At 59.5% G+C, this 111,842-nt stretch carries 109 protein-coding genes, 2 tRNA genes, 1 pseudogene and 1 riboswitch (2 of these 113 only partly in view); of the genes and pseudogenes, 57 read left to right on the top strand and 55 right to left on the bottom strand.

What is annotated here, in order from left to right; translation table 11 throughout:
• Positions 1-489, top strand: partial view of a DUF4142 domain-containing protein gene (locus ACYZT4_RS14400; RefSeq protein ID WP_461980623.1) — the 3' portion only. The gene continues 27 nt to the left of window position 1, outside the view; 489 of the gene's 516 nt are visible here — the last part of the coding sequence; its start codon lies off the left edge, out of view; it ends in the stop codon at positions 487-489.
• 94 nt (positions 490-583) lie between these two features.
• Here the strand turns inward: ACYZT4_RS14400 and ACYZT4_RS14395 are convergent, their stop codons facing one another.
• Positions 584-997 carry a low affinity iron permease family protein gene (locus ACYZT4_RS14395; protein WP_461980621.1) on the bottom strand — a complete coding sequence of 138 codons (414 nt, stop codon included), beginning with the start codon at positions 995-997 and terminating at the stop codon, positions 584-586.
• A gap of 233 nt (positions 998-1,230) precedes the next feature.
• On the opposite strand from ACYZT4_RS14395, the gene ACYZT4_RS14390 reads away from it, so the two are divergent.
• Positions 1,231-2,316 carry a type I restriction endonuclease gene (locus ACYZT4_RS14390; protein WP_461980619.1) on the top strand — a complete coding sequence of 362 codons (1,086 nt, stop codon included), beginning with the start codon at positions 1,231-1,233 and terminating at the stop codon, positions 2,314-2,316.
• Between the two features lie 162 nt (positions 2,317-2,478).
• Positions 2,479-3,249: a trans-aconitate 2-methyltransferase gene (gene tam, locus ACYZT4_RS14385; protein ID WP_461980617.1), complete on the top strand. Its 771-nt coding sequence runs from the start codon at positions 2,479-2,481 to the stop codon at positions 3,247-3,249.
• Between the two features lie 440 nt (positions 3,250-3,689).
• Here the strand turns inward: tam and ACYZT4_RS14380 are convergent, their stop codons facing one another.
• The 15 genes from ACYZT4_RS14380 to ACYZT4_RS14310 form a co-directional block, all read right to left on the bottom strand.
• Positions 3,690-3,956 carry a short-chain dehydrogenase gene (locus ACYZT4_RS14380; protein ID WP_461980615.1) on the bottom strand — a complete coding sequence of 89 codons (267 nt, stop codon included), beginning with the start codon at positions 3,954-3,956 and terminating at the stop codon, positions 3,690-3,692.
• Between the two features lie 438 nt (positions 3,957-4,394).
• Positions 4,395-4,802, bottom strand: a complete 408-nt coding sequence (locus ACYZT4_RS14375) for a type II toxin-antitoxin system HicB family antitoxin (protein WP_461980613.1) — start codon at positions 4,800-4,802, stop codon at positions 4,395-4,397.
• Between the two features lie 38 nt (positions 4,803-4,840).
• The gene (locus ACYZT4_RS14370) at positions 4,841-5,020 is read right to left on the bottom strand and encodes a type II toxin-antitoxin system HicA family toxin (RefSeq protein ID WP_461980611.1); all 180 of its coding nucleotides are present in this window, start codon (positions 5,018-5,020) and stop codon (positions 4,841-4,843) included.
• A 394-nt stretch (positions 5,021-5,414) separates the two neighbouring features.
• Positions 5,415-5,488: transfer RNA gene (locus tag ACYZT4_RS14365), tRNA-Gly, on the bottom strand.
• Between the two features lie 161 nt (positions 5,489-5,649).
• Entirely contained in the window at positions 5,650-6,534 is an 885-nt protein-coding gene (locus ACYZT4_RS14360) for an alpha/beta fold hydrolase (RefSeq protein WP_461980609.1), read from the bottom strand.
• Between the two features lie 313 nt (positions 6,535-6,847).
• Complete coding sequence (locus ACYZT4_RS14355; protein WP_461980607.1) at positions 6,848-7,540, bottom strand: pseudouridine synthase; 693 nt, start codon at positions 7,538-7,540, stop codon at positions 6,848-6,850.
• Between the two features lie 57 nt (positions 7,541-7,597).
• Entirely contained in the window at positions 7,598-7,804 is a 207-nt protein-coding gene (locus ACYZT4_RS14350; RefSeq protein ID WP_461980605.1) for a cysteine-rich CWC family protein, read from the bottom strand.
• Positions 7,805-7,810: 6 nt separating this feature from the next.
• A complete protein-coding gene (locus ACYZT4_RS14345) occupies positions 7,811-9,298 on the bottom strand; it encodes a sensor domain-containing diguanylate cyclase (RefSeq protein WP_461980603.1) in 1,488 nt (495 codons plus the stop codon).
• 191 nt (positions 9,299-9,489) lie between these two features.
• Positions 9,490-11,256: an allophanate hydrolase gene (gene atzF, locus ACYZT4_RS14340; protein WP_461980601.1), complete on the bottom strand. Its 1,767-nt coding sequence runs from the start codon at positions 11,254-11,256 to the stop codon at positions 9,490-9,492.
• Between the two features lie 25 nt (positions 11,257-11,281).
• A complete protein-coding gene (gene uca / locus ACYZT4_RS14335) occupies positions 11,282-14,923 on the bottom strand; it encodes an urea carboxylase (RefSeq protein ID WP_461980600.1) in 3,642 nt (1,213 codons plus the stop codon).
• A gap of 280 nt (positions 14,924-15,203) precedes the next feature.
• A complete protein-coding gene (locus tag ACYZT4_RS14330) occupies positions 15,204-15,845 on the bottom strand; it encodes an urea amidolyase associated protein UAAP2 (RefSeq protein WP_461980598.1) in 642 nt (213 codons plus the stop codon).
• A gap of 11 nt (positions 15,846-15,856) precedes the next feature.
• On the bottom strand, positions 15,857-16,582 hold the full coding sequence (locus tag ACYZT4_RS14325) for an urea amidolyase associated protein UAAP1 (protein ID WP_461980596.1): 726 nt from the start codon (positions 16,580-16,582) through the stop codon (positions 15,857-15,859).
• An 11-nt stretch (positions 16,583-16,593) separates the two neighbouring features.
• Positions 16,594-17,382: an ABC transporter ATP-binding protein gene (locus ACYZT4_RS14320; RefSeq protein ID WP_461980594.1), complete on the bottom strand. Its 789-nt coding sequence runs from the start codon at positions 17,380-17,382 to the stop codon at positions 16,594-16,596.
• Positions 17,379-18,194 (bottom strand): ABC transporter permease, encoded by an 816-nt coding sequence (locus tag ACYZT4_RS14315; RefSeq protein WP_461980592.1) that lies wholly within the window; start codon positions 18,192-18,194, stop codon positions 17,379-17,381. The genes ACYZT4_RS14320 and ACYZT4_RS14315 overlap by 4 nt, the downstream gene beginning before the upstream one ends.
• 15 nt (positions 18,195-18,209) lie before the next feature.
• The gene (locus ACYZT4_RS14310) at positions 18,210-19,277 is read right to left on the bottom strand and encodes a putative urea ABC transporter substrate-binding protein (protein WP_461980590.1); all 1,068 of its coding nucleotides are present in this window, start codon (positions 19,275-19,277) and stop codon (positions 18,210-18,212) included.
• 60 nt (positions 19,278-19,337) lie between these two features.
• A riboswitch (guanidine-I (ykkC/yxkD leader) is annotated at positions 19,338-19,438 on the bottom strand.
• A 383-nt stretch (positions 19,439-19,821) separates the two neighbouring features.
• Between ACYZT4_RS14310 and ACYZT4_RS14305 the strand changes: the two genes are divergently transcribed.
• Positions 19,822-20,262 (top strand): hypothetical protein, encoded by a 441-nt coding sequence (locus ACYZT4_RS14305; protein ID WP_461980588.1) that lies wholly within the window; start codon positions 19,822-19,824, stop codon positions 20,260-20,262.
• A gap of 51 nt (positions 20,263-20,313) precedes the next feature.
• On the opposite strand, the gene ACYZT4_RS14300 is transcribed toward ACYZT4_RS14305, so the two are convergent.
• Positions 20,314-21,426: an enoyl-CoA hydratase/isomerase family protein gene (locus ACYZT4_RS14300; protein WP_461980586.1), complete on the bottom strand. Its 1,113-nt coding sequence runs from the start codon at positions 21,424-21,426 to the stop codon at positions 20,314-20,316.
• Positions 21,427-21,558: 132 nt separating this feature from the next.
• Here ACYZT4_RS14300 and ung point away from each other — a divergent pair, with 132 nt between their 5' ends.
• Positions 21,559-22,251: a uracil-DNA glycosylase gene (ung, locus tag ACYZT4_RS14295; protein ID WP_461980584.1), complete on the top strand. Its 693-nt coding sequence runs from the start codon at positions 21,559-21,561 to the stop codon at positions 22,249-22,251.
• 5 nt (positions 22,252-22,256) lie between these two features.
• Here the strand turns inward: ung and ACYZT4_RS14290 are convergent, their stop codons facing one another.
• The 4 genes from ACYZT4_RS14290 to ACYZT4_RS14275 are packed head-to-tail and all read right to left on the bottom strand — an operon-like array spanning position 22,257 to position 26,303.
• Positions 22,257-23,300: an AbrB family transcriptional regulator gene (locus ACYZT4_RS14290; protein WP_461980582.1), complete on the bottom strand. Its 1,044-nt coding sequence runs from the start codon at positions 23,298-23,300 to the stop codon at positions 22,257-22,259.
• Positions 23,293-24,807, bottom strand: a complete 1,515-nt coding sequence (locus ACYZT4_RS14285; protein WP_461980580.1) for a tripartite tricarboxylate transporter permease — start codon at positions 24,805-24,807, stop codon at positions 23,293-23,295. The genes ACYZT4_RS14290 and ACYZT4_RS14285 overlap by 8 nt, the downstream gene beginning before the upstream one ends.
• Before the next feature lies 1 nt (position 24,808).
• A complete protein-coding gene (locus tag ACYZT4_RS14280; protein ID WP_461980578.1) occupies positions 24,809-25,267 on the bottom strand; it encodes a tripartite tricarboxylate transporter TctB family protein in 459 nt (152 codons plus the stop codon).
• A gap of 58 nt (positions 25,268-25,325) precedes the next feature.
• Complete coding sequence (locus tag ACYZT4_RS14275; RefSeq protein ID WP_461980576.1) at positions 25,326-26,303, bottom strand: Bug family tripartite tricarboxylate transporter substrate binding protein; 978 nt, start codon at positions 26,301-26,303, stop codon at positions 25,326-25,328.
• Between the two features lie 379 nt (positions 26,304-26,682).
• Here ACYZT4_RS14275 and ACYZT4_RS14270 point away from each other — a divergent pair, with 379 nt between their 5' ends.
• Positions 26,683-27,354, top strand: coding sequence for a response regulator (locus tag ACYZT4_RS14270; RefSeq protein ID WP_461980574.1), 672 nt, complete (start codon positions 26,683-26,685; stop codon positions 27,352-27,354).
• Positions 27,347-28,735: a sensor histidine kinase gene (locus ACYZT4_RS14265; protein ID WP_461980573.1), complete on the top strand. Its 1,389-nt coding sequence runs from the start codon at positions 27,347-27,349 to the stop codon at positions 28,733-28,735. Before ACYZT4_RS14270 ends, ACYZT4_RS14265 begins: the two co-directional genes overlap by 8 nt.
• A 103-nt stretch (positions 28,736-28,838) precedes the next feature.
• Here the strand turns inward: ACYZT4_RS14265 and ACYZT4_RS14260 are convergent, their stop codons facing one another.
• Together ACYZT4_RS14260 and ygfZ are read right to left on the bottom strand one after the other, a co-directional pair.
• On the bottom strand, positions 28,839-29,660 hold the full coding sequence (locus ACYZT4_RS14260; protein WP_461980571.1) for an HDOD domain-containing protein: 822 nt from the start codon (positions 29,658-29,660) through the stop codon (positions 28,839-28,841).
• A 58-nt stretch (positions 29,661-29,718) separates the two neighbouring features.
• Positions 29,719-30,660: a CAF17-like 4Fe-4S cluster assembly/insertion protein YgfZ gene (gene ygfZ / locus ACYZT4_RS14255; protein WP_461980569.1), complete on the bottom strand. Its 942-nt coding sequence runs from the start codon at positions 30,658-30,660 to the stop codon at positions 29,719-29,721.
• Between the two features lie 149 nt (positions 30,661-30,809).
• Here ygfZ and ACYZT4_RS14250 point away from each other — a divergent pair, with 149 nt between their 5' ends.
• Together ACYZT4_RS14250 and ACYZT4_RS14245 are read left to right on the top strand one after the other, a co-directional pair.
• A complete protein-coding gene (locus ACYZT4_RS14250) occupies positions 30,810-31,064 on the top strand; it encodes an FAD assembly factor SdhE (protein WP_007944081.1) in 255 nt (84 codons plus the stop codon).
• Positions 31,048-31,500 (top strand): protein YgfX, encoded by a 453-nt coding sequence (locus ACYZT4_RS14245; RefSeq protein ID WP_461980567.1) that lies wholly within the window; start codon positions 31,048-31,050, stop codon positions 31,498-31,500. Before ACYZT4_RS14250 ends, ACYZT4_RS14245 begins: the two co-directional genes overlap by 17 nt.
• Here ACYZT4_RS14245 and nadB read toward each other — a convergent pair.
• On the bottom strand, positions 31,469-33,085 hold the full coding sequence (gene nadB / locus ACYZT4_RS14240; RefSeq protein ID WP_461980565.1) for an L-aspartate oxidase: 1,617 nt from the start codon (positions 33,083-33,085) through the stop codon (positions 31,469-31,471). The two genes, ACYZT4_RS14245 and nadB, sit on opposite strands and share 32 nt — an antisense overlap.
• Positions 33,086-33,643: 558 nt before the next feature.
• Between nadB and rpoE the strand changes: the two genes are divergently transcribed.
• From rpoE to ACYZT4_RS14220, 4 genes are all read left to right on the top strand, one after another.
• On the top strand, positions 33,644-34,225 hold the full coding sequence (gene rpoE / locus ACYZT4_RS14235) for an RNA polymerase sigma factor RpoE (RefSeq protein ID WP_007944079.1): 582 nt from the start codon (positions 33,644-33,646) through the stop codon (positions 34,223-34,225).
• Positions 34,226-34,255: 30 nt separating this feature from the next.
• Positions 34,256-34,843, top strand: a complete 588-nt coding sequence (locus tag ACYZT4_RS14230) for a sigma-E factor negative regulatory protein (protein WP_461980563.1) — start codon at positions 34,256-34,258, stop codon at positions 34,841-34,843.
• Between the two features lie 8 nt (positions 34,844-34,851).
• Positions 34,852-35,808: a MucB/RseB C-terminal domain-containing protein gene (locus tag ACYZT4_RS14225; protein WP_461980561.1), complete on the top strand. Its 957-nt coding sequence runs from the start codon at positions 34,852-34,854 to the stop codon at positions 35,806-35,808.
• 181 nt (positions 35,809-35,989) lie between these two features.
• Complete coding sequence (locus tag ACYZT4_RS14220; protein WP_461980560.1) at positions 35,990-37,417, top strand: DegQ family serine endoprotease; 1,428 nt, start codon at positions 35,990-35,992, stop codon at positions 37,415-37,417.
• Between the two features lie 75 nt (positions 37,418-37,492).
• Here ACYZT4_RS14220 and ACYZT4_RS14215 read toward each other — a convergent pair whose 3' ends face one another.
• Positions 37,493-38,926 carry a M48 family metalloprotease gene (locus ACYZT4_RS14215; RefSeq protein WP_461980558.1) on the bottom strand — a complete coding sequence of 478 codons (1,434 nt, stop codon included), beginning with the start codon at positions 38,924-38,926 and terminating at the stop codon, positions 37,493-37,495.
• Between the two features lie 98 nt (positions 38,927-39,024).
• Between ACYZT4_RS14215 and ACYZT4_RS14210 the strand changes: the two genes are divergently transcribed.
• Both ACYZT4_RS14210 and ACYZT4_RS14205 read left to right on the top strand, forming a co-directional pair.
• Complete coding sequence (locus ACYZT4_RS14210) at positions 39,025-39,264, top strand: sulfurtransferase TusA family protein (RefSeq protein WP_461980556.1); 240 nt, start codon at positions 39,025-39,027, stop codon at positions 39,262-39,264.
• Between the two features lie 41 nt (positions 39,265-39,305).
• The gene (locus ACYZT4_RS14205) at positions 39,306-40,376 is read left to right on the top strand and encodes an AI-2E family transporter (protein ID WP_461980555.1); all 1,071 of its coding nucleotides are present in this window, start codon (positions 39,306-39,308) and stop codon (positions 40,374-40,376) included.
• 122 nt (positions 40,377-40,498) lie between these two features.
• Here ACYZT4_RS14205 and ACYZT4_RS14200 read toward each other — a convergent pair whose 3' ends face one another.
• Both ACYZT4_RS14200 and ACYZT4_RS14195 read right to left on the bottom strand, forming a co-directional pair.
• Positions 40,499-40,972, bottom strand: coding sequence for a peroxiredoxin (locus ACYZT4_RS14200; RefSeq protein ID WP_461980553.1), 474 nt, complete (start codon positions 40,970-40,972; stop codon positions 40,499-40,501).
• A gap of 12 nt (positions 40,973-40,984) precedes the next feature.
• Positions 40,985-41,545 carry a glycine cleavage system transcriptional repressor gene (locus tag ACYZT4_RS14195; protein WP_008034925.1) on the bottom strand — a complete coding sequence of 187 codons (561 nt, stop codon included), beginning with the start codon at positions 41,543-41,545 and terminating at the stop codon, positions 40,985-40,987.
• Positions 41,546-41,872: 327 nt separating this feature from the next.
• On the opposite strand from ACYZT4_RS14195, the gene dapA reads away from it, so the two are divergent.
• The 5 genes from dapA to ACYZT4_RS14170 all read left to right on the top strand — a co-directional run bounded on the left by dapA (position 41,873) and on the right by ACYZT4_RS14170 (position 45,562).
• On the top strand, positions 41,873-42,751 hold the full coding sequence (gene dapA / locus ACYZT4_RS14190; protein ID WP_461980551.1) for a 4-hydroxy-tetrahydrodipicolinate synthase: 879 nt from the start codon (positions 41,873-41,875) through the stop codon (positions 42,749-42,751).
• A 17-nt stretch (positions 42,752-42,768) separates the two neighbouring features.
• Positions 42,769-43,884: an outer membrane protein assembly factor BamC gene (gene bamC, locus ACYZT4_RS14185; protein WP_461980549.1), complete on the top strand. Its 1,116-nt coding sequence runs from the start codon at positions 42,769-42,771 to the stop codon at positions 43,882-43,884.
• A 4-nt stretch (positions 43,885-43,888) separates the two neighbouring features.
• Complete coding sequence (locus tag ACYZT4_RS14180) at positions 43,889-44,647, top strand: MBL fold metallo-hydrolase (protein WP_461980547.1); 759 nt, start codon at positions 43,889-43,891, stop codon at positions 44,645-44,647.
• A 28-nt stretch (positions 44,648-44,675) separates the two neighbouring features.
• Positions 44,676-45,389, top strand: a complete 714-nt coding sequence (purC, locus tag ACYZT4_RS14175; RefSeq protein ID WP_123507616.1) for a phosphoribosylaminoimidazolesuccinocarboxamide synthase — start codon at positions 44,676-44,678, stop codon at positions 45,387-45,389.
• Positions 45,390-45,472: 83 nt separating this feature from the next.
• Positions 45,473-45,562: transfer RNA gene (locus tag ACYZT4_RS14170), tRNA-Ser, on the top strand.
• A gap of 165 nt (positions 45,563-45,727) precedes the next feature.
• On the opposite strand, the gene ACYZT4_RS14165 is transcribed toward ACYZT4_RS14170, so the two are convergent.
• The gene (locus ACYZT4_RS14165) at positions 45,728-45,934 is read right to left on the bottom strand and encodes a hypothetical protein (protein ID WP_461980545.1); all 207 of its coding nucleotides are present in this window, start codon (positions 45,932-45,934) and stop codon (positions 45,728-45,730) included.
• A gap of 320 nt (positions 45,935-46,254) precedes the next feature.
• Between ACYZT4_RS14165 and ACYZT4_RS14160 the strand changes: the two genes are divergently transcribed.
• The gene (locus tag ACYZT4_RS14160; protein ID WP_461980543.1) at positions 46,255-46,575 is read left to right on the top strand and encodes a hypothetical protein; all 321 of its coding nucleotides are present in this window, start codon (positions 46,255-46,257) and stop codon (positions 46,573-46,575) included.
• A 7-nt stretch (positions 46,576-46,582) separates the two neighbouring features.
• Here ACYZT4_RS14160 and ACYZT4_RS14155 read toward each other — a convergent pair whose 3' ends face one another.
• On the bottom strand, positions 46,583-47,182 hold the full coding sequence (locus ACYZT4_RS14155) for a cupin domain-containing protein (RefSeq protein ID WP_461988686.1): 600 nt from the start codon (positions 47,180-47,182) through the stop codon (positions 46,583-46,585).
• Positions 47,183-47,580: 398 nt separating this feature from the next.
• Here ACYZT4_RS14155 and ACYZT4_RS14150 point away from each other — a divergent pair, with 398 nt between their 5' ends.
• From ACYZT4_RS14150 to ACYZT4_RS14140, 3 genes are all read left to right on the top strand, one after another.
• On the top strand, positions 47,581-47,772 hold the full coding sequence (locus ACYZT4_RS14150; protein WP_461980541.1) for a YegP family protein: 192 nt from the start codon (positions 47,581-47,583) through the stop codon (positions 47,770-47,772).
• Between the two features lie 143 nt (positions 47,773-47,915).
• Positions 47,916-48,842, top strand: coding sequence for a LysR substrate-binding domain-containing protein (locus ACYZT4_RS14145; RefSeq protein ID WP_461980539.1), 927 nt, complete (start codon positions 47,916-47,918; stop codon positions 48,840-48,842).
• A gap of 57 nt (positions 48,843-48,899) precedes the next feature.
• Positions 48,900-49,265, top strand: coding sequence for a 5-carboxymethyl-2-hydroxymuconate Delta-isomerase (locus ACYZT4_RS14140; protein WP_461980537.1), 366 nt, complete (start codon positions 48,900-48,902; stop codon positions 49,263-49,265).
• A gap of 4 nt (positions 49,266-49,269) precedes the next feature.
• Here the strand turns inward: ACYZT4_RS14140 and ACYZT4_RS14135 are convergent, their stop codons facing one another.
• Positions 49,270-50,205, bottom strand: a complete 936-nt coding sequence (locus tag ACYZT4_RS14135) for a LysR family transcriptional regulator (protein ID WP_461980535.1) — start codon at positions 50,203-50,205, stop codon at positions 49,270-49,272.
• Positions 50,206-50,319: 114 nt separating this feature from the next.
• The gene (locus tag ACYZT4_RS14130) at positions 50,320-51,504 is read right to left on the bottom strand and encodes a cyanate transporter (protein WP_461980533.1); all 1,185 of its coding nucleotides are present in this window, start codon (positions 51,502-51,504) and stop codon (positions 50,320-50,322) included.
• 429 nt (positions 51,505-51,933) lie between these two features.
• Here ACYZT4_RS14130 and ACYZT4_RS14125 point away from each other — a divergent pair, with 429 nt between their 5' ends.
• From ACYZT4_RS14125 to ACYZT4_RS14100, 6 genes are all read left to right on the top strand, one after another.
• Positions 51,934-53,316, top strand: a complete 1,383-nt coding sequence (locus ACYZT4_RS14125) for a glutamine synthetase family protein (protein WP_461980531.1) — start codon at positions 51,934-51,936, stop codon at positions 53,314-53,316.
• A 168-nt stretch (positions 53,317-53,484) separates the two neighbouring features.
• Positions 53,485-55,134 carry a phosphoethanolamine transferase gene (locus ACYZT4_RS14120; RefSeq protein ID WP_461980529.1) on the top strand — a complete coding sequence of 550 codons (1,650 nt, stop codon included), beginning with the start codon at positions 53,485-53,487 and terminating at the stop codon, positions 55,132-55,134.
• Between the two features lie 72 nt (positions 55,135-55,206).
• Positions 55,207-55,869, top strand: coding sequence for a class I SAM-dependent methyltransferase (locus ACYZT4_RS14115; RefSeq protein ID WP_461980527.1), 663 nt, complete (start codon positions 55,207-55,209; stop codon positions 55,867-55,869).
• 123 nt (positions 55,870-55,992) lie between these two features.
• Positions 55,993-57,126 carry a ribonuclease D gene (rnd, locus tag ACYZT4_RS14110; RefSeq protein ID WP_461980525.1) on the top strand — a complete coding sequence of 378 codons (1,134 nt, stop codon included), beginning with the start codon at positions 55,993-55,995 and terminating at the stop codon, positions 57,124-57,126.
• Complete coding sequence (locus tag ACYZT4_RS14105) at positions 57,123-57,416, top strand: YcgL domain-containing protein (RefSeq protein WP_007898694.1); 294 nt, start codon at positions 57,123-57,125, stop codon at positions 57,414-57,416. Before rnd ends, ACYZT4_RS14105 begins: the two co-directional genes overlap by 4 nt.
• A 130-nt stretch (positions 57,417-57,546) precedes the next feature.
• On the top strand, positions 57,547-58,479 hold the full coding sequence (locus tag ACYZT4_RS14100; RefSeq protein WP_461980523.1) for a D-2-hydroxyacid dehydrogenase: 933 nt from the start codon (positions 57,547-57,549) through the stop codon (positions 58,477-58,479).
• A gap of 127 nt (positions 58,480-58,606) precedes the next feature.
• Here ACYZT4_RS14100 and ACYZT4_RS14095 read toward each other — a convergent pair whose 3' ends face one another.
• Positions 58,607-59,200 carry a nitroreductase family protein gene (locus ACYZT4_RS14095; RefSeq protein ID WP_461980521.1) on the bottom strand — a complete coding sequence of 198 codons (594 nt, stop codon included), beginning with the start codon at positions 59,198-59,200 and terminating at the stop codon, positions 58,607-58,609.
• A gap of 163 nt (positions 59,201-59,363) precedes the next feature.
• Here ACYZT4_RS14095 and ACYZT4_RS14090 point away from each other — a divergent pair, with 163 nt between their 5' ends.
• Both ACYZT4_RS14090 and ACYZT4_RS14085 read left to right on the top strand, forming a co-directional pair.
• Positions 59,364-59,813 (top strand): YcgN family cysteine cluster protein, encoded by a 450-nt coding sequence (locus ACYZT4_RS14090; RefSeq protein WP_461980519.1) that lies wholly within the window; start codon positions 59,364-59,366, stop codon positions 59,811-59,813.
• Between the two features lie 18 nt (positions 59,814-59,831).
• Positions 59,832-61,061, top strand: coding sequence for a hypothetical protein (locus ACYZT4_RS14085; protein ID WP_461980517.1), 1,230 nt, complete (start codon positions 59,832-59,834; stop codon positions 61,059-61,061).
• Between the two features lie 103 nt (positions 61,062-61,164).
• Here ACYZT4_RS14085 and ACYZT4_RS14080 read toward each other — a convergent pair whose 3' ends face one another.
• The 4 genes from ACYZT4_RS14080 to ACYZT4_RS14065 form a co-directional block, all read right to left on the bottom strand.
• On the bottom strand, positions 61,165-61,542 hold the full coding sequence (locus ACYZT4_RS14080; RefSeq protein ID WP_461980515.1) for a YgaP family membrane protein: 378 nt from the start codon (positions 61,540-61,542) through the stop codon (positions 61,165-61,167).
• A 92-nt stretch (positions 61,543-61,634) separates the two neighbouring features.
• Positions 61,635-62,105, bottom strand: coding sequence for an RNA methyltransferase (locus ACYZT4_RS14075; RefSeq protein ID WP_461980513.1), 471 nt, complete (start codon positions 62,103-62,105; stop codon positions 61,635-61,637).
• A 136-nt stretch (positions 62,106-62,241) separates the two neighbouring features.
• Positions 62,242-62,613, bottom strand: a complete 372-nt coding sequence (locus ACYZT4_RS14070; protein ID WP_461980511.1) for a YajD family HNH nuclease — start codon at positions 62,611-62,613, stop codon at positions 62,242-62,244.
• A 48-nt stretch (positions 62,614-62,661) separates the two neighbouring features.
• Positions 62,662-63,348: a spermidine synthase gene (locus tag ACYZT4_RS14065; protein WP_123410584.1), complete on the bottom strand. Its 687-nt coding sequence runs from the start codon at positions 63,346-63,348 to the stop codon at positions 62,662-62,664.
• Between the two features lie 93 nt (positions 63,349-63,441).
• On the opposite strand from ACYZT4_RS14065, the gene ACYZT4_RS14060 reads away from it, so the two are divergent.
• On the top strand, positions 63,442-63,732 hold the full coding sequence (locus tag ACYZT4_RS14060) for a hypothetical protein (protein WP_461980509.1): 291 nt from the start codon (positions 63,442-63,444) through the stop codon (positions 63,730-63,732).
• A 9-nt stretch (positions 63,733-63,741) separates the two neighbouring features.
• Here ACYZT4_RS14060 and ACYZT4_RS14055 read toward each other — a convergent pair whose 3' ends face one another.
• Complete coding sequence (locus ACYZT4_RS14055; RefSeq protein ID WP_461980507.1) at positions 63,742-64,215, bottom strand: cyclic nucleotide-binding domain-containing protein; 474 nt, start codon at positions 64,213-64,215, stop codon at positions 63,742-63,744.
• A gap of 103 nt (positions 64,216-64,318) precedes the next feature.
• Positions 64,319-66,373, bottom strand: a complete 2,055-nt coding sequence (locus tag ACYZT4_RS14050) for a S9 family peptidase (protein WP_461980505.1) — start codon at positions 66,371-66,373, stop codon at positions 64,319-64,321.
• 223 nt (positions 66,374-66,596) lie between these two features.
• On the opposite strand from ACYZT4_RS14050, the gene ACYZT4_RS14045 reads away from it, so the two are divergent.
• The 6 genes from ACYZT4_RS14045 to ACYZT4_RS14020 all read left to right on the top strand — a co-directional run bounded on the left by ACYZT4_RS14045 (position 66,597) and on the right by ACYZT4_RS14020 (position 70,917).
• A complete protein-coding gene (locus ACYZT4_RS14045; RefSeq protein ID WP_461980503.1) occupies positions 66,597-67,094 on the top strand; it encodes an MFS transporter in 498 nt (165 codons plus the stop codon).
• Between the two features lie 30 nt (positions 67,095-67,124).
• On the top strand, positions 67,125-67,901 hold the full coding sequence (locus ACYZT4_RS14040; RefSeq protein ID WP_059403962.1) for a class II glutamine amidotransferase: 777 nt from the start codon (positions 67,125-67,127) through the stop codon (positions 67,899-67,901).
• A gap of 11 nt (positions 67,902-67,912) precedes the next feature.
• On the top strand, positions 67,913-68,455 hold the full coding sequence (locus tag ACYZT4_RS14035; RefSeq protein ID WP_461980501.1) for a DUF2937 family protein: 543 nt from the start codon (positions 67,913-67,915) through the stop codon (positions 68,453-68,455).
• 85 nt (positions 68,456-68,540) lie between these two features.
• A complete protein-coding gene (locus ACYZT4_RS14030; protein ID WP_461980499.1) occupies positions 68,541-69,293 on the top strand; it encodes a 5-oxoprolinase subunit PxpA in 753 nt (250 codons plus the stop codon).
• Positions 69,290-69,994, top strand: coding sequence for a 5-oxoprolinase subunit PxpB (gene pxpB / locus ACYZT4_RS14025; RefSeq protein WP_461980497.1), 705 nt, complete (start codon positions 69,290-69,292; stop codon positions 69,992-69,994). Before ACYZT4_RS14030 ends, pxpB begins: the two co-directional genes overlap by 4 nt.
• Positions 69,991-70,917 (top strand): 5-oxoprolinase subunit C family protein, encoded by a 927-nt coding sequence (locus tag ACYZT4_RS14020; RefSeq protein ID WP_461980495.1) that lies wholly within the window; start codon positions 69,991-69,993, stop codon positions 70,915-70,917. The genes pxpB and ACYZT4_RS14020 overlap by 4 nt, the downstream gene beginning before the upstream one ends.
• A gap of 40 nt (positions 70,918-70,957) precedes the next feature.
• Here ACYZT4_RS14020 and ACYZT4_RS14015 read toward each other — a convergent pair whose 3' ends face one another.
• Both ACYZT4_RS14015 and ACYZT4_RS14010 read right to left on the bottom strand, forming a co-directional pair.
• Complete coding sequence (locus ACYZT4_RS14015; RefSeq protein ID WP_461980493.1) at positions 70,958-72,136, bottom strand: vWA domain-containing protein; 1,179 nt, start codon at positions 72,134-72,136, stop codon at positions 70,958-70,960.
• A 36-nt stretch (positions 72,137-72,172) separates the two neighbouring features.
• Positions 72,173-73,018 carry an AAA family ATPase gene (locus ACYZT4_RS14010; protein ID WP_461980491.1) on the bottom strand — a complete coding sequence of 282 codons (846 nt, stop codon included), beginning with the start codon at positions 73,016-73,018 and terminating at the stop codon, positions 72,173-72,175.
• A 203-nt stretch (positions 73,019-73,221) separates the two neighbouring features.
• On the opposite strand from ACYZT4_RS14010, the gene ACYZT4_RS14005 reads away from it, so the two are divergent.
• Entirely contained in the window at positions 73,222-73,452 is a 231-nt protein-coding gene (locus ACYZT4_RS14005; protein ID WP_461980490.1) for a DUF4160 domain-containing protein, read from the top strand.
• Entirely contained in the window at positions 73,440-73,943 is a 504-nt protein-coding gene (locus ACYZT4_RS14000) for a DUF2442 domain-containing protein (RefSeq protein WP_461980488.1), read from the top strand. The genes ACYZT4_RS14005 and ACYZT4_RS14000 overlap by 13 nt, the downstream gene beginning before the upstream one ends.
• Here ACYZT4_RS14000 and ACYZT4_RS13995 read toward each other — a convergent pair.
• Positions 73,940-75,016: a DUF748 domain-containing protein gene (locus ACYZT4_RS13995; RefSeq protein WP_461980486.1), complete on the bottom strand. Its 1,077-nt coding sequence runs from the start codon at positions 75,014-75,016 to the stop codon at positions 73,940-73,942. The genes ACYZT4_RS14000 and ACYZT4_RS13995 overlap by 4 nt on opposite strands.
• 127 nt (positions 75,017-75,143) lie before the next feature.
• Here ACYZT4_RS13995 and cysK point away from each other — a divergent pair, with 127 nt between their 5' ends.
• Together cysK and ACYZT4_RS13985 are read left to right on the top strand one after the other, a co-directional pair.
• Positions 75,144-76,118: a cysteine synthase A gene (gene cysK / locus ACYZT4_RS13990; RefSeq protein ID WP_461980484.1), complete on the top strand. Its 975-nt coding sequence runs from the start codon at positions 75,144-75,146 to the stop codon at positions 76,116-76,118.
• Between the two features lie 219 nt (positions 76,119-76,337).
• Entirely contained in the window at positions 76,338-77,276 is a 939-nt protein-coding gene (locus ACYZT4_RS13985) for an aspartyl/asparaginyl beta-hydroxylase domain-containing protein (protein ID WP_461980482.1), read from the top strand.
• Between the two features lie 277 nt (positions 77,277-77,553).
• On the opposite strand, the gene ACYZT4_RS13980 is transcribed toward ACYZT4_RS13985, so the two are convergent.
• The 4 genes from ACYZT4_RS13980 to ACYZT4_RS13965 all read right to left on the bottom strand — a co-directional run bounded on the left by ACYZT4_RS13980 (position 77,554) and on the right by ACYZT4_RS13965 (position 81,693).
• On the bottom strand, positions 77,554-78,495 hold the full coding sequence (locus ACYZT4_RS13980) for a LysR family transcriptional regulator (RefSeq protein ID WP_461980480.1): 942 nt from the start codon (positions 78,493-78,495) through the stop codon (positions 77,554-77,556).
• A gap of 69 nt (positions 78,496-78,564) precedes the next feature.
• On the bottom strand, positions 78,565-80,094 hold the full coding sequence (locus ACYZT4_RS13975; RefSeq protein ID WP_461980478.1) for a tripartite tricarboxylate transporter permease: 1,530 nt from the start codon (positions 80,092-80,094) through the stop codon (positions 78,565-78,567).
• Complete coding sequence (locus tag ACYZT4_RS13970; protein WP_461980476.1) at positions 80,091-80,624, bottom strand: tripartite tricarboxylate transporter TctB family protein; 534 nt, start codon at positions 80,622-80,624, stop codon at positions 80,091-80,093. The genes ACYZT4_RS13975 and ACYZT4_RS13970 overlap by 4 nt, the downstream gene beginning before the upstream one ends.
• A gap of 52 nt (positions 80,625-80,676) precedes the next feature.
• Positions 80,677-81,693, bottom strand: a complete 1,017-nt coding sequence (locus ACYZT4_RS13965; RefSeq protein WP_461980474.1) for a Bug family tripartite tricarboxylate transporter substrate binding protein — start codon at positions 81,691-81,693, stop codon at positions 80,677-80,679.
• A 399-nt stretch (positions 81,694-82,092) separates the two neighbouring features.
• On the opposite strand from ACYZT4_RS13965, the gene ACYZT4_RS13960 reads away from it, so the two are divergent.
• The 7 genes from ACYZT4_RS13960 (at position 82,093) to ACYZT4_RS13930 (ending at position 90,932) form a co-directional block, all read left to right on the top strand.
• Positions 82,093-83,433: an MFS transporter gene (locus ACYZT4_RS13960; protein WP_461980473.1), complete on the top strand. Its 1,341-nt coding sequence runs from the start codon at positions 82,093-82,095 to the stop codon at positions 83,431-83,433.
• Positions 83,426-84,382, top strand: a complete 957-nt coding sequence (locus ACYZT4_RS13955; protein ID WP_461980471.1) for an amidohydrolase family protein — start codon at positions 83,426-83,428, stop codon at positions 84,380-84,382. The genes ACYZT4_RS13960 and ACYZT4_RS13955 overlap by 8 nt, the downstream gene beginning before the upstream one ends.
• The gene (locus ACYZT4_RS13950; protein ID WP_461980469.1) at positions 84,379-85,383 is read left to right on the top strand and encodes a 4-hydroxythreonine-4-phosphate dehydrogenase PdxA; all 1,005 of its coding nucleotides are present in this window, start codon (positions 84,379-84,381) and stop codon (positions 85,381-85,383) included. The genes ACYZT4_RS13955 and ACYZT4_RS13950 overlap by 4 nt, the downstream gene beginning before the upstream one ends.
• Positions 85,384-85,743: 360 nt before the next feature.
• Positions 85,744-87,069, top strand: a complete 1,326-nt coding sequence (locus ACYZT4_RS13945; protein ID WP_461980467.1) for an MFS transporter — start codon at positions 85,744-85,746, stop codon at positions 87,067-87,069.
• 33 nt (positions 87,070-87,102) lie between these two features.
• Entirely contained in the window at positions 87,103-88,278 is a 1,176-nt protein-coding gene (locus tag ACYZT4_RS13940) for an L-rhamnonate dehydratase (protein ID WP_461980465.1), read from the top strand.
• Between the two features lie 53 nt (positions 88,279-88,331).
• The gene (gene araD1 / locus ACYZT4_RS13935; RefSeq protein ID WP_461980463.1) at positions 88,332-89,327 is read left to right on the top strand and encodes an AraD1 family protein; all 996 of its coding nucleotides are present in this window, start codon (positions 88,332-88,334) and stop codon (positions 89,325-89,327) included.
• A gap of 24 nt (positions 89,328-89,351) precedes the next feature.
• Positions 89,352-90,932, top strand: a complete 1,581-nt coding sequence (locus tag ACYZT4_RS13930) for an aldehyde dehydrogenase (NADP(+)) (protein WP_461980461.1) — start codon at positions 89,352-89,354, stop codon at positions 90,930-90,932.
• A gap of 131 nt (positions 90,933-91,063) precedes the next feature.
• On the opposite strand, the gene ACYZT4_RS13925 is transcribed toward ACYZT4_RS13930, so the two are convergent.
• From ACYZT4_RS13925 to ACYZT4_RS13915, 3 genes are all read right to left on the bottom strand, one after another.
• Positions 91,064-91,972, bottom strand: coding sequence for a DMT family transporter (locus ACYZT4_RS13925; RefSeq protein WP_461980459.1), 909 nt, complete (start codon positions 91,970-91,972; stop codon positions 91,064-91,066).
• A 72-nt stretch (positions 91,973-92,044) separates the two neighbouring features.
• Complete coding sequence (locus ACYZT4_RS13920) at positions 92,045-92,470, bottom strand: hypothetical protein (protein ID WP_461980457.1); 426 nt, start codon at positions 92,468-92,470, stop codon at positions 92,045-92,047.
• On the bottom strand, positions 92,448-93,662 hold the full coding sequence (locus ACYZT4_RS13915) for a polymorphic toxin type 44 domain-containing protein (protein ID WP_461988685.1): 1,215 nt from the start codon (positions 93,660-93,662) through the stop codon (positions 92,448-92,450). Before ACYZT4_RS13915 ends, ACYZT4_RS13920 begins: the two co-directional genes overlap by 23 nt.
• A gap of 493 nt (positions 93,663-94,155) precedes the next feature.
• Here ACYZT4_RS13915 and aceK point away from each other — a divergent pair, with 493 nt between their 5' ends.
• The 3 genes from aceK (at position 94,156) to ACYZT4_RS13900 (ending at position 101,339) form a co-directional block, all read left to right on the top strand.
• Positions 94,156-95,871, top strand: a complete 1,716-nt coding sequence (aceK, locus tag ACYZT4_RS13910) for a bifunctional isocitrate dehydrogenase kinase/phosphatase (RefSeq protein ID WP_461980455.1) — start codon at positions 94,156-94,158, stop codon at positions 95,869-95,871.
• A 114-nt stretch (positions 95,872-95,985) separates the two neighbouring features.
• A complete protein-coding gene (gene hrpA, locus ACYZT4_RS13905; RefSeq protein WP_461980453.1) occupies positions 95,986-99,897 on the top strand; it encodes an ATP-dependent RNA helicase HrpA in 3,912 nt (1,303 codons plus the stop codon).
• Positions 99,898-100,217: 320 nt separating this feature from the next.
• Positions 100,218-101,339 carry a beta-ketoacyl-ACP synthase III gene (locus tag ACYZT4_RS13900; protein ID WP_461980451.1) on the top strand — a complete coding sequence of 374 codons (1,122 nt, stop codon included), beginning with the start codon at positions 100,218-100,220 and terminating at the stop codon, positions 101,337-101,339.
• Positions 101,340-101,460: 121 nt separating this feature from the next.
• Here ACYZT4_RS13900 and ACYZT4_RS13895 read toward each other — a convergent pair whose 3' ends face one another.
• Positions 101,461-102,777, bottom strand: coding sequence for a putative porin (locus tag ACYZT4_RS13895; RefSeq protein WP_461980449.1), 1,317 nt, complete (start codon positions 102,775-102,777; stop codon positions 101,461-101,463).
• A gap of 281 nt (positions 102,778-103,058) precedes the next feature.
• On the opposite strand from ACYZT4_RS13895, the gene ACYZT4_RS13890 reads away from it, so the two are divergent.
• Positions 103,059-104,183: a GNAT family N-acetyltransferase gene (locus tag ACYZT4_RS13890; protein ID WP_461980447.1), complete on the top strand. Its 1,125-nt coding sequence runs from the start codon at positions 103,059-103,061 to the stop codon at positions 104,181-104,183.
• A gap of 15 nt (positions 104,184-104,198) precedes the next feature.
• On the opposite strand, the gene aqpZ is transcribed toward ACYZT4_RS13890, so the two are convergent.
• The 5 genes and pseudogenes from aqpZ to ACYZT4_RS13865 all read right to left on the bottom strand — a co-directional run bounded on the left by aqpZ (position 104,199) and on the right by ACYZT4_RS13865 (position 109,449).
• Entirely contained in the window at positions 104,199-104,894 is a 696-nt protein-coding gene (gene aqpZ, locus ACYZT4_RS13885; protein WP_461980445.1) for an aquaporin Z, read from the bottom strand.
• Between the two features lie 318 nt (positions 104,895-105,212).
• Positions 105,213-107,045 carry an ABC transporter ATP-binding protein gene (locus ACYZT4_RS13880; protein ID WP_461980443.1) on the bottom strand — a complete coding sequence of 611 codons (1,833 nt, stop codon included), beginning with the start codon at positions 107,043-107,045 and terminating at the stop codon, positions 105,213-105,215.
• 90 nt (positions 107,046-107,135) lie between these two features.
• Positions 107,136-107,702: a peptidylprolyl isomerase gene (locus ACYZT4_RS13875; RefSeq protein WP_461980441.1), complete on the bottom strand. Its 567-nt coding sequence runs from the start codon at positions 107,700-107,702 to the stop codon at positions 107,136-107,138.
• 3 nt (positions 107,703-107,705) lie between these two features.
• Positions 107,706-108,511 (bottom strand): annotated as a pseudogene (locus tag ACYZT4_RS13870) (alpha/beta fold hydrolase).
• Between the two features lie 14 nt (positions 108,512-108,525).
• A complete protein-coding gene (locus tag ACYZT4_RS13865) occupies positions 108,526-109,449 on the bottom strand; it encodes a LysR family transcriptional regulator (RefSeq protein WP_461980439.1) in 924 nt (307 codons plus the stop codon).
• A gap of 49 nt (positions 109,450-109,498) precedes the next feature.
• Between ACYZT4_RS13865 and ACYZT4_RS13860 the strand changes: the two genes are divergently transcribed.
• The 3 genes from ACYZT4_RS13860 to ACYZT4_RS13850 all read left to right on the top strand — a co-directional run bounded on the left by ACYZT4_RS13860 (position 109,499) and on the right by ACYZT4_RS13850 (position 111,719).
• The gene (locus ACYZT4_RS13860) at positions 109,499-109,813 is read left to right on the top strand and encodes a 3-phosphoglycerate kinase (protein WP_461980438.1); all 315 of its coding nucleotides are present in this window, start codon (positions 109,499-109,501) and stop codon (positions 109,811-109,813) included.
• Positions 109,814-109,976: 163 nt separating this feature from the next.
• The gene (locus tag ACYZT4_RS13855) at positions 109,977-110,576 is read left to right on the top strand and encodes an FMN-dependent NADH-azoreductase (protein ID WP_461980436.1); all 600 of its coding nucleotides are present in this window, start codon (positions 109,977-109,979) and stop codon (positions 110,574-110,576) included.
• Between the two features lie 276 nt (positions 110,577-110,852).
• Complete coding sequence (locus ACYZT4_RS13850; protein ID WP_461980434.1) at positions 110,853-111,719, top strand: carboxylate/amino acid/amine transporter; 867 nt, start codon at positions 110,853-110,855, stop codon at positions 111,717-111,719.
• 19 nt (positions 111,720-111,738) lie between these two features.
• Here ACYZT4_RS13850 and ACYZT4_RS13845 read toward each other — a convergent pair whose 3' ends face one another.
• A protein-coding gene (locus tag ACYZT4_RS13845) for a mechanosensitive ion channel family protein (RefSeq protein WP_461980432.1) crosses the window boundary here: on the bottom strand, positions 111,739-111,842 show its 3' portion. It continues 1,195 nt past the right edge of the window; 104 of the gene's 1,299 nt are visible here — the last part of the coding sequence; its start codon lies beyond the right edge, outside the window; it ends in the stop codon at positions 111,739-111,741.

The following is a 111,842-nucleotide window of genomic DNA, read 5'->3' as shown; positions in this document are numbered from 1 at the left end:
AATGCCAGTTTTGTCACATTTTTTGTCGCATCAGTGAGCCTTTTTGCCAGCAGCGCGTTTGCCCAGTCCCCCGCCGAATTCATTAACGATGCCTCGGCCAAAGGCATGGCTGATATCGAAGCCAGTCGCCTTGCGCACCAGAAATCCGAATCCAAAGAGGTCAAGGATTACACCATCGTCGTCATCAACGACCGCACCACCGCCAACCAGCATTTGGCGAAAATCGCCAAGCAACTGGATCTGCCGGTGGCCCCGAGGGAAGAGGTGGTCGATAAGGCCAAAACCTTGATGCCGGAGGTGAAGGAGGGTGCTGCCTTTGACCAGGAATATGCCGCCAATCAGGTGAAGACGACGCAAGAAGCCATCGCACAGCTCCAGCAGACTGCGCAAACCACCGACGTGCCGGAAATCAAAGCCTTTGCGGAAGAAACCTTGCCGAAACTGCAGAACCATCTGCAAATGGCCAGGGCGCTTCAGGCTGGTCGCTGAATTGGAATAAACGGCTCCTACAATTACGATGCGGGTCCGATTTTGTAGGAGCCTGCTTTGCGATCCAAACGCCACGGTACATCAGTTAAACCGCTCAGCAATCATTCAAATCCTGTTTGTGCTTTTTGTTCTTGGCTTCAAGCCCTTCCAGAGCATGCACCTCATCTTCACCCATCGCGCGATAGTGCTTACGCAGTGCCTCCAGCTGCTTCAGGTCCAGCGCCTCAAGCCCGAGCATCGCGTTCTGCGCCTCCTTGTTCACCCGCAGCAACTCATCGATTTTCAAATGCAGAATGTCGGTGTCGCGGTTTTGCGTGTTCTGAATCAGGAACACCATCAGGAACGTGATGATCGTGGTCGATGTGTTGATGATCAGCTGCCAGGTGTCGTTGTAATTGAAGATCGGCCCACTCAAGCCCCACAACGCAATCAGCACCAACGCCCCCATAAACGTCTTCGGGCTCCCCGCCCACAAGGCGAGTTTCTGCGAGATTTTTGCGAATTTCATTGCCGTGTTCCTTATTGGGATGCGCGTGAATCTGTGACAGCGCGGGGGCGATGAAAATTCTGCTTACGTTTTAGGATTGGATGGGAAAACAGAGAACATGCATCCGCTCGTCAAACACGGCGGTTCGCTATTCTTTCTCAGATTCTTTCTTTGTGTGGGTTTGTGTCTAGTATCAAAGGCAGTCAATTTGCCAGCATCAAAAGACACGGATCGAAACCAGGAAGAGGCCACGCATGGAATTTTTTGAGAAGTTAGCAAATTTAGCCGCCAAGGTTCGTTTGCAGAGTGCTGCAATCAAAACGGAAGAAGCGACCAAGAACGCGTTTGTCATGCCGTTTATCAGCACAGTGCTTGGCTACGATGTGTTCGATCCGACCGAGGTTACTCCCGAATTCGTTTGTGATGTCGGAACGAAGAAGGGGGAGAAAATTGACTACGCAATCATGAAGGCGGGCGAAGTCCAGATCCTGATCGAGTGCAAAAAAATTGGCGAGCCCCTGCATATCAATCACGCTTCTCAGCTGTTTCGCTATTTCCATGTCACCAGCGCCCGCATCTCCATTCTCACCAACGGCCAGGTTTACAAGTTCTTCACTGACCTGGACGCGCCTAACAAAATGGACGAGAAGCCATTTCTGGAACTCGACCTTCTCGATATCGATGAATACTCCGTCCCTGAGTTGGTAAAGCTCACTAAATCTGCGTTCGATGTGGATTCGATCATCAGTGCAGCGGGTGAATTGAAGTACGTCAGCCAAATCAAAAAGGTTATCGCTGCACAGGTCAGCAAGCCCGACGACGATTTTGTAAAAGTGTTCGCTTCCCGTGTCTACGACGGCGTGATTACTCAGAAAGTCCGTGACCAATTCCATGAGCTGACGAGAAAAGCTGTGGTGCAGTTTCTCAATGATCAGATCAATGACCGGCTCAAGTCGGCGATGAGTGGAGCCATTCAACCCGCGCTCGCGTCCCTGCCGGTTTCTACCGGTGGTGCTGAGCAACCGGATTTGCGGGATGAGTCGGAGGACAAGGTGCTGACAACGTTGGAGGAGCTGGAGGGCTATCACATTGTCCGTGCTGTGGTCCGCTCAGTCGTCGATGCCAAGCGAATTGTTCAGCGGGATACTCAGAGTTACTTCGGCATCCTGCTCGACGACAACAACCGTAAACCAATCTGCCGACTACACTTCAATCGCTCACAAAAGTACATCGGCATATTTGACGAAGAGAAGATCGAAACCCGGCATGCGATCAATTCTGTCGATGACATTTACGAATATTCGGACCACTTGAAGAAGACCGTCGGTTATTACGATTAAGCCCTTTACCTATCGACAAAAAAGCCGGCCGACAAAGCCGGTTTTTTTAGCCGATACCTGACGATCCTCACCAAAGGTGGAATAGAGCAGAGCCTGCAAGTCGATGTATCGTAGCGATCCAATGTTCGCCCAGATACGACAACGCACTGACAGGAGAACGCAATGAGTTGGTCCGCCAAGCAATACGTGGCTTTTGAAGATGAACGCACACGCCCGGCACGCGACTTGCTCGCGGCGATCCCGCCAATTGAAGCGCACTCGGCCATCGACATCGGTTGCGGCCCTGGTAACTCCACCGAGTTGCTGGTGGAGCGCTTCACCAGCGCCACAGTGCGTGGCGTCGACAGTTCGACCGACATGACCGACGCCGCCCGCAAGCGCTTGCCGCAAGTTCAGTTCGACACCGTGGACATCGGCACCTGGAACGACAGCGGTCCGTTCGACGTGATCTTCGCCAACGCGGTGTTGCAGTGGCTGCCCGATCACGAAACGTTACTGCCCTCGCTGGCATCTCGACTGACCGCGGGCGGTAGTCTGGCGATCCAAATGCCGGACAACCTCAACGAACCTTCCCACCGTCTGATGCGCGAAGTCGCCGCCGATGGCCCATGGGCCCGCAAGTTGGCCGATGCCGCCGGGCAACGCACGGTAATGGCCAGCGCCAGCGATTACTACTCGATGCTGCGACCGCACTGCGCCCGCGTCGATGTGTGGCGCACCACCTACCATCATCCGCTGGCAGGCGGGGCGTCGGGCGTGGTCGAGTGGTTCAAGGGCAGCGGCTTGCGGCCTTTTCTCGAACCGTTGGACGATGTGGAAAAAGCCCAATACCTCATGCAATACCACGCCGCGATCGAGCAGGCGTATCCGGCGCTGAGCGATGGCTCGGTGCTGCTGCCGTTCCCGCGACTGTTCATCGTCGCGACCCGCTGATGGCAAAAAGGGACAGGTATCGCTGAACGTTAGCTGTCCCTTCGCTTGGCACTCAAGTAGTCAAAAAGAAACGACGCAAAGCCGAATAACCCAATCATTGAAATGATCATGAGCCCCAACTCTGAATTGTCCATGCTGATCTCTGCGTGAAAGGTGAGCCGGCAGGGTAGGGGGTTTTGGGGCGGGTTGGATGCCGCGTTACTACGTCTTTACTGACCCGCGAGGATCTATACGTAAAACATACGCGGGGCGCCAACACACGCTGTGTGTAGCAGCTGGCGAAGCCTGCGTTCGGCTGCGCAGCAGTCGTAAATCAGGCGATGCGGTTTGTCAGAAAAATCGGGGACTCAGGTTTTACGACTGCTGAGCCGCCGAACGCAGGCTTCGCCAGCTGCTACAAAATCGGGGGGTGCTCTGAGAGGCACCCCCAAGTTACGGGACTACTTTTGCGCATCCATACGTCGTGCAATCACATCCATCACATCGCAGCCATCGCGCAGCGGTATGGCGCAAAGCATTGCGAAGTCGCTGAGAATCACCGAATCGGTGTTGATTTCGCCGCGCATCGCGAGGTTTTCCAGGACCTGCGTTACTGCGCCAATTCTGTAGCGGGCGGAACTGAGAAGGGAATGCAGTGGTTGGGTGGTGTTGACGTAGAAGGTGGGGAGGTCGTCGGCGTTGCTGGTTAAAGCCATGTAGTCATTCATGAGTGGTTACCATATCTAAGGAAAGATGTACCACTCAATCGTCGCCAAACAATAGGGTGGCAGCTGTACGTGGGTTGGCGAACCGGGACATGGCAAAACCGGCAGACCCTGGGGTCTCCCACGCACAGCCACCAAAAAAGAGGCGGCCAATTGCGTTCAAAAGCGCTCCGAGAAATTCTCGGAGGCTTCTGTACCAGTCATCGAGTCGCCAAACCCGATACGCCATTTGGGCGCGTTCGGACTATCGGGCTTATGACAACGGCACAGCAATGGACAAGTCTACGGACAATTCCCAGAGTCGTGTAGGACCTTGCCTTTTCCACTATTGGCCACTTTCTTGCCACCAATAACGGGCAATCGAAATCAACGTTTCACTTAATTCGACCCACAAAAAAACCGGCCACTGGGGGCCGGTTGAGCATCATCAAAACAAGTTCTTCAGCCTTGCTGCAACACCTTGAGTGCTGCCGATGCCAAAAAACCTGAGCGGCTCTTCTCTTCCGGATGATGCAGCACGTATTCGTCGATGCGATTGAGCAGGTAGCCCGGTAGGGTGATGTTCAGCTTCTGGGCCTTGCCCAGGTACTTGGTGACATCGATGTCCACCACCGCCCATGCACAACCTGCGTACTGCGGATTGGCCGCATGCAGAGTGACTTTGTTCGCGGGTGGAATCGGTGAACCGTCTTCCGCCAGAATTTCAAAATGGCCCTCAATGGCTTCACGAGCCATGGCCATCGCATCATCCAGATCCTCTCCGGCCGAGAAGCACCCCGGAATATCCGGTACCTCAACGCCCCACGCGTGTTCGTCATCGCCCATTGAAATCGCAATTGGGTAAAGCATGTTTATTGTCCTCCTGAGTCGCCGCGTGCTGGAGTTCGTCAGAGCAGCGCCTGTTGCAAAATGCTGATTGCCGTTTTTTTGAGCAGGTCCTTTTTCGGATGAGGAACTGTCACCAGCCCCGGTTTTGTCGGGTGCTTGAAGTGATGATGACTGCCCCTGATTCGAATTAGGTACCAGCCATCCGCAACGATTTGGCTTATCAAAAATCGGCTATTCACATCACCTCCGTGTGGTGTGCTTAGGTGGTTACTATACCTACTGATTTTTTTTGATCAACACTATAACCACTCTCTGTTGGAGCGCAGCAAGTTTAGGGTGACCAAAAACGAGGATAGAAGATGTGAGGACGAGGGCCGAAGGAAGGCTCCCTATCAGACGATTTCTGTGTTGCAGGATCTTGCATCCCTTCAGCGGCTGGCGTGGGCCACACCTATTTGGTGCCGTGAAACCGTTACTGACGCGAGAAAAACGTTAACAAAACTCCGATTTCACGGAAAAACGTTAATTTCCGCGCCGAAACACAAACCCCAGACACAAAAAAACCGGCCATCAAGGCCGGTTTTTTATTACCTGCATCCCCCGTCAAAAATCAACGTGAGACCAAAATTCGATTGGAGCGGGTGAAGGGAATCGAACCCTCGTTATCAGCTTGGGAAGCTGGAGTAATGCCATTATACGACACCCGCTCAGAGCGGCTGACTTTGTACCAGATGTGCGCATGGAAATGAAGTTTTTCTTTGCGCGGGATGGGTTTAGCGCGGGTGAAACAGGACATCAGACCCTAAATCGGTCGTTCGCGGGCAAGCCTCGCTCCTACAGGGTGGGGCTTGCTCGCGACGACACCGTTTCAGATGGCCAATGCATGGTGGTCCTGGACGTAGTGGTAACGCGGTCGGCTTGCCGGTGGAGCAGGTTGCAGGAAGCCCAGCAGAACGTTGCGGCTGTCGCGGCAGGCGGCTTTATGTTCCATGTCGAGGAAGTGGCCGGTCGCTTCGATGGTGGAGAAGGTGCTGTGTTGCACGCGGTTGGCGAACAGTCGCGCGCCGTCGGCGGCGGTGTATTCGTCCCATTCGCCGTTGACGAACAGCACCGGAACGTTGATTTTTTCCGAGGCCTTGAGAAAGCACTCGCGATCGCTGTGCAGCAAGTCGCTGATGTGGAAGTGCATCTGCCCGTATTCGTGATCGGCCAGGCTGCTGACGTGCCGGTAGTTGAAGCGCTTGAACAGGGTCGGCAGGTGTTTGCCGATGGTGCTGTTCACCAGGTTGCCAACCCGGTCGCCGTCGCGGCTGCCGAGGTAATCAACGCCGCGCTCGAGGTAGTCGAGCATGTGCGCGTTGATCTCCGGGGAGAACGAGCTGATCACGGCTTTTTCGATGCGCCGTGGCCGTTGGGCGAGGGCGACCAGGGTCGCGGCGCCACCCCAGGAGAACGACAGCACGTGTTCGGCGGCGAAGTGGTCGATCAGTTCCAGGAGAATCTGCCCTTCGACTTCCTTGGTCAGCAGTTTCTCATGCAGATTGTGAGCTTTCGATTTGCCCGCGTAGGGCTGGTCATAGCAAACAACATTGAACTGCGGATGCAGATTTTTCACGGTTTGTGCGAACGACGCAGTCGTGGCCATCGAGCCGTTGACCAGGATGATGGTCTTCTCTGCGGCGTCTGCGCGATAGAACTCCGTGTAAACCCGATACTGACCCTGTATATCCAGCACAGCGATTTCTGGCCTCATGTCATAAGACTCCTGGCAAGCGGGTATGCGCGCAAATGAGATTGCACGAGCTTTGTGACAGGTAGGCATACGCCTGGAATTTGGAGGCCCATGTCGATCCATTGCAGTCCGGTCGACGGGTGTTGTTATTGGCGGGCAGTCTGTCGGTCTGAGGCGGAACCTGAGGGTTCTCTAACCGGCAAAAAGTTTCTTAGAAGTATGTTGTGACTCGCCAGTCACATTTCGGCTGACGTCCTGATTCAAGCAGGGGAGTGGTAATCACGCAAGTGCCATTGGTAAATTGTTCGACAACTTCTGCTGAGCGGTACGCTGCTTAGATCAATTGGATCTCTTCGGTGCGCAGTGCGCGGTACTCGCCCGGTTTTAGCGCGTTATCGAGCACCAGAGGGCCCATGCGTTCACGGTGCAGGCGCAGCACTTTGTTGTCGAAGTGGCCGAACATCCGCTTCACCTGGTGGTAACGACCTTCGACGATGCTCAACCGCGCCGACTTCGGCCCGAGCAGCACCAGGTCGGCCGGCAACGTCGTGAGGTCTTCGAAAGCGAAGTACAGGCCTTCGGTGAATTTCAATGCGTATTCCGGGCCAATCTCCTGTTCGGTCTCGATGTAGTAGACCTTCGGCAGTTTGGTCTGCGGTTGGGTGAGGCGTCGCGACCAGCTGCCGTCATTGGTGATCAGCATCAGGCCGGTAGTGTTGAAGTCGAGGCGGCCGGCGATGTGCAGGTCGTGTTTGTCCGGCTCATCGATCAGGTCGAGCACGGTTGGATGCTTCGGGTCGCGGGTGGCGCTGACGCATCCGGGCGGTTTGTGCAGCATGAAGTAGCGCGCGGGTTTGCCGATTTGCAGCACGTCTTCGTCCACCTCGACGCGGCTGAATTCCAGCACTTCGGTGTGCGGGTCGCTGACGATTTTTCCGTCGACCCGCACGCGCTTTTCCACCAGCAACAGGCGAACCTGCTGTCGATTGAAGCGGGGCAAGTTGCTGAGAAAACGGTCAACGCGCATGAAGTGAGATCGACAGGAAAAGGGCCGCGCATCTTACGTGATCGGCCATGGTGATGCTTACAACTGCGCCTCGACCTGCGCCTGAACCTGCGCACAACGCGGGCACAGACAGGATTTGTCGCGCAGTTCTGGCGGCAGGGCTTCGAGTACCGCCGGATCGATGCTGACGCTGTAGCACCAGCAGGCCCGATCGGCGGTTCGCGGGTCAGCCAGGGTGCAGTCGTTGGAAGCACCGCAGGCCGGGCAGAGTTCAGGTGTGGTCATGTAGGACTATGCATAACTGGTTTGAGGCATTTGCGCGCAGGTTCGGTTCCGGCCGGATTGCTTGGCCCGGTACATCGCATGATCTGCCCGGGAGAGCAGGGTGTGCAAGGTGTCTTCCGGTTGCAGTGTTGTCAGGCCGATGCTAACGGTCAGCTGCAGGGCGTGATCGTTGTAGGCATAACGCTGTTGTTCGACGTGGTGACGAATTTTCTCGGCGATCATCAGACCGGTCTCACCGTCGGTGTCCTTGAGCAGCACGATAAATTCTTCACCGCCCCAGCGGCAGACGATATCGGAGTGACGCAGGCAACTGTGCAGATCCCGGGCGAAGCCGATCAGCACTTGATCGCCGGCCAAGTGACCGTAGGTGTCGTTCAACACCTTGAAGTGGTCCAGATCCAGCAACAACGCGGTCAGCGGTTTCGGTTCGCGTTGGGCCTCGTGCATCGCTTGTGCGGCCAGAAGGTCGAAGCCGCGACGGTTGGGCAATTCGGTGAGGCTGTCGAGGGTTGCCTGCGCCTGGATCTTGCCTTGATAGCGCTTGATCACCCGGCTGAGCAGTGCCAGCACGGTCAACGTCACGAGCAGGCAAATCAGCAGGTTGAGGTACAGCGACTGGCGGATTTCATTCAGGGCACCGTCTTCGCGTTTGTCGACGAACAGGTACCAGTTCAGCTCCGGAATAAACCGCGCGTTGAGGAAATGGCCCTGGCCGCGAACGGAGTATTCGTAGCTGCCGCTGTGGGGCTTGGGCAACTGGCCGATCAGCTCTTTCATGCTCTCGATTTCGCTGAGCTTCTGGCCGATGCGCGCGCCTTGCGGGCCACCTTCCGCGCCGGTGAGCACCAGTCGACCGAAGGTGTCGACGAAATACACGCTGCGTTGATAGCGCTGCTGGTACTTGTCGATCAGCTTGATCACTGCATCCACGGTCAGGCCAACGCCTGCCGCGCCGATGAAACGGTTGTTGTAGTCGTAGACCTTGTAGTTGATGAAGAAGGTCAGGTTGTCCTTGTTGGCCAGGTCCGGGTCGACGTTGATCTCGTAAGGGTCGGCCATGTCACGCACGCGGAAATACCAGGCGTCGCGCGGCTCGGTGACCTTGACCTGCTTGAGCACGCCTTTGGCGTGGTAATAGGTCAACGTGCCGTTGGAGACGAAAAACGCGCTGTAGGCGCCGTAATGGGTCATCACCTCGTTGAGGTAGCGGGTCATCTGCTCGGGGTTCTGCTCGCCGTTCACCACCCAGTCGCGCATGAAGGTGTCGCGGGACATCATCGAGGAAATCAGGATTGGTCTGACAAGGTCTTTCTGGATTTCCGAGTAGACCGTGTCCGACGTCAGCGGCAGCTCGGTGTTGACGATGTTGTCGCGGATCGAGGCGCGCGAGGCGTAGTAGCTGAGGAAGGACGTGGCAAGGAACCCAGCGCCCAACAGCGCGATCAGCGTCAGCACCAGCGAACGTTGCGAATACAGCGGCGAGTGAAGCGGCATGGCGATTCCGTTGGCAATGATCCGTTGGGGAGCATTCTAGTGGCACTGCCGGTAAATAACTGGAGGATTTGTGGGGTGAATCGGCAGGGATCAGGTTCCGCGGTGCCCAGGCTGACGCCATCGCTGGCAAGCCAGCTCCCACAAGAAACGCATAAAACCTGTGGGAGCCGGCTTGCCGGCGATTCGAAAGATCACCTCAAATGTGTCAGATACGCACGCCACCCGCCGAGATGGCTGATATTGACCGCCCCCTCCAATCCATACTGCTCACAGATAAAGCCACTCTCCCAACGCCCATCTGCCAGTTGCACCTTGCCCAACCCCAGCGGCGCAGGTATCCCAGTCAGAAACGAACCCAACTCGCTGCTCGGCAACTCCCAAACCTCCACCGCAATCGCCACGCCGCCATCCTTCACCCGCACCATCCCCGGACGAAACGGCGGGCCGCCGGCCAAGGCATACAGTTGATAGTCCGGCGAGCTGAGCGTCGTCTCGACCAACGTCGCGCCGCGTCTTTTCAACTGCCAGTTCAACGCCAGCCCATCCAGATGCGCGCCGCACACCACCAACCGCGCACGATCATTACGCGCGACCGTTGTTGGCGCAGGAGAAAGGCGCTGGAACGCATCCGCCACGCTCAGCAAATACTGATCGGTAAACGCCCGGCCAAACAGCGTCACGCCCCACGGCAGACCATTGCCCATGAAACCGCTCGGCACCGCGACGGCGGCGTAATCCAGCAGGTTCATGAAGTTGGTGTAGTAACCCAGTTCCGAATTGCGCAGCACCGGTTCGGCGTCCAGCTCCGCGAGGGTGACAGGACGGCCGATGGTCGGCGTGACCACGCAATCGAGTCCTGCCAGTGCTTTGTCACACAGGGTTTTCAGGGCTTGCAACCGATACTGCGCGCGGAATGTCTGCACGCCGCTGACCGCTGGCGCCTTCGCCAACACCGCGCGAATCACCGGCAGCACCGCTTGCGGATCTTTCTCCATCAATTCACCGGCAACGCTGTAGCGTTCCGCGACCCAGGGCCCTTCGTAGAGCAACCGCGCCGCTTCGAAAAACGCCGACATATCGAGCTCGACCGCTTCGCCACCCAACGCCTTGAGCTGATCGATGGCGTCGCCGAACAGCAGTGGCCCTTCAGGGCAACCGAAGAACTCCAGGTCCTGCGCACGCGGTACGCCGAAGCGGAACGGGCGCGGTGTGCCGAACGCCGAGCCGTCATTCCACAGCGGGTTGCTGCGGCTGTACTCGTCCCGCGGATCGAGGTGTGCTGTAAGCGCCAGCAACTGACTGGCTTCCCGCGCCGTCGCGGTAAAGGTCGTCACGCAATCGAGGGTGCGGCAGGCCGGCACCACGCCCGCCGTGGAGATCAGTCCTTTGGTGGCTTTCATCCCCACCAGATTGTTCAAGCCCGCCGGCACTCGCCCCGAGCCCGCCGTATCGGTGCCCAACGAAAAGCTCGCCACGCCCAGCGCCACCGCCAGTGAAGATCCGGCGCTGGAACCGCCCGACGGATACTCCGGCAACACGCTGTTCGGGCATGCGCCATACGGCGAGCGGCTGCCGTTGAGCCCGGTGGCGAACTGGTCGAGATTGGTCTTGCCCAGCGGAATTGCGCCCAGCGCCAGCAACTGCTCGACGATGGTCGCCGACTGGTCCGGCACATAGGCAAACGCCGGGCACGCCGCGGTGGTCGCAATCCCCGCCAGGTCGATGTTGTCCTTGATCGCGAAGGGCACCCCGTACAGCGGCAGGCTGTCGATATCGCGACCGTCCAGCGCGGCGAGGTACGGTTCCAGTTCTTCACTGCTGAGCAAATGAATGAACAGATGATAATCCGGGTTCAGCGCGGCGGCTTTGTCGCGCAAGCTCAGCAGCAATTGGCGGGGTGTGATGCTGCCGTCGCGGTAGGCGTTGCGCAGGGCGTCGAGTTGCAGATTGATGGTCATGAAGTGAGTCCTTTGCAAAGTGAGTTCAGTCGAGTTCCAGCACCACGACGCGCTGTCCGGCGCGCACCGCCGAACCGGGTTGCACGCGGATCTCGCGGACGATGCCGGCCATCGGTGCGAGCAGCGGGATTTCCATCTTCATCGACTCCAGAATCACCAGCACATCACCGGGGGCAACACGACTGCCGCTTTGCACCTGAACCTGCCAGAGGTTGCCGGCGATGTGGCTGTCGACGCCCATTTCGCCGAGGGCCAGCGGTGTCTCATGGGTCACTTCCGGCGCCGGCTCTTCACTGTCGAAATGCGCCTGGCCGCTGGCAATCCAACGCTCGCGCTCGGCGTTGAAAGCGCCTTGTTGCTGCTCGCGAAACGCGGCGATGGTCTGAGCTTCTTTCGCCAGAAATGCCTGGTAGTCCGCGAGGTTCAACTGGCTGTGCTCGATGTTCAGATCGAAGCGGCCGAGGGGGAAATCGCGACGAATGCGTAACAGTTCATCAGCGCTCACCGGGTAGAAGCGGATCTGGTCAAAGAAGCGCAACAACCACGGTTTGCCATCGAACGCAGCGACTTCGCGGTAGCGGTTCCACATCTGCAACGTGCGCCCGACGAACTGATAACCGCCGGGGCCTTCCATGCCGTAGACGCACATGTACGCGCCGCCGATGCCCACCGAGTTTTCCGCGGTCCAGGTGCGGGCCGGGTTGTATTTGGTGGTCACCAGGCGATGGCGCGGATCGAGCGGAGTGGCGACCGGCGCGCCGAGGTAGACATCGCCCAAACCCATGACCAGATAACTGGCGTCGAACACCGTGCGTTGCACTTCATCGAGGTTCGGCAGATCGTTGATGCGGCGGATGAACTCCAGATTGCTCGGGCACCACGGCGCGTCCTTGCGCACGGTGGTCATGTATTTTTCAATTGCCAACTGGCAGGCCGGGTCGTCCCAGGACAGTGGCAAATGGACGATGCGCGAGGGGACTTGCAGGTCTTGTGCGGCGCACACCGCGTCCCATTCACCGGCGACGATGCCGAGCAGATCCGCCAGCGGCAGTTGCTCGGGTTGGTAGTGCACTTGCAGCGAGCGGATGCCCGGTGTGAGGTCGATTACGCCGTGCAGGTGTTTGCATTCCAGCGCCTGCATGAGGGCGTGAGCGCGGAAGCGCAGGACCAGGTCAAGTTCAGGGGCGCCGATTTCCAGGAGCAGGTGAGTGTCGCCCGAAAGTCTCGCAACCAGCCGTGTATCCCCCTGACCCAAATCCAACACCACAGGCGACACGATTCCCTGTAGGAGTGAGCCTGCTCGCGATAGCGGTGCGTCAGTTACATCAATGTAGGCTGTACTGCCGCCATCGCGAGCAGGCTCACTCCTACAGGGGATGTTCCAATTCTGGGCGAGGGTTCGGGCGGTTTTGATATCGACGGGCTGGAACTGCACGTTGTCCCCAGCCTTGAGTTGCCCCAGCTGCCAAAGGTCGGCCTCGATCACGGTCACCGGGCACACGAACCCGCCCAGGCTCGGACCGTCCGGCCCGAGAATTACCGGCATGTCGCCGGTGAAATCCACCGCGCCAATGGCATACGGGTTGTCGTGAATATTCGACGGGTGCAACCCTGCCTCACCGCCATCCGCCCGCACCCATTCCGGCTTCGGCCCGATCAGGCGCACGCCGGTGCGGCTGGAGTTGAAGTGCACTTCCCACTGCGTCGCGAAGAAGGTGCCGATGTAGTTTTCAGTGAAGTATTCCGGCGCGCCATGCGGGCCGTAGATCACGCGGATTTTCCGGACGGCTGCCAGCTCAGTGAGTTCAGGCAATTGCTCACCGACGCTGTGGTTGCTCAACGCCGGCACATGCAACACATCGCCGGCGCGCAACGCGCGACCGCCGTGCCCGCCAAATTGCCCAAGGGTGAAGGTGCTTTTACTGCCCAGATAATCCGGCACCTGCAGTCCGCCACGCAGACACAGGTAACTGCGCGCGCCCGCGCCGGCAATCGTGCCCAGGCTCAACGTAGCGCCTGCGGGAATCAGCAGCGCGGTGTTCATTGCCACGGCTTCACCGTTCAGCGTCAGCGGAATCACTGCGCCGGTCACCGCCACAACGGCAGCGCAATTGAAGCGCAGCAACGGCCCGCTCATGGTGATTTCCAGCGCGGCGAGGCCTTCGTCGTTACCCAGCAGAAGATTGCCCAGACGCAACGCGCGACTGTCCATCGGACCCGACGGCGGCACGCCCACCGCCCAATAACCGAGTCGGCCCGGATAATCCTGAACGCTGGTTTGGGTGCCCGCGCTGAGCACTTCAAAGGTGTTGGCCTGATAGACCAGATGTTCCAGGCACCGGGTCCACGGCTGACCGCTGGCGAACGGCGCATCAAGCAAAATCTGCCGCAGGTAATCGCGGTTGGTTTCCACGCCATAGAGCTGGCTGTCGCCCAAGGTTTGATGCAGATCGGCACGCGCTTCTTCGCGGGTCGGTGCCCAGCTGATGACCTTGGCGATCATCGGATCGAAGTACGGCGGAATCTCGCAGCCGGCTTCGACCCAGGTGTCGATGCGCAGCTGTTTGCCATCGGCAGCAGGAAAATTCACCGCGGTCAGCAGGCCTGGGCTCGGTTGAAAATCACGTCCCGGATCTTCCGCGTAAAGTCGCGCCTGAATCGCGTGACCCTCGGCTTTCAAACCTTTGCACAGCTCGCTCAACGGCGGCAAATCATCGGCCGCGAGCTCGACCATCCAGCGCACCAGGTCCACGCCCCACACCTGTTCGGTGACGCCGTGTTCGACCTGCAACCGGGTGTTCACTTCCAGAAAGTAGAAGCGCTGGTCTGCGCTGTCGAAGACGAACTCCACAGTCCCGGCGCTGCGGTAGTTCACCGCTTTCGCCAGTTTTATGGCCGCCGCGCACAGCTCATCGGCCATGCCCTCGGGCAGGTTCGGCGCCGGGGTTTCTTCAAGGACTTTCTGGTTGCGGCGTTGCACTGAACAGTCGCGCACGCCGAGGGCGATCACTTCACCGCGACCGTCGCCAAACACCTGAACTTCCAAGTGCCGGGCGCGCTGGATGTACTTCTCGATGAACACACCGGCGTCGCTGAAATTGTTCTGGCCGAGGCGCTTTACCGCTTCGAAGGATTCGCTCAACTCGGCCGCGCTGCGGCACACACGCATGCCGATACCGCCCCCGCCGGCGGTGCTTTTGAGCATCACTGGGTAGCCGACCTGTTCGCCGGCAATCAATGCCGCGTCGAGGCTGTCGAGCAGCTCGGTGCCTTCGAGCATTGGCACGCCGTGTTGCTTGGCGAGGGCGCGTGCGGTGTGCTTCAGACCGAACACGCGCAGTTGCTCGGGCGTCGGGCCGATGAAGGCGATACCGGCCGCCTCGCAGGCTTCGGCGAACGCGGCGTTTTCCGAGAGGAAACCGTAGCCGGGATGGATCGCCGTGGCGCCGGTCGCTTTGGCGATGGCGAGGATTTTCTCGACCGCCAGATAGGTGCCGGCGGCCGCGCCTTCACCGAGGCTGTGGGCTTCGTCGGCTTGCAGAAGGTGCAGGCTCGCGGCGTCGGCTTCCGAGTACACGGCGACGCCTCGGACGTGCAGCTGACGCAAGGTGCGCAAGATGCGGCAGGCAATGGCGCCACGGTTGGCAATCAGGACTTTTTCGAACATGGCGTAACCCCTGAAGGGGATGCGGGCCGTCCCGCAGTTTTTCGTTGGACGCCGAGGTCGTCCTCGACGGAAAAATTATTCACTTCAAAAACACCACGCCCCCCTGTAGGAGCTAGCCTGCTCGCGATAGCGGTGTGTCAGTTGGCATTGATGTGTCTGATACACCGCTATCGCGAGCAGGCTCGCTCCTACAGCGGAAGGTGGTGTTCTTGAGGTTTGAGGCACTGCCCGGAACGCGCCTGGCACAGCGCAAACAACCATTTGCGCAACCGCACTATTTTCAGTTCCATACCAGCAGCTCCGCAGGTGTCGGGTTGTAGGCGTTGCACGGATTGTTCAATTGCGGGCAATTGGAAATCAGCACGATCACATCCATCTCCGCCCGCAGGTCCACGTATTTGCCCGGTGCCGAAATGCCGTCTTCGAAGGTCAAGCAACCGTCGGCGGTGACCGGCACGTTCATGAAGAAATTGATGTTCGGCCCGATGTCACCCTTGCCCAGTCGCCCGTCGTGGACGCAGGCGCGCAGGTAGTTGTCGCGGCAGCTGTGCATGTAGCGTTTTTCCAGGGCGTAGCGCACGGTGTTGCTCTCTTGCGCGCAGGCCCCGCCGAGGGTGTCGTGACGTCCGCAGGTGTCGGCGACGATGGTCAGCATTGGTTTGCCGAGGTTGGAATAGAGCACGCTGCCGGTGCTCAGGTAGACGCTGTTCTGCCGACGCAAGGTGCGTTGCACGTCGTAGCGTTCTGTGGGGTTGGCGACGCTGTAGAACAAGGTATCGACCGCCTGGTTGCCTTCCAGGTCGAGGATGCGCAGGGTCTGGCCGGCCTTGACTTCCATCAGCCACGGCTCGCCGGCCGGGATGGTTGCGTGGTAGATCGCTGTCTCTGGATGCTTTTGATGTGTAGCGATTGCGAGTGGCATGGCAGCGATCCTCAGGCGAACAAGCGGTCGGTGTTGATGAAGCCGCGCTCGTTTTCCGGGCGCGAAGTGCGGCAGTGTTCGGCGACGCTGGCGTCGGCGTTCATCCAGCTCAGCTTCAAGGGTTTCGGTGCGTACTCCGGGGCAGGGTCCATCGGATGTTGCAACGCGGTGAGCACCACCAGCGTGTCCATCGGCGCGTACAACTCGATGTAGTCACCGGCCCTGGAATGCCCTTCGACGAAGTGGAAGCACCCGGCCTCATCGACATTCACGCGGCTGAACAGGTTGAGGGTCATCAGCAAATCCGACAGGCCCAACCCCCACTTTCCGAGTTCCACCAAGAGGTTGTCGGTGCCGTTGCGGAAGAAGCCGTTGCGCAGTTCCTGATAACGGCCTGCACCGTATTTTTCCGCGACTTCTTCAGCGCAGAGCACACCGCCGAGGCTGTCGCTCCAGCCGCAGGTGTCGGCAGTGATGGCGGCCAGTACGCGGCCCATGTCCGAGTACAAACAATGGCCGATGGTGAGCTTGGCGGTGTGTTGGCATTTGAGGCTGTCGGGCAGGTTCAGGCGTTCGGTTTTTTCGTTGGCGTTGAGCAGCGTCAGGCTGACGTTGGCGCCGCCGCGAATGTCCGTCAGGCGCAGCAATTGGCCGCGTTTCAACACGAAGGAACGATGGCCGCCGCCGGGGAGCATTTCTTCGGCGAAGGGCGGGAACAGTTGGGTCGCATCAGTCATTTTCATTTCCTCTAAGCGATACGAAGCGTGCTTGCCAGCTGAGCCGGCAAGGCATCGACGGCGGCGCGGTTGACCCGGCGGTCGCTGTTCAAAGGGATGTCGTAGGTAATGCGCGCGCCATAGGCGCCGGGGGCGTGCGGGTCGACGCGGACCTTGTCGAACACCAGCAAACGGGTGCCGAGGCTGAACCCTTCGGACAGGTCGTGGGTGACCATGAACACGGTCAGTTGCGTTTCGCGCCACAGCTCCAGCAGCAAGCCGTGCATGTCTTTGCGGATGCCCGGATCGAGCGCGCCGAACGGTTCGTCGAGCAGCAACACGCGTGGCTTCATGATCAGCGCCTGGGCGATGGCCAGCCGTTGCTGCATGCCGCCGGAAAGCTGTGCCGGGTACTTGTCCAGCGAGTGGCCGAGGCCGACTGTGTGCAGCAGCACCGAAGCCTGTTCGCGGGCGTCTTTTTTAGCACTGCCAAACAGCCGCCCAAGCAGCGGCGAACGTGGCAGTTCGAGGCCGAGGGCGACGTTGTCCAGCACCGTCAGGTGCGGGAACACCGAGTAGCGCTGGAACACCACGCCACGGCTCGAATCCGGTTCGCCGGCCAGTGCCCGACCGTCCAGTAAAATCTCGCCACGACTGGCACGCTCCTGACCAAGCAGCAGGCGCAGGAAGGTCGATTTACCGCAGCCCGACGCGCCGACCAGGGTGCAGAACTCGCCCTCGTTGACGTTCAGGTTCAAGCCCTCGAGCACCACCTGATCGGCGTATTCCTGCCAGACGTTTTTCACCGTGATGAAGCTCATGCCCGCGCTCCTTCGTACCAGGGAAAAACACGCTGGGTCAGGCGCTTCAGGCCCCAATCCATCAGCCAGGCGAGCAGGGTGATCCAGACCACGTACGGCAGGATCACGTCCATCGCCAGGTAGCGGCGTACCAGGAAGATCCGGTAGCCGAGGCCGTCGGTGGAAGCGATGGCTTCGGCGGCGATCAGGAACAACCACGCCGAACCGAGCATCAGACGCATCGAGATCAGCAGGCGCGGCAGCAATTGCGGCAATACCACACGCAACATCAGCGTCCAGGTTGAAGCGCCGAGGGTCTGGGCCTTGATCAGCAACTCGACCGGAATTTCCCGGGCGCGCTGTTCCAGGTCCCGCGCCAGGCAAGGGGTGATACCGATCACGATCAGCATCACTTTCGACAATTCCCCCAGCCCGAAGACGATGAACAGAATCGGCAGGATCGCCAGCGGCGGCACCATCGACAGCACCGTCAGCAGTGGCGACAACGGCGCGCCAAACAGCGGCAACGTGCCGGCGGCGATGCCCAGGCACAGCCCGGCCAGCGCACTGATGCCGAGGCCGATGGCCAAGCGACGCAGGCTCGACGCGGTGTCTTGCCAGAGTACGTATTCACCGGTCCGGCTGTCGGCGGTGAACGCCAGGCGTTTCACCGCGTCGGACATCTGTACCGCGCTCGGCAACAGCTTGTCGTTGGGGTTGTCCGTCAGTCGCTCGGCCGAGCCCATGAAGTAGGCGAACAGCACCAGGGCGAATGGCAGGATCACCAACACCAGGCGACTCGGGCGATCCGGGTGGCGATTGATCAGGCGCATGGCCAGGTCCCCTTCTTACAGCTTGGCGTCGGCGGCCATCTGCACGTAGCTCGAGTCGAAGCGCAGCTTCAGATTGCTTTTGTCGCCGCTGGTCACGCCGTTGGCGAAGGCCATACCGATCGCGCTGGTGTCCTTGGCGCCTTCACCGAGCAAGCCGTGCAAGAAGGAAAACTCGGCGACCTTGCGCATGGTGTCCGGCAGCTGTCTGCTGGTGGAGAAGGCCAGGGCTTCTTTCGGCGTGGCGAACAATTTGGTGGTGTCGAGTTGCGACTGGAAGCCTGCCAGATCAGTGCCAGAAGCTTTGGCCATGTGTTCGAGGGCGACCTTGCTGGCGGCGTTTTTCGCGTTCATCAACTCGACCACTTCGAACCAGGCGCCGGTCAGCGCTTTGCCCAGGGCCGGGTTGTCTTTGAGGGTGGCGCTGTTGACCACCATCATGTCCATGATCTCGCCGGGGATCTGGCTGGAATTGAACACTTCGGTCACGCCCGGTTTGGCCTTGATGTCCGAGAGCATCGGGTTCCAGGTGGTGACCGCGTTGACCTGGTCGGTGTTGAACGCGGCGGAGATATCGGCGTCGGAGGTGTTGACCACTTTCAGGTCTTTCTCGCTGAGATCGACCGAGTCCAGCGCGCGGGCCAGCAAGTAGTGGGAGACCGACAGTTCCACCAGATTGACGTCCATGCCCTTGAGGTCGGTGACTTTCTTGCCGTCGCCCTTGAGCACGATGCCGTCGTTGCCGTTGGAAAAGTCGCTGACGATCAGTGCGGTGCTGTCGACGCCACCGGCTGCCGGAATGGTCAGCGCGTCCATGTTGGTCATGGTGCAGCCGTCGAACTGGCCGGCGGTGTATTGGTTGATCGATTCGACGTAGTCGTTGAGTTGCACCACATCGATCTTGATGCCGTACTTTTTCGCCCATTTGTCGACGATGCCTTGGCTGCCCGCGTATTCCCAGGGCATCCAGCCGGCGTAGAGGGTCCAGCAGACGCTGAAGTGGTCTTTTTGCGCGGCTTGGGAAGAGAGGCTCACGAAGGCTGCGAAAGCCGCGGCGAGCAGGGCGGGTAAACGGATCTGGGACATGGTGGTTCTCCAGTTGATCGAGGGCGGACAGGAAGGCAGCGGCACCGTAAACGGTGTCTTGTCTCCCGGGCTTTTGTCCCGCCGTGTAACCTCAACTGGAGGTCGCCAACTCTCGGACCAGCCACTCGCCTAAGCGAGCCGGAACCCTAGTCAGCCATTGCAAATTGTGGTGCCGCGAACCTGTAATGACTCCTGCACGGGTTTGCTAAAGCGAGAGCCGTGCCAAGTTGGCTTAACGTGCCTGGCGCGCGGGATTGCGCGATTAGTGGGTTTCAGCGGCGAGCGGGTGCTGCCTTGTGATGGTGCGTTGGCGCACCGCAATGGGACGTTATGACCCGTGTTATTTCGGCGGTGGATATGGCCACTGGCACCACTAATCAGCCGGTGAATGCATGAAAAACCTTTCATCGGGGAGATGTTTCAACTTGTTGCGAGACCGCACCAGATTTCGAAATCGATGTCTGATCTTTCGACAGTCACCGAATAATTGACTGTCGCTCGCCAGCGTCGCTGGTGTGGCTCACTCGCGGTCCAGGAGGCCGCCATGCTCCTTCAAAAAAAGCTCCGCCAAATTCTTCTGTTCGCTGTAGTGGGATTGTCTATTGGTGCGTGCGTGCCCTATGCCGATGGAGGAGGCAGCTACTACAGTTCCGACGTATACACGTCCCCAGCGCCGTATTACTCAGGTGGCGGGCCTTACTACTCCAGCGGTGGTTACTACACCTCCGAGCGCCGCTATTACGCGCCGCCCGCCCGGTATTACCAGCCAACGCCGCGGTACTACCAACAACCGCGGGTTTACCAACCGGCACCGCGTTATTACCAGTCACCACGCGGCGATTACCGGGCTCATCAGAATCAGGGATGGGACGGGCGTAACCGTGGCGGCTGGAACAACGATTACCGTGGCGGCGGACGCAACCACGGCGGGCGAGGCGACCATGATGGTCGCGGGGATCATGATGGACGGGGTGGGCGCCGGTAACTTGAGTTAAATGCACGATGTGTGGGAGCCAGCAGGCTCCCACATTTACATTCAGTACTCCGACAGATCCGCCAACGGGTGCCGCCCCTCCCAGGCCTTGTGGAAATGCGCCTCCACGACCGCATCCGGTACGTTATTGATATCCGGCCAATGCCAGTGCGGCTTCTGATCCTTATCAATCAACCGCGCCCGCACCCCTTCACTGAACTCCGGATGCCGACAGCAGTTGAGGCTCAGGGTGTATTCCATCTGAAAAACTTCAGCCAGCGACATATGCCGAGCGCGGGCGATTTGTTCCCACACCAGATGAGCCGTCAGTGGCGAACCTTCACTCAAAGTGCGTGCCGCCCGGCTCAGCATCAGGTCCGTGCTGTCACGCTGTTGGCTGATGGCTTTCCACGCGCAGCGCACATCGCTGACGTCCAGCAGTTCATCGATGTGCTGGCGGCGCGGCAGCCACTGGGCTTCGGGCATTTGCGCAAGCGCCTTTTGCTGCAAGGCCTTGAGCAGGCTGTTGAGCTGCATCGGCGTTTGTTCCTGCCAGTTCAATTGCAGCAGGCCTTCGATCAGCTGTTCTTGCTGTTCATCGAGCAGGAAACGGTCGGCCAGGTCGAGATCGATCGCATCGCGACCGTTCATGTGGGCGCCGGTCAAACCGAGGAACAAACCGAGCTTGCCGGGCAGGCGCGACAGAAACCAACTGGCGCCGACATCCGGGTACAAACCAATGGTGATCTCGGGCATTGCCAGGCGGCTGCTCGGGGTGACGATCCGGATGTTCGCGCCTTGCAGCAGACCCATGCCGCCGCCCAGCACATAGCCATGGCCCCAGCAGATCAGCGGTTTCGGGTAAGTGTGCAGATTGAAGTCCAGGCGATATTCCGCCGCGAAGAATTGTGCCGCCAGCGGCGGCACTTCGCCAGGGTGCGCGCGGCAGGCTTCCACCAGGCTGCGCACTTCGCCGCCCGCACAAAAGGCCTTGGCGCCATTGCCGCGCAACAACACACAGACGATTTGCGGGTCTTTGGCCCACGCGTCCAGCCGGTCGCGCAAGGCGTTGATCATCGGCAAGGACAGGGCATTCAGCGACTTTTCGGCATCCAGGCTGGCAATGCCGATGCGGGCGCCGTCGGTGCCGGTGAGTTCTTCGAAGTGCAGATTCATCGTGACCTCGATCAGGAATTTGAGCGTTGAGTATGATCGCAATGCAGGAAAATGCCGGTTCTGCGTCAGATCAATTGACAAGCGTGACGGGCTTTCCTACGGTTCGCCTCATTGTTTTTACCGGATGCAGCCATGACCACCGACGACCGTATCAAACTCGAACCAAGCTGGAAGGACGCACTGCGTGCCGAGTTCGACCAGCCCTACATGGCAGAGTTGCGAAATTTCCTGCAGCAGGAGCGCGCGGCGGGCAAGGAAATCTACCCACCGGGACCGATGATTTTCAACGCGCTCAATTCAACGCCGCTGGACAAGGTCAAAGTCGTCATCCTCGGGCAGGACCCGTATCACGGCCCGGGCCAGGCCCATGGCTTGTGCTTCTCGGTGCAACCGGGCGTGCCGGCGCCGCCGTCGCTGGTGAACATCTACAAAGAGTTGAAGCGCGATCTGAACATCGACATTCCCAACCATGGCTATTTGCAGAGCTGGGCGGACCAGGGTGTGTTGATGATCAACACCACCATGACCGTCGAGCGCGCCAACGCCAATGCGCACAAGGATAAGGGCTGGCAGTTTTTCACTGACCGGATCATTGAAGTGGTCAGCGAGCGTCAGCCGCATCTGGTGTTCATGCTGTGGGGCGCGCATGCGCAGAGCAAGCAGAAGCTGATTGATGCGACCAAGCATCTGGTGCTCACGTCGGTGCATCCGTCGCCGCTGTCTGCCTATCGCGGGTTTCTCGGGTGCGGGCATTTCAGTCGGACTAACAAGTATCTGGAGCAGAATGGCGAGACGCCGATCGAGTGGCGGTTGGCGCCGGTTTGAATGGTTTATCCGGGGGAATCCGGATTACGGTTCCAATACTTGAACAACGGCTCCGCCAGAAACAACACAAACAACAACCGCATCACCTGCATCGCCGTCACCAGCGGCACCGACAATTGCAGGGTCTCCGCCGTCAAACTCATCTCCGCAATCCCGCCGGGCATCATGCCCAGGGTCAGCGAACGCAAATCCAGATGGGTCAGCGCACTCAACCCTAACGCGGCTGCCGTGGCGATCAACATGGTCAGGACCGTGCCAATCAACGTCCGGCCCATAAACGAAGGCGCCCGCCGAAAAAACTGCCGGTTGAAGTGACAACCCAAGCCGCTGCCGATCAGCCATTGACCAATCTGACTGCCGCCGTTGGGCAAACCGATATGCAGATCCCAACCAATGCTCACCGCCGCACTCACCAGCAACGGCCCGAACAGCCAGGGGTTGGGTTGACGAAGACGCTCCCAGATCCACGCCGCCAGAGCGCCCGCCGGGAACAGCAGCGCCAGCCACCACCCATTGACGGCGGACGGATGAAACACCGGCGCGCCGTCACCCAACAGATACTTGAACGCCGCTGGCACACATAACACCACCACTAACACCCGCAGACTTTGCCCCGCCGCTACGCGACTGAGCACCGCGCCATTGCGCGCGCCGAGGTTGACCATCTCACCGGAGCCGCCGGGCATGCTGGAAAAAAACGCGGTGGCGCGATCCTCGCCGGTGCGCCGCATCAACCAGACCCCGACCACGGCGGACAGGCTGGTGACCAACGCACCGAAGAAAATCAAGCCGAAATGGCTGAGCACCTGCTCCATCACCACCGGGGTGAAGTGCAGGCCGATACCGATGCCGACGACCCACTGACCGACCTTGCGCCCGCCCGGGATTTCCGCCAATTGCCAGGGCGTCAGGCAACGCACGAGGATGATTGCGAGCAGCGAGCCGACCATCCACGGCAGCGGCCAACCGACCTGACTGGCGAGAAAACCGCCCAGCGCGCCGACCAGCGGCGTACCCCACCAGGCGTTGAAGGGCGTCCGATCAGACATCGGCAACCGCGCGACGAGCGACCGAGCGTTTGCGCCAGATTCGCAGGATCGGCACCAGCAGCATCACCGCGATCAATGCCCAGACACCCATGGTGATCCCGCTCGACCAGAGAATCTCCAGCGAACCGTTGGAGATCGATAACGCTCGACGCAGATTCTGCTCCATCAGACAACCGAGAATGAATCCGAGCAAAACCGGGGACAACGGAAAGTCCAGCTTGCGCAGGATGTAGCCGAAGATACCGATGCCGATCATCAGGAACAGATCGAAGGTGGTGGCATGCACCGCGTAGACGCCGATCGCGGTAATGATCGCGATCATCGGCACCAGCGCCCAGTTGGGTACGGCGAGGATTTTGGTGAAGATGCGGATCATCGGGATGTTGAGGATCACCAGCATGATGTTGGCGATAAACAACGAAGCGATCAGGCCCCAGACAATGTCCGGTTGTTGCTGGAACAACAGCGGGCCCGGGGTGATGTTGTACAGCGACAACGCACCGATCATCACCGCCGTGGTGCCCGAACCGGGAACGCCCAGTGTCAGCATCGGCACCAGCGCGCCACAGGCTTCAGCACCGATGGCGGTTTCCGGGGCGGCGAGACCGCGTTTGTCGCCCTGTCCGAATTTTCCGCTGGGACCGGCGATACGTTTCTCGGTCATGTAGGCCACGGCACTGGCCAGCGTAGCGCCGGCACCCGGCAGCACGCCCATGATGAAACCGAGCACGCCGCACCGCATGTTCACCCAGAACACCGAGGCGGCTTCCTTGAAATTGAACATCATGCGGCCGGTGGCCTGGAACGCTTCCTGGCCGCGATGGGTTTTTTCCAGCAGCAACAGGATTTCGCTGATGGAGAACAGGCCCAGCACCAGCACCACGAACTGAATGCCGTCGGTGAGGTGGATATTGTCCCCGGTGAATCGGTAGACGCCGCTGTTGGCATCAATGCCGACGGTCGACAGAAACAGGCCGATCAGCGCCGCAATAAAGGTCTTCAGCGGTCGATCGCCGGCCATGCCGCCGAGGCAGACAATCGCGAACACCATGAGTACGAAATATTCCGCCGGACCGAAGGCAATCGCCCATTTCGCCAGGATCGGCGCGAACACCACCATGCCGCAGGTGGCAATAAAGGCACCGATGAACGAACTCCACGCCGACAGTGACAGGGCAACTCCTGCCATGCCCTGACGCGCCATCGGGTAACCGTCGAGGGTGGTCATCACGGTGGACGCTTCGCCCGGAATGTTCAGCAGGATCGAACTGATCCGGCCGCCGTATTCGCAACCCAGGTAAACCGCAGCCAGCAGGATCAACGCTGACTCCGGCGGCAGTCCGAGGGCGAAGGCGATCGGAATCAGCAGCGCCACGCCGTTGATCGGTCCGAGGCCGGGGAGCAGGCCGACGACGGTGCCGATCAGCGTGCCGCTGAGTGCGGTGATCAGGTTGTAAGGGGTCAATGCAACGCCGAAGCCGTGGCTCAAATAACCAAGCGTATCCATATCAGTTCTCCAGAACGTCGAGCAGGCCCAGAGGCAGTGGCACGTCCATGACTTTGTCGAACAGCAGGTACAGGCCGATGCTCATCAAACCGATGATCACCACGCTGGGCAACCATCGTCCGCCATACAGGCGTGCCATCGGAATGCCGACCAGCATGCTGCTGAGGACGAAACCCAAGGGTTCGAACAACCCGGCGAAGACCAGCAGCAACAGCACGCACAGGCCGATTTTTGTCAGGGTTTCGCGATCCATCGGCGGATCTTCGTCGGTGTGTTTGATCGGCGAGGGGCGATACACCATGTAAATCAGCCCCAGGCCCATCAAGCCCAGCATCAACAGCGGGAAGGCCCGTGGGCCGATCGGTTCGTAGGAAAAAGGCGCCTGATACGGCAAGGCCATCAGCACCAGGCTGACACAGGCCAGCAACAGCACCGAAGCAAAAATGCGTTGTAAGAGCATGGCAAACTCCTGTGCCGCGACCCCGTCAAGCGGAGCCGCAGCCGCTAGACAGAGGCGATCACTGAATCAGGCCGAACTCTTTGGCCAGCACTTTGTAGTCGGCAACCTGCTTCTTCACGTAGGTGTCCAGTTCCGGGCCGGTCATGGCGAACGGGAACAATTCGCGCTGATCACGCAACTTGGCGAACTCGGGCGAAGCCAGCAGTTTGTCGAAGGAGTCTTTCCACCAGGCGTAGTCTTCGTCGCTGACTTTTGGCCCCAGGTAGAAACCGCGAACCACTGGCCAGACTATGTCGTAGCCTTGCTCCTTGGCGGTCGGGATATCTTTCATTTCCGGCTCGTCCAGACGCTTGTCGGAGAACACTGCCAGCAGGCGCATGTCGCCGCTCTGAATGTGCGGCATGGAGTCGGAGATGTCGGTGCTGCCGACCTGGATGTGCCCGCCGAGGAGGGCGGTAGCGATTTCACCGCCGCCTTCGAGGGCGACGTAACGCAAGTCACGCGGGTTGATTCCGGCGGCCTTGGCGATCAGCGCGGTTTGCATCCAGTCCTGGCTGCCGACGGTGCCGCCGGAACCGATCACCACTTTGCTCGGATCTTTCTTCAGGGCTTGAACGAGATCGTCAAGGTTCTTGTAGGGCGAATCGCTTTTGACCGCGATGGCGCCGTAGCTGGTGCCGACCGCTGCCAGCCAGCGCACATTGGTTTCATCGAAACGGCCGAACTTGCCCTGGGCCAGGTTCAGCAACGAGCCGCTGGACCACGCCACCAGCGTGCCGGCGTCGGCCGGGCGCTGCGCGACCACCGCGTTGTACGCCACTGCGCCGACACCGCCGGGCATGTAGGTCACGCGCATCGGTTTGGTCAGCAGTTTTTCGTTGAGCAACGCACTTTGCGCCAGTTTGCAGGTCAGGTCGAAACCACCGCCGGGCGAGGCCGGGGCGATGCATTCCGGGCGTTTCGGCTCGGCCATCAGTTGGCCGGCAAACAGCATGCAGCTGGCGGCAAGGGCGAAACGGCGCAGTGATCGATTCATGGGTGTCTCCACAGGAGTTATTGTTTTTAAGGTTTTTCAGGTGCGACGAAGTGCGCTGGTCAGCCGGTTGCGGCGCTGATGAGCGTTAGCGATGGGGAAGGGTCGGGCGGGCAAACCTTGCGCTGTGTGGACAGCATGGCGAAGTACCTCGTTATTGTTCTTATTGGCGAAAACGCATCAAGGCGTTTTTCGGGAGCTACATTTCAAAGCACAATCAATGGCTGGCGGACGAAACCATCCGTGGGCTGACTCTAACGGTCCAACCTTTCACGAGCCTTTCAGCGGCCTTTCACGGTTTTCAGGCTTCACAGCGGCGGAAGCGGCTGTAAACTCCGCGCCAAAGAATGGCGTCGAACATCCCTGAATGAGGTAAAGATCCATGCGTGTTCTGCTCGTCGAAGACCATCTGCAACTCGCCGACAGTGTCGCCCAGGCGCTCAAGAGCACCGGGTTGACCGTGGATGTGTTGCATGACGGTGTGGCCGCCGACCTGGCGTTGAGCAGCGAGGAATACGCCATGGCGATCCTCGACGTCGGCCTGCCGCGCATGGATGGTTTCGAAGTGCTGGCGCGCTTGCGGGCTCGGGGCAAGAACCTGCCGGTGCTGATGCTCACCGCCCGCAGCGACGTCAAGGATCGGGTGCATGGCCTGAACCTGGGTGCCGATGACTATCTGGCCAAACCGTTCGAACTCACCGAACTGGAAGCGCGGGTCAAAGCCTTGCTGCGCCGCAGTGTACTCGGCGGTGAACGCGTGCAGCGCTGCGGCGTGCTGGCCTACGACCTGGAAACCCGGCGCTTCACCCTCGGCGAAGAATTGCTCACACTGACGTCCCGCGAACAGGCGGTGCTCGAAGCGCTGATCGCCCGCCCGGGTCGAGTGATGAGCAAAGAGCAACTGGCTTCGCAAGTGTTCGGCCTCGACGAAGAAGCCAGCCCCGACGCCATCGAAATCTATGTGCATCGCTTGCGCAAGAAACTTGACGGCCAACCGGTCGCCATCGTGACGTTCCGCGGGCTTGGCTATTTGCTGGAAAGCCGCGATGCATAAGCCCAGCAGCCTGCGCTGGCGGTTGCTGTGGAACCTCGCGCTGTTGCTGGTGGTGTTGATGCTGGCCAGTGGTTTGAGCGCGTACTGGAATGGTCGCGAAGCCGCCGATACCGCTTATGACCGAACGTTGCTGGCCTCGGCACGCACCATCGCCGCGGGTGTGTCCCAGCGCGATGGCAGCCTCAGCGCCGACGTGCCATACGTGGCCCTCGATACGTTTGCCTATGACAGCGCCGGACGGATTTTCTATCTGGTCAACGACATCAATCAGAAGCTGATCTCCGGTTACGAAAATCTGCCAGCGCCGCCGCCGGGCACGCCGCGCACCGATGACTATCCGGCGCTCGCACGTTTCTACAACGCGACGTACCGGGGGCAGAACGTGCGGGTGGTCAGCCTGCTCAAACCGGTCAGCGAACCTAACATGAACGGTATGGCGGAAATCCGCGTGGCGGAAACCGACGAGGCGCGCGTCGCCATGGCGCGCAGTCTGGCGGCGGACACGCTATTGCGGTTGGGCATGCTGGCGATGGGTGCTTTGCTCATGGTGTGGTTTGCGGTCAGCGCGGCGCTGCGTCCGTTGGAACGCTTGCGCACCGCCGTTGAAGAGCGCCAATCCGATGACCTGCGGCCACTGCCGTTGGTGGAAGTGCAACATGAGTTATGGCCGCTGGTGCGCGCGCTCAACCACTTTACCGAACGCCTGCGCGGGCAGTTCGAACGTCAGGCGCAATTTATTGCCGATGCCGCGCACGAACTGCGCACGCCACTGGCGGCGTTGAAGGCGCGGCTGGAACTGGGTTTGCGCTCGACCGAGCCCGACACCTGGTGGACTACGCTGGAAACGGCCGCCCAAAGCACGGACCGCTTGACCCATCTGGCTAATCAATTGCTTTCGCTGGCGCGGGTCGAGAACGGCGCCCGGGCGATTGCCGAGGGTGGCGCGCAGTTGCTGGATTTGAGCCAGCTGGCGCGCGAACTCGGCATGGCCATGGCACCGCTGGCCCACGCACGCGGCGTTGCGCTGGCGCTGGAAGCGGATGAGCCGATATGGCTGCGCGGTGAGCCGACGCTGTTGAACGAGTTGTTGAGCAATCTGGTGGATAACGCACTGGCCCACACGCCTTCGGGTGGCAATGTGATCCTTCGGGTTTCGGCGCCGGCAGTCCTGGAAGTCGAGGACGACGGGCCGGGGATTCCGCTTGAGGAGCGTGATCGGGTGTTCGAGCGCTTTTATCGTCGCAACCAGCAAGTCGCCGGGTCGGGGTTGGGCTTGGCAATTGTTGGAGAAATCTGCCGCGCGCATCTGGCGCAGATCAGCTTGCATGATGGTGAAGAGGCGGGTTTGAAGGTGCGGGTGAGTTTTATTGCGGGGGAGTGAAGGTGTCTGTGCCGTCCTCTTCGCGAGCATGCTTCGCTCCTACCGATACTCACAAATCCTGCAGGAGCGAAGCGTGCTCGCGAAGGCCGCGCCGCGGTCCCGGTTAGTAGAACATCGAACGCGATTCTTCCAGTTCCTTGCACATCGCCTCGTTCTGCGGGTCGATCCCCAGCTTCTTGAAGGCCGGCACATTAAACGCGTCGACGCGGGCGAGGGGATGGTCAGTGTCTTTGTGGCAATACAGGCTGGCCACCTGGATCAGGTCGACATAATCGACTCGTTCCGATTCTCGCTTGAAGTCCAGATACAACCCCGGAACCTGCACCAGCTTCTCCGGAAACTCCCAGACTCTGAGCAGCTTGTCGCCAATCAACGGATGAATCTGATCGATCACATGATTGAGACTGACCGGATCAGCGAGTAGCTCATAGTGATCTTCGGCATAGGTGAGGATCGGCAGCACGCCAATCTGATGCACCAGGCCGCCCAACGCCGCCTGATCGGGTTTGAGCTGCGTGTAGCTGCGGCACAGCGCATAGCTGACGCCGGCGATTTCCAGGCTTTTGCGCCAGACATCGCGCATCTTCTGCTCAACCACCTCTGAACGGGCGTGGAAAATCTGTTCCATCACGAGGCCGATGGCCAGGTTGCTGCTGTAGTTGACGCCCAGGCGCGTGATCGCCGTGTGCAAGTCAGTGACTTCCTGAGTCGCGCGCAGCAGCGGGCTGTTGACCACTTTGATCAGGCGCGCCGACAGCGCGGCATCACGGCCGATCACTTTACTCAGGTTGCTGACACTGATTTCCGGATCTTCGGCCGCCTTGCGAATCTTCAGGGCCACTTCCGGCAACGTTGGCAGAACCAGATCATCGTTATCGATGGCCTCAACCAAATCCTGTTGGACCTTATCCGCCAGATCGCTCATTTCTTTTCTCTAGGTGTTGCAACAGGTATTGCGACAGGTATTGCGACGATGCCCAGCGTTAACGCTGGATTTCGCGATCGCGATCCAGTTCGTAAGGCAGATCGAGCAGATGCAGTGCTGGCCCTTCAAGTGCGCCCAGATGAACATCTCCACCCTCTGCGGCTTCGGCTTGCAGCACCGCCAGGAGTTCAATATTTTGCCCGGCGCGTGCGGCAATCACTACTTCGCCGATGGAGCTGCCGTGCGTGGGCGAAAACAGCGCAGTGCCTGGTTCCGCAAGTTCGCCGCTCTCAAGGCTCAAGCGATACAAGCGGCGCTTGAGCTTGCCCAGATATTGCATTCGCGCGACGATTTCCTGGCCTGTGTAGCAACCTTTCTTGAAGCTAACGCCGCCGACGGCTTGCAGGTTGAGCATTTGCGGAATGAACAGCTCACGGGTTTGCGGCATGACCTGACCGATCCCTGCGCGGATCTGGCCCAGCAGCCATTGATTCAGATCGCTTTCGGCCAACAGTGCGGATAACCGGCCCTTGATCGCGACGGCTTGTTCGGCGGCCACCCAGAGTTCGGCACGCTCCGGCGAAACGCGGATGGCGATCAACCCGTCATTGCGCGCAACGCTGTCGGTGTCTGCCGGCAGGTCAAGACCCAGGCTGGACAGGGCGACATCGCCATGGTCGACACCGAAGCGGACCCATGCGTCGCTTTCATCGGTGAGTTTGGATTTGGAGAACACCGCGTATTTCTTCAGGTCCGCCAGTTGCGGTTCCAGCAGATCGTTGGCCATGGCCATGAGCACGCCATCCCCTTGCAGCAGGATGCGGAAACTCGACTGCATCCGGCCTTTCTGCGTGCAGCGCGCGCCGAGGCTGGCCTGGGTGTCGCTCAGGTAATTGAGGTTGCAGGTCAACTGGCCTTGCAGAAATTTGCCGGCATCCGCGCCGCGGACCGCGAGAACGCCTTCGTGAGACAGGGTGCAGAAAAAAGCGGAATCAGCCATGGGACATCGCAGGGTAAAGAGTCTGGGAGACATCATAAGGGCGCGCCCATGAAATGGGTAGTTTACAAAAGGTCGGCGGTGCCCGACCAAAGCCGACTGTTCGCGGGTGCCCGGGGCTGTATACTTGCCGCCTATTTGAGGAGCGCTCCATGGTCGAAGATGTTGAACTGAATCGCCTCTACTGGCACAGCCGCCGTGGCATGCTTGAACTTGACGTGCTGTTGGTGCCGTTTGTGAAAGAGGTCTATCCGCACCTTAACGACGTCGACCGCGATTGCTACCGCAAGCTGCTTGAGTGCGAAGATCAGGACATGTTCGGCTGGTTCATGGAACGTGCCGAGTCGGAAGATCCTGAGCTTCAGCGCATGGTTCGCATGATCCTGGATCGTGTCCAGCCCAAATAATGCGTTCGAATGCCGCTGGCATGCCTCGCGGCAGTTGCTGGCGGCTTATCTGTTGACCCAGCTGTTCGCGCTGGGGTCTTTGTTGCTTCTCGACATTCCCGTCTGGGCCGGCTTGCTTGGCGCGTTTTGCTGCCTGGCGCATGGCGTTTGGGCGTTGCCGCGACAGATTCTGCTTAAGCACCCGCGAGCGTTTTGCGGTTTGCGTCGCGATGCCGATGGCTGGCAGTTATGGAATCACGCGGGAGGATGGCAGGCCATTCAGCTGGGGCGGGACAGCCTGGCATTGCCGTTAATCGTGGTGTTGCGTTTTCGTCTGCGCGGCGAGCGCTGCGTGCGGTCGATCTGCGTGCCGAGGGATTCGCAGGCGACGGAGCTGCACCGACGCCTGCGGGTTCGGCTCACGTTCAGTCGACGTAGGTGGGCGGCACCAGAATAGTGTCCAGCGCCACTGGCAGCAGGTCCGGGTAGTCGAGGGTGTAATGCAGGCCGCGACTTTCCTTGCGCTCCATGGCTGACTGAATCATCAGTTCCGCCACCTGGGCGAGGTTACGCAACTCGATCAAATCCCGGCTGACCTTATAGTTGCTGTAGAACTCGTCGATTTCGTCGAGCAACAAGCGCACGCGGTGCTGCGCTCGTTGCAGGCGCTTGTTGGTGCGCACGATGCCGACGTAGTCCCACATGAAGCGGCGCAATTCATCCCAGTTGTGCGCAATGATCACGTCTTCGTCTGAATCAGTAACCTGGCTGGCGTCCCAGACGGGCAGGGCGACGGGCATTGAAACCTGCGGCAGCTGTTCAAGAATGTCGGCCGCCGCCGAGCGCGCGTATACGAAGCACTCCAGCAGCGAGTTACTGGCCATGCGATTGGCGCCGTGCAGGCCGGTGAAACTGGTTTCGCCAATCGCATACAGCCCCGGTACGTCGGTGCGGCCCTGCTCGTCAACCATCACGCCGCCGCAGGTGTAGTGCGCGGCAGGGACGACGGGAATCGGTTGCTTGGTGATGTCGATGGAGAACTCGAGGCAGCGCTCGTACACCGTCGGGAAATGCGTCTTGATGAAGTCTTCCGGTTTGTGACTGATGTCCAGATAGACGCAATCGATCCCCAGCCGCTTCATTTCATGGTCGATCGCCCGGGCAACGATGTCCCGTGGCGCCAGTTCGGCGCGCGGGTCAAAACGCAGCATGAAGCGCTCACCGTTCGGCAGCTTCAGGTGGGCGCCTTCGCCGCGCAGGGCTTCGGTGACCAGGAAGCTCTTGGCTTGCGGGTGATACAGGCACGTGGGGTGGAACTGATTGAACTCCAGGTTCGCCACCCGGCAGCCCGACCGCCACGCCATGGCGATGCCATCACCGCAAGCGCCGTCAGGGTTACTGGTATAGAGGTAGACCTTGGCGGCACCACCGGACGCGAGGATGACAAAACGCGCGCCGTAGGTGTCGACTTCGCCTGTGCCGCGATTGAGAACGTAGGCGCCGAGGCACCGTTCACCCTCAAGGCCGAGGCGTTTTTCGGTAATCAGGTCAATCGCAACCCGCTGTTCCAGGAGTTCGATATTGGGCCGTTGCCGGGCTTTGTCGAGCAGGGTTTTGAAAATCGCAGCGCCCGTGGCATCGGCCGCATGAATGATCCGACGATGGCTATGCCCGCCTTCACGGGTCAGGTGGAACTCGAAACCACCGTCCTCAGTGCCGGATTGCTCGTCGCGGGTAAAAGGCACGCCTTGGTCGATCAGCCATTGAATCGCCTCTTTACTGTGCTCGACAGTGAAGCGCACGGCGTCTTCGTGACACAGGCCGCCGCCGGCATTGAGGGTGTCATCGACGTGAGATTCGACAGTGTCGGTGTCATCCAGAACTGCAGCGACGCCGCCCTGGGCCCAGAACGTGGAACCGTTGGCGAGGTTGCCTTTACTCAGTACGGCGATGCGCAAATGATCAGGCAAGGTCAGCGCAAGGCTTAAACCGGCAGCGCCGCTGCCAATCACCAGAACATCGTGTTGAAACTGTTGGCTCATTTCAGGATTCCGCTCAAAGCGACCCGGGTCGGGGTTGGCGCCAGACTTCTGGAACGGCGAGTCAAGGCAGCCACACAGCCCACTAGTATATAGAGGGGGGGAGCGGCACAATAGCCGGGCTCACATGGCATTGTGAAACTACAGTGACAGAAAGGATCTGACGCTTCGTCGGATGGTTTTTCGACCGGTTTGGCGAAAAGACGACTGTATCGTGGATTTAACAGTCTTTTTCAGTTCGCAGTTGCACAATGTCGGTCATGCGTGGCTATAAATATTTGGAACTTTTGCCAAAGGCCCAAGATCAATAGACCGTTGCCTGATTCAAGGGACAGTGTCGGCTTCAATGCGGGATTGCAGTTTGATCCATGCCGGCGAATCCGATGACAAGATTATTCGCGCAGCCGGGTTAACCCGCGCTGCGCTTTTCGTGCGTGCCAAATCAGAGCACGCAGGAAACTTGCTTGGAGGGGGAGAACTTTTGCGAAAAGCCCGAGTCTATGTTTGCAAGTCTGGTCGTTTAGTTATGCAAGCTTCCTCCGAGCTCATCGAGGAGAGTTCATGCTAACCCAGGAAGAGGATCAGCAGCTCGTCGAACGCGTCCAGCGCGGCGACAAGCGAGCTTTCGATCTGCTAGTGCTGAAATACCAGCACAAAATTCTCGGGTTGATCGTGCGTTTCGTGCACGACACCCATGAAGCCCAGGATGTGGCGCAGGAAGCTTTTATCAAGGCTTATCGTGCGCTTGGAAATTTCCGCGGTGACAGTGCGTTTTATACGTGGCTTTACCGCATCGCCATCAACACGGCGAAAAACTATCTGGTTTCACGCGGCCGTCGGCCGCCGGATAGCGATGTCAGTTCCGAAGATGCCGAGTTCTACGATGGCGATCATGGCCTCAAGGATCTCGAGTCGCCAGAACGTGCATTGCTGCGGGATGAGATCGAAGGCACCGTCCATCGAACCATTCAGCAACTTCCAGAAGATTTGCGTACGGCATTAACTTTACGTGAATTTGATGGTCTGAGTTACGAGGACATTGCGGCCGTCATGCAATGTCCGGTGGGCACCGTGCGCTCCCGGATTTTCCGCGCTCGGGAGGCCATCGATAAAGCCCTGCAGCCGTTGTTGCAGGAAAACTGAGACAGCGGCGATAGCCAAGAGAGGAACGCCATGAGTCGTGAAGCCCTGCAGGAATCGCTGTCCGCAGTGATGGATAACGAAGCGGACGAATTGGAATTGCGTCGGGTGTTGAACGCCTTTGACGATGTTGAAACCCGTGAAACATGGGCTCGTTATCAGATCGCTCGGGCAGTAATGCACAATGATCTGCTGCTTCCTCGCCTGGATATCGCCGCGGCAGTTTCCGCTGCGCTGGCTGACGAGGCCGTACCGGCAAAAGCTTCCCGTGGTCCATGGCGCAGCTTGGGTCGTCTGGCGGTTGCAGCGTCGGTTACCGTTGCCGTGTTGGCAGGTGTTCGCCTGTACAATCAGGACGAGATCGCTGGTGTCGAGTTGGCTCAGCAAAATACCCAACCAAGCCTGGCCGTTCCTCAGGTCAAAGGTCCGGCTGTTTTGGCGGGCTATAATGAGAGCTCGGAAGCCACCGGCCCTATGGCCAATGGCGTATTGCAAGGTCAACCGGGCTGGCACGATCAACGTTTGCCTGGCTACTTGCGCCAACATGCTCAGCAGGCTGCACTGAAAGGTACTGAGAGCGCTCTGCCTTACGCTCGTGCAGCGAGCCTGGAAAACCGTTAAGGAGGATCATGCGCGCCATCCCTCTACTTTCGCTTCTGCTCGGTGGCTGGTTCATTGTTCCAGCCCACGCCGATGAAGCCCAAGATTGGTTGACCCGTCTTGGTCAGGCCGAGCAACAGCAAAGCTTTCACGGTACTTTTGTTTACGAGCGAAACGGTAGTTTTTCTACCCACAACATCTGGCACCGCGTCCAGGACGGCAAGGTCCGCGAGCGTTTACTGCAGCTCGATGGCTCTGCTCAGGAAGTCGTGCGCATTGATGGGCATACTCAATGCGTCAGCGGTAGCCTGATCGCGGGACTTGGGGATTCCCCCAATTCCGCTGCTCGTGCACTCGATCCACAGAAACTCAAGAACTGGTACAACCTTGCCGTGATAGGCAAGTCGCGTGTGGCCGGCCGTCCGGCCGTCATTGTTTCCCTGACGCCTCGCGATCAACACCGCTTCGGTTTTGAATTGCACTTGGACAAAGAAACCGGCCTGCCGCTGAAGTCGTTGTTGCTAAATGACAAGGGGCAGTTACTGGAGCGTTTTCAGTTCACTCAACTGGATACTTCGGGTGTTCCTTCCGACAGTGACCTGCAGCCGGGCAGTGATTGCAAACCCATCGCTCTCGACAGTGACAAGGCTTCAGCCGTTAAAGCAGCCCAAGTCTGGCATTCGGACTGGTTGCCTGCAGGTTTCGAGCTGACAAGCAGTACGTCGCGCAAAGACCCTGAAACCAAAACCCAGGTCAACAGCCTGATGTATGACGATGGTCTAGCGCGTTTTTCGGTATTTCTTGAGCCACTGAATGGCGCAACGGTCACCGATACGCGCACTCAGTTGGGGCCAACGGTTGCTGTTTCCCGCCGCTTGACCACGCCTCAGGGCGATATGATGGTTACCGTGGTCGGTGAAATTCCGGTAGGCACTGCAGAACGGATCGCGCTGTCCATGCGCACCGATGCCACTGCGACCCAGTAGTGAGCCGATATCGAAATGTTTGGTGAGCATTTCAGTTTGCAAATATCCCTTAAATTTTTTATAGGTCAGAGCCTCTCGGCTCTGGCCTTGTTTGTTGTTCCCGGAACAAAAATACCGGCGTATCGTTCCCGGTGTTCCTTGCTCCATATCGCTTAACCATGCTCGTCGTAACGGGAGCCGTATGTCGATACCACGTTTGAAGTCTTACCTCTCTATTTTCACCACTGTGCTGGTGCTCGGTCAGGCGGTCGCTGCCCAAGCAGTCGAGTTACCCGATTTTACGCAACTGGTCGAACAGGCCTCGCCTGCCGTGGTGAACATCAGTACCACACAGAAATTGCCGGATCGCAAAGTGAACGATCAGATGCCGGATCTCGAAGGCTTGCCGCCGATGTTGCGCGAGTTCTTCGAACGTGGCATGCCGCAACAACCACGTTCACCGCGTGGCGATCGTCAGCGTGAAGCTCAATCCTTGGGTTCAGGTTTCATCATCTCGTCTGACGGTTACATCCTTACCAACAACCATGTGATTGCCGATGCCGACGAAATTCTCGTTCGTCTCGCGGATCGCAGTGAGTTGAAAGCCAAACTGGTCGGCACCGATCCACGTTCCGACGTGGCCCTGCTGAAAATCGAAGGCAAGGACCTGCCAGTTCTGAAGCTTGGCAAATCCCAGGACCTGAAAGCTGGCCAATGGGTCGTGGCTATCGGCTCGCCATTCGGCTTCGACCATACCGTTACCCAAGGCATCGTCAGTGCCATCGGTCGCAGCTTGCCGAACGAAAACTATGTGCCGTTCATTCAGACTGACGTGCCGATCAACCCGGGCAACTCCGGTGGTCCACTGTTCAACCTGGCGGGCGAGGTAGTGGGGATCAACTCACAGATCTACACCCGTTCCGGTGGCTTCATGGGCGTCTCGTTCGCCATTCCTATCGATGTGGCTCTGGATGTTTCCAACCAGCTGAAAAGCGGCGGCAAAGTCAGCCGTGGCTGGTTGGGCGTAGTCATTCAGGAAGTGAACAAGGATCTGGCCGAGTCTTTCGGTCTGGATAAACCGGCCGGTGCACTGGTGGCTCAGATCCAGGATGACGGCCCGGCTGCCAAGGGTGGCCTGCAAGTAGGCGACGTGATCCTGAACCTGAACGGTCAGCCGATTGTCATGTCCGCCGATCTGCCGCATCTGGTGGGTGCGTTGAAAGAAGGCGCGAAGGCCAATCTTGAGGTGGTTCGCGAAGGCAAACGCAAGAATGTCGAGCTGATCGTTGGCGCAATTCCGGACGAAGGTAAAGAACTGGACTCGAAAGCCAAGGCTGGCGGCGAGACCAATAGCAATCGTCTGGGCGTCGCCGTCGCTGACCTGACTGCTGAACAGAAGAAGACCTACGACCTGAAAGGCGGCGTGGTGATCAAGGAAGTTCAGGACGGTCCTGCCTCGCTGATCGGCTTGCAGCCAAACGATGTGATCACTCATCTGAACAACCAGGCAATCAACGACAGCAAGGAATTTGCTGAAATTGCCAAGGCATTGCCGAAGAATCGCTCGGTGTCGATGCGGGTTCTGCGCCAGGGCCGCGCGAGTTTTATTACCTTTAAACTGGCTGAATAAACCGGGTGTTGGCTGAATAAGAAACCGCCTCGAGAGAGGCGGTTTTTTTGTGCCTGTAAACCTGTAAAAAGGGCGTCAGCCCATCATGTCCTTGATCATGCGCTCCTGCTCCATCAGCTCGCGCTGCCGGGCGTCGATGCGCGACGACAGCGGAAAGTTGGTGCCGGCCTTGCGTTTGGCGAAGTCTAGCTGCTGGATTGCCTGGCGATAGTCGCCGACCAGTGCGAAGTACTCGGCGCGAGCCTGATGCAGGCCAATGATATTGCCGGATAGACCGCGAGTTTCCGCCACCATGTACCAGACATCCGGATCATCCGGACGGCTCTTGAGCAGATTTTCCAGCGCTTTTTCCGCTTCCGGCGCACGGTTTTGCTTGAGCAACAAATCCACGCGCACCTGATTCAGCGGGTAGTTGCCCGGATACTGAGTCAACATCCGGTCCACCCGAGTCTGAGCGTCTGGCAATTTGTTGTTAGTGATGTCTAAATCGATTTGCGCCAGGTTGTAGATGATCTCGTTGGGCGACTTGGCCAGCAGCAACTTGAGGTTTTCCCGCGCTTCGTTCAACTGGCCGCCCTTGATTTGGGCGATTGCCAGGCCATAGCGCGCTACATCGTTTTTCGGGTTTTCATCCAGTTGTGCGCGAAAGCGCTTGGCGCCCAGGCCTGGTGTTTCTTCGTAGATCAACTGGACTCGTGCGCGAATCAGTTGATAACGCACCGTGTCTTCGATACCGCCCGGCTTGGCTTGTTCGGCGCGGTTGCGGGTGTCGGCGATCCGCGATTCGGTCACCGGATGCGTCAGCAGAAATTCCGGCGGCTTGGCATCGTAGCGATATTGACGCGACAACCGCTCGAACATGGTGGGCATCGAGCGAGGGTCGTAGCCGGCCTTTTCCAGGTTGAGGATGCCGATACGGTCGGCTTCCTGTTCGTTTTGGCGCGAGAACCGGCGTTGTTCCTGAATCGCTGCCGCCTGCGTGCCCGCAATGGCTGCAATTCCGGCATCGCCGGCACCGGCAGCGGCGATTACGATGCCGGCCAGCAGTGCGGCCATCATCGGCACCTGCATGCGTTGTTGAGCTTCTACGCCACGGGCAAAGTGGCGTTGCGACAAGTGAGCCAATTCGTGCGCGAGTACCGAAGCGTATTCGCCTTCAGTCTGGGCATTGAGGAACAAACCGCCGTTAACGCCGACGATCCCGCCCGGCGCCGCGAAGGCGTTGAGTTGCGGGCTGTTGATCAGGATGAATTCCAGCCGCCGGTCATTGACCTGGCTGGTCTCTACCAGCCGGTACACGCTGGATTCGACATAGTCCTTGAGCTGCGGGTCATTGAGCTGGTCAACCTGGCTGCGCAGCAGCGCCAGCCAGGCGCGGCCCAACTGATATTCCTGTTGTGGCGAGACAATGGCAGAACTGGCGTCGCCGAGTGACGGCAAGTCGTCGGCGAAGCCCGGTGAGGCGAGCAGGCAAGCGAGCGTCAGCAGGGTAGGGCGCAAAAAAGTCATGCACAAAGCCTTAGTCGACAAAGACCTTACTGTAGCCGGACAGTACGCTCCGGACCAGATATTCTAAGCCGCTCCAACACCTGACCCGGAGTGATCCAATGACCGACGCTGTAGCCCATGACGCCGAACTGGACGCCAGCGGGCTGAATTGCCCGTTGCCGTTGCTCAAGGCCAAGCTGGAACTCAATCGCATGGCCAGCGGCGCGGTGCTCAAGGTGATCGCCACCGACGCGGGTTCGCAGCGCGACTTCCGCACCTTTGCCCGGTTGGCCGGTCACGCGCTGCTGCGTGAAGAGGATGAAGCGGGCGTGTACCGCTACTGGTTGAAAAAAGCCTGAAAAAGCCTGAAAACTGCCGCGTTCGTTTCTAAGGATTATTGATGTTCAAAGTGTTGCGCGACTGGATTCAGCGGTATTTCTCCGACGAAGAGGCGGTGGTGCTGGCGGTGCTGCTGTTTCTGGCGTTCTCCGCAGTGCTCACCCTCGGTGGCATGCTCGCGCCCGTGCTCGCGGGGATGGTGCTGGCGTACCTGATGCAGGGCCTGGTAGTGACACTTGAACGGCTGCGCGTGCCGGGCGGTGTGGCGGTAGGGCTTGTGTTCGCCTTGTTCATGGGCGTTTTGCTGGTTTTCATGGTGGTCGTAGTGCCGTTGCTCTGGCATCAGTTGATCACGCTGTTCAACGAATTGCCCGGCATGCTTGCCAAATGGCAATCACTGTTGTTGTTGCTGCCAGAGCGCTATCCGCATCTGGTGTCCGACGAACAGGTTTTGCAGGCGATCGAAGTGGCGCGAGGCGAGATTGGCAAGTTCGGCCAATGGGCGCTGACGTTCTCGTTGTCGAGTCTGCCGCTGCTGGTCAACATCATGATTTACCTGGTGCTGGTGCCGATCCTGGTGTTTTTCTTTCTCAAGGACCGGGACATGATTGGCCAGTGGGTTCGCGGTTATTTGCCGCGTGAGCGCGCGTTGATCACTCGTGTGGCCCGTGAGATGAACCGGCAGATTGCCAATTACATTCGCGGCAAAGTTATCGAGATTTTCATTTGTGGCGGGGTCACCTACATTGCGTTTGTCGTCCTGGGACTCAACTACGCGGCGCTGTTGGCATTGCTGGTGGGCGTGTCGGTGGTGGTGCCATACGTTGGGGCCGTAGTGGTGACCGTGCCGGTACTGTTGATTGCTCTGTTCCAGTGGGGCTGGAGTGATCAGTTTATTTACTTGATGGCGGTCTACGGGATCATTCAGACCCTGGACGGCAACGTGCTGGTGCCACTGTTGTTCTCGGAGGCAGTCAATCTGCACCCGGTGGCGATCATTTGCGCGGTGCTGTTGTTTGGCGGGTTGTGGGGATTCTGGGGAGTGTTCTTCGCGATTCCGCTGGCGACGCTGTTCAAGGCTGTGCTTGATGCCTGGCCGCGCAAGGAGCCGGTGGTGGCGCCTCTGCTTTAGCAGGCGGATTTCACGGTGAGGCGCGAGGCCTCATCGCTGGCAAGCCAGCTCCCACAGGATTGATGCGGTCCCTGTGGGAGCTGGCTTGCCAGCGATGGCGTCAGAAAGGGCGCTACAAATAATCAGGCCTTGTTCAACGCCTGCGCCGCCGCCAACACCGCATCCACATGCCCCGGCACTTTCACGCCACGCCATTCCTGACGCAGCACGCCATTCTTGTCGATCAGGAATGTGCTGCGATCAACGCCCATGTATTCCTTGCCATAAAGCTTCTTCAGCTTGATCACGTCGAACAGTTGGCACAGCGCTTCTTCCTTGTCGCTGATCAGCTCGAAAGTGAACGCCTGTTTGGCCTTGAAGTTTTCGTGAGATTTCAGGCTGTCACGGGACACGCCAAAGACTTCGGTATTGGCGACTTTAAAGGCCTCCAACTGATCGCGAAAGCCCTGGCCCTGGGTCGTGCAACCCGGCGTGCTGTCCTTCGGATAGAAGTAGATCACCACTTGCTTGCCTTTGAGGCTCGCAAGGCTGACGGTCTGTCCGCTGGTGGCGGGTGCTTCGAAATCGGCAACCGGTTGGTCGATAGCAACGGCCATTTTAAAGCTTCCTTACATTGGGTTTTGTGGGCGCCACGGTTCGATCAGGGCATCCAGGTTCAACGCATCGGCGAAGTCCAGGAATTGATCGCGCAGCCAGCTGATCTGCACGCCGGCCGGCAGCGTCACGGTAAACGTGGCGTTGAGCATGGTGCCGCCGGTTTGCGGCGCCTGGTAGGTGTCGCAGGTCAGGTTTTCCAGCTCGACGTTGTGGTCCATGAAGAACTGGCACAGCTCGTTGATGATGTCCGAGCGATACGCAGAGCTGACATAGGCAACGTACGGAAGGGCCTGAGGACGATTCTCCAGCGCCGCGCTGCGCACCACGTTGACCGTGAAGGCGTGCTTCTTGGCGAGGCTCGGCAGGCTGCCTTCCAGGCGCGCGAGGGCGTCCCAGCTGCCGGAGATTTCGAGGATTAGCGCACTGCACTCGCCATGGCGAGTCAGGCGAGAGGTAACCACGGCGCAGCGGTTTTCATGGCTGGCGCGGCACAGGACGTTAGTCAGCTCCATGGGGTTGGCGCCGAGGGCACTGATGACAAGGAATTGTTCGCGAACTGTGGGGGTGGACATGCAGCATTCCTAAAGCGATGAGCGGTCGGTACTTCTATCGGCTTGTTTTCCGGGTGCCAGCCTGCGGATGCGAATTCAGAAAGCCCCGGGCGCAGGTCGCAACGTACTCCAATACGGCAGGAGCCGGTGGTGTCAACGCTGGAATGGGGCTTGTGATGCCGAAAATGGAGGCTGAAACCCGACGCACGAGCTTATCAGTATCGATCAAAGTCTGAAGGGTAGCGAAAAGCAGCGCCAAGGGGAATGGCCGCAGCGCAGTACTTCGCTTGTACAAGCATCTTGGCGCCAGTACCATTACGGCTCTCTTTTTCCGGCAGGAGCGGTTGCATGATTGCGGGCAGTATGGTGGCACTGGTCACACCCATGGATGCACAGGGTCGTCTCGACTGGGACAGCCTGAGCAAACTGGTGGACTTTCACCTGCAAAACGGCACCCACGCGATCGTGGCGGTCGGCACTACAGGTGAATCGGCCACCCTAGACGTGAACGAGCACATCGAAGTGATTCGTTACGTGGTCAAGCAGGTGGCAGGGCGTATCCCGGTGATCGCCGGTACCGGCGCCAATTCGACGCGCGAAGCCATCGAGCTGACCACCAATGCGAAGACCGCCGGCGCCGACGCCTGCCTGCTGGTGACGCCGTATTACAACAAACCGACCCAGGAAGGCTTGTACCAGCACTTCAAAGCCATCGCCGAAGCCGTCGACATTCCGCAGATCCTCTATAACGTGCCTGGCCGTACCGCATGTGACATGCAGGCCGAGACTGTGATCCGTCTGTCGACCGTGAAAAATATCATCGGCGTCAAGGAAGCCACCGGCGACCTGAATCGTGCCAAAGCGATCATCGCCGGCGTGAGCGAAGACTTCCTGGTGCTCTCCGGTGACGACGCCACGGCTGTCGAGCTGATCCTGCTCGGCGGCAAAGGCAACATCTCGGTAACCGCCAACGTTGCCCCGCGCGACATGGCCGATCTGTGCAACGCCGCCCTCAAAGGCGACGCCGTGACCGCCCGCGCGATTCACGAAAAACTGATGCCGCTCAATAAAACCCTGTTTATCGAATCCAACCCTATCCCCGTGAAATGGGCACTGCATGAAATGGGCTTGATGCCGGACGGTATCCGTCTGCCGCTCACCTGGCTCAGTGCTGCCTGTCACGAACCGCTGCGGCAGGCCCTGCGCCAGTCCGGCGTCCTGGTTTAATTGAGGAAGCACTACGCATGAAGCGATTGGCCGGACTTTCCGCACTTGCCTTGATTATCTCCAGCACCAGTGGCTGTGGATGGGTCTGGGGCCCGGAAGGTTATTTCCGCGACCGTGGTAGCGATTACCTCGAAGCGCAACAGACTGCACCTATGCAATTGCCACCGGACGTCAGCACCGCCAAGCACCTGGATCCGCTGCTGCCGATTCCGCGTAACGTGGCCGACGACACCGCCAAGGGCGAGTACATCGTGCCGCGTCCACAACCGCTGTCCGCTGCTGCCGACGCCAGTGCCTACTCGCTGCAGAAGTCCGGTGACTCGCGCTGGATCGTGGCCCAGAACCCGCCGGCCGAAGTCTGGCCAGTGGCCGTGCAATTTTTCCAGGACAACGGTTTTCGTCTGGATGAGCAGCGTCCGCAAACCGGCGAATTCACCACCACCTGGCAGCATTCCGACGAACTGTCCGCCGCCATGGCCAAGCGCCTGAGCGCAGCCGGTATCGCGGCTGACAAAGAAACCCGCGTGCGGGTGCGTATCGAACCTGGCGTGCAGCGCAACACCAGCGAAGTCTACGTGGTGAGCGCCGAGCGTCCTGCCGGCAGCACCGCCGATGTCGACTTCACCAACCGTTCGGTCAACACCGGTCTGGACGCGGCGCTGGTCGACGATATGCTGGCGAGCATGAGCCGTATCTCTGAGAAGGGCGGTTCGGTCTCCATGCTGGCATCCCGTGATTTCGATACGCCAAGCCGTGTCAGCCTGAGCGAAGACGGTAGCGGTAACCCGGTCCTGAACGTCGGCAACGACCTGGATCGTGCCTGGTCGAGCGTCGGTCGTGCGCTTGAACAGGGCGAATGGCGCGTTGAGGACATCAACCGCAGCCTGGGCCTGTACTACATCAACCTGTCCGAAAAAGCCGAGAAGAAAGACGAGAAACCTGGCTTCCTCAGCGGCCTGTTCGGCAGTGCGCCGAGCAAGGAAGAAGTTGAAGCCCGTGCCGAGCGTTATCAGGTTCGCCTGAGCAAGGTCGGCGACAGTGTCCAGGTCACCGTCGAGAAAAACATCAACACCGTTGCGCCGGCTGATGTGGCGCGCAAAGTGTTGAGCAAGATTCAGGACAACCTGGGCTGATCACATGCGGTTTGCCGTTCTCGGCAGCGGTAGCCAAGGGAACGGCACGCTGATCGCCAGCGCTGACACGTATGTGCTGGTGGATTGTGGTTTCTCCCTGCGGGAAACCGAAAAACGCCTGTTGCGCCTGGGTGTGAACCCGGCGCAACTGAGCGCGATACTCGTGACCCACGAGCATGCCGATCACGTGCATGGCGTGGGTTTGCTGTCTCGGCGTTACAATCTTCCTGTCTACCTCAGTCGCGGCACCCTGCGCGGGATGCGCAAACCGATTGAGCCGGCCGGCCTTCTGGCGGGCGGCGAGCAATTGCAGATCGGCGCACTGAGCATCGGCGTCATTGCCGTGGCCCACGATGCACAGGAGCCGACGCAGTATGTATTCAGTGACGGCGAGCGGCGCTTCGGCCTGCTGACCGACCTGGGTTCCTATTGCGATAAGGTGCTGGACGGCTATCGTGACCTCGATGCGTTGATGATCGAGTCCAACCATTGCCGTGATTTGCTGGCTCGCGGTCATTACCCGTACTTTCTCAAGCAGCGGGTGGGCGGTGAACTGGGACATTTGAACAACCACCAGGCGGCATTCCTGGTGTCTGAGTTGGGCTGGCAAGGCCTGCAACACCTGGTCCTGGCCCATCTGAGCAGCAAGAACAACCTGCCGCAGCTGGCCCGGCAATGTTTTGTCGACACCCTCGGGTGTGACCCGGACTGGCTGCAACTGGCCGATCAAGATTCAGGGCTCGACTGGCGACACATCGCCTAGCCCACCTACTTAGCAAGCGGAGCCCATCATGGAAAAACGTGAAGAACTCTACCGCGGCAAAGCCAAATCGGTTTTCAAGACCGACGACGCTGACCGCTTGATCCTGCTGTTTCGCAACGACACCTCGGCGTTCGACGGCAAGCGCATCGAGCAGCTCGACCGCAAAGGCATGGTGAACAACAAGTTCAACGCTTTCATCATGCAGAAACTCGAAGCCGCCGGCGTGCCGACCCAGTTCGACAAACTGCTGGGCGACAACGAATGCCTGGTGAAAAAACTCGACATGATCCCGGTTGAGTGCGTCGTGCGTAACTACGCCGCCGGCAGCCTGGTCAAGCGCCTGGGCGTCGAAGAAGGCTTGAAACTCAACCCTTACACCTTTGAACTGTTCCTGAAGGACGACGCCAAGGGCGACCCGTTCATCAACGAATCCCACGTCGTTGCGTTCGGTTGGGGCACGGCCGAGCAACTGGTTCGCATGAAAGAACTGTCGCTCAAGGTCAATGAAGTCCTGAGCAAACTGTTCGACGACGCCGGCCTGCTGCTGGTCGATTTCAAGCTGGAATTCGGCGTGTTCTCCGACGGCTCCATCGTCCTGGGCGACGAATTCAGCCCGGACGGCTGCCGCCTGTGGGACAAGGCCACCGGCAAGAAAATGGACAAGGACCGCTTCCGTCAGGGCCTCGGTGACGTCATCGAAGCGTACGAAGAAGTCGCCAATCGTCTGGGCGTACCCCTTTAATCGACGCAAGCATCTGATAGCACAGAAATATTTCGCCTAGGGGGTTCGCTTCCGGCAAAAGTGTTGTTATGATGCGCGCCGTTGGAGAGATGCCAGAGTGGCCGAATGGGACGGATTCGAAATCCGTTGTACCTTCACCGGTACCTAGGGTTCGAATCCCTATCTCTCCGCCATTACACAGAAAAAGCCCCGTAGCTGAATAAGCTACGGGGCTTTTTCGTTTCTGGCGTTTGTGATTTTTGAAATCACAAACCTGCACGCGATGATTAATACGACGCGGCAGGTTTCATTCAATGAAGCGCCCAGTCAGAGCAGCTTCGTTCTAGCGCCTCCAACCTTCAGGGTTGCGAATGGCCCAATTTACTCTTGATCAGCTCGTAGACGTCCTTGTGGGTGGAGTTGTGCAGGGTTTTGTCCTTGCAGGCCGATGCCAGGAACGTTTTGACCTCTTCCTTTGCGTGAGGGTATAGGCCTGCAACGTAGTCGGCTTCATGGGCCTGGGTGCAGTTGAAGTGTTTGTCGTCTTTCGCTTTATCTCTAGCCATTGCAGAGGCTCCTTTTCAGGTTCGCATGATTGTCGAAGGGCGGGTTCCCGCCCCGTACGTTGCAGAGCTTAGAGGCTGAGCTTCGTACCGCCAGAGGCCTGGACAAATCAGGAGTGAGCTGTCAGACGGATCCAGGATGAGTCTGCGTTCTAAACGAAAAATGCCCTGCAGGTTTAAATCTGCAGGGCATTTTTTGCTGGAAGCGATTAAGCGAAAAATAGATCTGTCCCCAAATCAGGGTTCACCTCTCATGCTGCAACGCAGCACGAGTCATTGGCTATCATCCAATATCAAGCAATTGATCGATGGCGGGAAAAAGCATGAGCAGATGGCGGCGTCTTTGGTTGTCCGTGAAGCTGATTGCAGCCATCGCGGCCTGTCTGACGGTGGGCGTTCAAGCTTTCCTCTACATGCTGGAAAGCCCCGACTCAGCGCAAATACATCCTTTGAGCATCGTGGTGGCCGGGCTGATCTTTGGCTTCATCATCTTTGGGTTGCTATCGCTGATCGAAAGGGGGGTAGTACGCCTCGTGGCGCGGTCAGTCAATCCCAAGGCAGCACTTGAACGCGATTTGGCGCTGACGTTGGATGAGCCGCTCGTCCCGTTATCTGATGCCCCAAATGATCAGAAAAGTCTTTGAGCGGACTTCAAAAAGTAGGCAGTGTAATTACCCAAATCACCACCGCGTCCACATCCCAAGAGTTCCCATACCGATGCGGCTCCTGGCTGGAAAAACTGAAACTGTTCCCCTCACTGAGCTGAAAGTGCCGCACGCCGACCCACAACTCGAAGCTCCCTGACAGCAAATACCCAGCTTCTTCCCCTTCATGGCTGTAGCTTTGCTGACTGTAAGTCCCCGGTGGAAACCGCGAGTGCAGCATTTCCATTTGCCGATTCGGCTGCGGTGTCAACAGGTGATCCACAATCCCGTCTTCGTAGTGCACGCTCATGCGACTGTGTTTACGCACGACAATGCCATCGTATTCGGGCGCCGTTTGCGCTTCGCTGGCGAAGAACCATTGGATGGTTACGCCGAGGCGGCGGGCGATGTTGAAGAGGGCGGGGATGGACGGGCAGGCGAGGTTGCGTTCGAGCTGGCTGATGTAGCCCGCGGTCAGCTCACGCATTTGCGTCAGTTCCGCCAGGGTCATGCCCCGGCGTTTGCGCAGGCCGCGAATGCGCGTGCCGAGAAAATGCGGTTCTGCCGTGGCGCTGTCCGGGGTGGGCGCGCTGTTGGCAGGCGGCATCTTGCTGTTGCTCATGGGGTGCTCCGCCGCAGAATCTCAAAGGTGCGTTGTCAATGGACGTGGCGTTTTGGGTCGATATGGTGAGGAGCTGGAAGAGCGATTTAACGCTTGGGCCAGTAAATAAGTGCGATCGGCTGGATGCCGCGAGGCGTCCGGCCTTCCTTATTGTCAGAACGGGCATCGTGTTCGCGTAAGAAAAGTAAGCCCGTTCACTGGAAAGTTCACTCAGTCGAGTAGCTCGATTTACCGCACCCCTTATTCATTGGGCGCCCCGTGATGCAGGGGGTTTCCCTCGAAATATCCTCTGACACTGCAAGGCCTCGCCGCCAAACATCCTCAACTACTCTGGTTTCGCAGGTCACTGATCTGCGGTTATCAGCCATCGCAAGGAGCGATCAATGTACTTTGAGATTTACAGGCAAACCCGTGGCACCGCGCAAACCGGCAGAGGTCAATGGCGCTGGCGTTTGCGTGCGGGGAACAACGAAACGATCGCCAGCGGCGAGGCGTACGTCAACAAGGCGGATTGCGTGCATGCCATCAGCTTGATCAAGGGCACTCAGGATCAGACCCCGGTGAAGGAAATTTAGGATGCAAGCGTTGAAGCTGCTCAATCGGGGCAGCTTTTCTGCAAGCAGCCAGCCGGATCAAACGCACACTGCTTGAGTCGCATAGACGCCGTTCGCAACAGCTACCTAAACTGTCAGCAGAAGTGGAGACCCGGGGGCAGTGAATGAATCGCAACGAACTACGCAAGGCCGACATCAACCTGATGGTGGTGTTCGAAACCCTGATGCTCGAACGCAACGTGACCCGGGTGGCGGAGAAGTTGTTTCTCGGGCAGCCGACCATCAGTTCGGCACTTAACCGGCTGCGCACGATGTTCAACGATCCGCTGTTCATTCGGGTCGGCCATCGGATGGAGCCGACGGCCCGCGCCGAAGAACTGATCCAGTACCTGTCGCCCGCACTGGATTCGCTGTCTGTGGCCTTGAGCCTGACTCATGATTTCGACCCCGCCAGCAGCACCATGACCTTTCGTATCGGGCTGTCGGACGATGTCGAATTTGGCCTGCTGCCGCCGTTGCTGCGGGCCCTGCGCCAGGAAGCCCCGACAGTGGTGTTCGTGGTGCAGCATGTCGATTACTGGCGTATTCCCGATTTGCTGGCGTCCGGCGACATCACCGTCGGCATCAGCCAGACCCGCGGCCTCCCGGCCAACGCCAAGCGCAAATTGCTGCGGCACATTTTGCCCAGCATCCTGCGCGCCGATGCGTCCGATACGCCGCTGACCCTCGATGAGTATTGCTCGCGCCCTCACGTGCTGGTGTCGCACACCGCCAATGTCAGTGGTTACGCCGATGAGTGGCTGGCGGAAATCGGGCGTAAGCGCCATGTGGTGCTGTCCGTGCCGCAATACAGTTCGTTGCCGGCCTTGCTCGCCGGCACCGATCTGATCGCCAGCCTGCCGGATTACACCGCCGAAGCCATGGCAGCCTCCGGTCATCTGTTTGCCGAGCCTTTTCCGTTCAAGACCCCAACCCTGGATTTGTCCATGGTCTGGCTCAGCCATGTCGACACCGATCCCGCCGAACGCTGGTTGCGCTCGCGCCTGGAGGCGTTCATGAGTGAGCATTTTGTGGCGCCACCGTCCCGGTGAGTAGAACCACTCTGTGTTATATGTACGACCCTTCCACCCACCTTACGGAGCCACGTCATGCCCCACCTGCACATGGAATACACCGCTAATCTGCCTGAGCTGAATGCCGATGTGGCACTGATCCGGCTAAACAATACGCTGGTGGCTTCCGGTCAGTTTGCTGCCGAATACGACATCAAGAGTCGCGCGGTGAAGGTCGAAAGTTTCAAGGTCGGCACGGCATTGGGTGAGCGCGCGTTCGTGCACGTGAAGCTGGCATTGCTCAGCGGCCGCTCGCCGCAGATCAAGAAGCAGTTGTCCGAAAGTCTGCTGGCGGTGGTGCAGGACCTGTGTGAATGGCCAAAAGGAATTGAAGTCCAGTTGGCCGTGGAAATCCTCGACATTGATCGAGAGTCTTACGCCAAAGTCTCCATCAACCATTGAGTTTTCAGCGCTTTTCCTGCTCGGTGCAGGCTTGTATTACCTGCTCACGCAGCCAGGCATTGGCGAAGTCCTGATCGGCACGTTGGCTCCACTGCATGTCGAGGGTGAAACCCGGCAAGCCCGTGGGTGCTTCGCAGTGGTTGAAAGTGGCTTCGCTGGCCAGCAACTGCTGAATGCGTCGCGGCAGGGTGACGATAAAATCAGTGCCGGTGATCATTTTCAGTGCTGCGGCGTAGCTGTTGGAGCGCGCGACGATCTGCCGTGTTTGCGCTTGTTGCGCCAGCCAGCCGTCGACCATGTTGGTAGTGGACGTCCAAGGCGTTGGAAAGACATGCCGGCGTTCGGTGAAGGTTTGCAGGCTTAAACGCGGCTCGACGGGTGTCGCGCGTTTATCGAAGACGCAGACCAAATCATCCTCAAGCAGCGTCCGGGTTTTGAACTCGGTGTAATAGCGATGAAAATCAGGGCCGAAGCAGATCACCAGGTCGAAGCTGCCGTCGCGAAGTTCTTCGGCCGGCACGTCGGTTTCGAACTTGTGCATGTTGACCATTACCGTCCAGTCGGCGTATTCAAAACGTTTCAACAGCCGCGGCAGGATCAATTGTTCGAAGTATTCCGGCGCGCAAATGTTGAACGTGACCGGTTGCAAGGCCGGGTCGAACGCCGTTGCACCGGCATGGCACAAGTTGATGCTTTCGAGGATTTTAAGTACGTGGGGCTGCATGGTGCTGGCTTTGCAAGTAGGGCGCATACCGGCGCGGGTATTGATGAACAACTCGTCCTCAAAACTGGTGCGCAGCTTTTTCAGGCAATAACTGACGGTGGATTGACTGACGCAGAGGGTTTCGGAAACACCGGTGACGCTGTTTTGTTCGTACACGGCGATAAACACCATGAGGTCCTGCATGTCGAGTTTTCTAAGCAAGTTACTGTTCAGCATCCATTCGTCTCGCTGTGTTCCATGCGCCATCTGAGCGCAAACTCGTGCGAATGATCCTAACGGAACGATGGTGCCAGGAGAACGCTTTGTAGGAGGTTTCGCTAAAAGAAATGCTCAGTGAATGTGGTCGGCATAGTGTCGTGGGTTGAAGCGCAAAACCATCAGCAGCATCACCGCCACGACGCCGGTGAGTGACCACCAGGCCCATTCGAACCCGCCGAGTTGATCGCGGATCATCCCGGCAACCAGCGGCGAGAGGCCGGCGATCAGGTAACCGATGCCTTGGACGAAAGCAGTCAGTGCGCCCGCTCGTTGTGGGTTGTCCAAGTGGTCCAGCGACACGATCAGGCTCATCGGGAACAGTCCACCGATGCCTAGCCCCAGCAGGCCCGCCCACAACAGGCTCAAGTGTTGCGGGCTGAGATTCAGCCCGCAGAATCCGCCGATGACCAGTGCCAGCAACGCCGCGAGTACCCAGCGTCGGTCTTGACGCCGGTTGGCGATCGCAGGCGTCAGCAGGCCGGATAACACCTCCATGGCCGTCAGGAAACCCAGGAGCAAACCGGCGTTCTGTTCGCTCCAGCCTTTTTCCACGTAGTACGGCGCCAACCAGGCCAGCACACAGGTGTAGGACGCAGTACCCATGCCGAAGAAGATCGCGAGTAACCACGCGCGGGAATTAGCGACGAACGATCCGTTACGTCTCGTCTGAGTGGCGAAGGTCGGCGTCCCCTCCCTTCGACCTATCCAGAACACCAATGCCACCAGAGCCAGCGCCGCCCAGATAGCCAGGCCCATTCGCCAGCGGCCGGTACGGTTCATCACCACTGGCGCGAAAGACGCGGCAATGGCTGCACCGCCCATGATCGACGTGACGTAGAGACCCATGCACAGGGAAACGTTGTTGCTGAAACGGGACTTGATCAACGTGGGCATCAACGCCTGAATCAACGCGATACCGACGCCTGCCAGCACGGCGCTGAGGATCAGTTCAACAGCGGAATCGAGGAACAGGCGCGACAGCGTCGCCAAGCCGATGATCAGCAACGACACCACCACCGTGCGCTGTTGGCCTAGCCATTGGCTGACGCTGACGCCAACAAACATCGCCAGTCCCATGGCCATCACCGGCAGCATGGTCAACAGCGAGGCCAGGGTGAAACTGAGCGGTATATCGCCCCGGATCGCTGACAGCAAAGGACCGACGGCGGCCATTGAAGGGCGCAGGTTCAAGGCGACCAGAATAATGCTGAACAGCAGCCAGAGGGCAGGGCGGGATGTTGCGCGAACGTTTTCCATTGATCGGACCTTGGATGACAAGGTGCCGATTAGGCGCGAGCGACCTGGAGCCGGCAAATCAGAAAGTCCGGTACAGTATTTAGAAATCAAATACCTCCCTGCATCACAAAGCCCGCTCCCACAGGGATCTGGATTCATCAACCAGAATGTTTAGCCAATTCGCAACCAAGGTTCTTCAAATCCCGATTTAACGACTTATCCAGCCATGTGACGCTGCGCCTCATCTGCCCGAAGCGGTTTTAGCAATGGACGATCGTCCACTCACACTTCCTTCCGAGCTCGCCTTCTGGGCGTTGTGGCATTGTCGTCACGCGCGCCCGCCGGATTCCTGCCTTTCCCGTTGATTGTTCCTACAAATCCCGCGCCTTTAGCCGGGATCAAATCGGCAACGCCTGCGCGCTTGCCTGACGCGGAAATAAGAGAATTCCCATGAGCAGTGCCACGACATCCTTCGCCACGCAGCTAGAAGCCCTGACCTTTCTTGAGCACAACCCCGATATCGAGATGTTCGAATTGTTCATCCTCGACAGCAACGGTGTGCCACGGGGCAAGTTGTTGCATCGCGATGAATTGCTGGCGGTGTACGAAACCGGTCGTCCTTTGCCAAGTACCATTCTGGGCCTGACCATCAATGGCGATGACGTGGAAAACTCCGGGCTGGTGTGGGACGTCGGCGATATCGATTGCCGGGCCTACCCGATCAGCGGGAGTTTGACGCGCATGCCATGGCGCTTGATCCCGACGGCGGCGGTGCAGGTCAGCATGCACCCTACGGAAGGCATGCCTGCGACCATCGCCGACCCGCGGCACCTGTTGGCCAAGGTGATCGAAGGCTTGCAGGCGGACGGTTATTACCCGGTGATGGCGGCGGAGCTGGAGTTCTACCTGCTGGATCAGCAGCGCGACAGCAATGGCCGGCCGCAACCGGCGCGGGATGTCGACGGCGGTCGCCCGCGCGCAACGCAGGTCTATGGTTTGCGCGAACTGGAGCAGATCGAGCCATTCCTGGCCGACCTGTACAACGCCTGCAAACTCCAGGGCATTCCGGCGCGCACGGCTATTTCAGAATACGCCCCGGGACAAGTGGAAATTACCCTCGAACATCGAACCGACGCCTTGCAAGCGATGGATGAGGCGGTGCGATACAAGCGACTGGTCAAGGGCGTGGCGCACAAACACGGGATGACGGCCTGTTTCATGGCCAAGCCCTTCGACGACCTGGCCGGCACCGGCATGCACATGCACGTCAGCCTGGCGGACAAGGAGGGCAACAACCTGTTCGCCAGTGAAGCCACCGACGGTACGCCGCTGCTTAAACAGGCGGTCGGCGGCATGCTCAGCACCTTGCTCGATTCGTTGCTAATGTTCTGTCCGAACGCCAACTCTTACCGACGTTTCCAGACCAACAGCTACGCGCCGTTGGCGGCCACCTGGGGCGTGGACAATCGCACCGTGAGTTTGCGCGTACCCGGTGGGCCGGCGTTTTCTCGGCATATCGAACATCGTATTTGCGGTGCTGACGCCAATCCGTACCTGGCAGCGGCAGCGATTCTGGCCGGCATCCATCGCGGCATACGTGAGCAACTGGACCCAGGGGCGCCGGTGGAAGGCAATGGTTATGCCCAGGCCACAGAACTGTTGCCCACTGACTGGCTGACTACTTTGCGTGCGCTAGAGGGATCGAGTTGGGCGCGAGACGCTTTCGGCAGTGAGTTTCTCGGCGTTTACCTTGCAGTGAAACGTGCCGAGTATCGTCAATTCATGGGCGAAGTCGGAGAGCAGGATTGGCGTTGGTACCTGAACCAGGCCTGAACCATTCTCAAATACCCCTTAAGTTTTCTTCATCAACCACAAGCCAACTAATCGTTGGCTTCTTTTTCACGAAAAATTGATGGTTGGCTGCCTAAAATTAGTGCTGTCGCGGAAAATGAAATTTTCACATTTGCCGACGGCACATCTTTTCAGGAACAGCCGATTACCATGTTGAAAATTAAAGCCGTGCGCCCCGAGTGGGTGACACTGATTGCCAGCGCCTTCCTATTAATCGCCTTCAACTTAGTGCTCTGGCAACACCTGTTCGAAATCACTGCATCCGACGCTAAAGGCGTGATGATGCGGGTGGCGTTCGGCTTGATGATTCTGGCGGCCTTCAACATTGTGCTGACCCTGCTTGCGTTCAGGTTTGTGCTGAAGCCACTCTTGACCCTGATCTTTATGGTCAGCGCCGGCGTGGCCTACTTTATGAGCCAATACGGTGTGCTGATCGACACCGGCATGTTGCGCAACTTCGTCCAGACCAATGCCACCGAAGTGCGAGACTTACTGTCGATAAAGTTGTTTGTCTATATTGGGTTGCTCGGTGTATTGCCGTCGCTTTTGTTGTGGAAAACGCCAGTTAATTACCGTCGCTGGCATCGCGAGTTGTTAAGTAAAGTACTGGTAAGTGTTGCCTCGGTGGCGGTGATCGGTGGTGTCGCACTGGTCAACTATCAGGGGTTGTCGTCATTGTTTCGCAATCACCACGAGTTGCGCTTGATGGTGGTCCCCAGCAATTACATCGGTGCCTCTTTCGGCTTCCTGCGCGAACAAGTTGCTTCGGCTCAGCAACCCTTCGTCAAGATTGGTGAAGACGCTGCGAGAAATCCCGCCTGGCAAACGCACGGCCGTAAATCCCTGACCGTGCTGGTGGTGGGTGAAAGTGCCCGGGCCGAGAATTTTGGTGTGCTGGGGTACGACCGTGACACCACGCCAAAACTAAACAAGGAAGCAGGCCTGATCGCCTTCACCGATGTGCATTCCTGCGGCACGGAAACCGCCGTGTCGGTGCCGTGCATGTTCTCTAATATGGGCCGCAAAGATTACAACGCCAGCAAGGCCAAGAATGAAGAAGGCCTGCTGGATGTATTGAAACGGGCAGGGCTGGACGTCATCTGGCGCGATAACCAGTCGGGCTGCAAAGGCACATGCGACCGCGTCACCGTCGACGATGTCAGTAATTTGAAAGACCCTGTGTTGTGTGCCGACAGCGAATGCCGCGATGAAATTCTCCTGCAAGGTTTGCAGCATTTTATCGATAACCTCGATAAGGACACCGTGCTGGTATTGCATCAGATGGGCAGCCACGGCCCGGAATACTTCAAGCGCTATCCGAAAGAGTACGAACGCTTTACTCCGGTTTGCGAAAGTAACGCCTTGAACAATTGCAGTCGCGAAAGCATCGTCAATGGTTACGACAACACCTTGGTCTACACCGACCATGTGCTGTCGACCCTCATCGACCTGTTGCGCAGCAATCAGGACAAAGTCGATACCGCAATGCTGTACCTGTCGGACCATGGCGAGTCCCTGGGCGAGTACAACCTGTTCCTTCACGGCACGCCTTACGTGCTGGCGCCGGAGCAGCAAAAACATGTCGCCATGCTGGCCTGGTTCTCCGACAGTTATCAGAAGTCGTTCTCGGTAGACACCCATTGCCTGCAGTTGAGCCGTGATAAACCGTTGAGTCAGGACAACCTGTTTCACTCGATGCTCGGTCTGCTGGAGGTCAGCAGCAACGTCTATAAGCGGGATCTGGATATGTTCGCCGGGTGCCGCGGTGCCGCGATCGACGGTGTGCTGGCCAAAGATTAAGGAACGACCTTTTCCACGTCCCGGCCGTAATCCTGCGGCCCGGTAGATTTTTTCCTTCAAGAGCCATCACCCATGTCTGCTCAGCCACCTTCCGCCGTCGAGCTAGAGTTCGCCCGGCGCTACGATCAGGAACACGCTCGCGTCTGCCTGCAGCCGCGTCCGCGTGGTCTCGCCGGGCGCCTGGCGTTCTGGCGTGACGAGCAGTTGGTGCGCAATGCGCTCAAAGTGGCCGGCGAGCCGGGTTTGATCCTGGATGTCGCCTGCGGAGCGGGGCGTTTCTGGCCGGTGCTGGCCGAGCACGCCAACCGGGTGATCCTGGCGTCCGATCCGTCTCAGGCGATGCTCGACCACGCGCAGACTCACCACCCGCATCAGCTGTTGCAACGGATAAAAACTTTTCAGAGCTCAGCGTTCACCATCGGCTTGTCGGCGAACGCGGTGGACTGCATTATTTGCATGAATTTGTTTCAACACATCGCCAGCCCTGAGCACCGCTCGGCCATGCTGAGCGAGTTCCACCGGGTCAGCCGCGATACGGTCATTGTGGCGGTGCGTATCGATGCCCATTTCAAGCGTCGACAATCCGGCGCGGCGGGCAATCAGACCCAGCAACTGGCCCGCAAAGCCGAAGTGGAAGCGGAGTTCGTGCAAGCGGGTTTCAACTTGATCAGTCATCAGGACTTCCTGCCCGGGTACGTGCGGATGCGTGTCTACGTATTGCGTAAGTCCCTGTAACGTCCCTCCGTCAGACAATTCTTGCTATCTGGCAAGTATTTTCGCTAAAGCTCTTGTTCAGTGAATGCGCGGAAATCGCCGGGGGCGATATATACTGCGCGCCATTCTTCAAGGGAGAGCCGTGTGGCCATCGATATTCACTGGATTCGCGACAACGATAGCCTCGGCCGGTTTTGCGCCGAATGGCAGCAGCTGCCCTACGTTGCCCTCGACACCGAATTCATGCGGGTCGACACCTTTTATCCGATCGCAGGCCTGCTGCAGATCGGCGATGGCGTACGCGCTTACCTGATTGACCCGCTGACCATCGACAACTGGCAGCCATTAGCCGCGTTGCTGGAAAACCCGGCGGTGGTCAAGGTGGTCCACGCCTGCAGCGAAGACCTCGAAGTGTTGCTGCGCCTGACCGGCAGCCTGCCGGTGCCGCTGTTCGACACGCAACTGGCCGCTGCTTACCTGAACCTCGGTTTTTCCATGGGGTATTCGCGGCTGGTGCAGGAAGTGCTCGGCATCGACCTGCCCAAGGGCGAGACCCGTTCCGACTGGCTGCAACGTCCGCTGTCCGACACCCAGATCAGCTACGCCGCTGAAGATGCGTTGCACCTGGCGGAAGTTTTCGTACGGCTTCGCCCGAAGCTGTCGGACGACAAATACGCCTGGGTCCTGGAAGACGGCGCCGAACTGGTGGCCAACCTGCGTCGTGAGGTTGATCCGTACGAGGTCTATCGTGAGGCCAAACTGGCCTGGAAGCTTTCTCGCGCGCAACTCGCCGTGCTGCGTGAACTGTGTGCCTGGCGCGAGCGCGAAGCCCGTGCCCGTGATTTGCCGCGCAATCGCATTGTTCGTGAACATTCCTTGTGGCCGCTTGCGCGCACGCAACCGGACAACCTCGGCGCGCTGGGGAAAATCGAAGACATGCACCCGCGTACCGTGCGTCAGGATGGCGAATTTCTGCTTGATCTGATCAAGCGCTCTGGCAGTGTATCGCCAGATCAATGGCCGCCTGCCGTACCGGAACCGTTACCGGTGGACGCTGCTGTACTGATCAAACAATTGCGAGCGTTCGGCCAGGCCGAGGCCGAACGGCTGAACGTTGCGCCCGAACTGATGTTGCGCAAGAAAACCCTGGAAGCGCTGCTCAAAAGCGGCTACCCCAACGGCCCCTACCAATTGCCTGATTCGCTGCGTGGCTGGCGCCGCGAGTTGATGGGCCAAGCGCTGCTCGACAGCCTGGCCACCGCCGGAGAACAGCCTTGAAACGTATTTGCTCCATCTACCGAAGTCTGAAAAAAAACGAGATGTACCTCTATGTGCTCAAGAGTGATGCACTGGAGCGCGTCCCGGAAAGTCTGATGGCCGCGTTCGGCAAACCGCACCATGCATTCGATCTGGTGCTGACCCCCGAGCGCAAGCTGTCGCGTGAGGACATTACGGTGGTCCTGGAAAACCTTGAGAAGCAAGGCTACCACCTGCAAATGCCGCCGGCTGAGGACGAATACATCGAACATTTGCCGGAAGAATTGCTGCGACGCAACGACCCGATGTAATCGACAGACAGCTTTGTTCAGTCTCTGTTCAGAGTCTGCGTGAAACACTGGAATGATTTTGACGATGGCCGCGACGAGGGAGCGATACTCCGTCGGCGGCCGTCGGCTCTGCTTTTGAAAGGTTTGAACCATGCGCGTTCTGATTGCTGAACACGACCACCCCGTATATGCCCAACTGTTGCGCCAGGCCGCGCCTGATCTTGAAGTGCTGACCAGTGGCGACTCGGCCGAACTGGCCAGCCAGGCCGCCGATTGCCCGATCTGGTTGGGTCAACCTGACCTGCTGGCGAACTTGCTGCGTCAGGGTCACCAACCGCAATGGCTGCAATCGACCTGGGCCGGCATCACGCCGCTGCTGGCTGACGGTTTGCCACGGCACTATCGCCTGACCCGAGCGGTGGGGATTTTCGGTCAGGTCATGGCCGAATACGTGCTGACTTACATGCTCGGCCACGAGCGTGAAGTGCTGCCGCGCCTGGTCAGTCAGGTCGAGCGCAAATGGGACAGCCGCCAGGGCCAAAGCCTGGCAGGGCGCAAAGTTTTGATCGTTGGCGCGGGTGACATCGGCCAGACCGTGGCCCGGTTTCTGTTGCCGTTTGGCGTCGAGTTGTATGGCATCGCCAGTGAAGCGCGCGAACAAGCACCGTTTGTCGAAGTGGCAGCGCTGGCGGACTTGCCGCGATTGGTCGGTGAAGTCGATTACGTGATCAATCTGCTGCCGAACACCCCGACGACCCACGATTTGTACGACGCAGCGCTGTTCAAGCAGTTTAAGCCGACCGGGTTGTTCATCAACGTCGGGCGCGGCGTGGCGGTGGTCGATGCAGACCTGGTGGAAGCCTTGAAGGAAGGGCATCTGGCGGGCGCGGTGATCGATGTCTGCCGTCAGGAACCGCTGCCGCAACGTCATCCATTCTGGACGGCGTGGGGCTTGCTGTTGACCGGGCACAGTTCGGCGCCGACTTCGCCTGTGATGATGGTGAACCTGTTTGTCGAAAACCTGCGGGCGTATCAGGCGGGCGAGGCGTTGCGCGGCGAAGCGGATTTCGATCGCGGGTATTGACCCCACCGCGATAAAAAAATGTGGGAGCGGGCTTGCTCGCGAATGCGCAGTGTCAGTCTCTATTTATGTCGACTGACGCACTGCATTCGCGAGCAAGCCCGCTCCCACATTGGTTCTACGGTGTGGCTTAGAGAGTGAAATCGCCTTCAGCCGCCAGCTCGCTCAACGGACGACGCGGGCTCGGCGCTTCACGGGCTTGCAGGTAATCGGCCAGCGTCGCTTTATCCCCAAGTTTGCCCACCGCCACCGCTGCGTGCAGCGCGTAACCTTCTGGAATGTTCAGCTCTTTGCGGGTCAGTTCCTGGTCGAAACCGGCCATGCCGTGGGTGTGCCAGCCGCTGATGCTCGCTTGCAACGCCAGATGACCCCAAGCGGAACCGGTGTCGAAGGTGTGCCACAGCGCCGGCGTTTCTTCGGTGGCGCCCGGTGCGGTGAAGGTGATTTTCGAAATCACGATCACCAGCGCCGAAGCGTGTTGCGCCCAGCTGCGGTTGAACTCGTTCAGCAGGCCAAGGTAACGCTCCCAGTTTGGCGTGTCGCGGCGCGCGTAGAGAAACCGCCAAGGTTGCGAGTTGTAAGCCGAGGGTGCCCAGCGTGCCGCTTCGAAGAAGCTCAGCAGAATTTCTTCGGAAATGGCTTCACCGGTGAAGGCGCGGGGCGACCAGCGATCGGTGAATTGAGGGTGAATGGCGTATTCGGCAACGCGTGGATTGGCACTCATGCAGAGATTCCTTGCTACGTTGAAGGGAGGGGGCGATGCGAAACCCTACTGGGCGGCGCGAAAACTGACAAGCATGTTCTACCGGCAGTCGCCAAGGCTTGGCCCGCGGGGCTCTGCGCACTAGACTGGCGGCCTTTTCATCACTGATGTCGATCCTCGAACCATGGCCGCCAAAGTAGAACCGTTCTGGAAACGCAAAACCCTCGATCAACTCGATCAGGAGGAATGGGAATCGCTGTGCGACGGTTGTGGTCTGTGCTGCCTGCAAAAGCTCGAGGATGAAGAGGACAACAGCGTTTACTACACGCGCATCGCCTGCAAACTGCTGGATTTGAAAACTTGCCAGTGCACCGATTACCCCAACCGCCGTGATTTTGTGCCGGACTGCATTCAGCTCACGCCGGGCAAGGCCGATGAGTTCAAATGGCTGCCACCGACCTGCGGTTATCGCCTGGTCAGCGAGGGCAAGGATTTGCTGCTTTGGCATCACCTGGTGTGCGGTGATCGCGACGCGGTGCACCAGCAACGAATCTCCCAGTCCGGGCGCATGCTCGCCGAAGGCAGCGTGGCTGAGGATGATTGGGAAGACCATCTGATTTTCCGCGCAGGTTAGTTTTACAAAGGAGTGTGTATGGCTGTCGGATTGCGGCTGGCGCTGGTCGCGGGCTTGTTGGCCTTGAGTTCGTCGGTGTGGGCGGCGAAGAAAGTCGATCTGGATTACCACGTGCGCCTGTTACCGCAAAGCGACCAAGCTGAAGTGCGCCTGACCCTGGACCAGGGTTCGGCGGTGCGCAGTCTGGATTTCGACCTCGGTGACGGCAGCCGCTACAGCGACTTCAAAGCCGATGGCCAGTGGCAGCTCACGCCGGGCACACAGGCCCGTGGTCTCTGGCGCCCGTCCGCCGACCAGGCCAGCCTGACCTATCGCGTGCGCATCAGCCAAGGGCGCAAGAACGGCAGCTTCGACACCCGCATGACGCCGACCTGGGCGCTGATGCGTGGTGAAGACCTGGTGCCCGCCGCGAATCTCGATCAACAGGACGGCATCGAGCTGGTGTCACGCCTCGAATTCGAATTACCTACGGGCTGGAAAAGCGTCGAGACCGCCTGGCCGCGGGTGGGCAAGAACAAGTTCCGCATCGATAACGTCTCGCGCCTGTTCGACCGGCCCACCGGCTGGATGCTCGCCGGCCACCTCGGCAGCCGCCGCACCCGGCTGGGGGAAACCGAAGTCACCGTGGCCTCACCGCAAGGCCAGGGTATGCGGCGCATGGACGTGCTGACATTGCTGACGTTCGTCTGGCCGCAAGTGCAGGCGGTGTTCCCGCGTCATCCGGCCAAGCTGCTGATCGTCGGCGCCAACGACCCGATGTGGCGCGGCAGCCAGGCGGCGCGGGAGTCCATCTACCTGAACACGCGTTTGCCGCTGGTCAGCGAAAGCGGCAGCAGCGCGCTGGTGCGTGAATTGGCCCAGGTATTCGGGCGGATCAACGACAGGCAGCGTAGCGACTGGATCAGCGAAGGGTTTGCCGAGTATTACGCTATCGAACTGGTGCGCCGCGCCGGCGGGATGAGTGATGAGCGGTATGCGAGTTTGCAGAAAAAGTTGGCCAGGAACGGCCAGAAGGTCACGACCCTGCGGGGTGATCAGATCAGCCCGGAGCAGATCGATAAAGCGGTGGTTTTACTGAGTGAGCTGGATCAGGAGATTCGGATCAAAACCCGCAACAAGCGCTCGCTGGACGATGTGTTGCGCGGGGCGATGCATCTGGAAAGTGTCGATACCAAGGCGTTTGTACAACTGGCCGAGAGTGTGATTGGCGAGTCTTCCAAGGTGCTGGATACCGACCTGCTCCAGTAACACCGCCATCGCCGGCAAGCCGGCTCCTACCATTTGGAATGCGTTCTTCTGTAGGAGCCGGCTTGCCGGCGATGGGGCCCTTGACCGCGACACACATGCCCGATCAAACCCCCGCTTTCGGCGATTTCAACGAATCATTCCCAGTCACGGTAGCCGTGTTGGTCGCCGCTTCGGCATTCGCCTTCAACTTGCTCAACTCTTCCCCGGCACGCTCGATTTTCGACCGCACGTTGTTGATGTCCTGACGGCTTTTCTCCAACAGGCTCTTGGCGGAGCTGTGCCCAGTAATGCCACGAGCCAGAGCCACGCCACCAATAGCCACCTGGATCAAACCGAAGAAACCGCCGCGACGCAGCCCTTTACCCACCATCACCAGGCCACCGGCGAGGGAGCCGGCGCGTTCCCAGCCGTGGACGTTGTGATCGGTACGGCTTTGGAACGGGGTGGAGTCGATGCGCTCGACGCGTTTTAGTTGGCTCATGATCTGTCTCCTGTCAGGTACGACTGTTTCAAGAATAGATAATTAAGCTGACTGCCGGAGCGGGCGGCTTGTTCCATCGGATGTGTGTCGACTCAGCGGAATTTCGCCCCGGAGCGGGTGTTGAGCCCTTTGGCCATGCGGTCGTAGAGCACGACGTTGACCGTGGCGGCGAGATTCATGCAGCCGGTGGTCGGGATGTAGACCACGTCTTCGCACCAGTCGCGAATCTCTTTATCCAGCGAGCCGTCTTCCGGGCCGAAGATGTACAGCGCGCGATCCGGGTGGGTGTATTCCGGCAGCGAGCGGGCGCCTTCGACCAGTTCCACGGCGACCGGCACGCAGCCCAGCGGCAGGATCTTTTTCAGGTCGTCGATGCCGATCAGCGGAATGTCGTAGTGCACGCGTTTGGTGTCGGTGACGAAGTCGGCGGCGCGTTCATAACGCTTGCCGGTGTAGAACACCGACGCCACGTTGTAACAGCCGGCGGCGCGCATGACCGAACCGACGTTTTCCGGTGATTTGGGGTTATACAAACCAATGCAGCTGTACCGTTTGTCTGCCACGAGCGGAGTGCCTTCGGGGGAAAAGCGGCGATTATACGGGGATTGGGGGAGGGGTGTTTGGTTTGGAGATTGATGGTGTTCATCGGTCGTCTTCGCTGGCTTGCCAGCGATGAGGCCAGTCAGGACACTGGAGAACTTATTCGTCTTTTTTCATCAGGCCAGCTAACGCCGCAAACGGATTATGCGTCGCCTTGGCAATCTTCGGCGTACTCAGCGAGCCTTCGTGGAAATACTGTTGGTCGGTATACCGCGAGTGCTCATTGTCATGGCAGTACAGGCACAGCAATTCCCAGTTCGAGCCGTCCTGCGGGTTGTTGTCGTGGTTGTGGTCGCGGTGGTGCACGGTCAATTCGCTCAGGCGCTTGCCGGAAAACTCACGGGCGCAGCGGCCGCATACGTGCGGGTACATTTTCAAGGCTTTGTCGCGGTAACCCATTTCCTTGTCGCGCTGGTTGTCGGCGAGGATGCGGTCCAGCTTCGAAGTGTTGGTCGGCGTTGACGAACTCATGGGTTCACCTTTGTAAAAGACTAATGACGGTTATGACGTGAGTTTAGCTCAGCCCTTGAGCTTCTCGGCAATCCAGATCGTGTGGCGCGTGCCTTTGTTGCCATGGGCGAAGACCTGGACTTCCTCGGCCTTGAAGCCGGCTTTCTTCAGTTTGTCGGAAAACTGCTTGTCGGCGCTGGCCGACCAGACGGCCAGCACGCCTTTTGGCCGCAAGGCCTTGGCGCAGGCGCTCAGGCCGCCCGAGGAATAGAGCCAGCTGTTGGCCCGCTGAGTCAGGCCTTCGGGACCATTGTCGACGTCGAGCATGATGGCGTCGAAGCCTTGCGGTTCGGCCTGTAGCACCTTGGCCACGTCTTCCATGCGGATCACCGTGCGTGGGTCGAGCAACGGATTTCCCGCTTTTTCGCCCAGCGGCCCGCGATTCCACTCCACCACACCCGGCACCAGTTCGGCGACCACTACTTCAGCGGTCTTGCCCAAATGCTTGAGCGCCGAGGCGAGGGTAAAGCCCATGCCCAGGCCGCCGATCAGCACTCGCGAATTCGGACGTCCGGCGACCTTTCGGCACGGGATTTCGGCCAGCGCGTCTTCGGAACCGTGCATGCGCGTGTTCATCAACTGCCCGCCGTCGCCACCCTGGATCTTGATCACGAAATCCTCACCGTATTCGAACAGGCACAGGGCACCGCCGTTTTCAGGGATGGGCGCAGTGTCGAGCAGAACGAAACGTTTCATGGGGCTCTCTTGAGAAGAATGGGGGATTGGGAGGGCAAACGAACGCAGTTGGGAGTAGCCTGCAACCAGACAACAAGGCCAACGGAGCCATTGATGAAGCGCACTATTCTAACGGTCATTGCCTTGGCCGCGCTCTCGATAACTGCAGGGCAGGCCCAGGAACTGCAAACCATTCCGACCAGCCCGGCGCTGCTGCCCGGTTCGCCCGGCACCGCAACGCCGACGCCGTATCCGCAAATCACGCCCAACAGCGTGCCCAAGGCCGGCCCCGGCAGTGGCGGGGCGCCGCTGCTGCCGCCGATCGAAATGCCCAATCCGCCCAAGGACCAGACCTTGCCGGGCCTTGAGCAGAACGAAACCCGGATCAAGTCGCCGGGTGGCTGATCCCTTGATTTAAATTTGCTGCGAGAGCAACTGGCCGTCGACCATGCGCAAGCGCTTGGACAGAGAAACGGCGAGGGCGCGGATGATCTTGGCGGCGATCTTCGGCGCGTCGTTGATCATCTTTTCCAGCGAGTCCTTGCCCAGGTTCAGCAACTGGCAGTGGGTCGCGGCTACGCAACTGGCGGAGCGGCGCTCGCCATCCAGTACGGCCATTTCGCCGAACGAGCGGCCACCCCGTAACGTCGCAATCGTCACCAATTGCCCGTCGCCGTGGGTCTTCTGCACTGCGACCTGGCCCGCGTGGATGATGCACATGAAGCTGCCGGCATCGCCTTCGTGGAAAATCTCTTCGCCTTCGGGAATGGTGCTGATGCTGAAGTAGCCCGAAGCCGCTGCGAGGTCTGCGGGCAGCAGTTGATCGAACAGGCCACAGTCCATTAGCCAGTCGCGAATTTCGTTGTTCAGTAAGGTCGGTTCTGACATGTCGGCACGGTCTTTTTTTGTGTCTGGAGCGGTTACGTTGAGTTCACTCGATCCCACAGAGAGGAGATCTACACCTTAAGACTGAATCACCATGCCAAGTTCCTCAGGCAATCCCCCAAACCTTGAAAACAAATGCGTATTCGAGTGCTACGTCACGTAATCCCTGATAACGGCCGCTCATCCCGCCATGACCGGCGCCCAGTTCCGTCTTGAGCAGCAGCGGATTGTCGTCTGTTTTGCTCGCGCGCAACTTCGCCACCCACTTGGCCGCTTCCCAATACTGCACGCGACTGTCGTTGTAGCCGGCGATTACCAGCGTTGCCGGATAGGCCTGCGCGGTCACATTTTCGTACGGGGCGTAGGCCTTGAGGCGATCATAAACGTCCGGCTCTTGAGGATTTCCCCATTCGTCGTATTCCGTGACAGTCAGTGGCAAGTCCGGGTCGAGCATGGTGTTCAGCACATCGACGAACGGCACTTCGGCAATCGCGGCGCCGAACAGCTCGGGTCGCATGTTAAGCACTGCGCCGATCAGCAAACCGCCGGCACTGCCGCCGCTGATCGCCAGTTGCGGCGAACTGGTGAAGCCATTGGCGATCAAGTGTTCGGCGCAGGCAATGAAATCGCTGAAGGTGTTGGGCTTGTGTTCCTGCTTACCGGCGCGATACCAGGCTTCACCCAGTTCACCGCCGCCACGCACGTGCGCGATGGCAAACCCTACGCCACGGTCCAGCAGGCTCAGTCGCGCGTGGGAAAACCACGGATCGAGGCTTTCGCCGTAGGCGCCGTAACCGTATAGATAAAGCGGCGTCGGCTTGCCCAGGGCTTCGCGTTTGACCACCAGGCTGATCGGCACTTGCGTACCGTCGGGCGCGGTCGCCCACAGGCGCTGACTGACGTAGGCATCGGCGTCGAACGGGCCGAGCACCGGCGTCTGCTTCAATACTTTCTGATCGCCGCTGACCAGCTCCAGCTGGCGAATTTGCGCAGGGCGGTTCAACGCCTCGTAACGCAAGCGGATACGGTCGCTGACGAATTCCAGGCTGTTTTGAACGTGCAGGCTGTAGGCCGCGTCGGGCAACTGCACGCGATAGCTCGGCAGGTCTTGCGGATGAACTTCGATGATCGGCAAGCCACCCTCGCGCAAGCTCAGGGTCAGGGCCCCAGCGTTGAGGCTCATGCCGTCGATCATCGTGGTGGCGCTGTGGGAAATCAGGTTCTGCCAGTCGGCCTCGGTCGGCGCGACGCCGGTATCGCCGGCGGTGTACAGGGCAAAGTTGATGCCGTCACGGTTGGTGCGAATGAACCAGGTCCATTGGCCATCGAGGGCGCCGTGATCGACGTCATACTCGTGGTCTTCAACCCTCGGTGCGATGCAGGTAAATGCCTGCTGCGGCTGGAACGCGTCGAGCACCCAGACTTCGCTGGTGGTCTTGCTGCCCAGGGCCAGGAGCAATTGCAGCTCCGAACTGGAACGATAGCAATGCATGAAGAAGCGGCCGTCCGGCTCATGGAACACTTCTTCGGCCGCCGTGCCGTCCAGTCGATAACGGAACAGTTTGTGCGGGCGGTGGGTGTCGTCCAGTTCACCGAAGAACAGCGTCAGGCTGTCGTTGGCCCAGGTCATGCTGCCGTCGCAGTCGGCGAATTCCAGTTCGCTGACGCGTCCGCTGGATAATTCCTTCACGAACAGCGTGTAAATCTCATCGCCCGTGGAGTCGATGCTGTAGGCCAAACGTTGGTGGTCCGGGCTGATGCTGAACGCGCCGAGGGAAAAGAACCCGCCGTTGGCCAGTTCGTTCGGGTCCAAGAGCAGTTGTTCCTGCGCTTCATCGAGCTGCAGGCCGTCGTCGGCCGGACGCGGGCAGCGGTAGTGACGGGCGTATTCGTCACCGGCGGTGGTGCGCGTGTAATACAGGTATGGGCCCCAAGGCGAGGGCAGCGACAGGTCGGTTTCAAGAATCCGGCCCTTGATCTCCTCGAACAGAGTTTCACGCAGCCCGGCCTGATCGGCGGTTTGCGCTTCCTGGTAGCTGTTTTCAGCCTTGAGGTAATCGAGCACCGCGTCGGTGTCGCGTTCCTGCAGCCAGGCATACGGGTCAGAACCTTCAGCCTTGTGGGCAATGGGGGCGCTGGTGATGTTGGCGGATTCGGGCATGAATGGCTCTCGGACGGTGTACGGAATAGAGGGTTTCGCAGGGGCAGGATAAATCCTCAGCCTGTCGCAAGTCCCTGTGGGAGCGGGCTTGCTCGCGAAGCGGTGTGGCAGTTGCAATCGATGTTGCCTGACAGTTTGCTTTCGCGAGCAAGCCCGCTCCCACATGGCGCAAGCCTGACGTGCGAAAAGTCGTTACTATAAGCGCCTCTTTGCCTGCCTTGCCATGGACACCATGACCGAGAACGACTATCTGATCGCTTGGGGCCTCTACGCCTTCGCCGCTTTAGGCTGCCTGTTGGTGTGGATGCGCCTGACCCGCTGGATCTGGCGCTGGCTGCGCGAGCCGCTGCGACTGCTGGTCGCCGTGTTGCTGTTCAGCCCGACGATCATTGATCCGGTAAAGGAAAAGGTTGCCCCGGCCATCGCTATCACCGCGCTGGATCTCGCGTTCAAGGTGGGCAACAACGCCTGGCGGGCGATTTCCGATCTGTTCATGTACGGCATGATCGTCTTCGGCATCTACCTGGTGTTCGTGGCAATCCGCTTCCCGATCGAACGTGCTTCCATCGCTCGCAAGGCGCGCACGGCGGCCGCGAAGGCGGCGGCCGTAGTCGACGAGCCTGAAGACGATCGCGCGTTCGGCGGTGCCGGCGACGACCGTTACGGTCGTCCGCCGGTCCCGAGCAACCCTCAGCGCAACCGGGTCGAACCGCGTTTGTAACCTTGCCCTTGCCTTTCAGAGAATCCGAGCATGTGTGAGTTATTGGGCATGAGCGCCAATGTGCCGACCGATATCGTGTTCAGCTTCACCGGGCTGATGCAGCGCGGCGGCCGTACCGGTCCGCACCGTGACGGTTGGGGCATCGCGTTCTACGAGGGCCGTGGCCTGCGGCTGTTCCAGGACCCGGCGGCCAGCTCTGAGTCGGAAGTCGCGAACCTGGTGCAGCGTTATCCGATCAAGAGCGAAGTGGTGATCGGGCACATTCGCCAGGCCAACGTCGGCAAGGTCTGCCTGTCCAACACTCACCCGTTCGTGCGCGAACTGTGGGGGCGCAACTGGTGTTTTGCGCATAACGGCCAGCTGGCGGACTTCGAACCGATCAAGAGTTTTTACCGCCCGGTCGGCGATACCGACAGCGAAGCGGCGTTCTGCGATTTGCTCAACCGCGTGCGCGCAGCATTTCCAGAGCCGGTAGAGATCGAAGCGCTGCTGCCGGACCTGGTAGCCGCTTGTGCCGAATACCGCAGCAAAGGCGTGTTCAACTGCCTGCTCAGCGACGGTGACTGGCTGTTCTGCTATTGCTCGACCAAACTGGCGCAGATTACCCGTCGCGCGCCGTTCGGCCCGGCGCGCTTGAAGGATGTCGATGTGATCGTCGACTTCCAGGCCGAAACCACACCCAACGACGTGGTCACGGTGATCGCCACCGAACCACTCACCGAAAACGAAACCTGGACCCGCTACGAACCGGGCCAGTGGAGCCTCTGGCGACGCGGTGAATGCGTCAGCCAGGGCAAGACCGAATAAGGGACGCACGCATGTTGCTCAGTTATCTACGGCTGGTGTTGTTTGCGGCTGGCCTGTTGATCGGTGTTCAGGTGCCGGGGTTCATCAACGACTACGCCAAGCGGGTCGAAGCACACCTGATTGAAGCGCAGACCAGCCTGAGCGGTTTTCAAGGCACCGCCAATCAGTTCTTCAAAGGTGACATGCAGGCGCTGGTCGCGCATTACCGTGCCAGCGAAGACCCGATCTTTCGCAGCGATGCCGACAGCCTGAGCAACCTGCTCACCCGTCAACTGGCCCTCGATAAACAGTTCCAGGCCATGCAAGGCCCGTGGTACATCCGCTTCCTGCAAGTGGTGCTGGCCGCTGATCCGGATATCCGCAAGGAAACCTGGAACGGCTACAGCTACCAGATCCTGCTGACGCCGGAAGCGATGATCTGGGGCATGAGCGGCGCATTGCTGCTGTCGTTCGGGATTGAATGCCTGTTCCGGTTGATCGACTGGGTGGTGCTCGGCGGGAAACGTCTGCGCCAGAGCCGGCCGATTGAAGACCGGGATGTGCGCGGCCTCTAAGCCAGACACAGGACTCTGTAGCAGCTGGCGAAGCCTGCGTTCGGTTAGGATTGCCTACATCCGAAAACCTACGGGAGTGTTCAGCATGAGTCGCCTGCTATTGAACTGCGACATCGGCGAGAGCTTCGGCAGCTGGACCTTGGGTCTGGATGCCGAGGTCATGCCCTTCATCGACTGCGCCAACATCGCCTGCGGTTTCCATGCCGGCGACCCGAGCATCATGCGCAAGACCATCAGCCTGGCCCTGAGCAACGGCGTGCAGATCGGCGCTCATCCGGCCTATCAGGATCTGGTGGGGTTTGGCCGGCGCTCCATGGCGTATACCGCCCAGGAACTTCAGGACATCCTGCATTACCAGATCGGCGCCCTCGACGGCCTCTGCCGCGCCCAGGGTGGGCGGGTGAGTTACGTCAAACCCCATGGCGCGATGTACAACGACATGATGGCCAACCCGGCGCAATTGCGCGCGGTGCTGCAAGCCGTGGTGTCTTACGACCAGACGTTGCCGCTGATGCTGATGGCCACCCGCGACAACAGCGCCGCGCAGCAGCTGGGCGATGAATACGGCGTAACGCTGTGGTTCGAAGCCTTTGCCGATCGCGCTTACGACAGCGCCGGAATGCTGGTTTCGCGGCAGGCGCCGGGCGCTGTGCATCACGATCCGGAAAAAATCATCGAACAGGCATTAACCATCGCCCGAGGAGAACCCCTCACCGCCAGCGACGGCAGCGCCTTGCACTTGCAGGCCAATACGCTGTGCGTCCACGGCGATAACGCCAGTTCGGTCGCGGCGGTGCGGCGGATTCGCCAGGCCCTTGATCAGCAGAGTGCACCATGAAACCGCGTGTGGAAGTGGTCGCGCTGGATTGTCTGATGGTGCGTTTGTTCGATGAGATTTCCGAAGCCAACATGCCGTGGATGCTCGCCGCCAGCGAAAATCTGCGGGCGGCATTTGCCAGGCATCTGATTGATCTGGTGCCGTCTTACACGACGTTGATGGTGCATTACGATCTCAGCGCATTAAGTCCGGCTCAGGCGCGGGAATTGATCGCCCAAGCGTTGATTGATCTCACGCCCAATGCCTGTGCCACCGGCAAAAGCCATGTGCTGCCGGTCTGGTATGACCTCAGCGTCGGCCCGGAGCTGAGCCTGTTGGCCCGGCGCAGCGGTTTGGCGGTGGATGAAGTGATCCGCCGCCACAGCGAGCGCGAGTATCAGGTGTTCGCGTTGGGCTTTGCGCCGGGGTTCGCTTTCATGGGGCTGCTGGAGGAGGTGCTCGCCGCGCCGCGTCTGAATACTCCGCGCAAGTCAGTCGCGGCCGGCAGTGTCGGCATCGCCGAGCGACAGACGGCGGCGTATCCGGTGGTGTCCCCCGGCGGCTGGAACCTGATCGGGCGCACACCGGCAAAATTGTTCGACCGCGAACGCGATGGCTACAGCCTGATGCAACCGGGCGACACGGTGCGCTTCGAAGCGGTCAGCCACGCCGAGTTCATCAACCTGGGCGGTGACGACACGTCACTGGAGGCGCAGGCATGAGCCGTCTGACGATCGAAGCGAGTACGCCACTGTGCCTGTTGCAGGACGCTGGCCGTTTCGGCGTGCGGCATCTGGGCGTGACCCAGGGTGGAGGGCTGGATTGGCGCTCGCTGTCGTGGGCCAACTGGCTGCTGGGAAATGCGCTGGACGTACCCGTCATCGAAATCACTCTGGGTGGGTTCAGTGTGGCCGCCGAAGAGGATTGCTTGCTGGCATTGGCCGGGGCGGACCTTGGCGCGCAACTGGACGGTCAGCCACTGGTGCCGTGGCGCAGTTTCAAGCTGTGCAAAGGTCAGCGTTTGCAATTCACTCAACCAATGCTGGGTGCGCGGGCGTACCTGGCGGCACCGGGCGGTTTTGATGCGCCGAAAGTGTTGGGCAGCAGTGCGACGGTGGTGCGTGAAGAGCTGGGTGGGCTGGACGGCATGGGGCGCGCGTTGGCCAAAGGCGCCACGTTGAGTTACTCCGCCGATGCGCCGCTGTTGGTGCGGGCGTTGTCACGCGATCAAGTACCGGACTTCACACTCGATACACCGCTGAACCTGGTACTCGGCTCACAGATCGGTGCGTTTAGCGGCCAGAGTCTGTTCGATGCGTTCAACAGTGCCTGGACCCTCGACAGCCGCGCCGATCGCATGGGCATTCGTCTGCTGGGAACGGCATTGGAGTATCAGGGCAGACCGATGATTTCCGAAGGAATCCCGCTGGGTGCGGTTCAGGTGCCGCCGGACGGGCAGCCCATTGTACTGCTCAATGATCGGCAGACCATTGGCGGGTATCCGCGATTGGGGGCGTTGACGCCATTGGCGTTGGCGCGGCTGGCGCAGTGCTTGCCGGGGGCAACGGTGCGGTTGCGGCCGGTGGTGCAAGAGGTTGCGCATCGGGAGCAGGTCGAGTATCTGCGCCGGTTTTCGTCACATTGATCATTCCCACGCAAAGCGTGGGAATGCCGGGTGGCCGCGATTATTTGGACAAAAACCGCATCCCTTCCTCCAGCCCGCGCAACGTCAGCGGGTACATCTGGTCATCAATCAAATCCCGCACGATATTGGTCGAAGACGTATAGCCCCACGTATCTTTCGGATACGGGTTAATCCATATCAGCTTTTTGTACTTCTCCTTGAACCGCTGCATCCACACGTAACCGGCTTCTTCGTTCCAGTGCTCGACGCTGCCACCGGCCTGGGTAATTTCGTACGGCGCCATCGCGGCATCGCCGATGAAAATCACTTTGTAGTCGGCGCCATACTTGTGCAGCAGGTCCTGGGTCGATGTGCGCTCGGAGGTGCGGCGCATGTTGTTCTTCCACACCGATTCATAAACGAAGTTGTGGAAGTAGAAGTATTCCAAGTGCTTGAATTCGGTCTTGCAGGCTGAAAACAGCTCCTCGCAAATCTTCACGTGCGCATCCATCGAGCCGCCGATGTCGAACAACAGCAACAGCTTGACGGTGTTGCGTCGTTCCGGCCGCATCTGGATGTTCAGCAACCCCGCATCCTTTGCGGTGTGGTCGATGGTGCCGTCGATGTCGAGCTCTTCGGCCGCACCCTGGCGGGCGAATTTGCGCAGGCGACGCAGGGCAACCTTGATGTTGCGAGTGCCCAGTTCCACCGAATCGTCGAGGTTCTTGTATTCGCGCTGGTCCCAGACCTTGACCGCCTTGCCCTGACGCTTACCGGCATCACCGACCCGAATGCCTTCCGGGTTGAAGCCGCCGGAGCCAAAAGGGCTGGTACCGCCGGTGCCGATCCATTTGTTGCCGCCGGCATGGCGTTCCTTCTGTTCTTCAAGGCGCTTCTTGAATTCTTCGATCAGCTTGTCGAGGCCGCCGAGGGACTGAATGGCCGCCCGCTCTTCTTGCGTCAGCGAGCGCTCGAATTCCTTGCGCAACCATTCTTCAGGAATCAACGCCTGAAGGTGGTCGTCGAGTTTTTCCAGGCCGTTGAAATAGGCACCGAAGGCCCGGTCGAATTTGTCGAAATGCTTTTCGTCCTTCACCAGAATCGCCCGGGACAGGTAGTAGAACTCGTCCATGTCGGCGAAGGTCACGCGCTGTTTCAGCGCGTTGATCAGGTCCAGCAGTTCACGCACCGAGACGGGCACTTTGGCGGCGCGCATTTCATTGAACAGGTTGAGCAGCATGGCGTTGGCCTCCCGCTTTTGTTGAAAAAGCAGAGATCAGCGCGTGCCGCGACGGCTCATGAAGGCCAGGCGTTCCAGCAATTGCACGTCCTGTTCGTTCTTCACCAACGCCCCGGCCAGCGGCGGAATCGCCTTGGTCGGATCACGCTCGCGCAGCACGGCTTCGCCAATGTTGTCTGCCATCAGCAGCTTCAGCCAGTCAACCAGTTCAGAGGTCGAAGGTTTCTTCTTCAGGCCCGGCACTTTGCGCACGTCGAAGAACACGTCCAGCGCTTCGCTGACCAGGTCCTTCTTGATGTCCGGGTAGTGCACGTCGACGATTTTCTGCAGGGTGGCGCGGTCCGGGAACGCGATGTAATGGAAGAAGCAGCGGCGCAGGAAAGCGTCCGGCAGCTCTTTTTCGTTGTTAGAGGTAATGATGATGATCGGGCGCTTTTTGGCCTTGATGGTCTCGTCGATCTCGTAAACATAGAACTCCATCTTGTCGAGTTCCTGCAGCAGGTCGTTCGGGAACTCGATGTCGGCCTTGTCGATCTCGTCGATCAGCAGAATCACCCGCTCTTCGGACTCGAAAGCCTCCCAGAGCTTGCCCTTTTTCAGGTAGTTGCGCACGTCGTGGACTTTTTCCGTGCCCAGTTGCGAATCACGTAGCCGGCTGACCGCGTCGTACTCGTACAGGCCTTGATGGGCCTTGGTGGTGGACTTGATGTGCCAGGTGATCAGCTTGGCCCCGAAGGACTCGGCCAACTGCTCGGCCAGCATGGTCTTGCCGGTGCCTGGCTCGCCCTTGACCAGCAGCGGACGCTCCAGGGTGATAGCGGCGTTGACCGCCAGCTTCAGGTCATCGGTGGCGACGTAGGCCGGGGTGCCTTCGAACTTCATCTGCTAATCCTCGAACGGTAACGCCGACCTGACGGGCAGGGCGGGGCGGGCAAATTGGTTTTGATGTCCGACTATAACGCGCAGCCCCGTCGACTGTGAACGCAGACGGCCTATTCAGTCTCTGAATGGCGCGTCACATCTTGACTCAGTCTCGGCGGCTGCCAGTATTGAGCTATCGCCATTTTGGCGATAGCTTGCCAGGCATGTCTACTAAACACCGATTTCGCGATACATACCGCATTCAACTGCGCGAGAAGGATCACCCGCCGCCCCATGTTCATCTGATCGGTAGAGGGCTTGATGTCATGCTCAGCCTGGAGACCGTCGAGGTGATGGTCGGCAAGGCGTCGCCGTTGATCATCAATGAAGCGCTGGCGTGGGTCAGCGCTCATCAGGCGCAATTGCTGGAGGACTGGAAACGATGTTACCCATGAAACGACCACGGTTGTCTGCCGTGAAGGCATTGCCGAATCACCGCTTGGCACTGACATTTATCGACGGTCAGGACCTGACCCTGGATCTGAGCAATGACCTGCATGCCTATCCGGGGCTGCAGCCACTGCTGGAGGCGGTGGCCTTCGACAGTGCAACCTTGGGCGATGATGGCTGGAGCGTCGAGTGGCCCGAGCAGGACATCCAGATTGGCGCAGATACGGTGTACCTGGATGCACTTGCGCAAAACGCAGCGGACGAGAACACCCGAATCTTCATCGACTGGCGAGCGCGCACCGGGTTGCCGCTCAATCAGGCGGCCGAGGCTTTGGGAGTCAGCGCCCGCAGCATCACGCGCTATAGCAGTGGGCGCGAGGCGGTGCCGCGATCGTTGGCGCTGGCATGTCTGGGCTGGGATTTTTTGCAGCGACAATCGAGCCCGGCGCGGGCGGCCGAAGAAACCGGCCGCTACACCGTCACGCGGAAGTCCTAATCGGCCTGCGGCTTGGACCTTTCATACCGGGCATTGAATGCCTGAACGAAACCATTACGCAAAATCTGCATAAACGCCTGAAATGCGCTGATGTCCCCCCGGTGCACATTGCCGCTCAGTTCTACGCGAGTCGCGAACTGGTTCTTTCCCTGGTTTTTCAACACGGTTTCGGAGCCGCCGACAATGGCTTCCCAGATGGAGCGGAAGATCCCTTTATCCTTGTTTTCAACGTCCTGTTGCCAGTTGAACACGTCAACGTCTTTCAGCAACGGTTTTATGTAACCGGTCAATTGAGCTTTTTTTGCTTGCGCCTCGATGACCACGTCGCCATGGCCGGCATTGAAGTCAAACTTGCCATACGCCGAGGCGAAGTCGTTCATGCGCTTGAGTTCGATGTCCTTCGCGCGGAGTCGGAATTCGAAATCTTCGAAATTGCTCAGCGGGTCGAACGTCGCAGTCGTTTCCAGTGGCGCGTGGCCCAGTAGCAACGCTTTGCCTTCGAAACGTGCCTCACGCTTGCCTGCATTGTCGACGACGTTGGTCAGGTTGTAGATGCTGGCGTTGACCTGAGTGGCGTTCATGTTGACGGGAGGCTTGGAATTGAAATTCCTGAAACTGATCTTGCCGTCATAGATACGAACTTCGTCCAGGGTGATCGGCGCCAGTTTGCTTAATTGTGCGCGCCAGTCCGTCCCCCGACCGGTTTGCGAATTCTGCTTGTTGGCGCCGCCATCGACAAAGTTCACCTCGGGGTTGAAGAACTGCACCCTGGCCACCACGGCATGGTCGTAAATCAGAGAGTGCCAGCTGACAGACAGGTCGATCAGCGGTGCGTTGACGAAGGGAACCGGGACCTTGCCATCGACCTTGACGATTTTCAGACCGTTGATCCTGTAAGCCCCGCGCCACCAGGCCAAATCTACGTCGGTGACCTGGCCACGGTAGTCGCCCATGTCGGCGAGCTTATCGTTCAGGTAGTCACGCACCATGTAGGGCAGGGCAATGTGCAGGGTAATCAGTAGCACGACAAGACCGACGAAGATCCAAAGGGGCCAGCTGTATCGACGTTTCATGATGGTAAATCTCTGGCGATGTAAGACCATTGACTACAGTGGTCACCGGACGTTCGCCCCGACTGGACGACCCTGGGCAACAGGCATACCGTGAAGGGCTTATTCAACGCTGCATAAGGACCCAGCCATGAGTCGTATTTTCGCTGACAATGCCCACTCCATCGGCAATACGCCGTTAGTGCAGATCAACCGCATCGCGCCGCGCGGTGTGACCATTCTGGCCAAGATTGAAGGGCGCAACCCCGGTTATTCGGTCAAGTGCCGGATTGGCGCAAACATGATCTGGGATGCCGAAAGCTCCGGCAAACTCAAGCCTGGCATGACCATCGTCGAACCCACTTCCGGTAATACCGGCATTGGCCTGGCATTCGTTGCCGCGGCGCGGGGCTACAAACTGATGCTGACCATGCCCGCGTCAATGAGCATCGAGCGTCGCAAAGTGCTCAAGGCACTGGGCGCCGAACTGGTGCTGACCGAGCCGGCAAAGGGCATGACAGGCGCGATTGAAAAGGCGACCGAGATTGTCGCCAGCGAACCGTCCCTTTACTTCATGCCCGCGCAGTTCGAAAACCCGGCAAATCCGGCCATTCACGAGAAAACCACCGGTCCGGAAATCTGGAACGATACCGATGGTGCGGTCGATGTGCTGGTGGCGGGTGTTGGAACAGGCGGAACCATTACCGGGATCTCGCGGTATATCAAGAATACCCGGGGCAAACCGATTCTCTCGGTGGCCGTGGAGCCGGTGGTGTCGCCAGTGATCACTCAGGCGCTGGCCGGTGAGGAGATCAAACCGAGCCCTCACAAAATCCAGGGCATCGGCGCGGGTTTTGTGCCGAAGAACCTGGATCTTTCCATCGTCGACCGGGTTGAGTTGGTTACAGACGACGAGTCCAAGGCCATGGCCTTGCGGTTGATGCAGGAAGAAGGGATTTTGTGTGGCATCTCCTGTGGTGCTGCCATGGCAGTGGCCGTGCGCCTGGCCGAAACACCGGAAATGCAGGGCAAAACGATCGTAGTGATTTTGCCTGACTCCGGCGAACGGTACTTGTCGAGCATGTTGTTCAGTGATTTGTTCACCGAGCAGGAAAATCAGGCGTAGAAGCTGTCACAGGCTGCGATCTTTTGAGGTTGTTTGGGGGTTGATTCAAGTCAGCCCCCGTTCAGGTGACCTATGATAAGAAGTGCTCCATTGCACAATCCTCAACACTGAATGTTGAGTCATGCGGGTTTTTCCTGCGGTCGGTAATGTTTATCATGGCTGGCTGCCACGTCGGGTGAATGACGTTGTGCAGAATTGTTTATTCTCAAGGAGTTGTGGATGACCTTTTCTTTTGCCGCGAAGGCATCGCTATTGTTGCTGTTTCTTGGCAGCACTCTTTATGTGCATTTGCGCGGCAAGGCGCGATTGCCGGTATTGCGTCAGTTCGTCAACCACTCAGCGCTATTCGCGCCTTACAACGCCTTGATGTACATGTTCTCCAGCGTGCCTTCCAGGCCTTACCTGGATCGCAGCAAATTCCCCGAACTCGATGTGCTCAAGGACAATTGGGAGGTCATCCGCGACGAAGCGATGCACCTGTTCGACGAGGGCTACATCCGCGCCGCCGAAAAAAACAACGACGCCGGGTTTGGCTCGTTCTTCAAGAAAGGCTGGAAGCGTTTCTACCTCAAGTGGTACGACAAACCCCTGCCATCGGCCGAAGCGCTGTGCCCTAAAACCGTGGCGCTGGTGAGCAGCATTCCCAATGTCAAAGGTGCCATGTTCGCGTTGCTGCCGGGTGGCAGTCATCTCAACCCTCACCGCGATCCGTTTGCCGGTTCGTTGCGCTATCACCTCGGACTGTCAACCCCCAACTCCGACGATTGCCGCATCTTTGTTGACGGCCAGATCTATGCCTGGCGCGATGGCGAAGACGTGATGTTCGATGAGACCTACGTGCACTGGGTCAAGAACGAGACCGAAAAGACTCGGGTGATTCTTTTCTGTGACGTTGAACGTCCGCTGAGCAACCGGTTCATGACCGGGATCAACCGCAGCATCAGCGGCTGGCTGGGTCGCGCCACGGCACCGCAGAACCTCGACGACGAACGGGTTGGCGGCATCAACAAGGCTTATGCCTGGAGCAAGAATTCCAGCGACAAGGTCAGCGGCGTGGTCAAGCAGTGGAAGCGTCGTCACCGTACGGCTTACCGTGTGCTGCGGCCGGTGCTGGCGGTGGTGGTGTTGACGGGGTTGGGGTATTGGTTATTTGGGTGATTTGATTACCACATGAGAAAACCGCTCGCGCGTCGCCGCGATGGGCAATGCCTGCGTTCGGCCGGCGTGGTTGACCGGGCGCCTGCGATCAAAACCAAACCTCGGCGGCCTCTGGGCCGACAGGGCCAGCAAGCAGGCGCCTACAGGGGGAATGCGTACGACCAACGAGCCAGGTCGGCTATCAGGCCGCTTCGCGCAACAACCCACAACCTCCCAGCCTGAAGATCCCCGGTCGCGGTGCAACATGGAATCTCCTGCACTGGGAATGAAGCCCTGTTCACTTACTCAACGCATGCTCAGCCCGCACCGAATTCATGAACGCCTGCATCGCCGACGACTGAATGCGATGACGCCGGGTGATCAATCCATACGGCGGCAACCGCGCTTCAAACTTGATCGGCAACACCGCCAGCAAATCACGCCCCGGATAATCCTCGACCACTGAAACCGGTGTGACGCCGAGCATGTCGGTCTGCTGGATCAACGACAGCAAGGTCATGATCGACGTGGTTTCCACGATGCTGCTGGGAATGTCGACCCGCGCGTTGTGAAACACCTGATTGATGATCGCGCGCATTGGGCTCGGTTGCTGTTGCAGCACCCAGGTCATGTTCTGCAACTCCGCCCAGCTTAGGTTTTTTTCCTTCGCCAGAGGGTTCTGCGCGCCCGAGATCACGCACAGTTCCTCTTCGCCAAGGCTGTCGAACAGCAATTCCTCGGCGCGCGCACCGGCCGGAATCCGGCCCAAAACGATGTCCAGTTGATCCTGCAACAGCGCTTGCACCAGCACGTCGCTGGTGTCGACCTGAATGCTCATCGACAAGCGTGGATGGCTCTGTTTCAGGGTGGCGATGGTGCGGGTCAATAGCCCCGAGGCCAGCGCCGGAATCGCTCCGACCGCCACTCGCCCGAGATTGCCGGATTCGAGGGCGACCAGTTCTTCCCGCATGCCGCTGAGTTCGGCAAACACCATGCGCGCGTAGTAAATGACGGTTTCCCCGAACGGGGTGGAGCGCATGCCCCGTGGCAGGCGTTCGAACAGCTCGACGCCGAGCAAGTCCTCGGCTTCGTGGAGCATCTTGGTCGCTGCCGGTTGGGTCATGCCGATGTGATCGGCGGCGCGGCGCAGCGAGCCGAATTCCTGCAGCGCCAGCATCAGCCGCAGTTGGCGCAGACGCAGTCGGCTGTGAATTACGTTGGCTTCTGGAATTCGGGTCATGGGCCGTGCTCGCGAAAAAGACTGCGGCAAGCCTGACAACAAATGTCAGGCGTTGCCAGCATTGCTGTGTCACAGCACCGATTTTGGCTTGGCGACGTGGGGTTTGCGCAGGCCGGTGAGGGCGCCCAGGACCTTGGAAATCAGCGGCCAGAACAGCATCAGCAGCGCCGCTGTGGTCAGGCAACCCACCAACGGGTTGGACCAGAAAATCCCCAAGTGGCCGTCGGAAAACAGCATCGACTGACGGAATGCATCTTCCGCCTTGTCGCCCAGCACCGCCGCCAACACCAGCGGCGCAATTGGGTAACCGAGTTTCTTGAACAGATAACCCAGCGCGCCAAAGCCCAGCATCAGCACTACGTCGAAGAACGAGTTGTGCACCGAGTAGGCACCGATGGCGCAGACCATGATGATGATCGGCGCAATGATCGAGAACGGAATGCGCAGGATCGAGGCAAACAACGGTACGGTGGCCAATACCACGATCAGGCTCACCACGTTGCCGAGGTACATGCTTGCGATCAGGCCCCAGACGAAATCGTGCTGCTCGACGAACAGCGTCGGCCCAGGGTGCAGACCCCAGATCATCAAGCCGCCGAGCATCACCGCCGCCGTCGCCGAACCCGGAATGCCGAGGGTCAGCATCGGCAGCAGGGCACTGGTGCCGGCCGCATGGTCGGCAGTTTCCGGGGCGATTACGCCTTCGAGTTCCCCCTTGCCGAAGTTCTCGCGATTCTTCGAAAAACGCCGCGCCAGGCTGTAGCTCATGAACGACGCCGCTGTCGGTCCGCCCGGCGTGATGCCCATCCAGCAACCGACCAGCGTACTGCGCAGAATCGTCCACCAGTAACGCGGCAACTTGGCCCAGGTGCGCAGGATCACCATCGGTGTGATGCGCGCATGTTCGCCGCGAAACACCAGGCCTTCCTCGACGGTGCAGAGGATTTCGCCGATGCCGAACAGGCCGATCACCGCCACTTCGAAACTGATCCCGGTCATCAGGACCGGCTGGTCGAACGTCAGCCGCAGGTTGCCGGAGACCGTGTCCATGCCGACCGCCGCCATGGCGAAACCGATCATCATCGCCACCACGGTTTTCAGCGGCGGGTTCTTGCTCATGCCGATGAACGTGCAGAACGCCAACAGGTACACCGCGAAGAACTCCGGCGAGCTGAACGACATGGCGAACGCGGCAATCCGGGTCGACAGGAAAGTCAGCAGCAATACCCCGGCCAACGCGCCGATCAGTGCCGAGCTGAACGCGGCGGTCAAGGCTTCCGCGGCGCGACCTTCGCGGGCCATCGGGTAGCCGTCGAACGTGGTCGCCACCGATGAGGGCTCACCGGGGATGTTGAACAGGATCGAGGTGATCGAGCCGCCGAACAATGCGCCCCAATACATGCACGACAGCAAAATGATCGCCGACACCGGCGACATGGTGAACGTCAGCGGCAGCAGCAACGCCACGCCATTGGGGGCGCCAAGGCCGGGCAAAACGCCGACCAGAATGCCCAGCAGCACGCCGATCACCATCAGGCCGATGTGGCCCGGGGTCAGGATCAGGTTCATGCCTTGCAGCAGGGAATCGAACTCGCTCATTTGAAGTGCCTCCGGGCGAGGGTAACCCAGTCGCCCAACGGGCCTGCATCCAGCGGGACCTTGAACCACAACGCAAAAATCAGGTAACTGGCGAGCACCGCGCCGAGGGCGACGGTGGCGATCATCAGCTTGCTGTAGGGTTTGTCGCGGACCTTGTCACGCCACATGAACCAGGCGATGAAACAGGCCGAGGACACGTAGATGCCGGTCAATGGCATGGCGCCCACGAACAGCGCGATCGGGATGAACACCGACACCACTTGCTTGAACGCGCTACGGCTGACGAACGAAATACTCAAGGCGTGCCAGCGCACCACCGTCAACACGCCGTTGGCCACACTCGCGGCACTCAGCATCAAGCCGATGTAGAAGGGGAAGTAACCCGGCTCAGGGCCGGAATCGCCCCAGCCGATACCTTGTTCGACACTGCCGAACATCACCACTACGCCGATCAGCGCCGTGAAGACAGCCAGGCCGAGTTCGACCCAGCGGGTACCTACCAGCGCCGGTGAATCCGAAGAATGGGACATGAAGACACCTCCAGAGGTGACGGCCGTGCGCAGGCGGACGGCCGTCGGCAACTCAGTTTTTCAGCCAGCCGGCTTCTTTGAACACCGGGGTGACGCGGGCGGTGTCTTTCTCGATGTAGGCCGTCAGCGGCTCGCCTTCGAGGAAGGTCGGCACCAGCGCGTTCTGCTTGACGTAGGCCTTGAACTCCGGGGTCTCGGTGACTTTGCGCATCAGTTCGACATAGAACGCACGCTGTTCGGCGGTGACTTCGCCGGGCATGAACACGGTGCGCGGGAAGCGGTACTGATCGATGCCCAGGCCTTGTTCGTGGCAAGTCGGCACGTCGGCCCAGGATTTATCGCCAGCGACTTTCTCGGTGTAGCTCATGCGTTCCTTGCTGAACACGCAGAGCGGTTCGACCTGATCGCCGCGCCATTGGCTGATGCTTTCGCTGGGGTTGTTGACGTTGGCGGCGATGTGTTTGCCGGCCAGTTGGGTGGCGGCTTCGCTGCCGCTCTTGAACGGGATGTACACCAGTTTGCTGTGGGTGGTCTGGTTCAGCAGCAAGGTAAGCGTCTGGTCGACATCCTTGGACTGGCTGCCGCCCATGCGCAGGTTCGACGGGTCCGCCTTGACCGCTTCGTAGAAACCTTTAGCGTCCTTCCACGGTGCGTCCTTGTAGCTCCAGAGAATGAAGTCGTCCTCGGCCACGGCAGCGACGGGAGTCAGCTCCTGCCATTGGTAGCCGAGCTTGGAAACCAGCGGCAACAGATAGATGTTGTTGGTGCCGATCACCAGTTTTTCCGGGTCGCCCTTGTTCATTTTCAGATCGAGGAACGCTTCAGCGCCATTGCCACCGCCCTTGTTGAGGACGATGGTGTTCACGTCGAGAAACTTGTGGGTGGTAATGATCGACTGGATCAGGCGACCGAGCTGGTCGGTGCCGCCACCGGGGCCGCCAGCGACGACGATTTCGACGTTCTTGTCCGGTTGCCAGGCCGCGTGAGCGAGAGCGGGAAGGGTGCCAGCGGCGATCAGCGTGCAGCCAAGAAAAAGACGGGATGTGCGACGGACGAATGCATTTCGCATGGAAGGGCCTCGTTTTTGTAGTTGTTATGAGTGACTTGTCGGTGCGGTAAAGCTGCAAGCCTGGCCTGAGTGTGGGAAGCCGCCGTCGCCGCGTCTAGTCAAAACAATACATACACCGATAGCCTGGGGTTATCGGTCACAAGCGCAAGAGTGACAGCCGTTGCTAAAAGCCGCTGGCTAGAGCGGAATTCGCAATAAGTGGAAACACTCCTGATTAGCTGAAAGCCCCCTGAAAGCAGTCTGTGGCATAACCCGAGGCTATCGCCTTATTTCAAGTTTTGATTAGACGGTTATCAGTGAGCCTTCGATAGTGCTCATCAACGCCGAGAAAAACGCGGCAAAACGCCGAACCGTGTTCGACGTCTGAATCTCCATAAAAATAATAAAGAGGTACGCACCATGGCTCGTCCCAGTGCTTCCCTGCATCTGCCCGGCGCAGTTGCCCAACCTGTCGCAACGGCCACACCGGCGGCCGGCATCACCAAAGCCAGCAGCGTGCGCTGGCGGATCTTCGCGATCGTCTTCGCGCTGACCATGGTCAACCTGATCGATCGGGTCTCGCTGTCCATCGCGATGCCGACCATCGCCCATGAATTTTCCCTGTCGCCGAGCATGCAAGGGCTGATCCTCAGCAGCTTTTTCTGGGCCTATGCGCTACTGCAGATTCCCGGCGGCTGGATGATCGATCGCTTCGGTCCGCACCGGGTGATCAGTTGGTCGACCGGGTTGTGGGGCACGTTCCAGGTGATTGCGGCGTTCGCCACCGGCGGCCTGTCGTTGCTGTTCGCTCGCGTCGCATTGGGTGCCGCCGAAGCGCCGTTGTTTCCGTCCGGCGGCAAACTGATCTCCTTGTGGCTGGCGCCCAGCGAACGCAGTCGCGGCGCCGTGTTGATGGACAGTGGCAGCCCGTTGGGTGTGGCCATCGGTGGGCTGATCATCGCTTATCTCATCGCCTCGCTCGATTCGTGGCGCCTCGCCTTTGTGATCGCCGGTATCGCCACGCTGGTGCTGGCCTGGCTGGCGCGGCGGTACCTGCGCGATGACCCGGCGACTCACCCGCAAGTGAATGCCGAAGAACTCGAGAAAATCAACGCCGGGCGTGCGACGCCGGCCGCCGAAGCGGCGCGGGTGCCGGTCAAAGGCTTGGGTATTGCCCCGCGTTCCTTGAGCGGTTTGCTGATCGGTCGCGCCAGTTGGGCGATGGTGTATTTCGGCCTGTTGACCTGGGGCCCGAGTTACCTGGCGCAGGCTCGCGGCTTCGACATCAAAGGCATTGGCGCCGCCACCTTCGTAATTTTCGTTTGCGGCGCGCTGGGGTCGTTGACCGGTGGTTTCCTCTGCGACGGGCTGATCCGCAAAGGCGTCAGTCGCGGTGTGGCGGTCAAGAGCCTGCTGGCCTTTTCCGGGGTGGTGGCCCTCGGCGCGTTCCTGTTGCTGCCGACCCTGAGCAACCCTTTTGCGGCCGTGGCGTTGTTGGCCATGACCGCGTTTTTCCTGATGTGGGGCAGCCTCTACTGGAGCTTCCCGGCGCTCTTGGCGGCACCGGCGCGGGTCGGCCTGATCGGCGGCGTGATGAACATGGCCGGCAGCACCGGTGGCATTGCGGTGCCGATTCTGGTCGGCGTGATCTTGCAAATGGCCGGTGGTTTTGCGCCGGTGCTGGGGTTCTTCGCGGTGTGCTCGGCGATCTTTGTATTGGCGACATTGTTCATCAGCCTCGACGAGGTGCGGCATGACTGAAGCGTATGACGGCCCGATCATCGACGCCCATCATCACTTCTGGGACCCGACGATCAATCACCATCCGTGGCTCGAGCCCGAGGCCAACATCCCGTTCCGCTACGGCGATTACAGCGCGATCAAGCAGCGCTATTTGCCCGATGATTACTTCGCCGATGCCGGTGCGCATAACGTCGTGCAAACGGTGTACATCGAGACCGAATGGGACCCGCAAGATCCGATAGGCGAAACCCGTTTCATCGAGGGATTGGCCGCGCGCTACGGCGTACCGAACGCCATCGTCGCCCAAGCCTGGCTCGATCACCCGGACGCCATCGCGGTGCTCACCGAGCAAGCGGGTTTCAAGTGTGTGCGCAGCGTGCGCCACAAACCCGGCGGGCCGACCTCGCCAGCGCAGGTGGGCCATGTGCGCAGTTTGATGAGCGACGAGCAATGGCGCCGCAGTTACGCCGCGCTGCAAGGGCTGGGGTTGCATTTCGATTTGCAGACGCCTTGGTGGAACCTGCACGAAGCCGAGCGGCTGGCCCGGGATTTTCCCGGCACCACGCTGATCCTCAACCACGCCGGGTTGCCCAATGACCGCAGTGCCGAGGGCCTTGCAGGCTGGCGTCTGGCGATGGCGCGGCTGGCCGAGTGGCCGAACGTGCAGGTGAAGATTTCCGGGCTGGGCCAGAAAGGCCAGGCATGGCGCGCCAAGGACAACGCGTGGATCGTGCGCGAGGTGATCGCCATGTTCGGCACCGACCGCGTGATGTTCGCCAGCAACTTCCCGGTCGACCGCCTGTGCGGCTCGTTTGACGACATCTACAGCGGTTTCAAATCCATCGTTGCTGACCTGCCACGGGCGGATCAGACACGACTGTTCTACAGCAACGCGCAGCAGGTTTACCGCTGCGAGCCTTGCGCCATCGAGCGTGAATGGCCCGAACCCTTGAGGAGTGAAGCATGAACAAGACAACCATCGCGATGGTCCTGGGTGACCCGGCGGGCATCGGCCCGGAACTGATCGCCCGCCTGCTCGCGGAGCCTGCGGTGCGCAGCCAGGCCAATGTGATCCTGATTGCCGACGAAGCGGAAATGCAGCGCGGCATGCGCATCGCCGGGGTGGAGTTTGCGTACCGTAGCGTCGAGTCGCTGGATCAGCTGTCGTTCGTCGATGACACGCCGCTGTTCTACGACTTTCGCGGTGACACCATCGGTGAGTTTGCGCGCAGTGAAGCCAGTGTCATCGGTGGCCGCTACAGCCTCGATACCCTGGAAAAAGCCTTGCGCCTGACCGAGGCCGGCACCACCGACGCGATACTGTTCGGCCCGTTGAACAAGACCTCGCTGCACATGGCCGGGATGGCGCACAACGACGAACTGCACTGGTTCGCCGAGCTGCTGGATTTCCACGGGCCGTTCTGCGAATTCAACGTGCTCGACAATTTGTGGACGTCGCGGGTGACCTCGCATGTGGCGCTGTCCGCCGTGCCGGGCATGTTGACGCAGGCGCGGGTGGTGGAAGCGATTCAGTTGATCGATACCGCGCTCAAGCGCAATGGCCTGGAAAGTCCGCGCATCGGTGTCTGTGGCTTGAACCCACATAACGGCGACAACGGTTCGTTCGGTCGCGAAGAACTCGACATCATCGGCCCGGCAGTTCGTTCGGCCCAGGCATTGGGGATTGCGGCGGAAGGGCCGTACCCCGGCGACACGATTTTCCTCAAGGTCCAGGGCGATGCGAGTGCCTTCGACGCGGTGGTGACGATGTACCACGACCAGGGGCAGATCGCGATCAAGTTGATGGGCTTCTCTCGTGGGGTGACGGTGCAAGGCGGCTTGCCGATTCCGATCACCACCCCCGCCCACGGCACCGCGTTTGATATCGCCGGACAGGGAAAGGCCAACCCCGGCGCAATCCGCCAGGCCTTCGAAATCGCCTGCCGGATGGGCACCCATAACTACTGACAAACCACAACACTCACTGACACGCAGCAACCTCCTGTAGGAGCCGGCTTGCCGGCGATTGCGGTCCGACAGACACAGATGAAGTGCCTGTCAGACCGCAATCGCCGGCAAGCCGGCTCCTACAGTTTTGTGTGGGGGCTGATAACTCGATCTGCTCAATTACGGCACGTACCTATCACCTCAGGTTATCGATGGATGCGCATAAGTGATTATCCGCACCCCCCATGCGCTGGCTAAAGTCGCTCCATCGAATGACCAGAGTCGGCCACCCGAGCCATCTCGATCATGCGAAACAACAACTACAAAAAGCCCGCCTTGTCACTTCCGCAAGGCACATACCGGCAGCTAAGGAACCTTCACATGACCCGTTCAGATTCCGCCCTGGCGCTGTTCAGTGCCATCTCCAAAAGCCGGCTGCGTTTGCTGCCGTTTCTGATCCTGATGTACATCCTCGCCTTCATCGATCGCTCCAACGTCGGCTTCGCCAAAGCGGCCTTGCAGGCGGATACCGGATTGGGCGACGCCGCATTTGCCTTCGGCGCGAGCATCTTCTTCATCGGTTACGCGTTCTTCGAAGTGCCGAGCAACTACATGCTGCACCGCCTTGGCGCGAAGGTCTGGCTGTGCCGGATCATGGTCACCTGGGGCATTGTGTCGGCGGCGATGATGTTTGCCCACAACGCCGAAACCTTTTACATCCTGCGCTTCCTGCTGGGAGTCGCCGAAGCGGGTTTCTTCCCTGGCATCATCCTTTACCTCACCTACTGGTTCCCGGCGCAGAGCCGTGGCCAGGCGCTCGGTCTGTTCTACTTTGGCTTGCCGCTGGCGCTGGTGCTGGGCAGTCCGTTGTCGGGCTGGTTGCTGGAATTCCACGGGGTGTTCGGCCTGACCAACTGGCAGTGGTTGTTTGTGGTCGAAGGCTTGATGGCGTCAGTGGTCGGCATCGCCGCGTACTTTTATCTGGTCAACCGTCCGGCTGATGCGAAGTGGTTGAGCGCTGAAGAAAAGCACGCGTTGCAAACTGCCCTCAGCGAAGAAGACGCGCTGAAGAAAGACAGCAGCCCTCACGGTTTTCTCGGAGCGCTGCGCAACCCTCGGGTGCTGCAATTCTGCCTGGCGTATTTCACCATTCAGATGAGCGTGTACGGCGTGGTGTTTTACCTGCCGACCCGTATTGCCGGTCTGCTCGATGGCCATGTCGGCCTTAACGTCGGCCTGATCACCGCGATTCCTTGGGTTTGCGCCCTGATCGTTACCCGAATCGTCACACGCTACGCCGACCGCACCGGTCAGCACCGGCGCCTCGCTGTGTGCATGCTGACCATGGCTGCCCTCGGCATCGCGGCCTCGGCGCTGGGCACCAGCATGGTTCCGGTGGTGCTCGCGTTCTGCTTTGCCGCCGCCGGTTTCGTCTCGGTGCAGCCCCTGTTCTGGACCATTCCCACCAGTTACCTCAGCGGTGCCGCCGCAGCCGGCGGGATCGCCCTGATCAACTCCATCGGCAACCTCGGCGGCTTCGTTGCGCCGAACCTGAAAACCGTGATGGAAACCAGCTTCGCCGACCCCCGTGCCGGCATGTTTGCCCTGGCCCTGGTCGGCATCGTTGGCGCCGTCCTGCTGTCCCGACTTCGCACCACCCACACACCTAAATCGCCCTCGCAGCTCACACCGGCTCAGGTTGGCTGATCACTACCCAAGCGTTAGCAAGGAACTGAATTCATGAAAATCAAAGCAATCCGTACCCGCGTATTCGAGTGGAAAGGCAAAGTCGTCCCGCCGCAAGCGCACTTCTGCACCAACGCCAGCGACATCCTGTTCGAGCGCGGCGACGCCATGGGCTCGTTCCGTTTCCACGGCTGGCTGGTGGTGGAAATCGAGACCGATACCGGCCTCGTCGGCATCGGCAACTGTGCGTTGGCGCCACGGGTGGCCAAGGAAATCATCGACACTTACCTGGCACCGATTGCGATTGGCGAAGACCCGTTCGACAACGAATACATCTGGCAGAAAATGTACCGTCAGAGCCACGCTTGGGGCCGCAAAGGCATCGGCATGGCGGCGATCTCGGCGATCGACATTGCGATCTGGGACATCATGGGCAAAGCGGTCAACAAACCGGTGTTCAAGCTGCTCGGTGGCCGTACCAAGGAAAAGATCTGGACCTACGCTTCCAAGCTCTACGCCAACGACAACCTCGACCTGTTCCTCGAAGAAGCTCAGGGCTATTTGAACCAGGGTTTCACCGCGCTGAAAATGCGCTTTGGCTACGGCCCGAAAGACGGCCCGGCGGGCATGCGCAAAAACATCGAACAAGTGCGGGCCCTGCGCGAACTGGCCGGCCCGGACATCGACATCATGCTCGAATGCTACATGGGCTGGACCCTCGAATACGCGCGCCGGATGCTGCCGAAACTCGCCGAATTCGAACCACGCTGGCTCGAAGAACCGGTGATTGCCGACGACATCGAAGGCTACATCGAGCTGAAAAAAATGGGGATCATGCCGATCTCCGGCGGCGAGCACGAATTCACCTCCTACGGCTTCAAAGACCTGCTGGAACGCCGTGCCATCGACGTGATCCAGTACGACACCAACCGCGTCGGCGGCATCACCGCCGCACGCAAGATCAACGCCATGGCCGAAGCCTGGTCGGTGCCGGTGATTCCTCACGCCGGGCAGATGCACAACTACCACCTGACCATGTCCACCACCGCCTCGCCGATGGCCGAGTTCTTCCCGGTGTTCGACGTCGAGGTTGGCAACGAACTCTTCTACTACGTGTTCAAGGGCGAGCCGCAACCGGTCAACGGTTACATTCAGCTCGACGACAATAAACCGGGCCTGGGCCTGGAAATTTCCGATGAATACCTGAGCGACTTCAACATTATCGAGTGACCCTGAAGCGCCGCTGAAGGGTGGCGTTATCCCCGATTTTATGGAGGGCCGTCATGCGCCTGATTCAATTTGAAAACACTGCCGGCGAGCGCCAGGTCGGCATCGTAGAAGGTTCGCAGGTCCAGGTGTTGAAAGGCATTCGCAGCACCCGTGAACTGGCACTCACGGCGATCCGCGCCCGACTCAGCCTGCAAGAAGTAGTGGCGCTATGCGGCACCGAACCGGGCCCGGTTTACGCCCAGCTGTTGCAGCAGGGCAACGTCCTGCCTCCGCTGGACCATGAAGACCCGGCACATTGCCTGATCAGCGGCACCGGCCTGACCCATCTGGGCAGCGCTTCGGCGCGGGACAAGATGCACCAGCACGACGGCGCAGTCGAAGCCGGCATGACCGACACCATGCGCATCTTCAAGTGGGGCCTGGAAGGCGGTAAACCGCCGGCCGGCCAGGTCGGCGCGCAACCGGAGTGGTTCTACAAGGGCGATGGCAGCATCGTTGTGCGCCCCGGCGCGGACTTTCCGGTGCCGCCGTTTGCCGAAGACGCTGGCGAAGAACCGGAGCTGACCGGCCTCTACGTAATCGGCGACGACGGCCAGCCGTATCGGCTCGGTTATGCGCTGGGCAACGAGTTCTCCGACCATGTCATGGAACGGCGCAATTACCTGTACCTCGCGCATTCGAAACTGCGTTTCTGCGCCTACGGTCCAGAGCTGCGCGTCGGTGAGTTGCCGCTGCATCTGGCCGGGACCAGCCGCATCATCCGCAACGGCGAAACCCTTTGGGAAAAAGAGTTTCTCAGCGGCGAAGACAACATGTGCCACAGCCTCGCCAACCTCGAATTCCATCACTTCAAATACGCGCAGTTTTTGCGTCCCGGCGATGTCCATGTGCATTACTTCGGCACCGCCACGCTGTCGTTTGCCGACGGCGTGAAAACCCAGCCGGGGGATCGCTTCCAGATCAGCCTCGATGAGTTCGGCGCCCCCCTGGAAAACGGCATCGGCGAAAGTGCCCAAGCCTTGGGTATCGGCCAGGTTCGTGCGCTCTGAAAACAATCGATCAGGAACCACCTTATGACCACGCTCCTTGGACACAACTACATCGGCGGTCGCCGTAGCGCCAACGGCACCTTGCAACTGCAAAGCCTCGACGCCACCACCGGCGAGCCGCTGCCCGGCCATTTTTTCCAGGCCTCGGAAGCCGAAGTGGACGCCGCCGCGAAAGCCGCCGCGGCGGTCTACCCGATTTACCGCAATCTGAGCGCAGAAAAACGCGCGACGTTCCTCGACGCCATTGCCGATGAAATCGATGCGCTGGGCGATGATTTCGTCGCCACGGTCTGCCGCGAAACGGCGCTGCCGGCCGGGCGTATCCAGGGTGAGCGTGGCCGCACCAGCGGCCAGATGCGCCTGTTCGCGATGGCCCTGCGTCGCGGTGATTTCTACGGGGCACGGATTGATCGCGCGCTGCCGGATCGCCAGCCGCTACCGCGTCCGGATTTGCGGCAGTACCGCATCGCCATCGGCCCGGTGGCGGTGTTTGGCGCCAGCAACTTTCCGCTGGCCTTTTCCACGGCGGGCGGCGACACCGCTTCGGCGTTGGCCGCCGGTTGCCCCGTGGTGTTCAAGGCCCACAGCGGCCACATGGCGACCGCCGAGTGGGTGGCGGACGCGATCATCCGCGCTGCCGAGCGCACCGGCATGCCGGCCGGTGTGTTCAACATGATTTTTGGCGGAGGCGTCGGTGAGTGGCTGGTCAAGCACCCGGCGATTCAGGCGGTGGGTTTCACCGGCTCGCTCAGGGGCGGCAATGCCCTGAGCCACATGGCCGCCACCCGGCCGCAGCCGATTCCGGTGTTCGCCGAGATGTCGAGCATCAACCCGGTGTTCCTGTTGCCCAAAGCGCTCCAGGTGCGTGGCGAGCAAATCGCTGCGCAACTGGCCGGTTCAGTGACGTTGGGCTGTGGTCAGTTCTGCACGAATCCGGGCCTGGTGATCGGGTTGCGCTCGCCGCAATTCAGCGCGTTCCTCGAAACTTTTTGCGCCAGCATGAACCAGCAACCGGCGCAAACCATGCTCAATGCCGGCGCGCTGGTCAGCTACAGCCGCGGCCTGGGTGAATTGCATGAGCATCCGGGGGTGACGCACTTGGCGGGCAAGCCGCAGCAGGGCAACCAGGCGCAACCGCAGGTGTTCAAGGCCGATGTCAGCCTGTTGCTCAAGGGCGATGAACTGCTTCAGGAAGAAGTGTTCGGACCGACCACCATCGTCATTGAAGTCGAGGACCGCGCGCAACTCGCCGCCGCGTTGCAGGGCTTGCGCGGGCAACTGACGGCGACGCTGATCGGCGAGGCCGAGGAACTGTTGGAGTACCGCTGGCTGGCGGAATTGTTGCAGGAGAAGGTCGGGCGGGTCTTGCTCAATGGCTATCCGACCGGGGTCGAAGTCTGCGAGGCGATGGTGCATGGCGGGCCGTATCCGGCGACGTCGGATTCCCGGGGGACTTCGGTGGGAACGTTGGCCATCGACCGATTCCTGCGGCCGGTGTGCTTCCAGAATTATCCGGATGGGTTGTTGCCTGAGGCATTGCAGAACGCTAATCCGTTGGGGATTCGGCGGTTGGTGGATGGCGAGGTGAGTCAGGCAGCTGTGTAGTCGCCTGAACCACCGCTATCGCTGGCAAGCCAGCTCCCACAGTGATTGGGGCGTGCACACTTTTTGTGAACAACGCTCGACCCTGTGGGAGCTGGCTTGCCAGCGATGGCGTCAGCTACAACACCGCATAACTACCGGGCCCCCACCTTGGCCGACTTCATCACCGAAGGCTTTAACACCAGCCACAGCGCCGCGCCAATCAACACCCCGCCATACACGTGCGCCATCGACAACGGCTCATCCAGCAACAACGCCCCCCACAGCACCCCGAACGGCGGAATCAGGAACGTCGTGGTCATCGATTTCAATGGCCCGATCGAGCTGAGCAAACGGAAGTAAATGATGTACGCAAACGCCGTGCACACCAGGCCCAATCCCAGCAACGACAGCCACACATTCCAGCCGCCCCAGCTCGCCGGAGGCTGGCTGATCACGCTGTAACCGAACAGCGGTAGCAGAAACAAGGTTGCCCCGAGCATGCTGCCCAGTGCCGACAGTCGACTGTCGAGACCGCCGGCCTGATCGAGCCAGCGGCGGGCAAGGAAACCGGCGAAGCCGTAACAGGTGGTGGCGAGCAGGCAGGCGAGGGCGCCCATCAGCAGTTGCAGGTCGAAGGCCACCGGGCCGGCCCGGGTCAGCACGCCAACGCCGAACAAACCGAGAAACACCCCGCCAAGCTTGGCAGCGGTGAGTCGCTCACTGAAGAACAAGCCGCCGATCAACACGCCCATCAGTGGCGTGGTGGCATTGAAAATCGCCGAATAACCGGCCGGCAGCACCTGAGCCGCCACGGAATAGAGGGTCGCCGGAATCCCGGAGTTGATCACCCCGAGCAGCATCACGGTTTTCAGTTTGCCTTTGAAATCCCAGCTGATGCGCATCAGTCCGAGAATCACCAGCAAGCCGGCTGCGGCAATCGACACACGGAAAAACGCCGTGGGAATCGAGCCGATGACCGGGGCAATGATGCGCATGAACAGAAAGCTCGCGCCCCAGATGGCCGCCAGCGACAGCAAACGAACAATATCGACAGGGCTCACGGCGCACTCCTTCCTTGATGGGGGCGAGAGTGTTGCCGAGAGGCTGGTCGATGGCAACCGAAAAACCGTCATTTAATAGGTGGTTGAACCGTCCATGCATCGTTTTAAGCGGTCTGTATCGGTGCCGCTTCCCTGACGGGTGTCGACGTTGCCGTTTTCATCGAGATAGACATTCGTATCGGGCCACTTTGGTGTGATGTTGACGCAGCGCATGCGGACTCCTTTGCGCCACCAGGAAATTTCCATAAAGAATTTTTCATCCGGGAACAGGAATCCTCGGTCGCTGATAGCCCCGCCTGGGCTAACTCGTCCCCTATATATCCTGTGTTGGACGTTCCAGACGTACTTGAATTCTCCCTCGCCTTTTCGGGAGAAGTGAATAGTTGCATTCGGCAATACTGCTATCTGCCAGAAAAGAAAGGCGACAAATGGAAATAACGGAATCAATAACCACCAGAAGTAACCTAATAGCGCCTTAACTACAGATATGATCTTCAATTCCGTCCCCCCAACTATCCGGTTCAACTGCCAACACTTCATCCATGATCATCTTTGCTGTAACCCCGCCATTTGGGTGTTGTTTATAGAGTTTCACACCAATACTGATCGAGACCCTGTCGGCGACATCGTCCCATGATCGAAGGTCCGTCCAGGGATTCGCTGTCGGGTGCGGGCCTGGGAGTGTCCTAGCCTCTTTGGATTCTGTTAATAGTTCATATGTTTTTCTTAAACCGTCCGAGACAATTTGTTCAGCCCCAGCGCCATCCAGCAACACACTTTCCGAAAGTCCGCCCGCCATTCCGACGTACCCATAATGAATGTTCGACCAGATGTCGTAGAAATAGATATATTTTCCCTGTTTGTGCCAAACATCACCGCTGTACATCAGTCGTAATTTCGGCTTGTGGTCCCACGGGCGATCTTGACCGACACGCTCCGTCCACAGGGCAAGTGCTGCCGCTGCGTTTGCATAACCCGTAGTTTGAGGACTCGTTGCTCCAGCCGTCGCGTACCAAGGCAATTCCAAAAATTTCTTTGTTTCTGCTGCAGTGTCATAGCTGTTGAGTTCCTTCATTTTCAACACTGCGGGATCACGGATATTGCGATTCATCTCCCCAGCAATATAAGCCGCCAACTCTTCCATCATGTCCGGATGAGGGCAGGTCTGTGCGATGCAAAAGGAAAGGTAGAAGGGTGGGATTTCGCTGTTGGGAAACCAGATCACCATGTCTTGGTACTCCGGCGGCAACACCGGTTTGCCGAGGATGTTCCCAGCCATATCCGTGGGCGGGTACACCCACACCGGAGGCAATGGCGGCGAGTCGTTCAACTTCGGCATTGGCGTCGCTGCGGCGGGTGTCCAGGTCAATTTGACGCCTTGCCCCAACTCAACGAAAAATCGCTCGCCCTCTGCGGTCGCCGCGATGACGGGTACGTTTTCCCACTCCTTTTTTTTACCGGTGTAAAAGCCGTAAGCGCGAACCGAGCCGTCCGCGAGTCGCTCGACCTGGAGTCGGACGCGGGTCTTGGCGGTCGTGAGCGAGGTGTATTGATCGAGGGTGTACAGCGCGCAGTCGGTTGAGGTTGGTTCTGACACCAGCACAACGGCGAGAACAGCCAGGTCCGCTGGCTCGGCGGTCAACGTTCCCTTCAGGCGTCCGGTCAGGATGGAGCCACCGATCCATGCCATCGATGCGTTGGAAGAGTCGCTGCCCAGCACGGCAAACGCGCCATATTGCGTCAGCAACTCCACGGGAATGAACCCACTGGGGTTGCTGTGGTTGATCACACCGTCTGGCAACCCGCAGGATTTGGCAAAAACACAGCCTCGGATTGCCGATTTGGCAAGTACCGGTGGCGGTGTCGCATTGCGGCGGGCTTCATCGCGAGCCTGAGCTTGTTCATAGCGCAGGATGTCCGCTTGCTGGCGAAGTTGTTCGTCTACGGTCGGGCGGGGGCGGCATTGAGCGCACGTACACGGCATGAAAGCGTCCATACTTTTTTCGAAGCGCGCACGCTAGCGGCAAGTTCGATTGCCGGCTGTAGGGCGATTCCGAAATGCACTGCTCCGTTTTCCTGTTTTGTTTGGCCGCCGGAAATCTTGTTGCCAGAAAATTCCCCTTCTCCTGTACCCGCTTCACTGGCTAAGCTCAGGCCTTTCGAATTCCCGCAGAGGTCTCACCATGCCGCAGCAATGGCCAGCCGCCGACATCGCCCGAATGATCCTCGATGGCTTTGACGATTACCGCGAACATTTCCGGCAGATCACCGACGGCGCCCGTGCGCGTTTCGAGCAGGCGCAGTGGCAGGAGACGCAAGTCGCCTCGGCGGCGCGGATCAACCTCTACGAAGAAAAAGTCAGTGAAACGGTGAGTCGGCTGCGGGTCGCGTTCGATGCCGACACCCTGGACGTCAGTTGCTGGCCGCTGGTCAAGAGCGCGTACATCACGCTGATCGACCTGCGCTTCGACGATGAGCTGTCCGAGACCTGGTACAACTCGATCTTCTGCGGGCTGTTCAGCCATGACCTGATCAGCGACGGCTGCATGTTCATCCACACCACCCGGCCGAGCCTGCGCCGGGCCCGTGCCGCGCAAACCCGTACCTACAAACCTCAGGGGCAGTTGTCCGGGATGCTCGCGAGCATTTTTGCCGACTACCGTTTCAGCGAGGATTACGCCGACCTGCCGGGGGATCTGCACCGCCTCGAAGCGCAACTGCGCGAGAACCTGCCGGACTGGGTGTGCAAGGACCCGGAGCTGAGCGTCGAATTGTTCTCCTCGGTGCTCTACCGCAACAAGGGCGCGTACCTGGTCGGGCGCATCTACACCGCCGATGAGCAATGGCCGCTGGCGATTCCGCTGTTGCACCTTGAGGGGCGCGGCATTCAGATCGATGCGCTGATCACCGACGAAGCCGACGTGTCGATCATCTTCTCGTTCACCCGTTCGTATTTCATGGTGGATGTGCCGGTGCCGGCGGAATTCATCGGTTTCCTCAAGCGCATTCTGCCGGGCAAGCACATCGCCGAGCTGTACACCTCGATCGGTTTCTACAAGCACGGCAAATCCGAGTTCTACCGGGCGCTGATCAACCACCTCGCCAACACCGACGACCAGTTCATCATGGCCCCCGGCGTGCGCGGCATGGTCATGAGCGTGTTCACCCTGCCAGGCTTCAACACCGTTTTCAAAATCATCAAGGACCGTTTCTCACCGTCGAAAAACGTCAACCGCGCCACGGTGATCGAGAAGTACAGGTTGGTGAAAAGCGTCGATCGGGTCGGGCGCATGGCCGATACCCAGGAATTTGCCGACTTCCGCTTCCCGCTGAGCAAGTTCGATCCGGAGTGCCTGGAAGAGCTGCTGGAGGTGGCGCCGTCCACGGTGTCGGTTGAAGGTGACACGGTGCTGATCCGCCACTGCTGGACCGAGCGGCGCATGACCCCGTTGAACCTGTACCTGGAACACGCCAACGAGGCGCAAGTGCGCGAGGCGCTGGAAGATTACGGGCTGGCGATCAAGCAACTGGCGGCGGCGAATATTTTCCCCGGCGACATGCTGCTGAAAAACTTCGGCGTCACCCGTCACGGGCGCGTGGTGTTTTATGACTACGACGAGATCTGCTTTCTGACGGAAGCCAACTTCCGGCATATCCCACAACCGCGTACGCCGGAAGACGAAATGGCGTCGGAGCCGTGGTACTCGATCGGGCCGCTGGATGTCTTCCCCGAGGAGTTTCCGCCGTTTTTGTTTGCCGACTCGGGGCAGCGCAAGCTGTTCGACCAGTTGCATGGCGAGTTGTACAACGCCGATTACTGGAAAAGCCTGCAAGACGCGATTCGCGCCGGCAAGGTGATTGATGTGTTCCCGTATCGGAGGAAGGCAGCTGAAAGCTGAAAGCTGAAAGCTGCAAGCTGCAAGTCATAAGCCGCGTTTACCTTGGAGCTTGCCGCTTGCCGCTGCTTCTCTGTTACGCTTGCGGCTTTTGGCTTACAGCTTGCCGCTGCTTCTATGACTGACGAATCGCCTTCAATCGACAACCTGCTGAAAAACCTCGATCACGCCATGCTCGCCGACCGTCACCGGCTGCGGCGGCAGTTGCTTGAGCTGCGCAAGAAACCCGACGAAGCCAAGCTGGCCCAGTGGGTGACGCGCATGCAGGCGTCCTGTGATCAGGTGCTGGCGCGCCGCGCCAGCCTGCCGGTGATTCGTTACGACGACAGTTTACCGATCGCCGCCAAACGCGACGAAATCAAAGCCGCGCTGCTCAAGCATCAGGTGCTGATCATTGCCGGCGAAACCGGCTCGGGTAAAACCACCCAGTTGCCGAAAATCTGCCTGGAAATCGGTCGCGGCCAGCATGGTCTGATCGGCCATACCCAGCCGCGCCGGATTGCGGCGCGCAGCGTGGCCAGCCGGGTCGCCGAGGAGCTGGCGACGCCGTTGGGCGCGCTGGTGGGTTATCAGGTGCGGTTCGAGGATCAGAGCGATTCCAACACCCTGATCAAACTGATGACCGACGGCATTCTGCTGGCGGAAACCCAGAACGACCGCTACCTCGAGCGCTACGACACGATCATCGTCGACGAGGCCCACGAACGTAGCCTCAACATCGATTTCCTGCTTGGCTACCTGAAAACCCTGCTGCCCCGTCGTCCGGACCTGAAAGTCATCATCACCTCGGCGACCATCGACTTGGAACGCTTCTCCAAGCATTTCGACGATGCGCCCATCGTCGAAGTCTCCGGCCGCACGTTTGCGGTGGACACCTGGTATCGCCCGCTGACACTGGAACAGGACGAAGAGGGCAACCGCGTCGAGGACGACCTGACCGTTGATCAGGCGATCCTCGCGACCCTCGATGAAATCGCCGCGTTCGAACGCAGTGAGCGCAAGAGCCCCGGCGACGTGCTGGTGTTCCTGCCCGGCGAGCGCGAGATTCGCGACGCCGCTGACATGCTGCGCAAGGCCCAGCTCAAGCACACCGAAATCCTGCCGTTGTACGCGCGGCTTTCGCCGGCCGAGCAACAGCGGATTTTCCAGTCGCACCCGGGGCGCCGTGTCGTGCTGGCGACCAACGTCGCCGAAACCTCGCTGACCGTGCCGGGCATTCGTTACGTGATTGACAGCGGCACTGCGCGCATCAGCCGCTACAGCTACCGCGCCAAGGTCCAGCGCCTGCCCATCGAAGCGATTTCCCAGGCCAGCGCCAACCAGCGTAAAGGCCGATGCGGACGGGTCGAGCCGGGCATTTGCATTCGCCTGTATGGCGAAGACGATTTCCTCGGGCGTCCGGAATTTACCGATCCGGAAATTTTGCGGACCAACCTCGCTGCCGTGATCTTGCAGATGCTGCACTTGCGCCTCGGCGAGATCACCGATTTCCCGTTTATCGAGCCGCCGGATGGCAAAGCCATCAGCGACGGTTTCAACCTGCTGCAAGAACTCTCGGCGGTGGATCGCAACAGCCAGTTGACCCCGCTCGGGCGCAACCTCGCGCGCCTGCCGGTGGACCCGCGCATGGGCCGCATGTTGCTGGAAGCGGCGAAACTCGGCAGCTTGCAGGAAGTGCTGATCGTCGCCAGCGCCATGTCGATCCAGGACCCGCGCGAGCGTCCGCCGGAGCGTCAGCAAGCGGCGGATCAAGCCCATGCACAGTGGAAAGACATCGACTCGGATTTCGCCGGGCTGGTCAATTTGTGGCGCGGTTTCGAAGAGCAGCGCCAGGCGCTGACGGCGAGCCCGCTGCGCAACTGGTGCCGCAAGAACTTCCTGAATTACCTGCGGCTGCGCGAGTGGCGCGATTCCCATCGCCAGTTGAGCCTGATCTGCCGCGACATGCAGTTGACTATTAATAAAGAGCCGGCGGATTACCCGAAACTGCACAAAGCGGTGTTGTCCGGGTTGCTCAGCCAGATCGGCCAGAAAACCGAGGACGGTGATTATCTGGGCGCGCGTCAGCGGCGTTTCTGGATTCACCCCTCGTCCGGCCTCGGCAAGAAGCGCCCGCAATGGCTGATGACCGCCGAACTGGTGGAAACCACCAAGCTCTATGCGCGGATGGTCGCCAAGATCGATGCCGACTGGATCGAGCCGCTCGCCGGGCACCTGATCAAGAAAAACCACTTCGAACCCCATTGGGAGAAGAAGCGCGGCCAGGTCGTGGCGTTCGAGCAGATCACCTTGTTCGGCTTGATCATCGTCGGTCGCCGGCCGGTGCATTACGGGCCGATTGACCCGGTGGTGTCGCGCGAGTTTTTCATTCGCGAAGGTCTGGTGCGCGGCGAGATTCAATCGAAAGCCAAATGCCTGACGGCCAACCAGCAACTGCTGGAACAGCTCGACGAACTGGAAGCCAAGGCCCGTCGCCGAGACATTCTGGCCGATGAAGAAACCCTGTTCGCGTTCTACGACGCACGGCTGCCGGCGGAGATTCACCAGACTGCAACCTTCGACAGTTGGTACAAGGTCAACAGCCAGAAAGATCCGCAGTTGCTGATCATGCGTGAAGAAGACGTGCTGGCCCGCGAGGCCAGCGAAGTCACGGCGCTGCAATACCCGGACACCCTGCACATCGGTGATCTGGCACTGTCATTGAGTTACCACTTCGAGCCGAATCATCCGCGTGACGGCGTGACCTTGCGCGTGCCAGCGCCGTTGTTGCCGATGCTGCCGCCGGAACGCCTGGAATGGCTGGTGCCCGGCGTCATTGAAGCCAAGTGCATCGCACTGGTGCGCAACCTGCCCAAGGCGCTGCGCAAGAATTTCGTGCCGGTGCCAGACTTCGTCAAAGCCGCGTTGCAGCGCATGACCTTTGCCGAGGGTTCGTTGCCCCAGGCGTTGGGTCGTGAACTGCTGCGCATGACCGGTGCGCGGGTCAGCGATGAAGCCTGGGCCGAAGCGGCGCAGCAGGTTGAGAGCCATTTGCGGATGAACCTGGAAATCGTCGATGGGCAGGGCAAGTTCCTCGGCGAAGGACGTGATCTGACGGAACTGACCGCGCGCTTCGCCGAAGCGAGTCAGGCCGCGTTGGCGGTGCCGCACACCGCGAAAAGCCAGCAGCCGGTCGAGGCGAAAGCCTTCGCCGCGGTGGCGCAAAAGACGCAACAGAAGATTGCCGGGCTGTCGATGACGGTCTATCCGGCGTTGGTGGAAGAGGCGGGGACGGTCAAGGAAGGGCGGTTCTCGACGCCGGCCGAAGCCGAGTTCCAGCATCGTCGCGCCTTGCAGCGCTTGCTGATGCAGCAACTGGCGGAACCGGCGAAGTTCTTGCGCGGCAAATTGCCAGGGCTGACCGAACTGGGCCTGATGTACCGCGACATGGGGCGCATCGACAGTCTGGTAGAAGACATTCTGCTGGCCAGTCTCGACAGCTGCATCCTCGACGGCGAGCACCCGTTGCCGCGTGATGGTGCCGGACTGGCCGCACTGGCCGAACGCAAGCGTGGCGGCTGGACCGAGCACGCCGAGCGCCTGGCGAAGTTGACCCTGGAGATTCTCAAGCTCTGGCACGGTCTGCAAAAGCGCTTCAAGGGCAAGATCGACCTGGCCCAGGCCGTGGCGCTGAACGACATCAAGCAGCAGCTCAGTCATCTGGTGTATCCGGGGTTCGTCCGCGAAACGCCGATGCAGTGGCTCAAGGAACTGCCGCGTTACCTGAAAGCCATCGAGCAGCGCTTCGAGAAACTCGGCGCCCAGGTGCAGAAGGACCGAGTGTGGAGTGGCGAGTTGTCCGGTCTCTGGAGCCAATACCAGGCCCGCGCCAGCAAACATGCGCAAGAAGGCAAGCGCGATCCGCAGCTTGAGCTGTACCGCTGGTGGCTGGAGGAATACCGGGTGTCGCTGTTCGCCCAGCAATTGGGGACCAAAGTGCCAATCTCCGACAAACGCCTGAGCAAGCAGTGGAGCCAAGTGGAGCCTTGACCTTTGGGAGCGGGCTTGCCCGCGATGGCGGTCTATCATTCGACATCGATGGTGAATGTGACGGCCTCATCGTTGGAACGCCGCCCGGGGCAAGCCCGCTCCCGCAGGTACGGTGTTGCTCTTGCAAAAGGCGCCAAATCCTGACGTTTATGGCAAACTTCGCGCCTATAAACGCCGGCCCCGCGGTTTTGAGCCTCTCAAGGTTCGGGCGGAGCGGAATAAAGCGATGCCAGGTTTGCTTCCTCTGACGGGAACGGACCCTTTGTGTGTTGGTACGACGGTGCCAACGCTTTCTGCCTGAACAGATTAGAGAAACGACCATGCATAACGTCGTCATCAGCGGCACCGGCCTGTACACCCCGGCCAACAGCATCTCCAACGAAGAGCTGGTGCAGTCTTTCAACGCTTACGTTGCGCTGTTCAACGCCGACAACGCTGACGCCATCGCCCGTGGCGAAGTTGAAGCCTTGACCGAATCCAGCGCCGCGTTTATCGAAAAAGCCTCCGGCATCAAAAGCCGCTTTGTCATGGACAAGGACGGCATCCTCGACCCGCATCGCATGGCGCCACGTCTGCCGGAGCGCTCGAACGACGAGTGGTCGGTTCTCTGCCAGATGGCTATCGGCGCCGCCGAGCAAGCCTTGCAGCGCGCCGGCAAAACCGCCGCCGACATCGACGGCGTGATCGTCGCCTGCTCCAACCTGCAACGCGCCTACCCGGCCATCGCGGTTGAAGTTCAGGAAGCATTGGGCATCCACGGTTTCGGTTTTGACATGAACGTGGCCTGTTCTTCGGCGACCTTCGGCATCCAGGCGGCTGCCAACAGCGTGCAACTGGGCCAGGCCCGGGCGATCCTGATGGTCAACCCGGAAGTCTGCACCGGTCACCTGAACTTCCGCGACCGTGACAGCCACTTCATTTTCGGCGACGCGGCCACCGCGGTGATCATCGAACGCGCCGACCTGGCGACGTCCAACTACCAGTTCGACGTGGTCAGCACCAAATTGCTGACCAAGTTCTCCAATAACATTCGCAACAACTTCGGCTTCCTCAACCGCGCGGCGGAAGAGGGCATCGGTGCCAAGGACAAACTGTTCGTGCAGGAAGGCCGCAAGGTGTTCAAGGAAGTCTGCCCGATGGTTGCCGAGCTGATCGGTGCGCACCTGGCGGAGAACCAGCTCAACGTCGGCGACGTGAAGCGCTTCTGGCTGCACCAGGCCAACCTCAGCATGAACCACTTGATCGTGAAGAAGTTGTTGGGCCGCGAAGCGAGCGAAGAAGAAGCCCCGGTGATTCTCGATACGTATGCCAACACCAGCTCTGCCGGTTCGGTGATTGCATTTCACAAGAACCAGGATGACCTGGCCGCCGGTTCGCTGGCGGTGCTGAGCTCGTTCGGTGCGGGTTATTCGATTGGTAGCGTGATTCTGCGCAAACGTTGATTTTTTTTTTGCGTGCACAAAAAAACCCGCGTTGCCGTATCGGACGGAAGATGGGGACCGATACGGCAACGCGAGTTTGTAAAATCAGCTCAGGCTTCCTTGCCCGAGCCATGTAACGCAATCAGAACTTGGCTTCGGCATCCAGTTGCAGGGTGTTGATTTTCGAGTCCCGCAGGGCGGCGTTGGTGTAGTCAGACTTAGCCATGAAGTACGTCGCGCCGACTGCGAAGTTTTTGTCCAGCTCGTAGTTCACTTTCAACTTGCTGCCGCGCGAACCGGTGAAACCGTTGGCGAAGTCAGAGTCAGTGAAGGCACCGACCACCGCGTTACGCTGTACGTCGCGGTAGTTGTAGTCGACGCCGAAGCCGTAGAACTTGGTTTTCACACCCGCCAGCCAACCCATGTCCTGGTCGTTGCTGGCGTCTTTGTTGTTGACGATCTGACCGTACAACGACAACGGCACTGCCAAGCCGCCGATGTCGAGTTGACCAAAGCCTTCGTACAACTTGAATTGCTCGTTCGGGGTGTTGCCATTGGTGGCCAGTACCGACGGAATGCTGGTGCCGCCAGCGGTGATGTCGTCGTCGTTGTCGTAGCCGTAGACGCTGCCACCCAGGGTCAGTTTCAGGCTGTCGGTGATCGCGAAGCGTGCACCCAACTGGCCAGCGTACAGACGCAAGTCGTGCTTGAACTGCACGCCGTCGCCGTCGACGTTGTCCTTGAGGGTGTAGTGGCCGGCGCTGCCGAACAGCTCGGCGGTGGAGCCCAGCGGGTATTTGTAGGAGAGGGACAGACCTTCCGGGCTGATATCGCTATCCCAGATGATGTCGCCCATGCTCACCCATTGCTGCGGCATCTTGCCGCCAACAATGTGCAGGTTCTTCGCGAAGTCGGGGTGGTAGTCAACGTAACCCTGGTCCAGCCAGATCGACTTCTTGTCGAAGTAGTTGTCCAGGCTCTGGTTGGTGGAGCGCGCGTCGTCGTTGTTGCCGGTAGCGATACGGATACCGGTGTCGACTTGCGGGTTGATCTCGGTGTAGGCACCCAGGCGGGCACGAACGCGCTGACGATCCTGGTCGCGGTTGTTCGACACACCATCGTTCTTGACCGTTTCCTGGCGGAAACGAACGTCACCCTTGAACTGGGTCTTGGCGGCCCACGCCAGTTTCTGGTCGAAGGTGCTCAGCGCCTCGGTTTTCTTCGCGGTGGCCGCGATCTGCTCGTTGCTCTCTTGTTGAGCCTGACGGGCGATTTGCTGGTCTTTCTGATCCCGTGCCAGTTCGGCTTGCAGTTCGCCGTACTGCGCGTTGGTAATCGAACCGTTTGCCTTCAGCATGTCGAGCAGTTTGGCGTCGACTGCGGCGCTGGCCGGAACGCTCAGGGCCAGCAGCAGACCGCCACACAGGGCCGCCGCAGTTTTCGTGGAAGCAAGACGCATATCAATCTCCGAAGATGAGAGGGGATGACTGAGCCATCCGGGGCACAACCGACCGATAAGGGCGGAAAACAGTGGCCGGGCTAGAACCCGACGTTCTAAAAACTGGCGCCAGTATCGCGATGGTTTATGACAAAACAGTGGCAATGTGATGGCGTCTCGATGACGATACAAAGCTCCAATGAACTTATTATTCGACGGTCTGTCGGCCGTTTGCGGCGTGTGGAAAGCACGGCAATAAGCGATACTCGCAAGGCTTTACGCCGCAAATCGGAGGGATGTGGATGCCGTTGCAACGCTTGGAAAAACTGTCGGATCTGGCACCGCAGGTCTGGGATGCCTTGGTGCCGGAGGCTCAGCCGTTTCTGCGGCATGCTTTCCTTAGCGCGCTTGAGGACAGTGGCAGCGTCGGCCCGCATTCCGGGTGGCAGCCCGAACATTTGCTGCATATGAACGGCGGTCGATTAGTCGCCGCATTGCCCAGCTACCGCAAATGGCATTCCTACGGCGAGTACGTTTTCGATCATGCCTGGGCCGACGCGTGCGAGCGCGCCGGTATCGACTATTACCCGAAACTGTTGACCGCTGTGCCCTTCAGCCCGGTCAGCGGCCCGCGTTTATTGGCGGCCAAGGTCGAAGACGGTTTCGAGTTGTTGAAGAGTCTGCCCGGCTACCTCGAGATCGAAGAGCTCTCCAGCGCGCACATCAACTTCACCGACCCGTTCACCGACGCGGCACTGGCCGAACAATCCGGCTGGCTGCAGCGTATTGGCTGTCAGTATCACTGGCAAAATCGCGGTTACCGGGATTTCCAGGACTTCCTCGACGTCCTCAGCTCGCGCAAACGCAAGCAAATGCGCAAAGAGCGCGAGCAGGTGGCGGGGCAGGGTTTCGAGTTCGAGTGGCTGGAAGGTCGGCAACTGGACGAGGCGCAGTGGGATTTTGTTTACGCCTGCTACGCCAATACCTACGCAGTGCGTCGGCAACGGCCTTACCTGACGCGGGAATTTTTCAGTCTATTGGCCGAACGCATGCCGGAATCGATCCGCGTGGTGCTGGCCAGACAAGGCTCGCGACCCGTGGCCATGGCCTTCAGCCTGGTGGGCGCTGACAGTTTTTATGGGCGTTACTGGGGGTGCCTGGCGGAGTTCGACCGTCTGCACTTCGAGACGTGTTTCTATCAAGGCATGGACTATGCGATTGCCAACGGCTTTCAGCGTTTCGATGCCGGCGCTCAGGGTGAGCACAAGCTGATCCGCGGGTTTGAACCGGTGATCACCCATTCCTGGCACTATCTGCGCCATTCTGGCCTGAAAGCGGCGGTCAAAGATTTCCTGCAACAGGAGCGTCTTGGCGTGCTGGCCTATGCCGAGGAAGCGCGGACCGCCTTGCCTTATCGACAAGGCTGACCCTCGTTCGTGGACTCAGCTGCCTTCCTTGCCCAGCCATCGATAGGTCACGCCACCGATCACGGCACCCAACAACGGTGCGACCCAGAACATCCACAACTGCGCGATGGCCCAGCCGCCGACAATCAATGCCGGGCCGGTGCTGCGGGCCGGGTTGACCGAGGTGTTGGTGACCGGAATCGAGATCAGGTGGATCAGCGTCAGCGCCAGGCCGATCGCAATCGGTGCCAGCCCGGCGGGCGCGCGTTTGTCGGTGGCGCCTAGGATGATCAGCACAAACATCGCGGTCATCACCAGTTCACAGACAAAGCCTGCGACCAACGAGTATTTACCGGGGGAGTGTTCGCCGTAGCCGTTGGAGGCGAGGCCGGCAGACAGATCGAAACCTTCCTTGCCGCTGGCAATGTAGTAGATCAGCGCGGCAGCGATGATCCCGCCGATGACCTGGGCGATGATGTAGGCGGGCAGTTCCCTGGCCGGGAATCGACCACCGACGGACAAACCGACGGAGACGGCGGGGTTCAGGTGGCAACCGGAGATATGGCCGATGGCGAAGGCCATGGTCAGCACGGTGAGACCAAACGCGATGGCCACACCGAGCACGCCGATACCCAACGGAGAAGATGCGGCCAGAACCGCACTGCCGCAACCCCCCAACACCAGCCAGAACGTACCTAACAACTCAGTGACTGAACGTTTGAACAGCGACATGAGAGCGTCCTTGATAGGTTTCCTATCGAGACTGTATCGAGTTATGCATCCTGCAGATTTACGACAGGCTCAGTTCCAGAACCTTGGCTGAGTACAGCAGGGTTTTTCTGGATTTCCAGTGGGGTGGGGCGGCGCGGAGCAATGCCTGCGTTCGGCCGGCGTGAGGGCACGCCGAGCCCTAGCGAGGTGCCAAGTGGTGGGGCAAGAGCCTTTGCTTACTTTGGGTCGGGCCGCGCAGGCTTTTCAACGTGAGTCGCCGTAAGGGCGAAACCAATCTCCGCCATGACCCAAAAAAACGGATATTCACACCATCGAGCATCAATCAATCCCAACAAACCCCCCAGTCTGATGCTGCCACAACCGCGCATACAACCCGCCCTGCGCCAGCAGCTCGGCATGAGTCCCGGTTTCCGCAATCCTGCCTTTCTCCAGCACCACCAACCGGTCCATCCGCGCAATGGTCGAGAGCCGGTGCGCAATGGCAATCACCGTCTTACCCTGCATCAGGGTCTCGAGACTTTCCTGAATTGCCGCTTCAACTTCCGAATCCAGCGCCGACGTGGCTTCGTCCATGATCAGGATCGGCGCATCCTTGAGCAGCACCCGTGCGATGGCAATCCGCTGACGCTGGCCACCGGAAAGCTTTACCCCGCGTTCACCCACATGGGCATCGAAACCCGTGCGGCCTTCAGCGTCCGACAACAACGGAATGAACTCATCGGCACGCGCCTTGTGCACCGCTTCCCAGAGTTCGGCATCGGTGGCGTCGGGTTTGCCGTAAAGCAAATTGTCGCGGATCGAACGGTGCAGCAGCGAGGTGTCCTGGGTAATCATGCCGATCCGCGCGCGCAGGCTTTCCTGACCGACGTCGGCAATGTTCTGCCCATCGACGAGAATGCTCCCACCCTGCACGTCATAGAGGCGCAGCAGCAGGTTGACCAGGGTCGACTTGCCAGCGCCTGACGGGCCAATCAGGCCGATTTTTTCGCCGGGTTTGATCGTCAGGTTGAGGTCGCCGATGATCCCGCTCTTTTTGCCGTAGTGGAAATCCACCTGCTCGAAGCGCACTTCGCCACGGGCAACGGCAAGCGGTTTGGCTTCCTCACGGTCGGTGACACTCACCGGTTGCGAGATAGTCTGCAAGCCGTCCTGAACCATGCCGATGTTTTCGAAGATGCCCGTGACCACCCACATGATCCAGCCGGACATGTTGACGATGCGGATCACCAGGCCGGTGGCCAGTGCAATGGCCCCGACGCTGATCAGCGACTGTGTCCACAACCACAGTGCCAGGCCGGTGGTGGTGACGATCAGCAAGCCGTTCAGGGTGGTGACGACTATGTCCATGCTGGTGACTACGCGGCCGGCCAGCTGGGCTTTGACGGTCTGTTCTTCGATGGCTTCCTTGGCATATTGCTGCTCGAAGTTGGTGTGGGCGAACAGCTTCAGGGTGGTGATGTTGGTATAGCCATCGACGATCCGGCCCATCAGCTTGGAGCGCGCATCCGAAGACACCACGGAGCGTTCTTTCACCCGGGGCACGAAATAATAGAGGGCGCCGATGTAGGCAGCGATCCAGGTCAGCAGCGGAATCATCAGGCGCCAGTCGGCTTCGGCGAACAGCACCAGCGAACTGATCGCGTAGATCAGCACGTGCCACAGCGCGTCCACCGCTTGCACGGCGGAATCGCGCAGTGAGTTGCCGGTCTGCATGATGCGTTGGGCGATGCGCCCGGCGAAGTCGTTCTGGAAGAAATTCAGGCTCTGCTTAAGCACGTAACTGTGGTTTTGCCAGCGGATCATGCTGGTCATGCTCGGGCTCAAGGTCTGATGCACCAGCAAGTCATGCAGGCCCACGAAAACCGGGCGCAGGAGCAGCGCCACGACCGCCATCCAGGCCAGTTCGATGCCGTGTTCCTTGAAAAAATTGACGTTGGGCGTGCCCTGGGCCAGGTCGATGATGCGGCTCAGGTAGCTGAACAAAGCCACTTCGATCAGAGCGCCGAACAGGCCGACGGTCAGCAGCGCCGCGAAACTCGGCCAGACCTGCTTCAGGTAATAGGTATAGAAGGGGAAAACACGGTCGGGCGGAGCCGCTGTCGGGGCATCACGGAAGACGTCGATCAGTTTCTCAAAACGGCGATAAAGCATCAGTTCTCCGCCCGCGTACGGGCTCTCCTTTAAACAATATGAGCGGCGCCGGAGACCGACAGCCGCTCAACACTCCCTGTGCCTGCGTTCTTAGTCGATGCGTTTGGCCGACTTGATGAACACGTTATCGGCAGGCACGTCCTTCATGCCGCCACGGGTGGTGGTTTGCGAATTGACGATGATGTCCACGACATCCATGCCTTTCACGACCTTGCCGAAAACGGCATAGCCATCACCCTGATCGAGGAAGTCATTGTCCTTGACGTTGATGAAGAACTGGCTGGTGGCCGAGTCCGGCACGGAGGTACGGGCCATGGATAGCGTGCCACGGACGTTATGCAGACCGTTTTTAGACTCGTTCTTGATCGGCGCCTTGGTGTCTTTCTGCTGCATTTGTTGGGTGAAACCACCGCCTTGGACCATGAAGCCCGGGATCACGCGGTGGAAAATCGTGTTGTTGTAAAAGCCGCTGTCGACGTACTCAAGGAAGTTCTTGGTACTGATCGGCGCCTTGACCGGGTCCAGTTCGATTTCGATCTGGCCGTTGGTGGTTTCCAGCAACACGTGCGGTGCCTTGGCAGGCGTGGCAGCCGTGGCGGCCATCAGGTTGGCGGCAAACAGAACGGAGCCAGCAACGAGGGCGATTTTTTTCAGCATGGGTCAGTGATCCTGAGTGTGGTGGTGTCGACTGCGGTGAGAAACTCGAGCAGGGTTTGGTTGAAGCGTTCGGGTTGATCCAGCGGGGTGGCGTGGCGCGAATCGGCGATCACCACCAGCCGCGCATCGGGCAGCAGTTTTACATAGGTTTCCTTCAGCGACACCGGTGTGTAGTCACGGTCGGCGCTGACGATCAGTGTTGGACAGGACACTCTCGAAAGTCGTTCCTGAACCCCCCAGCCAACGATCGCGTCGAAGCTGGCGAGATAAGCATGTTTGTCGTTTTTTGCCCAGCGCTCGGCCATCATTTGACGCAATTGCGCCTGTTCCGGCTTGGGAAACAACTTGCCTCCAAGGGCTTTGCCGATGGTGCCCAGACTCAGGGCGCGCATCAAGCTCCAGCGCTTGAACCATTGCCAGTAATCGTCGCGGCTGCGCAGTTTGACCTCGGGCGCGCTGTTGACGATGCACAGGCTTTTGAGCAACTGCGGCTGATCCACCGCCAACTGGAAGCCGATCATGCCGCCCATCGAAAGTCCCACAAAATGTGTCGGGCCGAGGTTCAAATGTTCGATCAGGGCGATCAGGTCGGCGCTGAACCCGGCGATGCTGTAGCGCTCGCGGGGCTTGTCCGAGCGGCCGTGGCCGCGCACATCCGGCACGATCACCCGATAGCGGGCGGCCAGCACCGGGATCTGTTTTTCCCAGTCCAGGGTGCTGGAACCCAGGCCGTGGACCAGCAGCAGCGGCGTGCCGTGGCCATATTCCTCGTAGTGCAGGTTGCAACCTTCGTGTTCGAAATAGGCCATGGGTTCACTCCGTGTCAGGCTTGTTCAGGGGCAGCGAAAGGCGCATCCAGCGGCGCGGTGTCGAACGTGCGCAGCAGCTCGATGAGGATTTGCGTCGCCGGGCCCAGCGGTTTGTCCTTGTTTGAATACAGGTAGAAGCTCGGGTTACGGCTACCGCCCTGATCCAAAGGTAGCAGCTTGAGCGTGCCTTCCTTGAGTTCCCGTTCGATCATGTGCCGGGGTAGCCAGGCGAAACCCAGCCCGCTGCTGACAAACGTCGCGGCTGTCGCCAGGCTGCCGACGGTCCAGCGCTGTTCGGCACCGAGCCAGCCGACATCCCGTGGTTGTTGGCGACCAGAGTCGCGGATCACCACTTGCATGTGGGTTTCCAGGTCCTGGAAATTCAGTTCACGGTTCAAACGGTGCAGGGCATGCTCGGGGTGGGCGACCGCGACGAATTCAACGTCGCTCAATTCAGCGCCCAGATAGCCGGGGATACTGAAACCGGTGATCGCCAGGTCGGCCACGCCTTCGAGCAGAACTTCCTCAACGCCCGACAGGACTTCTTCACGCAGACGCACCCGACAACCACGGCTTTGCGGCATGAACGCGGTCAAGGCGCGTACGAGGCGTGCGCTCGGGTACGCGGCGTCGACGACCAGCCGCACTTCCGCTTCCCAACCCTGTTCCATGTGATGCGCCAAGTCTTCCAGTTGGCTGGCCTGTTTCACCAGTTGCCGGGAGCGCCGCAGCAGGACGCCGCCGGCTTCGGTCAACACGGCTTTGCGCCCGTCGATGCGCAGCAGCGGCACGCCGAGCTGATCCTGCATGCGGGCGACGGTGTAGCTCACTGACGATTGCGAGCGGTGCAGCGCTTCGGCGGCCTGGGCGAAACCGCCGTGGTCGACCACGGCCTGCAGCGTTCGCCATTGATCAAGGGTCACGCGGGGCGCTTTCATGTTGAGCTCCTCTTGTCCTAAGCTGGCAGTCCTTATTGGAGACTGCCGAATGAAAAAATTCTGTGTTGTGGTGCTGGCGATGTTGCCGTTGACGGCGTTTGCCTACCCGATCGACGTACAAAAACAGCTGAACGGCTTGAGCATCGACTACAACGCCTTTGACACGGATACCGACATCGCCTCCATTCAGGTGAACAACTACGGCAGCACTGACGCGAACTGCAAGGTGGTGTTCAACAACGGGCCGGAAGCGCCGCGCACTCGTAATATCGAAGTGGCCGCCGGCAAGCACAAAACCGCCACTGCCAAGTTCAGCCGCTCCATCATCAAGATGCGCATCAACCTGAGCTGCACCCCGAAATAGCGTCGTCACCCTGTGGGAGGGGGTTCGCTCCCCCAGGGCATGCTCAGCTTATAAACGAATTTATTGATGGGTTATAGCAGTTATTTGCGCTTTTTCATCGATATGACTCTGTTTAATCTCCACTCCATCGACTTACAGCATTCTCAGATGGAGCCTACATCCCATGTCCCGCGTTCTGATCATCGAAAGCAGCGCCCGTCAGCAAGACTCGGTGTCCCGTCAACTGACCCAGACCTTCATCAACCAGTGGAAAGCCGCGCACTCCAACGATCAGATCACCGTGCGTGACCTGGCCGTCTCCACAGTGCCGCACCTGGACATCAACCTGCTGGGCGGCTGGATGAAACCCGTCGAGCAACGCAATGAGATCGAACAGGCTTCCCTGGAACGCTCCAACCAGTTGACCGATGAACTGCTGGCCGCCGACGTGCTGGTCATGGCCGCGCCGATGTACAACTTTGCGATTCCGAGCACGCTGAAAGCCTGGCTGGACCACGTGCTGCGTGCCGGCGTGACCTTCAAATACACCGACACCGGCCCGCAAGGCCTGCTTAGCGGCAAGCGTGCTTTTGTGCTGACCGCTCGCGGCGGGATCTACGCCGGTAGCGCTGCGGATCATCAGGAACCCTACCTGCGTCAGGTCATGGGCTTCATTGGAATCCACGACGTGACGTTCATTCACGCTGAAGGCATGAACCTGGGCGGCGACTTCCAGGAGAAGGGCCTGAACCAGGCCAACGCCAAACTGTCCCAGGTGGCTTGATACTTTAATCGCCAGATAATCCCTTGATGTTCAAGTGACCTGGCGCAACCCCTTCAAGCCGTAACGCGCATCGACCTCCCTTTGCACTTGTTGCTCCTGAGTGCTGTAGCCCGATTGAACGCATTGGCGAGATCGGGCTTTTTTTTGCCTGTAATTTTATGAACGACACGAACCACTGTAGGAGCGAGCAAGCTCGCTCCTACAGTGGGTTCCGTGTGTTCTCGCGATGTAGGGCAAAAACAGCTATCGTCGCCGCCATTCGAAAATGAGGCGAGCATGGGCTATCTACTTTTTGTCACGCTGATCCAGGCGTTTTCCTTCAGCCTGATCGGCGAATACCTGGCCGGGCATGTCGACAGTTACTTCGCGGTGCTGGTGCGCGTGGTGCTGGCGGGACTGGTGTTCGTTCCGTTGACCCGATGGCGCTCAGTGGAGCCAGCGTTCATGCGCGGCATGTTGTTGATCGGCGCGTTGCAGTTCGGCGTGACGTACGTCTGCCTGTACCTGAGCTTCCGGGTGCTGACGGTGCCGGAAGTGTTGCTGTTCACCATCCTCACGCCGTTGCACGTCACGCTGATCGAAGACGCGTTGAACCGGCGCTTCAATCCGTGGGCCTTGATCGCCGCAGTGGTGGCTGTGATGGGTGCGGCAGTGATCCGCTATGACCGGATCAATCCGGATTTCTTCATGGGTTTCCTGTTGCTGCAACTGGCCAACTTCACCTACGCCGCCGGGCAAGTGCTTTATAAACATCTGGTGGCGCGACACCCGAGCGACCTGCCGCATTATCGGCGCTTCGGGTATTTCTACTTGGGCGCATTGGCCGTTGCGTTGCCGGCATTTCTGCTATTTGGCAGACACAACTTCCTGCCCGAAGCGCCGTTGCAGTGGGGCGTGCTGGTGTTCCTCGGCCTGGTTTCGACCGCGTTGGGCTTGTACTGGTGGAACAAAGGCGCGTGCCTGGTGAATGGCGGAACGCTGGCGGTGATGAACAACCTGCATGTGCCGGTGGGGTTGCTGATCAATCTGCTGATCTGGAATCAGCATGAAGAATTGGGACGGTTGTTTTTGGGCGGGTTGGTGATTCTGGCGGCGGTGTGGATCAGCCGCTTGGGGATACGCAAACCGGCCGTCGCACGCTGAACCCTTGTGCGATGAGATGTTACATCACGTGTTTTTCGGGCTCGGTAATGTGGCTTGCACCCAGCATTGCCGGGAGTAGTCCGGCCCGCAAATCCCCGCCACTTGGCTGTTGATAAAGACTCA

Source organism: Pseudomonas sp. GB2N2, from assembly GCF_054897705.1.
This window is presented reverse-complemented; position numbering and strand designations above follow the sequence as displayed.

Bases quoted from the DNA above. Each gene is read 5' to 3' on its own strand.
- ACYZT4_RS14395 (WP_461980621.1), bottom strand. From the start codon at position 997: ATGAAATTCGCAAAAATCTCGCAGAAACTCGCCTTGTGGGCGGGGAGC.
- ACYZT4_RS14390 (WP_461980619.1), top strand. From the start codon at position 1,231: ATGGAATTTTTTGAGAAGTTAGCAAATTTAGCCGCCAAGGTTCGTTTG.
- tam (WP_461980617.1), top strand. From the start codon at position 2,479: ATGAGTTGGTCCGCCAAGCAATACGTGGCTTTTGAAGATGAACGCACA.
- ACYZT4_RS14380 (WP_461980615.1), bottom strand. From the start codon at position 3,956: ATGAATGACTACATGGCTTTAACCAGCAACGCCGACGACCTCCCCACC.
- ACYZT4_RS14375 (WP_461980613.1), bottom strand. From the start codon at position 4,802: ATGCTTTACCCAATTGCGATTTCAATGGGCGATGACGAACACGCGTGG.
- ACYZT4_RS14360 (WP_461980609.1), bottom strand. From the start codon at position 6,534: ATGAGGCCAGAAATCGCTGTGCTGGATATACAGGGTCAGTATCGGGTT.
- ACYZT4_RS14355 (WP_461980607.1), bottom strand. From the start codon at position 7,540: ATGCGCGTTGACCGTTTTCTCAGCAACTTGCCCCGCTTCAATCGACAG.
- ACYZT4_RS14350 (WP_461980605.1), bottom strand. From the start codon at position 7,804: ATGACCACACCTGAACTCTGCCCGGCCTGCGGTGCTTCCAACGACTGC.
- ACYZT4_RS14345 (WP_461980603.1), bottom strand. From the start codon at position 9,298: ATGCCGCTTCACTCGCCGCTGTATTCGCAACGTTCGCTGGTGCTGACG.
- atzF (WP_461980601.1), bottom strand. From the start codon at position 11,256: ATGACCATCAATCTGCAACTCGACGCCCTGCGCAACGCCTACCGCGAC.
- uca (WP_461980600.1), bottom strand. From the start codon at position 14,923: ATGTTCGAAAAAGTCCTGATTGCCAACCGTGGCGCCATTGCCTGCCGC.
- ACYZT4_RS14330 (WP_461980598.1), bottom strand. From the start codon at position 15,845: ATGCCACTCGCAATCGCTACACATCAAAAGCATCCAGAGACAGCGATC.
- ACYZT4_RS14325 (WP_461980596.1), bottom strand. From the start codon at position 16,582: ATGACTGATGCGACCCAACTGTTCCCGCCCTTCGCCGAAGAAATGCTC.
- ACYZT4_RS14320 (WP_461980594.1), bottom strand. From the start codon at position 17,382: ATGAGCTTCATCACGGTGAAAAACGTCTGGCAGGAATACGCCGATCAG.
- ACYZT4_RS14315 (WP_461980592.1), bottom strand. From the start codon at position 18,194: ATGCGCCTGATCAATCGCCACCCGGATCGCCCGAGTCGCCTGGTGTTG.
- ACYZT4_RS14310 (WP_461980590.1), bottom strand. From the start codon at position 19,277: ATGTCCCAGATCCGTTTACCCGCCCTGCTCGCCGCGGCTTTCGCAGCC.
- ACYZT4_RS14305 (WP_461980588.1), top strand. From the start codon at position 19,822: ATGCTCCTTCAAAAAAAGCTCCGCCAAATTCTTCTGTTCGCTGTAGTG.
- ACYZT4_RS14300 (WP_461980586.1), bottom strand. From the start codon at position 21,426: ATGAATCTGCACTTCGAAGAACTCACCGGCACCGACGGCGCCCGCATC.
- ung (WP_461980584.1), top strand. From the start codon at position 21,559: ATGACCACCGACGACCGTATCAAACTCGAACCAAGCTGGAAGGACGCA.
- ACYZT4_RS14290 (WP_461980582.1), bottom strand. From the start codon at position 23,300: ATGTCTGATCGGACGCCCTTCAACGCCTGGTGGGGTACGCCGCTGGTC.
- ACYZT4_RS14285 (WP_461980580.1), bottom strand. From the start codon at position 24,807: ATGGATACGCTTGGTTATTTGAGCCACGGCTTCGGCGTTGCATTGACC.
- ACYZT4_RS14280 (WP_461980578.1), bottom strand. From the start codon at position 25,267: ATGCTCTTACAACGCATTTTTGCTTCGGTGCTGTTGCTGGCCTGTGTC.
- ACYZT4_RS14275 (WP_461980576.1), bottom strand. From the start codon at position 26,303: ATGAATCGATCACTGCGCCGTTTCGCCCTTGCCGCCAGCTGCATGCTG.
- ACYZT4_RS14270 (WP_461980574.1), top strand. From the start codon at position 26,683: ATGCGTGTTCTGCTCGTCGAAGACCATCTGCAACTCGCCGACAGTGTC.
- ACYZT4_RS14265 (WP_461980573.1), top strand. From the start codon at position 27,347: ATGCATAAGCCCAGCAGCCTGCGCTGGCGGTTGCTGTGGAACCTCGCG.
- ACYZT4_RS14260 (WP_461980571.1), bottom strand. From the start codon at position 29,660: ATGAGCGATCTGGCGGATAAGGTCCAACAGGATTTGGTTGAGGCCATC.
- ygfZ (WP_461980569.1), bottom strand. From the start codon at position 30,660: ATGGCTGATTCCGCTTTTTTCTGCACCCTGTCTCACGAAGGCGTTCTC.
- ACYZT4_RS14250 (WP_007944081.1), top strand. From the start codon at position 30,810: ATGGTCGAAGATGTTGAACTGAATCGCCTCTACTGGCACAGCCGCCGT.
- nadB (WP_461980565.1), bottom strand. From the start codon at position 33,085: ATGAGCCAACAGTTTCAACACGATGTTCTGGTGATTGGCAGCGGCGCT.
- rpoE (WP_007944079.1), top strand. From the start codon at position 33,644: ATGCTAACCCAGGAAGAGGATCAGCAGCTCGTCGAACGCGTCCAGCGC.
- ACYZT4_RS14230 (WP_461980563.1), top strand. From the start codon at position 34,256: ATGAGTCGTGAAGCCCTGCAGGAATCGCTGTCCGCAGTGATGGATAAC.
- ACYZT4_RS14225 (WP_461980561.1), top strand. From the start codon at position 34,852: ATGCGCGCCATCCCTCTACTTTCGCTTCTGCTCGGTGGCTGGTTCATT.
- ACYZT4_RS14220 (WP_461980560.1), top strand. From the start codon at position 35,990: ATGTCGATACCACGTTTGAAGTCTTACCTCTCTATTTTCACCACTGTG.
- ACYZT4_RS14215 (WP_461980558.1), bottom strand. From the start codon at position 38,926: ATGACTTTTTTGCGCCCTACCCTGCTGACGCTCGCTTGCCTGCTCGCC.
- ACYZT4_RS14210 (WP_461980556.1), top strand. From the start codon at position 39,025: ATGACCGACGCTGTAGCCCATGACGCCGAACTGGACGCCAGCGGGCTG.
- ACYZT4_RS14205 (WP_461980555.1), top strand. From the start codon at position 39,306: ATGTTCAAAGTGTTGCGCGACTGGATTCAGCGGTATTTCTCCGACGAA.
- ACYZT4_RS14200 (WP_461980553.1), bottom strand. From the start codon at position 40,972: ATGGCCGTTGCTATCGACCAACCGGTTGCCGATTTCGAAGCACCCGCC.
- ACYZT4_RS14195 (WP_008034925.1), bottom strand. From the start codon at position 41,545: ATGTCCACCCCCACAGTTCGCGAACAATTCCTTGTCATCAGTGCCCTC.
- dapA (WP_461980551.1), top strand. From the start codon at position 41,873: ATGATTGCGGGCAGTATGGTGGCACTGGTCACACCCATGGATGCACAG.
- bamC (WP_461980549.1), top strand. From the start codon at position 42,769: ATGAAGCGATTGGCCGGACTTTCCGCACTTGCCTTGATTATCTCCAGC.
- ACYZT4_RS14180 (WP_461980547.1), top strand. From the start codon at position 43,889: ATGCGGTTTGCCGTTCTCGGCAGCGGTAGCCAAGGGAACGGCACGCTG.
- purC (WP_123507616.1), top strand. From the start codon at position 44,676: ATGGAAAAACGTGAAGAACTCTACCGCGGCAAAGCCAAATCGGTTTTC.
- ACYZT4_RS14165 (WP_461980545.1), bottom strand. From the start codon at position 45,934: ATGGCTAGAGATAAAGCGAAAGACGACAAACACTTCAACTGCACCCAG.
- ACYZT4_RS14160 (WP_461980543.1), top strand. From the start codon at position 46,255: ATGAGCAGATGGCGGCGTCTTTGGTTGTCCGTGAAGCTGATTGCAGCC.
- ACYZT4_RS14155 (WP_461988686.1), bottom strand. From the start codon at position 47,182: ATGCCGCCTGCCAACAGCGCGCCCACCCCGGACAGCGCCACGGCAGAA.
- ACYZT4_RS14150 (WP_461980541.1), top strand. From the start codon at position 47,581: ATGTACTTTGAGATTTACAGGCAAACCCGTGGCACCGCGCAAACCGGC.
- ACYZT4_RS14145 (WP_461980539.1), top strand. From the start codon at position 47,916: ATGAATCGCAACGAACTACGCAAGGCCGACATCAACCTGATGGTGGTG.
- ACYZT4_RS14140 (WP_461980537.1), top strand. From the start codon at position 48,900: ATGCCCCACCTGCACATGGAATACACCGCTAATCTGCCTGAGCTGAAT.
- ACYZT4_RS14135 (WP_461980535.1), bottom strand. From the start codon at position 50,205: ATGCTGAACAGTAACTTGCTTAGAAAACTCGACATGCAGGACCTCATG.
- ACYZT4_RS14130 (WP_461980533.1), bottom strand. From the start codon at position 51,504: ATGGAAAACGTTCGCGCAACATCCCGCCCTGCCCTCTGGCTGCTGTTC.
- ACYZT4_RS14125 (WP_461980531.1), top strand. From the start codon at position 51,934: ATGAGCAGTGCCACGACATCCTTCGCCACGCAGCTAGAAGCCCTGACC.
- ACYZT4_RS14120 (WP_461980529.1), top strand. From the start codon at position 53,485: ATGTTGAAAATTAAAGCCGTGCGCCCCGAGTGGGTGACACTGATTGCC.
- ACYZT4_RS14115 (WP_461980527.1), top strand. From the start codon at position 55,207: ATGTCTGCTCAGCCACCTTCCGCCGTCGAGCTAGAGTTCGCCCGGCGC.
- ACYZT4_RS14100 (WP_461980523.1), top strand. From the start codon at position 57,547: ATGCGCGTTCTGATTGCTGAACACGACCACCCCGTATATGCCCAACTG.
- ACYZT4_RS14095 (WP_461980521.1), bottom strand. From the start codon at position 59,200: ATGAGTGCCAATCCACGCGTTGCCGAATACGCCATTCACCCTCAATTC.
- ACYZT4_RS14090 (WP_461980519.1), top strand. From the start codon at position 59,364: ATGGCCGCCAAAGTAGAACCGTTCTGGAAACGCAAAACCCTCGATCAA.
- ACYZT4_RS14085 (WP_461980517.1), top strand. From the start codon at position 59,832: ATGGCTGTCGGATTGCGGCTGGCGCTGGTCGCGGGCTTGTTGGCCTTG.
- ACYZT4_RS14080 (WP_461980515.1), bottom strand. From the start codon at position 61,542: ATGAGCCAACTAAAACGCGTCGAGCGCATCGACTCCACCCCGTTCCAA.
- ACYZT4_RS14070 (WP_461980511.1), bottom strand. From the start codon at position 62,613: ATGAGTTCGTCAACGCCGACCAACACTTCGAAGCTGGACCGCATCCTC.
- ACYZT4_RS14065 (WP_123410584.1), bottom strand. From the start codon at position 63,348: ATGAAACGTTTCGTTCTGCTCGACACTGCGCCCATCCCTGAAAACGGC.
- ACYZT4_RS14060 (WP_461980509.1), top strand. From the start codon at position 63,442: ATGAAGCGCACTATTCTAACGGTCATTGCCTTGGCCGCGCTCTCGATA.
- ACYZT4_RS14055 (WP_461980507.1), bottom strand. From the start codon at position 64,215: ATGTCAGAACCGACCTTACTGAACAACGAAATTCGCGACTGGCTAATG.
- ACYZT4_RS14050 (WP_461980505.1), bottom strand. From the start codon at position 66,373: ATGCCCGAATCCGCCAACATCACCAGCGCCCCCATTGCCCACAAGGCT.
- ACYZT4_RS14045 (WP_461980503.1), top strand. From the start codon at position 66,597: ATGGACACCATGACCGAGAACGACTATCTGATCGCTTGGGGCCTCTAC.
- ACYZT4_RS14040 (WP_059403962.1), top strand. From the start codon at position 67,125: ATGTGTGAGTTATTGGGCATGAGCGCCAATGTGCCGACCGATATCGTG.
- ACYZT4_RS14035 (WP_461980501.1), top strand. From the start codon at position 67,913: ATGTTGCTCAGTTATCTACGGCTGGTGTTGTTTGCGGCTGGCCTGTTG.
- ACYZT4_RS14030 (WP_461980499.1), top strand. From the start codon at position 68,541: ATGAGTCGCCTGCTATTGAACTGCGACATCGGCGAGAGCTTCGGCAGC.
- pxpB (WP_461980497.1), top strand. From the start codon at position 69,290: ATGAAACCGCGTGTGGAAGTGGTCGCGCTGGATTGTCTGATGGTGCGT.
- ACYZT4_RS14020 (WP_461980495.1), top strand. From the start codon at position 69,991: ATGAGCCGTCTGACGATCGAAGCGAGTACGCCACTGTGCCTGTTGCAG.
- ACYZT4_RS14015 (WP_461980493.1), bottom strand. From the start codon at position 72,136: ATGCTGCTCAACCTGTTCAATGAAATGCGCGCCGCCAAAGTGCCCGTC.
- ACYZT4_RS14010 (WP_461980491.1), bottom strand. From the start codon at position 73,018: ATGAAGTTCGAAGGCACCCCGGCCTACGTCGCCACCGATGACCTGAAG.
- ACYZT4_RS14005 (WP_461980490.1), top strand. From the start codon at position 73,222: ATGTCTACTAAACACCGATTTCGCGATACATACCGCATTCAACTGCGC.
- ACYZT4_RS14000 (WP_461980488.1), top strand. From the start codon at position 73,440: ATGTTACCCATGAAACGACCACGGTTGTCTGCCGTGAAGGCATTGCCG.
- ACYZT4_RS13995 (WP_461980486.1), bottom strand. From the start codon at position 75,016: ATGAAACGTCGATACAGCTGGCCCCTTTGGATCTTCGTCGGTCTTGTC.
- cysK (WP_461980484.1), top strand. From the start codon at position 75,144: ATGAGTCGTATTTTCGCTGACAATGCCCACTCCATCGGCAATACGCCG.
- ACYZT4_RS13985 (WP_461980482.1), top strand. From the start codon at position 76,338: ATGACCTTTTCTTTTGCCGCGAAGGCATCGCTATTGTTGCTGTTTCTT.
- ACYZT4_RS13980 (WP_461980480.1), bottom strand. From the start codon at position 78,495: ATGACCCGAATTCCAGAAGCCAACGTAATTCACAGCCGACTGCGTCTG.
- ACYZT4_RS13975 (WP_461980478.1), bottom strand. From the start codon at position 80,094: ATGAGCGAGTTCGATTCCCTGCTGCAAGGCATGAACCTGATCCTGACC.
- ACYZT4_RS13970 (WP_461980476.1), bottom strand. From the start codon at position 80,624: ATGTCCCATTCTTCGGATTCACCGGCGCTGGTAGGTACCCGCTGGGTC.
- ACYZT4_RS13965 (WP_461980474.1), bottom strand. From the start codon at position 81,693: ATGCGAAATGCATTCGTCCGTCGCACATCCCGTCTTTTTCTTGGCTGC.
- ACYZT4_RS13960 (WP_461980473.1), top strand. From the start codon at position 82,093: ATGGCTCGTCCCAGTGCTTCCCTGCATCTGCCCGGCGCAGTTGCCCAA.
- ACYZT4_RS13955 (WP_461980471.1), top strand. From the start codon at position 83,426: ATGACTGAAGCGTATGACGGCCCGATCATCGACGCCCATCATCACTTC.
- ACYZT4_RS13950 (WP_461980469.1), top strand. From the start codon at position 84,379: ATGAACAAGACAACCATCGCGATGGTCCTGGGTGACCCGGCGGGCATC.
- ACYZT4_RS13945 (WP_461980467.1), top strand. From the start codon at position 85,744: ATGACCCGTTCAGATTCCGCCCTGGCGCTGTTCAGTGCCATCTCCAAA.
- ACYZT4_RS13940 (WP_461980465.1), top strand. From the start codon at position 87,103: ATGAAAATCAAAGCAATCCGTACCCGCGTATTCGAGTGGAAAGGCAAA.
- araD1 (WP_461980463.1), top strand. From the start codon at position 88,332: ATGCGCCTGATTCAATTTGAAAACACTGCCGGCGAGCGCCAGGTCGGC.
- ACYZT4_RS13930 (WP_461980461.1), top strand. From the start codon at position 89,352: ATGACCACGCTCCTTGGACACAACTACATCGGCGGTCGCCGTAGCGCC.
- ACYZT4_RS13915 (WP_461988685.1), bottom strand. From the start codon at position 93,662: ATGGCATGGATCGGTGGCTCCATCCTGACCGGACGCCTGAAGGGAACG.
- aceK (WP_461980455.1), top strand. From the start codon at position 94,156: ATGCCGCAGCAATGGCCAGCCGCCGACATCGCCCGAATGATCCTCGAT.
- hrpA (WP_461980453.1), top strand. From the start codon at position 95,986: ATGACTGACGAATCGCCTTCAATCGACAACCTGCTGAAAAACCTCGAT.
- ACYZT4_RS13900 (WP_461980451.1), top strand. From the start codon at position 100,218: ATGCATAACGTCGTCATCAGCGGCACCGGCCTGTACACCCCGGCCAAC.
- ACYZT4_RS13895 (WP_461980449.1), bottom strand. From the start codon at position 102,777: ATGCGTCTTGCTTCCACGAAAACTGCGGCGGCCCTGTGTGGCGGTCTG.
- ACYZT4_RS13890 (WP_461980447.1), top strand. From the start codon at position 103,059: ATGCCGTTGCAACGCTTGGAAAAACTGTCGGATCTGGCACCGCAGGTC.
- aqpZ (WP_461980445.1), bottom strand. From the start codon at position 104,894: ATGTCGCTGTTCAAACGTTCAGTCACTGAGTTGTTAGGTACGTTCTGG.
- ACYZT4_RS13880 (WP_461980443.1), bottom strand. From the start codon at position 107,045: ATGCTTTATCGCCGTTTTGAGAAACTGATCGACGTCTTCCGTGATGCC.
- ACYZT4_RS13875 (WP_461980441.1), bottom strand. From the start codon at position 107,702: ATGCTGAAAAAAATCGCCCTCGTTGCTGGCTCCGTTCTGTTTGCCGCC.
- ACYZT4_RS13865 (WP_461980439.1), bottom strand. From the start codon at position 109,449: ATGAAAGCGCCCCGCGTGACCCTTGATCAATGGCGAACGCTGCAGGCC.
- ACYZT4_RS13860 (WP_461980438.1), top strand. From the start codon at position 109,499: ATGAAAAAATTCTGTGTTGTGGTGCTGGCGATGTTGCCGTTGACGGCG.
- ACYZT4_RS13855 (WP_461980436.1), top strand. From the start codon at position 109,977: ATGTCCCGCGTTCTGATCATCGAAAGCAGCGCCCGTCAGCAAGACTCG.
- ACYZT4_RS13850 (WP_461980434.1), top strand. From the start codon at position 110,853: ATGGGCTATCTACTTTTTGTCACGCTGATCCAGGCGTTTTCCTTCAGC.